Source organism: Halobacteriovorax sp. RT-2-6 (genome assembly GCF_047085025.1).
Taxonomy (GTDB): domain Bacteria; phylum Bdellovibrionota; class Bacteriovoracia; order Bacteriovoracales; family Bacteriovoracaceae; genus Halobacteriovorax_A.
This window is the reverse complement of record NZ_JBKIYH010000002.1, coordinates 918,580-1,033,922: the sequence shown is the minus strand read 5'-3', so window position 1 is coordinate 1,033,922 and position 115,343 is coordinate 918,580. Positions and strand designations below refer to the sequence as shown.

At 35.9% G+C, this 115,343-nt stretch carries 108 protein-coding genes, 3 tRNA genes and 1 pseudogene (2 of these 112 only partly in view); 66 read left to right on the top strand and 46 right to left on the bottom strand.

The features are described from left to right. A protein-coding gene (locus ACMAYS_RS13510) for a chloride channel protein (RefSeq protein WP_103217629.1) crosses the window boundary here: on the bottom strand, nucleotides 1-177 show its 5' portion. The gene continues 1,560 nt to the left of window position 1, outside the view; only the first 177 of its 1,737 coding nucleotides appear in the window; the start codon lies at nucleotides 175-177; the stop codon falls past the left edge of the window. 227 nt (nucleotides 178-404) lie between these two features. Between ACMAYS_RS13510 and groES the strand changes: the two genes are divergently transcribed. The 3 genes from groES to ACMAYS_RS13495 all read left to right on the top strand — a co-directional run bounded on the left by groES (nucleotide 405) and on the right by ACMAYS_RS13495 (nucleotide 3,122). After that, entirely contained in the window at nucleotides 405-692 is a 288-nt protein-coding gene (gene groES, locus ACMAYS_RS13505) for a co-chaperone GroES (protein WP_103217630.1), read from the top strand. A gap of 31 nt (nucleotides 693-723) precedes the next feature. After that, on the top strand, nucleotides 724-2,361 hold the full coding sequence (groL, locus tag ACMAYS_RS13500; RefSeq protein WP_103217631.1) for a chaperonin GroEL: 1,638 nt from the start codon (nucleotides 724-726) through the stop codon (nucleotides 2,359-2,361). Nucleotides 2,362-2,714: 353 nt separating this feature from the next. Continuing rightward, a complete protein-coding gene (locus ACMAYS_RS13495; protein ID WP_392993573.1) occupies nucleotides 2,715-3,122 on the top strand; it encodes a response regulator in 408 nt (135 codons plus the stop codon). Nucleotides 3,123-3,139: 17 nt separating this feature from the next. Here the strand turns inward: ACMAYS_RS13495 and ACMAYS_RS13490 are convergent, their stop codons facing one another. Further along, the gene (locus ACMAYS_RS13490; RefSeq protein WP_392993570.1) at nucleotides 3,140-3,532 is read right to left on the bottom strand and encodes a hypothetical protein; all 393 of its coding nucleotides are present in this window, start codon (nucleotides 3,530-3,532) and stop codon (nucleotides 3,140-3,142) included. A 140-nt stretch (nucleotides 3,533-3,672) separates the two neighbouring features. Here ACMAYS_RS13490 and lepB point away from each other — a divergent pair, with 140 nt between their 5' ends. From lepB to ACMAYS_RS13435, 11 genes are all read left to right on the top strand, one after another. Beyond that, nucleotides 3,673-4,437, top strand: coding sequence for a signal peptidase I (gene lepB / locus ACMAYS_RS13485; RefSeq protein ID WP_103217634.1), 765 nt, complete (start codon nucleotides 3,673-3,675; stop codon nucleotides 4,435-4,437). Nucleotides 4,438-5,078: 641 nt separating this feature from the next. Beyond that, nucleotides 5,079-5,522, top strand: a complete 444-nt coding sequence (locus ACMAYS_RS13480) for a hypothetical protein (protein ID WP_103217636.1) — start codon at nucleotides 5,079-5,081, stop codon at nucleotides 5,520-5,522. Nucleotides 5,523-5,538: 16 nt separating this feature from the next. Then, nucleotides 5,539-5,934 (top strand): hypothetical protein, encoded by a 396-nt coding sequence (locus ACMAYS_RS13475; RefSeq protein WP_103217637.1) that lies wholly within the window; start codon nucleotides 5,539-5,541, stop codon nucleotides 5,932-5,934. Then, nucleotides 5,912-6,595, top strand: coding sequence for a class I SAM-dependent methyltransferase (locus ACMAYS_RS13470; protein WP_158246845.1), 684 nt, complete (start codon nucleotides 5,912-5,914; stop codon nucleotides 6,593-6,595). The genes ACMAYS_RS13475 and ACMAYS_RS13470 overlap by 23 nt, the downstream gene beginning before the upstream one ends. 56 nt (nucleotides 6,596-6,651) lie before the next feature. Continuing rightward, complete coding sequence (locus ACMAYS_RS13465; protein ID WP_103217639.1) at nucleotides 6,652-7,341, top strand: hypothetical protein; 690 nt, start codon at nucleotides 6,652-6,654, stop codon at nucleotides 7,339-7,341. A gap of 122 nt (nucleotides 7,342-7,463) precedes the next feature. After that, a complete protein-coding gene (locus ACMAYS_RS13460; RefSeq protein ID WP_103217640.1) occupies nucleotides 7,464-9,113 on the top strand; it encodes an ABC transporter substrate-binding protein in 1,650 nt (549 codons plus the stop codon). Between the two features lie 14 nt (nucleotides 9,114-9,127). After that, nucleotides 9,128-10,153: an ABC transporter permease subunit gene (locus tag ACMAYS_RS13455; protein WP_103217641.1), complete on the top strand. Its 1,026-nt coding sequence runs from the start codon at nucleotides 9,128-9,130 to the stop codon at nucleotides 10,151-10,153. After that, nucleotides 10,150-11,160, top strand: coding sequence for an ABC transporter permease subunit (locus tag ACMAYS_RS13450; protein WP_103217642.1), 1,011 nt, complete (start codon nucleotides 10,150-10,152; stop codon nucleotides 11,158-11,160). The genes ACMAYS_RS13455 and ACMAYS_RS13450 overlap by 4 nt, the downstream gene beginning before the upstream one ends. A gap of 10 nt (nucleotides 11,161-11,170) precedes the next feature. Further along, the gene (locus ACMAYS_RS13445; protein ID WP_103217643.1) at nucleotides 11,171-11,956 is read left to right on the top strand and encodes an ABC transporter substrate-binding protein; all 786 of its coding nucleotides are present in this window, start codon (nucleotides 11,171-11,173) and stop codon (nucleotides 11,954-11,956) included. Beyond that, nucleotides 11,953-12,615 carry an ATP-binding cassette domain-containing protein gene (locus ACMAYS_RS13440; RefSeq protein WP_412463453.1) on the top strand — a complete coding sequence of 221 codons (663 nt, stop codon included), beginning with the start codon at nucleotides 11,953-11,955 and terminating at the stop codon, nucleotides 12,613-12,615. The genes ACMAYS_RS13445 and ACMAYS_RS13440 overlap by 4 nt, the downstream gene beginning before the upstream one ends. Further along, nucleotides 12,612-13,538, top strand: coding sequence for a FecCD family ABC transporter permease (locus tag ACMAYS_RS13435; RefSeq protein ID WP_412463452.1), 927 nt, complete (start codon nucleotides 12,612-12,614; stop codon nucleotides 13,536-13,538). The genes ACMAYS_RS13440 and ACMAYS_RS13435 overlap by 4 nt, the downstream gene beginning before the upstream one ends. On the opposite strand, the gene ACMAYS_RS13430 is transcribed toward ACMAYS_RS13435, so the two are convergent. Continuing rightward, complete coding sequence (locus ACMAYS_RS13430) at nucleotides 13,535-14,626, bottom strand: S1C family serine protease (protein ID WP_412463451.1); 1,092 nt, start codon at nucleotides 14,624-14,626, stop codon at nucleotides 13,535-13,537. The genes ACMAYS_RS13435 and ACMAYS_RS13430 overlap by 4 nt on opposite strands. A gap of 150 nt (nucleotides 14,627-14,776) precedes the next feature. Here ACMAYS_RS13430 and ACMAYS_RS13425 point away from each other — a divergent pair, with 150 nt between their 5' ends. Beyond that, a complete protein-coding gene (locus tag ACMAYS_RS13425) occupies nucleotides 14,777-15,643 on the top strand; it encodes a phosphatidylserine decarboxylase (RefSeq protein ID WP_412463450.1) in 867 nt (288 codons plus the stop codon). Here the strand turns inward: ACMAYS_RS13425 and ACMAYS_RS13420 are convergent. Further along, the gene (locus tag ACMAYS_RS13420; RefSeq protein WP_103217647.1) at nucleotides 15,607-16,386 is read right to left on the bottom strand and encodes an endonuclease/exonuclease/phosphatase family protein; all 780 of its coding nucleotides are present in this window, start codon (nucleotides 16,384-16,386) and stop codon (nucleotides 15,607-15,609) included. The two genes, ACMAYS_RS13425 and ACMAYS_RS13420, sit on opposite strands and share 37 nt — an antisense overlap. A 114-nt stretch (nucleotides 16,387-16,500) precedes the next feature. Here ACMAYS_RS13420 and ACMAYS_RS13415 point away from each other — a divergent pair, with 114 nt between their 5' ends. Next, on the top strand, nucleotides 16,501-16,803 hold the full coding sequence (locus ACMAYS_RS13415; protein ID WP_412463449.1) for a hypothetical protein: 303 nt from the start codon (nucleotides 16,501-16,503) through the stop codon (nucleotides 16,801-16,803). 9 nt (nucleotides 16,804-16,812) lie between these two features. Further along, nucleotides 16,813-17,307: a hypothetical protein gene (locus ACMAYS_RS13410; RefSeq protein ID WP_103217649.1), complete on the top strand. Its 495-nt coding sequence runs from the start codon at nucleotides 16,813-16,815 to the stop codon at nucleotides 17,305-17,307. Between the two features lie 18 nt (nucleotides 17,308-17,325). Here ACMAYS_RS13410 and ACMAYS_RS13405 read toward each other — a convergent pair whose 3' ends face one another. Beyond that, on the bottom strand, nucleotides 17,326-17,724 hold the full coding sequence (locus tag ACMAYS_RS13405) for a hypothetical protein (protein ID WP_103217650.1): 399 nt from the start codon (nucleotides 17,722-17,724) through the stop codon (nucleotides 17,326-17,328). A gap of 81 nt (nucleotides 17,725-17,805) precedes the next feature. Here ACMAYS_RS13405 and ACMAYS_RS13400 point away from each other — a divergent pair, with 81 nt between their 5' ends. Beyond that, a complete protein-coding gene (locus tag ACMAYS_RS13400) occupies nucleotides 17,806-19,518 on the top strand; it encodes an ABC transporter ATP-binding protein (protein ID WP_103217651.1) in 1,713 nt (570 codons plus the stop codon). Between the two features lie 22 nt (nucleotides 19,519-19,540). Here ACMAYS_RS13400 and ACMAYS_RS13395 read toward each other — a convergent pair whose 3' ends face one another. The 3 genes from ACMAYS_RS13395 to ACMAYS_RS13385 are packed head-to-tail and all read right to left on the bottom strand — an operon-like array spanning nucleotide 19,541 to nucleotide 25,146. Next, the gene (locus ACMAYS_RS13395; RefSeq protein ID WP_103217652.1) at nucleotides 19,541-20,518 is read right to left on the bottom strand and encodes a glycosyltransferase; all 978 of its coding nucleotides are present in this window, start codon (nucleotides 20,516-20,518) and stop codon (nucleotides 19,541-19,543) included. 9 nt (nucleotides 20,519-20,527) lie between these two features. Continuing rightward, nucleotides 20,528-24,202 (bottom strand): methionine synthase, encoded by a 3,675-nt coding sequence (gene metH, locus ACMAYS_RS13390; protein ID WP_412463448.1) that lies wholly within the window; start codon nucleotides 24,200-24,202, stop codon nucleotides 20,528-20,530. Beyond that, nucleotides 24,202-25,146 carry a methylenetetrahydrofolate reductase gene (locus ACMAYS_RS13385; protein ID WP_103217654.1) on the bottom strand — a complete coding sequence of 315 codons (945 nt, stop codon included), beginning with the start codon at nucleotides 25,144-25,146 and terminating at the stop codon, nucleotides 24,202-24,204. The genes metH and ACMAYS_RS13385 overlap by 1 nt, the downstream gene beginning before the upstream one ends. 200 nt (nucleotides 25,147-25,346) lie before the next feature. On the opposite strand from ACMAYS_RS13385, the gene ACMAYS_RS13380 reads away from it, so the two are divergent. The 3 genes from ACMAYS_RS13380 to ACMAYS_RS13370 are packed head-to-tail and all read left to right on the top strand — an operon-like array spanning nucleotide 25,347 to nucleotide 27,132. Beyond that, nucleotides 25,347-25,481 (top strand): hypothetical protein, encoded by a 135-nt coding sequence (locus tag ACMAYS_RS13380; protein ID WP_255407613.1) that lies wholly within the window; start codon nucleotides 25,347-25,349, stop codon nucleotides 25,479-25,481. Between the two features lie 4 nt (nucleotides 25,482-25,485). Beyond that, complete coding sequence (locus ACMAYS_RS13375; RefSeq protein WP_158246847.1) at nucleotides 25,486-26,370, top strand: hypothetical protein; 885 nt, start codon at nucleotides 25,486-25,488, stop codon at nucleotides 26,368-26,370. A gap of 21 nt (nucleotides 26,371-26,391) precedes the next feature. Further along, the gene (locus tag ACMAYS_RS13370) at nucleotides 26,392-27,132 is read left to right on the top strand and encodes an inositol monophosphatase family protein (protein WP_103217656.1); all 741 of its coding nucleotides are present in this window, start codon (nucleotides 26,392-26,394) and stop codon (nucleotides 27,130-27,132) included. Here the strand turns inward: ACMAYS_RS13370 and ACMAYS_RS13365 are convergent. The 5 genes and pseudogenes from ACMAYS_RS13365 to trmB form a co-directional block, all read right to left on the bottom strand. After that, nucleotides 27,129-30,263, bottom strand: coding sequence for a DEAD/DEAH box helicase (locus ACMAYS_RS13365; RefSeq protein WP_103217657.1), 3,135 nt, complete (start codon nucleotides 30,261-30,263; stop codon nucleotides 27,129-27,131). The two genes, ACMAYS_RS13370 and ACMAYS_RS13365, sit on opposite strands and share 4 nt — an antisense overlap. 104 nt (nucleotides 30,264-30,367) lie before the next feature. Then, nucleotides 30,368-31,804 (bottom strand): RNA polymerase sigma factor RpoD, encoded by a 1,437-nt coding sequence (rpoD, locus tag ACMAYS_RS13360; RefSeq protein WP_233189712.1) that lies wholly within the window; start codon nucleotides 31,802-31,804, stop codon nucleotides 30,368-30,370. Beyond that, nucleotides 31,778-32,119, bottom strand: a pseudogene (locus ACMAYS_RS13355) (RNA polymerase sigma factor region1.1 domain-containing protein); the annotation flags it as partial. The gene rpoD and the pseudogene ACMAYS_RS13355, both read right to left, overlap by 27 nt. 19 nt (nucleotides 32,120-32,138) lie before the next feature. Continuing rightward, entirely contained in the window at nucleotides 32,139-34,025 is a 1,887-nt protein-coding gene (dnaG, locus tag ACMAYS_RS13350; RefSeq protein ID WP_103217659.1) for a DNA primase, read from the bottom strand. 20 nt (nucleotides 34,026-34,045) lie between these two features. Further along, on the bottom strand, nucleotides 34,046-34,798 hold the full coding sequence (trmB, locus tag ACMAYS_RS13345; protein WP_412463447.1) for a tRNA (guanosine(46)-N7)-methyltransferase TrmB: 753 nt from the start codon (nucleotides 34,796-34,798) through the stop codon (nucleotides 34,046-34,048). Between the two features lie 155 nt (nucleotides 34,799-34,953). Between trmB and ACMAYS_RS13340 the strand changes: the two genes are divergently transcribed. Beyond that, a complete protein-coding gene (locus ACMAYS_RS13340; protein ID WP_392993544.1) occupies nucleotides 34,954-35,853 on the top strand; it encodes a hypothetical protein in 900 nt (299 codons plus the stop codon). Here ACMAYS_RS13340 and ACMAYS_RS13335 read toward each other — a convergent pair. The 5 genes from ACMAYS_RS13335 to ACMAYS_RS13315 all read right to left on the bottom strand — a co-directional run bounded on the left by ACMAYS_RS13335 (nucleotide 35,850) and on the right by ACMAYS_RS13315 (nucleotide 38,736). After that, a complete protein-coding gene (locus ACMAYS_RS13335; RefSeq protein WP_103217662.1) occupies nucleotides 35,850-36,044 on the bottom strand; it encodes a hypothetical protein in 195 nt (64 codons plus the stop codon). The two genes, ACMAYS_RS13340 and ACMAYS_RS13335, sit on opposite strands and share 4 nt — an antisense overlap. A gap of 8 nt (nucleotides 36,045-36,052) precedes the next feature. Next, nucleotides 36,053-36,265 (bottom strand): hypothetical protein, encoded by a 213-nt coding sequence (locus tag ACMAYS_RS13330; protein ID WP_103217663.1) that lies wholly within the window; start codon nucleotides 36,263-36,265, stop codon nucleotides 36,053-36,055. Nucleotides 36,266-36,413: 148 nt separating this feature from the next. Continuing rightward, nucleotides 36,414-37,385 (bottom strand): hypothetical protein, encoded by a 972-nt coding sequence (locus ACMAYS_RS13325; RefSeq protein WP_103217664.1) that lies wholly within the window; start codon nucleotides 37,383-37,385, stop codon nucleotides 36,414-36,416. After that, nucleotides 37,382-38,338, bottom strand: a complete 957-nt coding sequence (locus ACMAYS_RS13320) for a hypothetical protein (RefSeq protein ID WP_103217665.1) — start codon at nucleotides 38,336-38,338, stop codon at nucleotides 37,382-37,384. The genes ACMAYS_RS13325 and ACMAYS_RS13320 overlap by 4 nt, the downstream gene beginning before the upstream one ends. Then, nucleotides 38,326-38,736, bottom strand: coding sequence for an NUDIX domain-containing protein (locus ACMAYS_RS13315; RefSeq protein WP_412463446.1), 411 nt, complete (start codon nucleotides 38,734-38,736; stop codon nucleotides 38,326-38,328). The genes ACMAYS_RS13320 and ACMAYS_RS13315 overlap by 13 nt, the downstream gene beginning before the upstream one ends. 138 nt (nucleotides 38,737-38,874) lie before the next feature. On the opposite strand from ACMAYS_RS13315, the gene ACMAYS_RS13310 reads away from it, so the two are divergent. The 4 genes from ACMAYS_RS13310 (at nucleotide 38,875) to ACMAYS_RS13295 (ending at nucleotide 43,152) form a co-directional block, all read left to right on the top strand. Then, a complete protein-coding gene (locus tag ACMAYS_RS13310; RefSeq protein WP_103217667.1) occupies nucleotides 38,875-39,534 on the top strand; it encodes a site-2 protease family protein in 660 nt (219 codons plus the stop codon). Nucleotides 39,535-39,568: 34 nt separating this feature from the next. Then, complete coding sequence (locus ACMAYS_RS13305; RefSeq protein ID WP_103217668.1) at nucleotides 39,569-40,474, top strand: segregation and condensation protein A; 906 nt, start codon at nucleotides 39,569-39,571, stop codon at nucleotides 40,472-40,474. A 23-nt stretch (nucleotides 40,475-40,497) separates the two neighbouring features. Then, nucleotides 40,498-42,015, top strand: coding sequence for an SMC-Scp complex subunit ScpB (gene scpB / locus ACMAYS_RS13300; RefSeq protein WP_103217669.1), 1,518 nt, complete (start codon nucleotides 40,498-40,500; stop codon nucleotides 42,013-42,015). A 105-nt stretch (nucleotides 42,016-42,120) separates the two neighbouring features. Next, nucleotides 42,121-43,152 carry a pseudouridine synthase gene (locus tag ACMAYS_RS13295; protein WP_103217670.1) on the top strand — a complete coding sequence of 344 codons (1,032 nt, stop codon included), beginning with the start codon at nucleotides 42,121-42,123 and terminating at the stop codon, nucleotides 43,150-43,152. 47 nt (nucleotides 43,153-43,199) lie between these two features. On the opposite strand, the gene ACMAYS_RS13290 is transcribed toward ACMAYS_RS13295, so the two are convergent. Continuing rightward, on the bottom strand, nucleotides 43,200-45,203 hold the full coding sequence (locus tag ACMAYS_RS13290; protein ID WP_146037831.1) for a hypothetical protein: 2,004 nt from the start codon (nucleotides 45,201-45,203) through the stop codon (nucleotides 43,200-43,202). 379 nt (nucleotides 45,204-45,582) lie between these two features. Here ACMAYS_RS13290 and ACMAYS_RS13285 point away from each other — a divergent pair, with 379 nt between their 5' ends. The 10 genes from ACMAYS_RS13285 (at nucleotide 45,583) to ACMAYS_RS13240 (ending at nucleotide 58,707) form a co-directional block, all read left to right on the top strand. Continuing rightward, complete coding sequence (locus tag ACMAYS_RS13285; RefSeq protein ID WP_103217672.1) at nucleotides 45,583-45,996, top strand: response regulator; 414 nt, start codon at nucleotides 45,583-45,585, stop codon at nucleotides 45,994-45,996. A gap of 12 nt (nucleotides 45,997-46,008) precedes the next feature. Then, complete coding sequence (locus tag ACMAYS_RS13280) at nucleotides 46,009-46,845, top strand: chemotaxis protein CheX (RefSeq protein ID WP_103217673.1); 837 nt, start codon at nucleotides 46,009-46,011, stop codon at nucleotides 46,843-46,845. Nucleotides 46,846-46,993: 148 nt separating this feature from the next. Then, complete coding sequence (locus ACMAYS_RS13275) at nucleotides 46,994-49,027, top strand: chemotaxis protein CheA (RefSeq protein WP_103217674.1); 2,034 nt, start codon at nucleotides 46,994-46,996, stop codon at nucleotides 49,025-49,027. Between the two features lie 27 nt (nucleotides 49,028-49,054). Next, nucleotides 49,055-49,522: a chemotaxis protein CheW gene (locus ACMAYS_RS13270; protein ID WP_103217675.1), complete on the top strand. Its 468-nt coding sequence runs from the start codon at nucleotides 49,055-49,057 to the stop codon at nucleotides 49,520-49,522. A gap of 33 nt (nucleotides 49,523-49,555) precedes the next feature. Next, complete coding sequence (locus tag ACMAYS_RS13265; RefSeq protein WP_412463445.1) at nucleotides 49,556-51,661, top strand: methyl-accepting chemotaxis protein; 2,106 nt, start codon at nucleotides 49,556-49,558, stop codon at nucleotides 51,659-51,661. 29 nt (nucleotides 51,662-51,690) lie between these two features. Further along, a complete protein-coding gene (cheB, locus tag ACMAYS_RS13260) occupies nucleotides 51,691-53,574 on the top strand; it encodes a chemotaxis-specific protein-glutamate methyltransferase CheB (RefSeq protein ID WP_103217677.1) in 1,884 nt (627 codons plus the stop codon). Between the two features lie 30 nt (nucleotides 53,575-53,604). Continuing rightward, complete coding sequence (locus ACMAYS_RS13255; RefSeq protein WP_392993519.1) at nucleotides 53,605-55,263, top strand: methyl-accepting chemotaxis protein; 1,659 nt, start codon at nucleotides 53,605-53,607, stop codon at nucleotides 55,261-55,263. 121 nt (nucleotides 55,264-55,384) lie between these two features. Further along, nucleotides 55,385-56,050 (top strand): succinate dehydrogenase cytochrome b subunit, encoded by a 666-nt coding sequence (locus ACMAYS_RS13250; RefSeq protein ID WP_103217679.1) that lies wholly within the window; start codon nucleotides 55,385-55,387, stop codon nucleotides 56,048-56,050. Then, nucleotides 56,050-57,957 (top strand): fumarate reductase/succinate dehydrogenase flavoprotein subunit, encoded by a 1,908-nt coding sequence (locus tag ACMAYS_RS13245; protein ID WP_412463444.1) that lies wholly within the window; start codon nucleotides 56,050-56,052, stop codon nucleotides 57,955-57,957. Before ACMAYS_RS13250 ends, ACMAYS_RS13245 begins: the two co-directional genes overlap by 1 nt. A gap of 6 nt (nucleotides 57,958-57,963) precedes the next feature. Then, entirely contained in the window at nucleotides 57,964-58,707 is a 744-nt protein-coding gene (locus ACMAYS_RS13240) for a succinate dehydrogenase/fumarate reductase iron-sulfur subunit (RefSeq protein ID WP_103217681.1), read from the top strand. Here ACMAYS_RS13240 and ACMAYS_RS13235 read toward each other — a convergent pair. Next, nucleotides 58,699-60,111, bottom strand: a complete 1,413-nt coding sequence (locus ACMAYS_RS13235) for an anion permease (protein WP_103217682.1) — start codon at nucleotides 60,109-60,111, stop codon at nucleotides 58,699-58,701. The two genes, ACMAYS_RS13240 and ACMAYS_RS13235, sit on opposite strands and share 9 nt — an antisense overlap. Before the next feature lie 85 nt (nucleotides 60,112-60,196). Here ACMAYS_RS13235 and ACMAYS_RS13230 point away from each other — a divergent pair, with 85 nt between their 5' ends. The 3 genes from ACMAYS_RS13230 (at nucleotide 60,197) to ACMAYS_RS13220 (ending at nucleotide 61,789) form a co-directional block, all read left to right on the top strand. Continuing rightward, nucleotides 60,197-60,532 (top strand): DOPA 4,5-dioxygenase family protein, encoded by a 336-nt coding sequence (locus tag ACMAYS_RS13230; protein ID WP_103217683.1) that lies wholly within the window; start codon nucleotides 60,197-60,199, stop codon nucleotides 60,530-60,532. A 138-nt stretch (nucleotides 60,533-60,670) separates the two neighbouring features. After that, nucleotides 60,671-61,189, top strand: coding sequence for a hemerythrin domain-containing protein (locus ACMAYS_RS13225; protein WP_392993517.1), 519 nt, complete (start codon nucleotides 60,671-60,673; stop codon nucleotides 61,187-61,189). 114 nt (nucleotides 61,190-61,303) lie between these two features. Then, nucleotides 61,304-61,789, top strand: coding sequence for a hemerythrin domain-containing protein (locus ACMAYS_RS13220; protein WP_103217685.1), 486 nt, complete (start codon nucleotides 61,304-61,306; stop codon nucleotides 61,787-61,789). Here ACMAYS_RS13220 and ACMAYS_RS13215 read toward each other — a convergent pair. Then, nucleotides 61,786-62,664 carry a LysR family transcriptional regulator gene (locus ACMAYS_RS13215; protein WP_412463443.1) on the bottom strand — a complete coding sequence of 293 codons (879 nt, stop codon included), beginning with the start codon at nucleotides 62,662-62,664 and terminating at the stop codon, nucleotides 61,786-61,788. The two genes, ACMAYS_RS13220 and ACMAYS_RS13215, sit on opposite strands and share 4 nt — an antisense overlap. Before the next feature lie 98 nt (nucleotides 62,665-62,762). On the opposite strand from ACMAYS_RS13215, the gene ACMAYS_RS13210 reads away from it, so the two are divergent. The 7 genes from ACMAYS_RS13210 to ACMAYS_RS13180 all read left to right on the top strand — a co-directional run bounded on the left by ACMAYS_RS13210 (nucleotide 62,763) and on the right by ACMAYS_RS13180 (nucleotide 70,320). After that, nucleotides 62,763-63,884, top strand: a complete 1,122-nt coding sequence (locus ACMAYS_RS13210; RefSeq protein WP_103217687.1) for an S-(hydroxymethyl)glutathione dehydrogenase/class III alcohol dehydrogenase — start codon at nucleotides 62,763-62,765, stop codon at nucleotides 63,882-63,884. 3 nt (nucleotides 63,885-63,887) lie between these two features. Beyond that, a complete protein-coding gene (fghA, locus tag ACMAYS_RS13205; protein WP_412463442.1) occupies nucleotides 63,888-64,709 on the top strand; it encodes an S-formylglutathione hydrolase in 822 nt (273 codons plus the stop codon). Nucleotides 64,710-64,795: 86 nt separating this feature from the next. Continuing rightward, a complete protein-coding gene (locus ACMAYS_RS13200) occupies nucleotides 64,796-66,136 on the top strand; it encodes an MBL fold metallo-hydrolase RNA specificity domain-containing protein (protein WP_412463441.1) in 1,341 nt (446 codons plus the stop codon). Beyond that, nucleotides 66,136-66,696: an AAA family ATPase gene (locus ACMAYS_RS13195; protein WP_392993506.1), complete on the top strand. Its 561-nt coding sequence runs from the start codon at nucleotides 66,136-66,138 to the stop codon at nucleotides 66,694-66,696. The genes ACMAYS_RS13200 and ACMAYS_RS13195 overlap by 1 nt, the downstream gene beginning before the upstream one ends. Further along, the gene (locus ACMAYS_RS13190; RefSeq protein ID WP_392993503.1) at nucleotides 66,696-67,544 is read left to right on the top strand and encodes a restriction endonuclease; all 849 of its coding nucleotides are present in this window, start codon (nucleotides 66,696-66,698) and stop codon (nucleotides 67,542-67,544) included. The genes ACMAYS_RS13195 and ACMAYS_RS13190 overlap by 1 nt, the downstream gene beginning before the upstream one ends. Before the next feature lie 149 nt (nucleotides 67,545-67,693). Further along, nucleotides 67,694-69,799 carry a hypothetical protein gene (locus ACMAYS_RS13185; RefSeq protein ID WP_412463440.1) on the top strand — a complete coding sequence of 702 codons (2,106 nt, stop codon included), beginning with the start codon at nucleotides 67,694-67,696 and terminating at the stop codon, nucleotides 69,797-69,799. Between the two features lie 119 nt (nucleotides 69,800-69,918). Next, complete coding sequence (locus ACMAYS_RS13180; RefSeq protein ID WP_412463439.1) at nucleotides 69,919-70,320, top strand: hypothetical protein; 402 nt, start codon at nucleotides 69,919-69,921, stop codon at nucleotides 70,318-70,320. 503 nt (nucleotides 70,321-70,823) lie between these two features. On the opposite strand, the gene ACMAYS_RS13175 is transcribed toward ACMAYS_RS13180, so the two are convergent. From ACMAYS_RS13175 to ACMAYS_RS13165, 3 genes are all read right to left on the bottom strand, one after another. Beyond that, a complete protein-coding gene (locus tag ACMAYS_RS13175) occupies nucleotides 70,824-71,321 on the bottom strand; it encodes a hypothetical protein (RefSeq protein WP_412463438.1) in 498 nt (165 codons plus the stop codon). Then, the gene (locus ACMAYS_RS13170; protein ID WP_412463437.1) at nucleotides 71,321-72,016 is read right to left on the bottom strand and encodes a DUF3800 domain-containing protein; all 696 of its coding nucleotides are present in this window, start codon (nucleotides 72,014-72,016) and stop codon (nucleotides 71,321-71,323) included. Before ACMAYS_RS13170 ends, ACMAYS_RS13175 begins: the two co-directional genes overlap by 1 nt. Before the next feature lie 275 nt (nucleotides 72,017-72,291). Next, nucleotides 72,292-72,377, bottom strand: a tRNA-Leu gene (locus tag ACMAYS_RS13165). A gap of 270 nt (nucleotides 72,378-72,647) precedes the next feature. Here ACMAYS_RS13165 and ACMAYS_RS13160 point away from each other — a divergent pair. Further along, complete coding sequence (locus ACMAYS_RS13160; protein WP_103217722.1) at nucleotides 72,648-74,552, top strand: alkyl sulfatase dimerization domain-containing protein; 1,905 nt, start codon at nucleotides 72,648-72,650, stop codon at nucleotides 74,550-74,552. A gap of 11 nt (nucleotides 74,553-74,563) precedes the next feature. On the opposite strand, the gene ACMAYS_RS13155 is transcribed toward ACMAYS_RS13160, so the two are convergent. Together ACMAYS_RS13155 and ACMAYS_RS13150 are read right to left on the bottom strand one after the other, a co-directional pair. Continuing rightward, nucleotides 74,564-75,508: an NAD-dependent epimerase/dehydratase family protein gene (locus ACMAYS_RS13155; protein WP_158246850.1), complete on the bottom strand. Its 945-nt coding sequence runs from the start codon at nucleotides 75,506-75,508 to the stop codon at nucleotides 74,564-74,566. Next, nucleotides 75,501-76,421 (bottom strand): lysophospholipid acyltransferase family protein, encoded by a 921-nt coding sequence (locus tag ACMAYS_RS13150; protein WP_392993498.1) that lies wholly within the window; start codon nucleotides 76,419-76,421, stop codon nucleotides 75,501-75,503. The genes ACMAYS_RS13155 and ACMAYS_RS13150 overlap by 8 nt, the downstream gene beginning before the upstream one ends. A gap of 60 nt (nucleotides 76,422-76,481) precedes the next feature. Here ACMAYS_RS13150 and ACMAYS_RS13145 point away from each other — a divergent pair, with 60 nt between their 5' ends. Beyond that, nucleotides 76,482-76,781, top strand: a complete 300-nt coding sequence (locus ACMAYS_RS13145) for a hypothetical protein (protein ID WP_103217725.1) — start codon at nucleotides 76,482-76,484, stop codon at nucleotides 76,779-76,781. A 1-nt stretch (nucleotide 76,782) separates the two neighbouring features. On the opposite strand, the gene yihA is transcribed toward ACMAYS_RS13145, so the two are convergent. Then, complete coding sequence (yihA, locus tag ACMAYS_RS13140) at nucleotides 76,783-77,460, bottom strand: ribosome biogenesis GTP-binding protein YihA/YsxC (RefSeq protein ID WP_103217726.1); 678 nt, start codon at nucleotides 77,458-77,460, stop codon at nucleotides 76,783-76,785. Nucleotides 77,461-77,513: 53 nt separating this feature from the next. Here yihA and ACMAYS_RS13135 point away from each other — a divergent pair, with 53 nt between their 5' ends. After that, nucleotides 77,514-78,755, top strand: a complete 1,242-nt coding sequence (locus tag ACMAYS_RS13135; protein ID WP_103217727.1) for a sigma-54-dependent transcriptional regulator — start codon at nucleotides 77,514-77,516, stop codon at nucleotides 78,753-78,755. Here ACMAYS_RS13135 and ACMAYS_RS13130 read toward each other — a convergent pair. Beyond that, the gene (locus tag ACMAYS_RS13130; RefSeq protein ID WP_103217728.1) at nucleotides 78,744-79,613 is read right to left on the bottom strand and encodes a flagellar basal body-associated FliL family protein; all 870 of its coding nucleotides are present in this window, start codon (nucleotides 79,611-79,613) and stop codon (nucleotides 78,744-78,746) included. The genes ACMAYS_RS13135 and ACMAYS_RS13130 overlap by 12 nt on opposite strands. A gap of 201 nt (nucleotides 79,614-79,814) precedes the next feature. Between ACMAYS_RS13130 and ACMAYS_RS13125 the strand changes: the two genes are divergently transcribed. The 4 genes from ACMAYS_RS13125 to ACMAYS_RS13110 all read left to right on the top strand — a co-directional run bounded on the left by ACMAYS_RS13125 (nucleotide 79,815) and on the right by ACMAYS_RS13110 (nucleotide 84,215). After that, the gene (locus tag ACMAYS_RS13125) at nucleotides 79,815-80,471 is read left to right on the top strand and encodes a hypothetical protein (protein ID WP_103217729.1); all 657 of its coding nucleotides are present in this window, start codon (nucleotides 79,815-79,817) and stop codon (nucleotides 80,469-80,471) included. A gap of 105 nt (nucleotides 80,472-80,576) precedes the next feature. Further along, nucleotides 80,577-81,458, top strand: coding sequence for a YicC/YloC family endoribonuclease (locus tag ACMAYS_RS13120; RefSeq protein WP_103217730.1), 882 nt, complete (start codon nucleotides 80,577-80,579; stop codon nucleotides 81,456-81,458). A 4-nt stretch (nucleotides 81,459-81,462) separates the two neighbouring features. Further along, on the top strand, nucleotides 81,463-82,029 hold the full coding sequence (gene gmk / locus ACMAYS_RS13115) for a guanylate kinase (RefSeq protein WP_103217731.1): 567 nt from the start codon (nucleotides 81,463-81,465) through the stop codon (nucleotides 82,027-82,029). Continuing rightward, nucleotides 82,029-84,215, top strand: coding sequence for a RelA/SpoT family protein (locus ACMAYS_RS13110; RefSeq protein WP_103217732.1), 2,187 nt, complete (start codon nucleotides 82,029-82,031; stop codon nucleotides 84,213-84,215). Before gmk ends, ACMAYS_RS13110 begins: the two co-directional genes overlap by 1 nt. Nucleotides 84,216-84,256: 41 nt before the next feature. Here the strand turns inward: ACMAYS_RS13110 and ACMAYS_RS13105 are convergent, their stop codons facing one another. From ACMAYS_RS13105 to ACMAYS_RS13085, 5 genes are all read right to left on the bottom strand, one after another. Beyond that, nucleotides 84,257-85,711, bottom strand: a complete 1,455-nt coding sequence (locus tag ACMAYS_RS13105; RefSeq protein WP_103217733.1) for a leucyl aminopeptidase family protein — start codon at nucleotides 85,709-85,711, stop codon at nucleotides 84,257-84,259. Nucleotides 85,712-85,730: 19 nt separating this feature from the next. Continuing rightward, entirely contained in the window at nucleotides 85,731-86,369 is a 639-nt protein-coding gene (locus tag ACMAYS_RS13100) for a YdcF family protein (RefSeq protein ID WP_103217734.1), read from the bottom strand. Between the two features lie 13 nt (nucleotides 86,370-86,382). Next, nucleotides 86,383-86,769 (bottom strand): Rid family detoxifying hydrolase, encoded by a 387-nt coding sequence (locus ACMAYS_RS13095; protein WP_103217735.1) that lies wholly within the window; start codon nucleotides 86,767-86,769, stop codon nucleotides 86,383-86,385. Nucleotides 86,770-86,781: 12 nt separating this feature from the next. Then, nucleotides 86,782-89,121, bottom strand: coding sequence for an NADP-dependent malic enzyme (locus ACMAYS_RS13090; RefSeq protein ID WP_103217736.1), 2,340 nt, complete (start codon nucleotides 89,119-89,121; stop codon nucleotides 86,782-86,784). 61 nt (nucleotides 89,122-89,182) lie between these two features. Continuing rightward, nucleotides 89,183-90,592, bottom strand: a complete 1,410-nt coding sequence (locus ACMAYS_RS13085) for a sodium:solute symporter family protein (protein WP_412463436.1) — start codon at nucleotides 90,590-90,592, stop codon at nucleotides 89,183-89,185. A gap of 66 nt (nucleotides 90,593-90,658) precedes the next feature. Between ACMAYS_RS13085 and ACMAYS_RS13080 the strand changes: the two genes are divergently transcribed. After that, nucleotides 90,659-91,588: a LysR substrate-binding domain-containing protein gene (locus ACMAYS_RS13080; RefSeq protein ID WP_103217738.1), complete on the top strand. Its 930-nt coding sequence runs from the start codon at nucleotides 90,659-90,661 to the stop codon at nucleotides 91,586-91,588. Nucleotides 91,589-91,779: 191 nt separating this feature from the next. Next, complete coding sequence (locus ACMAYS_RS13075; protein ID WP_103217739.1) at nucleotides 91,780-92,925, top strand: trypsin-like serine peptidase; 1,146 nt, start codon at nucleotides 91,780-91,782, stop codon at nucleotides 92,923-92,925. Between the two features lie 29 nt (nucleotides 92,926-92,954). Here the strand turns inward: ACMAYS_RS13075 and ACMAYS_RS13070 are convergent, their stop codons facing one another. The 3 genes from ACMAYS_RS13070 to ACMAYS_RS13060 form a co-directional block, all read right to left on the bottom strand. Continuing rightward, nucleotides 92,955-93,929, bottom strand: a complete 975-nt coding sequence (locus tag ACMAYS_RS13070; RefSeq protein ID WP_392993486.1) for a YheT family hydrolase — start codon at nucleotides 93,927-93,929, stop codon at nucleotides 92,955-92,957. Nucleotides 93,930-94,036: 107 nt separating this feature from the next. Then, entirely contained in the window at nucleotides 94,037-95,743 is a 1,707-nt protein-coding gene (locus ACMAYS_RS13065) for an ABC transporter ATP-binding protein (RefSeq protein ID WP_103217741.1), read from the bottom strand. Between the two features lie 154 nt (nucleotides 95,744-95,897). Further along, nucleotides 95,898-96,551: a lysophospholipid acyltransferase family protein gene (locus ACMAYS_RS13060; protein WP_103217742.1), complete on the bottom strand. Its 654-nt coding sequence runs from the start codon at nucleotides 96,549-96,551 to the stop codon at nucleotides 95,898-95,900. A gap of 267 nt (nucleotides 96,552-96,818) precedes the next feature. Between ACMAYS_RS13060 and ACMAYS_RS13055 the strand changes: the two genes are divergently transcribed. The 5 genes from ACMAYS_RS13055 (at nucleotide 96,819) to ACMAYS_RS13035 (ending at nucleotide 102,099) form a co-directional block, all read left to right on the top strand. Continuing rightward, nucleotides 96,819-97,427: a TetR/AcrR family transcriptional regulator gene (locus ACMAYS_RS13055; protein WP_103217743.1), complete on the top strand. Its 609-nt coding sequence runs from the start codon at nucleotides 96,819-96,821 to the stop codon at nucleotides 97,425-97,427. A 74-nt stretch (nucleotides 97,428-97,501) separates the two neighbouring features. Next, on the top strand, nucleotides 97,502-97,786 hold the full coding sequence (locus ACMAYS_RS13050; RefSeq protein WP_412463435.1) for a hypothetical protein: 285 nt from the start codon (nucleotides 97,502-97,504) through the stop codon (nucleotides 97,784-97,786). A 133-nt stretch (nucleotides 97,787-97,919) separates the two neighbouring features. Next, nucleotides 97,920-99,971: a DUF4105 domain-containing protein gene (locus ACMAYS_RS13045; protein ID WP_103217745.1), complete on the top strand. Its 2,052-nt coding sequence runs from the start codon at nucleotides 97,920-97,922 to the stop codon at nucleotides 99,969-99,971. A gap of 37 nt (nucleotides 99,972-100,008) precedes the next feature. Then, entirely contained in the window at nucleotides 100,009-100,962 is a 954-nt protein-coding gene (locus tag ACMAYS_RS13040) for a hypothetical protein (protein ID WP_392993478.1), read from the top strand. 24 nt (nucleotides 100,963-100,986) lie between these two features. Beyond that, a complete protein-coding gene (locus ACMAYS_RS13035; RefSeq protein ID WP_103217747.1) occupies nucleotides 100,987-102,099 on the top strand; it encodes a hypothetical protein in 1,113 nt (370 codons plus the stop codon). Nucleotides 102,100-102,128: 29 nt separating this feature from the next. Here ACMAYS_RS13035 and ACMAYS_RS13030 read toward each other — a convergent pair whose 3' ends face one another. Then, the gene (locus tag ACMAYS_RS13030) at nucleotides 102,129-103,007 is read right to left on the bottom strand and encodes a hypothetical protein (protein WP_103217748.1); all 879 of its coding nucleotides are present in this window, start codon (nucleotides 103,005-103,007) and stop codon (nucleotides 102,129-102,131) included. Nucleotides 103,008-103,106: 99 nt separating this feature from the next. On the opposite strand from ACMAYS_RS13030, the gene ACMAYS_RS13025 reads away from it, so the two are divergent. After that, the gene (locus ACMAYS_RS13025) at nucleotides 103,107-103,973 is read left to right on the top strand and encodes a radical SAM/SPASM domain-containing protein (protein WP_103217749.1); all 867 of its coding nucleotides are present in this window, start codon (nucleotides 103,107-103,109) and stop codon (nucleotides 103,971-103,973) included. Here the strand turns inward: ACMAYS_RS13025 and ACMAYS_RS13020 are convergent, their stop codons facing one another. After that, nucleotides 103,974-104,396 (bottom strand): MarR family winged helix-turn-helix transcriptional regulator, encoded by a 423-nt coding sequence (locus ACMAYS_RS13020; RefSeq protein ID WP_146037834.1) that lies wholly within the window; start codon nucleotides 104,394-104,396, stop codon nucleotides 103,974-103,976. 77 nt (nucleotides 104,397-104,473) lie between these two features. Next, nucleotides 104,474-104,698 (bottom strand): hypothetical protein, encoded by a 225-nt coding sequence (locus tag ACMAYS_RS13015; RefSeq protein ID WP_103217751.1) that lies wholly within the window; start codon nucleotides 104,696-104,698, stop codon nucleotides 104,474-104,476. Nucleotides 104,699-104,862: 164 nt separating this feature from the next. Here ACMAYS_RS13015 and ACMAYS_RS13010 point away from each other — a divergent pair, with 164 nt between their 5' ends. After that, nucleotides 104,863-105,408, top strand: a complete 546-nt coding sequence (locus ACMAYS_RS13010) for a GNAT family N-acetyltransferase (protein WP_392993472.1) — start codon at nucleotides 104,863-104,865, stop codon at nucleotides 105,406-105,408. On the opposite strand, the gene ACMAYS_RS13005 is transcribed toward ACMAYS_RS13010, so the two are convergent. Next, a complete protein-coding gene (locus ACMAYS_RS13005) occupies nucleotides 105,394-106,233 on the bottom strand; it encodes a lipid A-modifier LpxR family protein (protein WP_412463434.1) in 840 nt (279 codons plus the stop codon). The genes ACMAYS_RS13010 and ACMAYS_RS13005 overlap by 15 nt on opposite strands. A 176-nt stretch (nucleotides 106,234-106,409) precedes the next feature. Between ACMAYS_RS13005 and ACMAYS_RS13000 the strand changes: the two genes are divergently transcribed. Then, nucleotides 106,410-107,231, top strand: coding sequence for an SDR family NAD(P)-dependent oxidoreductase (locus ACMAYS_RS13000; RefSeq protein WP_412463433.1), 822 nt, complete (start codon nucleotides 106,410-106,412; stop codon nucleotides 107,229-107,231). 12 nt (nucleotides 107,232-107,243) lie between these two features. Here the strand turns inward: ACMAYS_RS13000 and ACMAYS_RS12995 are convergent, their stop codons facing one another. From ACMAYS_RS12995 to ACMAYS_RS12980, 4 genes are all read right to left on the bottom strand, one after another. Beyond that, the gene (locus ACMAYS_RS12995; protein WP_412463432.1) at nucleotides 107,244-108,680 is read right to left on the bottom strand and encodes a hypothetical protein; all 1,437 of its coding nucleotides are present in this window, start codon (nucleotides 108,678-108,680) and stop codon (nucleotides 107,244-107,246) included. Between the two features lie 206 nt (nucleotides 108,681-108,886). Further along, nucleotides 108,887-109,786 (bottom strand): hypothetical protein, encoded by a 900-nt coding sequence (locus ACMAYS_RS12990; RefSeq protein WP_412463431.1) that lies wholly within the window; start codon nucleotides 109,784-109,786, stop codon nucleotides 108,887-108,889. Nucleotides 109,787-110,023: 237 nt separating this feature from the next. Beyond that, a tRNA-Glu gene (locus tag ACMAYS_RS12985) sits at nucleotides 110,024-110,101 on the bottom strand. Between the two features lie 42 nt (nucleotides 110,102-110,143). Continuing rightward, nucleotides 110,144-110,220, bottom strand: a tRNA-Lys gene (locus tag ACMAYS_RS12980). Between the two features lie 201 nt (nucleotides 110,221-110,421). Here ACMAYS_RS12980 and mtaB point away from each other — a divergent pair. Next, nucleotides 110,422-111,744, top strand: a complete 1,323-nt coding sequence (gene mtaB, locus ACMAYS_RS12975; protein ID WP_103217757.1) for a tRNA (N(6)-L-threonylcarbamoyladenosine(37)-C(2))-methylthiotransferase MtaB — start codon at nucleotides 110,422-110,424, stop codon at nucleotides 111,742-111,744. Nucleotides 111,745-112,208: 464 nt separating this feature from the next. Here mtaB and ACMAYS_RS12970 read toward each other — a convergent pair whose 3' ends face one another. Then, nucleotides 112,209-113,477 (bottom strand): adenylosuccinate synthase, encoded by a 1,269-nt coding sequence (locus ACMAYS_RS12970; RefSeq protein WP_103217758.1) that lies wholly within the window; start codon nucleotides 113,475-113,477, stop codon nucleotides 112,209-112,211. 2 nt (nucleotides 113,478-113,479) lie between these two features. Further along, nucleotides 113,480-114,427, bottom strand: a complete 948-nt coding sequence (locus ACMAYS_RS12965) for a hydroxyacid dehydrogenase (protein WP_103217759.1) — start codon at nucleotides 114,425-114,427, stop codon at nucleotides 113,480-113,482. Between the two features lie 176 nt (nucleotides 114,428-114,603). On the opposite strand from ACMAYS_RS12965, the gene ACMAYS_RS12960 reads away from it, so the two are divergent. Together ACMAYS_RS12960 and ACMAYS_RS12955 are read left to right on the top strand one after the other, a co-directional pair. Next, complete coding sequence (locus tag ACMAYS_RS12960; protein ID WP_412463430.1) at nucleotides 114,604-115,254, top strand: transglycosylase SLT domain-containing protein; 651 nt, start codon at nucleotides 114,604-114,606, stop codon at nucleotides 115,252-115,254. A gap of 24 nt (nucleotides 115,255-115,278) precedes the next feature. After that, nucleotides 115,279-115,343 carry the 5' end (the start) of a macro domain-containing protein gene (locus ACMAYS_RS12955; protein WP_103217761.1) on the top strand. Its footprint extends 433 nt past the window's final position, so 65 of the gene's 498 nt are visible here — the first part of the coding sequence; its start codon is at nucleotides 115,279-115,281; the stop codon falls past the right edge of the window.

Below are 115,343 nucleotides of genomic sequence, written 5' to 3'. Positions count from 1 at the left end.
AAATGTAGTATCTGTTTTAAGGATATGTTGAATCCAGTGAACACCTTTTTGAAGACCAACGGCGATAAGAGCTGATGAAACACCTGTAATGAGCGTAAGGACAAAAAATGTTCTCTCTTCTGCAGTCTCATTTTGCAGGAATTTACCTAAAAGTTTTTCATTAAACTTTAGTTTCATATGCTGTTTATCGGAGCGACTCCTTATAAAGATAAGTTAACTGACTAATTTTTCGCAATATCTCACAATTTTAACCTTACGGGAAGAGAAATTCCGCCTTGCGCCAATATAAATGTGAAAAAATATGATTTTTTCTAAGTGGCAGACCTTGACATGTATCCGTTCACTCCCAATTTATGTATAAACATACGTGAAATAAATAAAAAATGTATTTAACTGGAGGATTTATGCAAGTTAAACCATTACAAGATAGAGTTCTAATCAAAAGAATTGAAAACGAAACAAAGACAGCTGGTGGTATCTACATTCCAGATAACAACTCAGAAAAACCAAGTGAAGGTGAAGTTATTGCTGTTGGGCCAGGATACCGTCTAGACAATGGTTCTGTTGCAGAACTTGCTGTTAAAGAAGGTGATAAGGTTCTTTTTGGAAAATACGCTGGAAGTGAAGTAAAGCTTGATGGTGTTGAGTATCTAATCATGAAAGAATCAGATATTTTAGGAATTTTAGTTTAATCAAATTGATTAATATACAGGAGATAAAAAGATGGCAAAAGAATTAAAGTATTCAGAAGAAGCTAGAGGACTAATCCTTGAAGGTGTTAATCAACTTGCAAATGCAGTTAGAGTAACTCTTGGACCAAAGGGGAGAAACGTAGTAATCCAAAAATCATTTGGTGCTCCACACATCACAAAAGATGGTGTTTCTGTTGCAAAAGAAATCGAATTAGAAAATAACTTTCAAAATATGGGCGCTCAAATGGTTAAAGAAGTTGCTCAAAAGACTAACGAAGACGCAGGTGATGGTACAACTACTGCAACTGTTCTTGCTCAAGCAATCTATACGGAAGGTGCTAAGCTTGTAACTGCTGGTCACAATCCAATGGATCTTAAAAGAGGAATCGATACTGCTGTTGAGAAAATCGTTTCTGAATTAAGAGCTGTTGCAAAAGAAATCAAGACTAACGAAGAAATTGAACAAGTTGGTACAATCTCAGCTAACAATGACAATGAAATCGGAAAACTTCTAGCGGAAGCGATGGATAAAGTTGGTAAAGATGGTGTTATTACTATTGAAGAGTCAAAAACAGCTGAAACAACATTAGATGTTGTAGAAGGTATGCAATTTGACCGCGGTTACCTATCTCCATACTTTGTAACTAACTCAGAGAAAATGGAAGTTTCTTTTGATAATGCAAATATCCTAATCACTGATAAGAAAGTTTCTAACATGAAGGAACTTCTTCCAATCCTTGAAAAAGCTGTTCAGACTTCAAGACCACTTTTAATCATCGCTGAAGATGTTGAAGGTGAGGCAATTACAACTCTTGTTGTTAATAAGCTAAGAGGAACTCTGAATGTTGCAGCTGTAAAAGCTCCAGGATTCGGTGATAGAAGAAAAGAAATGCTTAAAGATATCGCAGCACTTACTGGTGGTACTGTAATTTCTGAAGAACTAGGAATGAGCCTTGAGACAGCTGCTCTTGAGCACTTAGGTTCGGCTAAGAAAATTTCAATTGATAAAGAAAATACAACTATCGTAGATGGTGCTGGTGATGTAGCTGCTGTTGAAGCACGTGTTAACCAAATTAAAGCACAAATTGCAGAAACAACTTCTGACTATGACAGAGAGAAACTACAAGAAAGACTTGCTAAGCTTTCTGGTGGTGTTGCAGTTGTTAACGTTGGTGCTCCAACTGAAACTGAAATGAAAGAAAAGAAAGACCGTGTTGAAGATGCACTAAACGCAACAAGAGCTGCTGTTGAAGAAGGTATTGTTGTTGGTGGTGGTTCTGCTCTTGTTAAAGCTGCTCAAGTTCTTGCAGATCTTAAAGCAAATAGAGAAGAAGAAATGCACGGAATTAAAATCGTTCAAAGAGCTGTTGAAGCTCCTCTTAGACAAATTGCTACAAACGCAGGACTTGAAGGTTCTGTTGTTGTTAACGAAGTTAAGAAGAACGAAGATGCAAAATATGGTTTCAACGCACGTGATGAGAGATATGAAGACCTAATCGCTGCTGGTATTATTGATCCAGTTAAGGTTACTCGCTCAGCACTTCAAAATGCTGCTTCAGTTGCAGGACTTATGCTTACAACTGAAACAATGATTGCTGATATTCCTAAGGAAGACGGTCCAGCGATGCCTCCAATGGGTGGAATGGGCGGAATGCCTGGTATGATGTAACCCGCAGCATCTTAGCGAAGCTAAGATTTGATGCGGGGTAGGCGCCCATCTTTTGGAATGCCTATCTCATCAAGAGGTGAGCATTTATGCTCACCGGTTTGCCCCAGCGCGAGGGGACTCACTTAAGTAAAAATAAGCCTGCTTTTATGCAGGCTTTTTTTTATATTACTACTTGCTTCTTTGAGAGTGACTAGTTTAAAGCCAACTCTTCAAGGCGCCTATTTTCAAACCCATCCTATTTAAGGACTCTAGTTTTCAATGCTTTACACCGCTTATCTTAAGTAAATAAAGAATTTTCATTGGATTCCGATATAATATTTATTACGAAAGAGTTCACTTTAAGGGGAAAGTTCATGGAGTATTCAAGTATAAAAGCACTTGTTGTTGATGATCTCGATTATATTAGAAAATCAGTTAAAAGTATTTTGAATGATATTGGAGTAGAGAATATTAATGAAGCTGTTGATGGTATTTCGGCACTTCGAAAAGTAATCGAAGCCCATGAAAGTGGCTCTCCCTATCAAATAGTTTTTTGTGATGTGCATATGCCAAACTGTGATGGACTTGATTTTCTCTTTCAACTTAGAGCTGATGAAAGGATGGCCGACTTGCCTGTCGTTATGGTTAGTTCTGAAAATTCGATTGCAATCATTAGAAGAACAATTGAATTAGGTGCAAATAATTACTTACTCAAACCTTTTTCCGCAACAGTATTAGAAGATAAAATGAAATCTGTTTTAAATATAGAAGCGGCCGTTTAGGCCGCTATGATTTATTCTTACTGATCTTGTTTTCTTAATTCGTAACTGATGTCACTAAAGTTGCGATTCACACAACTTACGAAAGAGTAGCTAACGCCTCTTCCAATATTCATACAGTGGCTCAGAAACATTCCTAATTCACTTTCAATTCTTCTGAAATTATTGTTTACACAACTTTCAAATGAGAAGCTTAAGTCATCACCAAAGTTGCTGCAATATTGTAAGAATAGATTTGGTACTTCGAATTCTGCTCGTCTAAAGTTTGAATTAATACAACTTGTGAATGAATAGCTTACTTTGTCTCCAAAATTAGAACAGTGTGATGGAAAATATGCTTCTTGTTCACTTGATGCACTAACATTTAGAATAGTAAAAAATAAAAATACAATCGTAACTAAAGCTGATTTCATAATTCCTCCCTAAGTTATATGAATAATATTATTTTATGCAGCTTTTTAAAGGATGTGCAACCAAAGTGTCTAACGCAATTAGCCTTATACTTTTTAGGGACAACTCGTTATAATTTTTTAAGTTAATAAAGTGAGGAAATATGTTTAATAAAGCACAAGAAGTTGAGGAGCAGAAACCTGCTTTTCTTTCAGGTCAATGGTTTAAAGATGAAGCGCTATCATGGATTAAAATTATTTTAATCGTATTTGGTTTCAGATCTACTTTTGTTGACCACTACCACATTCCAACAGGATCACTACTTCCGACAAATGCTATCGGTGATTCAATTGTTGTTAATAAGATGTCTTACGGGTTTAAAGTTCCATTTACGGAGTTCTTTAATCCTATTTATATCGGTGGGCAATCGCTCCCTGAACGTGGTGATATTGTTGTTTTCGAATATCCAATTAATCCTTCTATCCTTTTTGTTAAAAGAACAATTGGCTTACCTGGGGATACGATTGAAGTATATGAAAATGAATTATTTATTAACGGTAAGAAAGTTGAAAAGACTGCGATCGAAGGTGAAAAAGATCAAGAGCTAAGAGGTCTTTACGATAAAGAGCCTTCTCTTAATCCTGAAGATATGAAGTTCTATTATCAACAAATTGGCGAGAAGAAGTTTACGGTTGGTGAAAACCCAACATTCTTTAGGCATCTAAATCAAGAAAAGGTTACTGTTCCAGATGGACACGTATTCGTCATGGGTGATAACAGAGATTATTCAAGTGACTCACGTGTTTGGGGATTTGTTCCTGTAAAGAATATTCGCGGTAAGGCATTCATGGTTTGGATGTCGCTAGTGTACCCTTGGTCAGATAAACCTTTCCACTTTAGACCAAGTCGAATCGGTACATCTCTTTAAATTTTCCTGACAATAAATTTGCTATGGGGCCACAAAGGAAAGTACTCTGGTACTAGTTCCTTTTTGGTCCTATGTTAAGTGCTTGTTTTTGTAGGACCATTGATTTCTCTATAGTGCGGCCTGTGGGGCATTTTGCACACTTCAATTGTAAAGTTTTTGTAAGTTATTGAATCTATTATTTGTCAATTTTGGCACGCTACCTGCTTATATATAAGTATCCAGAGGCCAGGGGGCCTCCCCAAGATTAGGACGATTTTGGGAATTAGCAATAGGACGTTGCTATGGAAACTGAGAGTTACACTTATGAATGTTAGGTCGCTTTCAGGAAAAATGGGCCTAGAGGAAAGGGCAACAGAATTGTAAAAAGCACGAAGCTTAATCAAACCACCCCTAGGCCCCTTTTAAAAGTTGTTGTTTATTTAGAGTGTCCACGGAAGGACACGAAGAAAACATGGAAGTTATAGATAAGCTTTGGAGACATCCCTCTCTCCCTATGATTTGACCCAAAGCTTATAGAGGCCGAGAGTAACGTGTGTGGTTTTAAGAAAGGAGTGCTCTCGGCCTTTCTACGTTTTAGGGCAATTTTTTCCACAATCTTATTCATCTTTAATTAACGTTTGCAATGAACCGATGGGCTCATTGTGAGAAAGTCAAACTATGTCATCTATTTACAATTTGAACGAGCCTTAGGAGAAGAGTTTCTTTATATGTCTCGTGTGTTTTCAGAATTTGGAATGAAACTAGTTCCAATGAAACTTGATGACTTTAAGTCGATTAGAATGAAGGAGCATCAATTTGTTATTTGTTGTATCCGAGATATTCGTGCACTTTTTAATTATAATAAATTATTAAAGAGATATATGAACTTCATGCTTAGACAGGGAAGTATCACACTATTTGAGTATAGTTCATTTGCTATAACTCATGATGATGCCATCTTAAAAACAAAAAAAGTTTTTCAAGAAAGACTACCTGTTAGTATGTTTCGTATGGCCGATCGTGCGGGACAAGAAATGTTCAGCAAACTTGTGACAAATTCTTCTCGCTGGCCAGGTGGAAGAAGAGCAAAGTTACCTGAGTATTAAAAGGGATTGAGAGAGAATGAGAGTTTCAAAGGAAGTAAGTCGCTTACTTATTATTCTTAGACAAGATGCTGCTAGACTTGCAGATAAAATCATTCACCGCGAAAGAGAGTATTTGCAAATCTTATCGATGAAGCGAACACGCGAACACTTCAATGCCATTTTTAGATCTAATTTTAAAACGATAACAGTTGCGCAGTTAATGCTTTTATCTGAAGAGCTGATTATCAATCTTGAAGATTTCTATAATACCGTGGATGACCTCCATTGGTACCTCGCGCATACAGAAGATATGCCCGCAACTATTGAAGATAAAGTCCATGCTATGGTAAAAATGGTGAAAAACAAGTATGAACAACTAAATCTTTATTTAAATGCGGAGCTTGAGACTCATGAAGAAAGCGCAATTGCTTAAATTCATTATTTTACTATCTTGTTTATTTCAAGACACCTTTGCACGCCAAAGCATATCTGGTTCTCGTTATGAGTTACTAACAGGTCAAAGAGTTCAAGATAAAGCCTCAAATATCTGGGATAAGAAGTTTGCTCAGCACGACTATATTTATGGGAAGTCTCCTGCAAATTTTTTAGCAAAAAATTATCAGCATATACCTCGAGGAGCTACTGTTCTAGATATTGGGATGGGTGAAGGAAGAAATGCGGTCTTTCTTGCTACAAAGGGATATAAAGTAACAGGTGTTGATATCAGCTCAGTGGCAATTGATAAATCACTAAGGCTTGCAAGACAAGCTGGTGTTCGTATCAAGACTATTCATAAATCTGTTGATGATTTAAAAATCGCCGCAGGATCTTTAGATGCGATAATTTGCTTCTATTATGTTGACCGTGAAGTATCTAATAAACTTAAAAAGTGGCTAAAGCCTGGTGGGGTTATTATTTATGAAGGGTATACAACTGCACATAAGAAGAAATATAAAGAGCAGAGTGTCGATTCATATTTCTTAAAACCTGCAGAACTATTAACGATGTTTAATGATTTTAAAATTCTAAAATATGAAGAGCCACAACAAAGCTCCGAGCTAACTCAATCAATAATTGCTAAAAAGCCTGAATAAAAGGCATCTCTTTCCCGCAACTATCTAAAATAATTAAATATGGCACAATGGAGAGAGTGAAGTACTTCATCTTAGTTGCCACATTCTTGAGTGGAATTGTTTGTTATGCAAATATTCTCGAATTCAATAAAGACCTAGGCTATTTTTCTGGGAGAGTCTCGCATATTGAACCAAGCGCAAGACTCGTACGCTTCAAAGTCGATTTTGATAATATCAAATATATTAATAAATTAGATGAACTCGATCTCTGGGGTCTTCATCAAGAATCCTCTAAGTGTAAGGCCATTGTGATGGGCCGAACTAGTCACTACTTGTTGGTACGAGTACCAAAATATGACGAGTGCAATCGTAACTCTGCCTTTTCGACGGGGCGTTATTATAATTTTTATTCACAGGATCTTGTTAATAATGTTGCGATGGGTAATGAGTTAATTGAAATTCTTGCGAAGAAAAAATTGGCCCTTGAGTCAAAAATTAGTCGCAATAAAAAAGACCTAATTACTTATACGCAAAGAGTCGAAACGATCAATGCTCGCTATGATTTATTGAGACAAAAACTTGAGAAAGAATGGCGTGATGAGCTGCGTCGACTCGAAGATGACCATCAACAGCTTGTTCGTAACACTGAAGGTATTCAAACACGATTGAATGAAGTCGATTATAAATTACAACAATATCGCATTGAGTCTAAAAATCTTAAAGAAGACCGCTGGTCTTTGGATCCGAGGAATTACATCACAAAATAATTATCTCTTTTGTAAATAATTTTAGCATCTAGACAGACGAACGCGTACATCCTAATGTGCATTCTAGCCATTTGGTGTAAAATTTTATATTGTGACTCGCTAAATATAAAAAGGATAAGTTTATGAAAAAAGGAATCTTTTTACTTCTTTTAAGTACACTTCTATTGTCAGTAGTAGGGTGTAATAAAAGTGGTGGAGCTAAAAAATCAAACAACACTTTTTACTACAATCTAAGTGGTACTCCTACAACACTGAACCCGTTATCATCAACTGATGCTTACTCGTCAAATGTTCAAGGTTATGTTTTAGAAGGTCTTCTTAACAAAAATATTGATACAAATGAGTGGGAACCAGGTCTTGCTGAATCATGGTCAATTGAAAATGATGGTTATGATTTTGTTTTCAAAATTAGAGAAGGTGTAAAGTGGCATGATGGAAAGCCATTTACTGTTGAAGATGTAAAATTCTCTTTTGATGCAGTAACTCATCCAGAAAACAAGTATAAGACAGCTCACATGAAGTCTTACTTTGCTAACTTTAAAGAAGCTGTAATTGAAGGTCCAAGAACAATTCGTTTTAAGGCCAACAAAAAGTACTTTGGTAACCTAATGTCTATTGCTAGTGGTGGATACCTTGCAATCGTTCCAAAGCATATTTATGAAAACCCAACTGAAGAAGAAGAAAAAGAACTTAATAAAACTCTTATTGGTACAGGTCCTTATATCTTCAAAGAGCTTAGAAGAGGTAAAGGTATCTCTCTAGTTCAAAATAAAGACTGGTGGGGATACAAGACAGATAATTATAAGAATGATTACTCATATGGTGAAATCTTCATGAGATTTATTAATGAGTCTTCTGTTGCTATTCAGAGACTTGAAAAAGGTGACTTAGACTTTAACTCACTTTCACCAGAAGAATACGAACAAAAAACTAATGGCCCAAGATGGGGTAAAGAAGTTTTAAAGGTAAAAACAGAAAACAAATCAGTTAAAGGTTACGGTTTTGTTGGTTGGAACTTTAAGAGCCCAATCTTTAAATCAAAAGAAGTTCGTAAAGCAATGAACTATCTTATGAACCGTGAAGAGATGAATAAGAAATTCCGTTTCGGATATTCTGTTCTTGCAACTGGTCCTCTATACGTTCAATCTGAATATGCAAACAAAGACGTTAAAGCGATTCCTTTTAATGTTGAAGAAGCAATTAAGATCCTAAAGAATGATGGATGGAAAGATTCAGACGGTGATGCTGTTCTTGATAAAACAATTGATGGTAAGAAGACTAAGCTTGCTTTTACAATCTTAAACCCATCTAAAACTTTCTCAAAATACTTAACTATGTATCAACAAGATGCAAAGAAAGCTGGTGTTGCGATTGAAGTAAAATACATTGAGTGGAACTCTTTCATTAAAGCTCTTGATGAAAGAAACTTTGATGCTGTAACTCTTGCGTGGTCTGGTGGATCACTAGATTGGGATCCAAAACAAATTTGGCACTCAGATTCAGCAGCTAACAATGGTTCTAACTTTATTTCTTACTCAAATAAAGAAGTTGATAAGCTAATTGATCAAGCTCAACTGACTCTTGATAAAGAAGCAAGAAAGACAATGCTTAAAAAAGTATACAAGCTAATTGCTGAAGACTACCCATATATCTTCCTATTTAACGACCGTTATACTTTCTACGGACATACTGAGCGTATGCAAAAAGAGAAAGATACTTATATTTACGGAGTTGGTTACGGAAGTAAGTGGTCGATTAAACCAGCTAAATAAGTAGGAGAGACGACTTGTTTAATTATATCCTTAGAAGATTAATGATTATGATCCCGACGTTGATCGGGGTCAGTATCCTTATGTTTGTGATGGTAAACCTTGCACCAGGTTCTCCAATCGAGCAGAAGCTTCAGCAAATGAGATTTGGTGGAGTTGGTCAAACGACAACTGATACTAGTTCAAATAATGGTGCTGTATCTCAAGAAGTTGTTGAGGCCCTTAAGAAACAATATGGTTTTGATAAGCCACTATACGTTCGTTATGGTATTTGGCTAAAGAATCTAGCTACTCTAGATTTTGGTGAGTCATTTACATACGAAGAGCCAGTAATGGACGTTGTAATGAGTAAGCTACCGGTTTCAATTCAGTTTGGATTGGTCTCATTCATACTATCGTATTTGGTGTGTATCCCGCTTGGAGTTCTAAAGGCAGTTAAAAGTGGATCTCGATTTGATGTCGTGTCTTCGTTTGTTTTATCTGGCCTTTATTCAATTCCATCTTTCATGCTAGGTATCTTACTTCTTGTTTACTTTGCAGGGGATACATTTGTTGACTGGTTCCCAATTGGAGACCTTGTTTCGGATTACTATGATGACTTAAGTATCTTTGGGCAAATCCAAGATAGAGTTTGGCACTTTGTACTTCCTCTTATCGCATATATGGTAGGACAGTTTACAGTACTAACTCTTCTTATGAGAAACTCGATGATTGATGTCATCTCACAAGATTATATCCGTACAGCAAGAGCGAAAGGTTTAGCGGATAGAAAAGTTTACTATAAGCACGCTTTAAGAAATGCTCTGATTCCAATTGTTACTGGATTCGGACACTTCCTATCTCTATTTTTTGCTGGATCTCTTCTTATTGAAAGAATCTTTAACCTAGATGGTATTGGTCTACTTGGTTACCAATCACTTCTAGAAAGAGATTATAACGTAATTATGGGACTGTTCTTTATTCAAACTGTCCTTATGTTCTTAGGTAACCTAATCAGTGACGTACTATACACTGTTGTTGATCCAAGGATTGATTTCTCATGATTGAAAAATTTATTGAAAATGAACTTACACTTAAAAGATGGAGACGTTTTAAGAAAAGAAAGTCTGCAGTAGTTTCTATTGTACTTCTTCTCTTCTCTGTACTTTTAACACTTTCGGCACCGTTGATTGCTAATAGTAAGCCAATCTATATGACGTACCAAGGAAAGTCTTACTTTCCTGTATTTAAAGACTATCATCCAAAGGAATTTGGAATTACGAACGTTTATGTTACGAATTACAGAACTTTAGATATGGATAGCGTTGTATGGCCGCTTGTACAGTGGGACCCATATGAATCAAATCGTGATGTATATGAATATCCAGCTGCACCTAGTGAGACAAATATCATGGGAACAGATGATAGAGGTCGTGATGTATTCACGCGTCTACTATACGGATACAAGTATTCAATTGCTTATGCTTTCTTAGTATGGCTTCTTTCAACTATCATGGGTGTTTTCTTTGGTGGTGTGATGGGCTACTTTGGTGGGAAAGTGGATTTCTTCGGTCAACGTGTTGTTGAAATCTTTAGTACGGTTCCAGTATTCTTATTACTACTTACGATGATTTCGATCTTTAAGCCTACACTAACGCTTCTAATTTTCATCTCATCAATCTTTGGATGGATGGGAGTAAGTTACTATGCTCGTGGTGAGTTCTTAAAGAATAGAAAGCAAGAATTCGTAGAAGCTGCACGTGGTATGGGAGCATCAACTTCTCGTATTATCGTTAAGCATATTCTTCCAAACTCTCTAGGTCCGATTATTACTTTCGCACCTTTCTCAATTGCTGCAGGTATCTCTGGTCTTGCTTCACTTGATTACCTGGGGTTTGGTCTTGCAATTCCTACACCTTCTTGGGGAGAGCTTCTTAACCAAGCTCACCAGAACTTTAGAATTGCATGGTGGCTAGCTGTTTATCCTTCAGCTGCACTATTTACTAGTTTATTCTTACTCGTACTTATTGGAGACGGAGTAAGAGACGCACTAGATCCAAAAATGAAATAATGAGGTTGGCGTGAGAATATTCATCTTAGTATTCTCCGCCATTCTTTTCTTTAATTCTCACGCACAAAATTTTCGAGTCCTTTCAACTCTTCCAAGCTTTACTGAGTCAATGTTTTATCTAGATGCTGGAAAACTGTTAGTTGGAGTCTCTGACTATTGTAATTTTCCAGAAGAAGCCAAGCGTTTGCCACGCTATGGGTCTTCATTTGAAATTAATCTTGAGAAGGTTGTAGAAGACAAAATCACGTCTGTTCTGCTTGCTGAAGTTCAAGGCGGACGAGTCAAAAATAATTTAGAAAAATTAGGCGTTGATGTCATCATTACACCATATAAGAAACTTGATGATGCAGTAGGGATGCTTAAAGTTTTTAACGAAAAGTTTAAGCTTAACAAAGATAAGAAAATCGAAGCGTTTTCTAATGAACTGAAATCTCTTTTAAAACCTATATCTAAAGGTAAGAGAGTTCTGATGATTATCGATGAAAAGTTTAAGGATGGTAAACTACATGAGGTTAGGGCCATCGGTATTGATAATTATTATCATGAGATATTAACAAAACTAGGTGCAAAAAATATTGTAGCGGAATCAGGTTACCCTTTAAGGAGTCTTGAGAGCTTACTGACTTCTAATTTCGATTTAATTCTTAGAATATCAGATCGTAAAATAAAGTCAGAACAAGATTGGAAGAATTCTTATTTTAAAGATAAAATTTATCTATACGAAAAAGATTATGCGGTTGTTTTGGGACCTAGGACATTATCGTTAGTTAAAGATTTAAGGGAGATTTTGAAGTGATTAATTGTGAAAAATTATCAATTCAAGATAGGCTATCAGTGAATAGCTTCTCATTTGAATCAGGCCATTGTGGAGTTATCGGCCCAAATGGTGCCGGGAAATCGAGCTTTCTAAAGGCAATTGCTAATCTTGTTGATTTCAATGGAAAATGTCTTGTTGAGGGGGATGTTGCGTATTGTGGTGATAGTGCTTCAATCCAAACTGATATGGATGCGCAAGAAGTTATGTCTTATGCTAGGGGTAGCAAGGCGCAAGACTTAGCTTATCTTAATAAATTAATTAAACACTTTAACTTTGAAAATCTTCTAACTAGAAGAGTGTCAACATTAAGCGGTGGAGAAAGGCAAAGACTTAATCTGATTTGTGCCTTTTATTATGACTGTAAGTTTACTTTACTAGATGAGCCCACAAATTACTTAGATCCAATTTACGTTGAAAGGCTGCGTTGTTTTCTTCAAGAGTATAAAAAAAGCTGCTTTGTTGTTTCCCATGACTTTAACTTCATTATAAATATTTGTGATCGTCTTGTGGCGTTTGAAGACTCTCAAATGAGTTTTGATTCGACTGTAGATGAAGCCGTGTCGACAAAAATCTTTGATAAGATATTTCATAAGAATTTTAACTATCACGTGATTGATAATAAGAGGTATATTCTGTGAAAAAAACAATCCTCTTATATATTGCGGTTATTTTAGCGGTAACACTTACTCCTTTCATAGGCCGAGAAGGAATTATTGACTTAAACGAGCAGGGACTTTATATCCTAGAGAACTTGAGACTCCCTAGGGTTTACTTAGCATTTTTAGTTGGTGGAATACTTTCTGTAATAGGGAGTACAACACAGGTAATTTTTAGAAACCCACTTGCTACTCCATATACTCTTGGCTTTTCGAGTGTGGCCGCCCTTGGGCTTGCTATTGCGGAGCTTGGATTTAATTCTTTTTCTTTAGGGGCTTATATTGCTCTTTCATCAATCTTTCTTCTAATCTTATTATTTCTCTATTTGAATAAGTTCTCGTCTCAAAGAGTATTACTATTTGGAGTTTGTCTTTCTATCTTTTCATCAAGTGCTATAGTCTTTGTTCAAAGTATACTTGGAAATGAAAGCATTGCTAGGCTAATTCGATGGATGATGGGAAGCCTTTCAATTGTAGGGTTTGAGGGTCTTTTATATACAGCACCATTATATATTTTAGGTTTAATATTCTTTGTTATTCATAAGAGAAGTTTAACTCTAATTTCTATTGGAGAAGATTTTGCACAAACGAGGGGAGTGCCAACTCGTAAGGTAAATGCAACACTAATACTTGTTTCAAATATACTAATTGCAGTTGTCGTATGGCAATGTGGACCGATTGGATTTGTTGGCTTGATTATTCCACATATTACAAGGCGAATTGTAAGTGCTAACTATGAAAGAAGCTTAATGCCTACTTTTATCTTAGGGGGTGGCTTCTTAGTACTATGTGATTTTATTTCAAGAATAGTTTTGGCAAATAGTATTATACCAATTGGTGCAATTACGGCGTGTGTTGGAGCACCTGTTCTGGCACTCCAACTATTTAAACGAAGCGAATCTTAATTTCTTTTTATTTCTTCAAGTTTTACGATGGCCTTTTTTAGTGCAGAACCTCTTCGGTAAAGAACTTCTACGTTATCGCCAACTTTATATTCATAAAGAGTATTAAAGATATCATCGAAATCATTTATTTCTTTTCCATCAATCTTTAAAATAACATCTCCTAGAATAATACTTCTTGTACGTGGATCTTGTTCTAGACCTCTTAATCCCGCTTTTGCAGATGGCCCATCTGGTCGAACACTTTGAATCGGAAGTCCCTTTTCAACATCAATACCGTAGAAGTATGAGAGCTCTCTTTTTTCTGCAATGGCTATACCAAGACCTGGTCTTTTCACAATTCCGTATTTAATTATTTGTGGCACTACTTTACTTACAATATTTATAGGAATAGCAAAACCAACACCTGCCGAAGAGCCAGAGTTTGAAAAGATCATTGTATTGACACCAATTACATTTCCTGAGGAATCAAATAGCGGTCCTCCTGAATTTCCAGGGTTAATTGAAGAATCTGTTTGTAACATTCCTCTAATTTCAACTCCACCAATGCCTTGAATTCCTCGATTTTTAGCCGAGATAATCCCTGTTGTTACCGTTGCATCAAGTCCAAACGGCGAACCAATAGCAATGGCCTTTTGACCAACCCTAACTTTATCAGAGTCTCCTCGATTTAGTGGCTTAATATCTCTTGGGATTTCTAATAACTTTAAGACAGCAATATCTTTTGCAGGCTCTGCTCCGATGAGTTTTGCTTTATATTCTTTTTTATTGTTATTAAATCTTACTAAGAAGTTATCACCACCTTCGACTACGTGAAAGTTTGTAATGATGTGTCCTTTATCATCCCAAACCCATCCTGAACCTTCACCTTTAACGACTTGTTTATTTGTCATCGAAAAGAAGAAGCCACTTCTTGCTCTCATGCGACCTAGGGTCGAAATATTTACGACTGAATTCACTGAACGATCGAACACTGAAATAGTATTACGTTCACTTTCTAATATCGCCTTATTTTCATCAAACAAAGCCTTTGAATTTAGGGATGTTAGTAGAATAAGAATTAAAAAGAATGGCCTTAAATTGCTTTTCATAATATTCCTCATTATCTCTTTTTGACGCTCATCTCATTATACATATATAATCATAGTATAAAAAATTTTGTAACACAGAAATGTCAAATTTCTGTAAGAATTCTGAGGTCACTCGTGGATATTAATTATTTTAATCGTTATACAAATCAAATGGAAGTGGAGAAAGTTTACGGGGATACTGCTATTAATTTCCTCTATGGAAATCCTCTTGGAAAGCTAATCTCTGGTGCAATTACTTCATCAATTGTCTCGTGTATGTATGGCGAAATTCAAAATATGAACTTTACTAAGAATAAGGTTCCAAAATTTGTAAAAGATTATCAAATAAATATGGATGATTTCCTTCCAACTGAAGGACGTTCAAAAGATGACCCTTATGGCAGCTTCAATGAATTTTTTATTCGTAGGTTTAAAGAAGGAAAGAGGCCATTCTTAGATGAAGCTGATTCGATGTCTTCGTTTGCTGAAGCAAGATACTTTGGATATGAATCAATTAATAACCAAGTTAAGATACCGGTTAAGGGCAAATTTTTAAATTCAACGGAGTTATTACAGAATTCTAAGTGGGAAAGTGTTTTCGAAGATGGACCACTTCTTCTCGCTCGATTATGTCCTGTTGATTATCACCGTTTTCACTATCCTCTAGATGGTGAAGTGATTGATTACTACAAGATTGGTGGTGGATATCATTCAGTAAACCCACTTGCTCTACGTAAGAAAAATGATATTTTTTCTACAAATATCCGTGAAGTAACAGTTATGCAAACTAAAGAGTTTGGCAAAATTGCTTACGTTGAAGTTGGTGCAACGATGGTTGGTCGTATTGTACAATCAAGTGATTTAACAACATTTAAAAGAGGCGATGAGAAAGGTTATTTCTTATTCGGTGGCTCTACTGTCATTGTTATTGGTGAGAAAGGTAAGTGGTCACCAACATCAGATATCCTAAATAATACAAAGAACGGAATTGAAACTTATATTCATTTAGCAGATAAAGTTGCACAAACTGGAAAGTGATCTGATGGGTAAATCCCCTCAGAGCTTTCTTTATGAAGGTGAATTCCTTCGCACTTTAAAGTATCTTTTGAGTGAAGAATCCAGTCAATTCGAGAACCATCTTCACGAAATCCTTTGAAGCTATGATGACTCTCACACTCTTCATGCCCCAGGTCTAGCCATGGATCAGTAAGATTGAGGTCACTTTCATCTAGTACTTTCCTAACTTTTTCAAAAGGTGACTCATTAAAGTCTCCAGTTAAAATAATAGGATAGTCAGCTCTTACTTTTTCAATTTCACTAATTAGGACTTTGATTTGTTCCTTTCGTGTATCAGATTCAAGGTGATCTAAATGAGCATTCACAAAGAAGTAGTGTTTTCCATTTTCCTTGGCCTTAAGAATCGCCCATGTACAAAGTCTTGGAAATGCACTTCCAAATGATTTCGACGCAGCAATATAAGGTGTTTCAGAAAGCCAAATGTCTCCTGAATTTATTAATTCAAAGATATCTGGTCGATAATAAAGAGAAGGATACATTCTATCATCAATCCACTCACGATTTGAATCAATGATCTCAAGTCCATCTAAGAGCTCTTGGAAATCTCTTAATTGGGGCTCCCAGCCTTCTTGGGTTCCAATAACATCTGGTCGATAGGCATTCAGTGCGTTTGCAAGGATAACACGTCTCCCATCCCATGAATGAACTCCATCGGCAGGGTTATTAAATCGAATATTTGAAGAAATTACAGTGAAATTAAACATATTCCATTAATGAAAACATATTTTTCATCAATAGAAAAATAGAAAACTCCGCAATCGACACAAGTAGTTAAAAACTGACTTTTTTATTAAAAATGGGCCAGTTAAGGAGGTCTTATGGTTCAACAAGAGCAATTAATTAAAGAAATTAAAAAACGTTATCCAAAGCATACATACAAGCAGTTGGGAGAGATGTTTCAGATGCAAACGACACGTCTATTTAGATTAATGAATGGCGCAGAAATGAGAACTAGTGAGTATTTTAAGATAAAGGAAAAGCTAGAGATTAATTCTTCGGAGCTTAGCTTATTAATTCAATTCTTAGAAAAGCATTCATTCAGCTTAAGTCGTAACGACTGTAATGAAATTGTGAGTAACTTAGAAGAAAAGTTTTTTATTAGAAAGTTAACAGGGTTATAGGGAGAGAATATGTCACGTTTATTAATGGTAGAAAGAGCAATTTTAGAAGTTTGTGGTAAGTCTCAAAAAACAATATTTCAAATCTCTAATGAAACAGGAATGAGTTTATCTTTAGTTGGGAGCTTGTGTGTTCGCTTAAATAAGAAGGGCATACTAAAGAGGCAAGATAGTACATATTCGCTTAATAAAGATGCCCAAGGTTTAATGATTGCAAATGCAGTAGAGAATGTCAGAAAAGAAGTAAATGAAGTGGCCAGTTCAATTGTAGAAAATTATTTTAGTCAGAAAGAAAATCGATCATTAAAACTTCAAAAAGTTTATGTAAACAAAACAGAAGAGCTTATTCTTAATTCAATGCTTGATCAGTTGAATAGTTTTGTTGAGGAGCTTCAGCGTAATTACAAAAAAAGTTCAAATAATATTGTGAAAAAACAAAAGGTTTTACTTTGGGGACATGGTAATTATTCAGACATAATTAATAGCTCTTTAAACTTAGCGAAGTAATATTAATAATGTCTAAAATTAGCCAACGTAGCCAAAATCATTAAGCATTTTGGCCACAAGTTCTTTTAATTGATATTTTAAAATCTTATTTTCAGGAGACAGTGTAGAACATTCGATATAGCCAATCATTGTTTTAAAATCTGTCTCTCTTTCATTTTCCTTTAGCCATGAATCAAATGTGAGGATGGCCTCAATCCAAGCACGAACAGAGTATTGAGTTTTATCAATAAGACTAAATAAGAGTTCACCATTTTCTTTCTGACTTGGTGAAGATTTCAGATGCTTTTGTAGGTAACTAAAGATTATTTTTATCTCATCTTCAGAATGTATATTCTCTAACAGAAGATTAAGCCTTTCATCAGAAAGGAAGGCCACTGGATATTGTGCTCTGAGTCTTCTAAAATACTTTTCAATCATAGTGCCTAACATGGTGTGCAAACGAGTTATTTTGTTCTAAACTAGCAAAGTTAATTATATCTAATTTAGCAAGGGTTTTTCATGTTTGAAACTATTAAAAATATATGGCCACTAATCCATCGCCATCGCGCCAGAGTTATCGGAAGTATGATCTTCGGTATTGGTATGGCCTTAATTAAGGGTGGTCAAATGGCGCTAATTAATCCTCTTTTCACAAAGGGGCTTTCGCCAGAATCAACACTTGAGGAGATTCTTGGAATTGTAGGATTAGCTTGTTTACTTGCACTTATTAATTTACCTGTTCGCTTCTTTCATTTCTATTGGATGCAATTTGCAATGAACGATGCTGTATGTGAAATCAGAACAAAGATTTATTCAAAGATTCAAGATATTCCAATTTCATTTTATACGACGACTAAGCAAGGTGACGTTATTTCAACAATCTTAAATGATACGATGATTTACTCGCAGGGGATAAGTGGTCTTCTTACATTATTAAGAGAGCCGATCACATTATTTGTTTTATTAGGATATGCCTTCTATCTTGATTGGCAACTAACACTTGTTACATTTGCACTTCTTCCTATTATGCTTTTAATTTTCGGTTTCTTTGGAAAGAGAGTAAAGGCACACCAATCAGATGTTCAATCGAGACTTTCTGATATGACTCATGTCATTGGCGAAGGTGTTGGTGGACAAAAAATTATCAAGGCTTTTAATCTTCAAGATTATACGAGGGATTTCTTTAAAGGATATCAGAATAGCTTTTTTGAATTTCAAATGAAATCAGAAGTAATGAGACAAATTTCACACCCTTTAGTTGAATTTATGACAACTCTAATCCTTTCTTCAGTTATCGTTTTTGCTCAGGTGAAGATTACTGGAAATGCAATGACAACAGGTGAGTTCATTACTTTTATTGCAATTATGGCAATGATCCAAGATCCGATTAGAAAGACAAATGAAGCAAATTTAAAAATTAGCCAGGCGCAAGCTGCGGAAAAACGTATTTTTAAATTTTTAAAAGTTGAAAATGAAAAAGATGACGGTAAAAATGAGCATTCTGAATTAAGTGATAAAATTTCTTTTGCAAATTTAGACTTCTCTTACGGTGATCATCAGGTCATTAATAATTTGAGCTTTGATATAAATAAAGGTGAAAAGGTTGCTTTAGTTGGGCTTTCAGGCTCTGGTAAGTCGACTCTTATTAATGTTCTTCTTGGACTTTATCCTGTTAAAAAAGGAAGTTATAAAATCGATGGTATTGATTCAAGTGATTTCAAATTAAAATCACTACGCCATTATTTCGGCTTAGTTTCGCAAGATATCTTCCTGTTTAATACAACGATAAGAGAAAATTTAACTCTAGGTAAGGAAGTCAATGAAGCTCAAATTCAAGAAGCATTAAAAGTGGCCCATGCGATAGAGTATATTAAAGAGCTTCCAGAAGGGCTAGAAACAGTTATCGGTGATCGTGGGGTAAGACTATCTGGTGGACAAGCACAACGTTTAACAATCGCTCGTGCTTATCTTCAGGATAATGATGTCTTCTTATTTGATGAAGCGACTTCTGCTCTTGATAATGAATCAGAGAAAGTAGTTCAACAGTCGTTAAATGAGCTTGCAAAAAATAAGACAGTTATTGCTGTTGCACACAGACTTTCAACTATTCAGAACTATGACAAAATCATTGTATTAAAAGATGGAAGAATGATTGAGCAAGGCCGTCATGATGAACTAATGAACCTTGATGGCGAATATAAAAAGTTATATGAACTGAGTATGAAGTCTTAACTTCATACTCAGTAGGTATTGATTAGAATGGTAGTCGTTTTCCGGCCCTAAATGGATAAATCCATTCTGGTTCTTCTTCATTTAAATGTTGTCCATTTAAAACAATCTTATACTTTTCAACAAAGTCCTTTGTGAACCTTTCAATTGAATAGTTTTCGATTACATGATTTCTAATAAAGTCTCGATCGAATTCTTCTGCACCATTTTTAAAGTATTGAATAATCTCTTCATGGCTATAAAAAGTTCTTCCAGTTCCTTTTACGATTAGATCAGGAAGTGAACCGAAGCTAGAACCAAATACAGGTATACCTTGAGTCATTGCTTCAATAATAGCAATTCCAAAAGGCTCATGCCATCTAACTGGAAATAGTAAGGCGTCGCATTTTTGCATGATCGACAACTTATTATCACCCCCAACCATACCATGGTTGTGGATAAGAGGATGAATTCCAAGTATTGAGTTTCCACCACAGATGTGTAGATGCTTATTTGTTTTTAGAGCTATTTTTAAGGATTGCTTTAAATTTTTTACTCGCCATGATGCTTTTGCAAGAAAGAGAAGGTGTTCTATTTCTGTTATCTTATTACTTGTGTAATTGATAGGGTATTCTCTCATGTCGACAGCGTTATTTACATAAGATGTACTATTATGATTTCTTGCATGTGACTTCGAGCAAAATACCGTATTACGATCATGCTTTTCACCAGGGAAGCCATTCCCTTGGACATTTAATACGTATGGTACATCGATTCTAATTTTCTCAGGAAATGAGACGTGTACAATATCGATATTATCGGGAACAAGTTTTTGCCAATCTTCGCCTTTGTTCCATACAATATGCTTGATTCCGTGCTTTGTTACTTCACTCTCTTTTGGTCCAATAAACGTTACTTGATGTCCTTGTCTAACTAGTTCAAGCATGTGCCAAAAAACGGCCCTTTCAATTCCACCATATTTCTTTACTGGAAGAACTTTATGGTGATGGATACATACATGCATTTCTGCTCCTTATAGTATTGGCCTAAGCCATTTTTTAGTTATTTCTAGGTCCTGAGCTTTTACTTTTGAGTAATGCTCAATTTGGTCCTGGGCAATGTTTAGAATATTAAAATATTTAGCACAAGGGTTAAAGAAGATGTAGCCAGAAACTGAACTAGCAGGATACATCGCAAAGTTCTCTGTTAAGTATGCGCCAGTATTTTCTTGTACATTCATAAAATCCCACAGCTTCGCTTTTTCTGTATGGTCAGGGCATGCAGGGTAGCCAGCTGCTGGTCGAATACCAATATATTTTTCTTTAATAAGTTCATCTAAAGAAAATTCACGCTCTTCTTCGATTCCACACATCTGACGTGCTCTTTCGTGAATTAACTCTGCATATGCTTCAGCAAGACGATCTCCTACGGCCTTAACCATAATTGAAGTATAATCATCACCACTTTCTTCAAAAGTTTTAGCATACTTCTCAACTTGATCTCCCATTGTGACAACAAATGATCCAATATAATCCTGCTTTTCACCCTTTGGTAGGATGTAGTCGGCCAGAGATAGATAAGGGCGATCTTTTTGTGTCTTTTCTTTTTGTTGCCTTAGGAAATTGAAAGTACCAAATTCATTCATATTTTCATCGAGTAGGATAACATCTTCATCTTTTGAATAAGCTGGCCAAAATCCTAGGACTGCTTTTGGAGAAAAGCGATTGTTCTCAATAATATCGTCTAGGATATTTTGAGCTTCGTTATAGAGTTTTTTGGCTTCTTCTCCATAATCTTTATGCGATAAGATATGAGGGTAGAGACCTTTTAGTTCCCATGTCCAAAAGAAAGGTGACCAGTCGATATACTTTGCAATTTCAGCAACACTAATATCGTCAAACTTCTTAGCGCCAATGAATGGAGGTGTGAATTCGACAAATGTTTGTCTTGGGTCAACTCTTAAGTGATCACGGGCCGCTTCTAATGAAACCGTCGCTTGGCCACTATCTTTCTTATTTTCAAAATATTCTTTTGTTCTTTTTTGTGACTCTTTAAGATCTTTTAAAAAATCATCTCTTAGATTAGTACTTAAAAGGCTATTACAAATTCCAACTGTTTGAGAGGCATCCCCAACGTGAACGACAGGACTTGTACACTCAGGTGCAATTTTTACTGCAGTATGAGTTTTAGAAGTGGTAGCACCGCCTATTAAAACAGGTACTTCAAGACCTTGACGATTGAACTCTGCTACGTTGTGAATCATCTCATCAAGTGAAGGCGTGATAAGGCCACTTAGTCCAATGAATTTGGCTTCGTGTTCTTTGGCAGCTTTAATAATTTCTTCACAGCTAACCATAACCCCAAGATCAACAACGTTATAGCCATTGCAAGCGAGAACAACACCAACAATATTCTTTCCGATATCGTGAACATCACCTTTAACTGTTGCAATAACAAATGTATTCTTTTTACTTTTCCCGTCAGCATCCTTTTCCATAAATGGTTCAAGGTATGCAACAGCCTGTTTCATAACACGTGCACTTTTAACAACCTGTGGAAGAAACATTTTACCTGCACCAAACAGATCACCTACAACTCTCATCCCATCCATTAGAGGGCCTTCGATGACATTTATGGGAGCACCTAGCTCTTGTCTTGCTTGTTCGACATCTTCTTCAATGAATTTACCGATACCTTTTACAAGTGCGTGGGTGATACGCTCTCCAAGATTTCCTTCACGCCAAGTTAAATCGTCTTCTTTTGCCTTTGATTTTACACCTTTAAATTTTTCAGCATATTCGATTAAGTCATCAGTTGCACTTTCAGAACGGTTGAAAAGGACATCTTCAATTTTCTTCATTAGCTCAGGTTCAACGTTCTCGTAAACTTCGAGCATTCCCGCGTTTACAATTCCCATATCTAGGCCTGCTTTAATCGCATGGTAGAGGAATGAGCTATGCATAGCCTCGCGTACAATATTATTTCCACGGAATGAGAAAGATATATTTGAAATACCACCACTAGTTAAAGCGCCTGGACATTTTTCTTTTATTTCTCTTACCGCTTCGATGAAGTTTATCGCGTAGTCATTATGTTCTTCAATTCCTGTTCCAACTGTTAGTACATTTGGGTCAAAGATAATATCTGTGGCCGGGAATCCTACTTCTTCAGTTAGAATTTTAAAGGCGCGTTGGCATATCGAAACTTTTTCTTCTTTAGATGCAGCTTGTCCCTTTTCATCAAATGCCATGACAACAACGGCCGCTCCATATTGAAGGATCTTTTTCGCATGTTCTTTAAAAACTTCTTCACCTTCTTTTAATGAGATTGAGTTAACAATCCCTTTTCCTTGAATACACTTAAGCCCTTCTTCGATGACCTCCCACTTAGATGAGTCGATCATAATAGGAACCTTACAAATATCTGGCTCAGATGCAATTAGGTTTAAAAATTTAACCATACAAGCTTTAGAGTCGAGGAGACCTTCGTCAAAATTCACATCGATGATATTTGCTCCATTCTCAACCTGCTGTCGGGCAATATCTAAAGCTGCTTCAAAGTTTTCTTCACGAATAAGGCGTGCAAATCTTGGTGAGCCTGTCACGTTTGTACGTTCTCCAACCATGATGAATGGACGCTCTCCTGTATAATCAAGATTTAACGGTTCAAGTCCTGAAAGTCTTTGCGTTTTAGGGAGATCGTGTTTTTCGCGAGGATTGATATCTTTTAGATGATTGTAAATAGCGTTGATATGATCAGGAGTTGTTCCACAACAACCTCCAACAATATTAACGAGCCCCGATTCTGCAAACTCTTCAAGAAGAGCAGCTGTCTCATTTGGCTTTTCATCATAACCTGTATCACTTAACGGATTAGGAAGTCCTGCATTAGGGTAACAAGATATCAAGCAGTCTGAAACTCTTGATAACTCTTCAATATATGGGCGCATCTCTTGTGCTCCAAGTGCACAATTGATACCAACACTAAATGGCCTAGCATGTTCAACTGAGTTCCAAAAAGCTTCAACAGTTTGACCTGATAGAGTTCTTCCTGATGCATCTGTAATAGTTACAGAGAGCATAATTGGAGTATCAAGGTTGTTATCATCTAAATACTTTTTCATTGCAAAAATTGCAGCTTTTAAATTTAGTGTATCAAATGAAGTTTCAGCCAAAAGAAGATCGGCTCCGCCGTCAATTAGTCCTTTTGTTTGCTCATAGTAATTATCGACAAGTTCATCAAATGTAATACCTCTAAAAGCAGGATTATTCACATCAGGTGAAATCGAAGCTGTTTTATTTGTTGGACCTAGAGCACCTGCAACATAACATTTGCGCTCCGGATTTTCTTTCATGAATTCAAGACAAGCCTCTTTGGCAATCTTGGCCGCTTCCACATTTAGTTCATATGCAATTTCACTTAAGTGATAATCGTCTTGAGCTATTCTCGTTGCCGAGAAAGTATTTGTTTCAATAATATCTGAACCAGCAGCAAGGTATTTTGTATGAATCTCTTTAATAACTTCTGGTTTAGTAAGATTTAATAAGTCGTTATTTCCTTTCAAGTCTATCTTAGTATCTTGAAAGCGATTTCCTCGAAAATCTTCTTCTGTTAGATGGTATTGTTGGACCATTGTTCCCATAGCACCATCTAGAAAAAGAATTCTATTCTTTAGTGTTGATTCTAATTCACTACGAATATCTTTCATTAATATATACCTTTTAAAACTTCTGAAACATTTGCACTATCATTCATTACATAGAAGTGAACTGAAGGAACATTTGCATTTAGTAATTCTTCCGTTTGTTTTCTTGCCCATTTAATTCCGATTTCTTTAATATGTTCTGAATTTTCTGTCGCTTCATTTACGAACTCATCTGGGAAGTCTACATAGAAGTGCCTTGGTACATTTGAAAGCTGTCCCATGCTCTTAATGACTTTAATTCCTGGAACAATTGGACACGTGATTCCAGCTTCACGACATTTATCAACAAATTCAAAATACTTCGTATTATCAAAGAACATCTGTGTAACGATATAATCAGCACCAGCATCAACTTTCTCTTTTAGGTACTTTATGTCTGTCGCTAGATTTGGAGCCTCGAAGTGTTTTTCTGGATAGCCTGCAACACCAACAGAAAAGTCTAGAGGTAAGCTATTTGAAATATCATCAAGATAGATACCTTTTTTTACGTTATCAATTTGCTCAACAAGGTCTTTTGCATAGAAATTTCTTTGGCGAGAAAGATCGTATTTTTTATTATAGTTAAGGGCGTCTCCACGTAAGGCCAAAACATTATGAATACCGAGGTAGTTAAGTTCGATTAGAGCATCCTCAGTCTCCTCTTTGGTAAAACCTTGAGTTAAAAGGTGAGTAACTGTATCGATTTTAAATCGATTTTGAATAACTCCACAGATCCCAACTGTTCCCGGTCGTTTCTTGTAGATCTTTCTCTCAACTGAGCCATCATTTTTTTCGTTATAATATGCTCCTGCTGAGTGTGCTGTTACGTCAATCCATGACGGATTAAATGGCAAGAGCTCCTTAACGATATCCGTTACAGCTGAAATATTTTTTCCTCTTGGTGGAGGTACAATTTCAAAACTAAAAAGTGGGCTCGTCGCCTTGTCGATGTGCTCGATAACTTTCATTCGTGTATTTCCCTATGTGTAAATTAGACACCTTATTTTAATCATTTATGAGCAATAAGAAAAGGCGAGGGCCCCTTTTTCTGGGGCCTTAGGTTAATTCGAATGAATCAGGTAAATGGAATATTTAGATAACTTTAGAGGTTAAATGGGGGGAGCTAGAAAGCATCATGTTTGCTTCTAACTTGAAGGATTTTTAACCTATGGCCGAATATATTTGGACTTTTTTCACAAATGAAATGAGTGATCTATTCCACAATGAAATATATTGCCTAAATTCAGGTGCTTATGAGTTTCACGATGGGCCAAAAACTGTTATCATATTTATTAGAGGATGATTTGATGAATCAGGATCAGATTTACCATTTAGAAAGTGAGTTTATTAGAGTTTCAGTTACGAAGCAGGGAGCTGGGCTATTATCAATATTTGATCTTGAATCATATGTTGAATATCTATGGCAAGGTCATCCAACTCTAAACCCTTGGAAGCCACAAATAATTTTTCCAATTGTAGGAAAACTTAAGGATGACCAGTATTGGTTAGGTCGAAAATACTATCACATGCAAAAGGATGGCTTTCTTAAAGACCTTCAATTCGAAGTCAAAAATCATCGTAAAGATCGAATTACCTTCGTTCATACGAATAGCCCCGATACAGAGCTTATATTTCCATTTCGCTACAGTATTGAAGTTACTTATATGGTTTATGGGCCAAAACTTACAGTTTCTTTTGTTATTAAAAACCTTGATAAAAAAGAAATGTTCTTCTCTTTAGGCTTTGCTCCAACTTTCAATGTTCCTTTAGGACCAGAAGGGCATGATGATTGCTTTATTGAGTTTTCAACTCAAGAAGAGCGTGGAGCGTATTTTCTTGAAAATGATTTAGTTAACTTTCATGATGCGGATAATAAAAAAGTTGTTCAAGATTGTCGTGTTTTCTTCACTCAAGAAAATTTTAGAGGTGGAGAAATGGTATTTAAGGATATTAAGTCAAAGAGTATCGCTCTTAAGAATATTTTAAATGAGAAGTCGGTTAATATAGATCTAGGGAATATTCCATATTTATCAATTTGGACATATCCAGGTGCGAACTTTGTTAGGATTGCGCCAGCCTTTGGAGTTACTGATGCTCTAGATTCAAATAATGACTTTTATACGAAAGAGGGACTAATCGATTTAGAGCAAGAAAAGACCTTTAAGCACGAGTTCGTCTTTCACATAAGATAGTCATATCCACTAGGACCAATAATGTATCGAAATGAATTAGAAGAAATAAAGAGCAGTATTCATACTAAACTCGACACAATGGTGTGGGGTGATATGTCTATTGAAAGAAAGGCCGATAAGAGTATTGTAACTGAATTTGATATTTTTGTGTCTGATCAAGTGAAAAAGGTTTTTCATGAATCAAATTTTGATTTTAATTTCTTTTCAGAAGAGGACCAAGAGAGCTTTGAGTTTCCTGTCATTGTTCTAGACCCAATTGATGGTACTCGAGAATTTGCCAAGGGGTACGGTGAATGTGCTGTATCTTTAGCTATTTTATATTCTGCTGATATTCACGATGATCGAAACTTTGGTTGGATTTATAATCCTTTTACTGGATTTGAGATTACAAGTGATGTGAAATATCCACTTGGAAGTCGCCATGCTCATGCTGAGGCGGTAAATATTATGATCTCCCGTTCAGAGTGGGAGAAGGGTGCTAATAAATTAGATTTTAAGCATAACTTCAGGATAACTCCACTAGGTTCAATTGCATTTAAATTAGGTCTTCTCGCAGCAGGTGCAGCAGAATGTGTAATCTCATTTCGAGATAAGAATATTTGGGATATTGCTGCTGGAGTAATTATTTGTCACTCTAGAGGAATCTACTCAGATGAGATTGATGATCTTTCAACAAAGAAGTTAAAAGGACCATTCATCTTCTGTCGAGATGAGTTAAAAGAAGCTGTTCATAAAGAAGTGAATCGTTTAAAAAATTCTTAGTTAAATAACTCTTCAAAATCTTTCATTGTGAGTTTTCCGCTGAATAGTTCTTCATCATCTTCAGGAAGAAGTTCTTTGAATAGCTCACGTTTGATATCTTGTAATTTTAAGACTTTCTCTTCAACTGAACCTTTAATAATAGGTCTAAATACGTTTAGAGTATTTTTCTGACCAATACGATAAGCTCTGTCGATCGCTTGAGATTCAACAGCTGGGTTCCACCAAGGATCCATAATGAAGACATAGCTTGCTGCTGTTAAGTTAAGACCAACACCCCCGGCCTTTAGAGAAATAAGGAAAAGCTTTGTTTTCCCACTTTGGAATTCATCTACTGCTGCTTGTCTCTTCTTAACATTCAGAGAACCATCAATTCGAGAATACTTCCAACATTGGCTATCAAAAGCAGAACCAATGATATCAAGATAAGTCGTAAATTGTGAGAAGACGATAACTTGGTGACCTTCTTCAACGATTTGTTCTAAACTTTCAATTAGGTAGTCAACTTTTGTTGAAGTAAGACTTCTAATATCCTTTGTCGTTTTATTGCTATGATTTTGCCACAGACAACTTTGACGTAATTCAAGAAGCCCTTTGAGAATTTCTCCATACTTCTTGTTCTTAGGAGCATTATTAATATTATCTTTAATTGATTGTAATTTGTTTTTGTAAAACTCGTCTTCGCCTTCATCAAAACTAAGGAGAACATTATTCTCTATTTTAGGAGGAAGGTCTGTGAGAACTTGATTCTTCGTACGCCTAAGGATAAATGGGGCGGCAGTTTTTCTCGCGTATACTCTTGATTTAGGAGTAGAGCTAGATCTTAAGAATCTTAGATCTCCCCAGATACCAGGTATACTAAGATCAATAATATTAAAGAATTCAGCAAGATCGTTTTCAACAGGTGTACCCGTTAGGCAGATTCTAAAGTCTGCATTGATTTTTCTTGCAGATGACGCTCCAAGTGAGCGCATATTTTTAAGGTGCTGAACTTCATCCAGAACGAGTACATCATAATGTGATTCTTCAAATTCAGCTTCAAGTTCTCTTTTTAAGATTCCATATGAAGTTAGGATTACTTTCGCTTTGCTATCTTCAGGTAATTCTCTGTCTGCACCGTGGAAGATATGAACATCGATATCCGAGAATTTTTTAAATTCATTTTCCCAGTTAAGTAGTAGGGAAACTGGACAAACAATTAAAACTTTATCGATCTTATCGTAGATACTCTCAATAAAGGCGATTGTTTGAATTGTCTTACCAAGACCCATGTCATCTGCAAGACAGGCCCCAAGCTTATTTTCATGAAGGAACTTAAGCCAATTGTAACCAGTCTTTTGGTATGCCCTAAGAGTTGAACCTAGATGTTCAGAGATAGGGTAGTCTGGAATACCTTCTAGATTTTGAAGTCTTTCACAAAGCGCAATTTCTTCTTCTGTAAGCGCTCCTTCTAGACCAATTTTCTTAAGTTCAAATAATTCAAAAATTCTGGCACGAGAAAAGGGTAAGATAAATTTTTTAAATTTTCCATCTTGTATCTCTTCTTTTGCTTCAAATTTTGTATATTTTTGTACAAATTTTAAAAGATCTTTTTGCTCATTGTTTAGTAAGATGACACCATCTTTAGTAATGGCAATACTATTGTCCAAATCGACGTTCTTGAGGACTTCTTGGTCGACGTCATTTATTTCTAGTTCTAAATCAAACCAACCTGAGCGCCCAATTTGCTTTCTTTCAAAGCGTATTCGCGAGTTCCAGTTTTTGATTTCATTATTATTATAGAAAATTTCAACACCGTAAGGTTTTGTTACCGTAAATAACTTAGAAAGACCTTGAGTGATTTGCGACATTGATACCTGAAAGATAACTTCATTAGTATCTCTGTAAAGGTAAGAGTAGCGGAAAAAGTGATCTCCAAACTCTGTTACCATGACTTTAAATAAAAGGCGTTGAAGCTTATTATCATATTTATAAAGCTTATGATTTTCGTGATCAAAGCTCAGCGTATAGTCTTTACTAACAACTTCTGAAATAAGGCGAATCCACGAAGACTTTTTCGATTTTCCTGATAGTGACTTTTTATAACTATCAACACCTGTTTCAAAGTAGTGTTGAACTTCTCTTAGGAAGTGATAGGCTTCAATCTTCTTTCTAAAAAGATCAAGATAGCCACCTTCAAAAGTGAGAGAGGCCATAAATTGTGGAGGCCTAGTCCTCTTATCTTCCTTATTGAAAAATTCAATTGAGAAGTTGTTGTAACCCTTTCTTTGAGAGTTGTTTATATAAATTCTTAAGTCAGGAGACTCAATACTTGAAATATCGAATTGGTTTCCTTCAACTTCAAATGCGATATATTTTTCTAGCCTTTCTGAATAAGCCAGATTTAAGGCATCATCGATTTTATATGATGTTAAGTTTGATCTTAGAGTCGAAAAGAACTCTTTTAGTTCACTTGGTAGCGAATATAAATGACCAGTATCCCAATTAAATAAATATATACTTTCAAAAATACTAATATTTCGATGAGTTTTTCCCTCATCATCGAGTAAGGCAAAACGAATACTCGATTTTAAGTCATCCTGAAAATCTACACGTTGCTCTTTATTTGGAGCAATATTGAAAACAAGTTTCCCCGAAAGATTTTCAGGGATAGGGAATTCAATAGTTTTCTTAGATGTTAAAGAATAGTTTAGTGTAGAGTATGTCGGGCCATGAGGCGCATTTTCTAGCTCGTGTGGTCCACTAAGAATTGTTCCATACTCAAGAGGGTAAACACCATATCCTCCAATTGGTGGAAGGTGTGTACTTGTATCTGACTGATCGTTTGTTGTCGCAATATAGTACATAAAGAGCGCAGCTGTATGGTGACAGTGCTTTTCTTTTGTCCACTCTAAACAGTCACATGAAGTTGAGAGTGGAGACTCGTCAGTTCCCTCAAGTCTTTTCTTGTAAACAACTTTAGACTCATAAGGACGGTCTTCTTTGATAATACCTGTTGTAATTAGGTAACCATCAAGACTTCCTTTCTTAAATGAAAGAGAGACCTTCCCAAGGCTGAGAACTTTTCTGGCCTTTGAAATTGCCAGAGTTGAAAAATATTTTTTTGCTAGGTCGAGTCCAGGTTCTTGTGTCATATATTACTTTTATGTCTAAAAGCCTTATTATAACGCAAAATTAAGGAATGTAATAGTTTTAGTTAGCTCAAGTAATAAGGCCCCTTAATAGGGGCCTGAATTACTTAGTTATTTTCGATATATGACTTAAGAAGTTTTGCTCGAGAAGGATGTCTTAGCTTGCGAAGTGCTTTTGCTTCGATCTGTCTAATACGTTCACGAGTTACGAAGAAGTCTTGTCCAACCTCTTCTAGAGTGTGGTCAGATTTCTCACCAATACCAAATCTCATTCTTAGAACTTTTTCTTCTCTTGGAGTAAGAGTTGAAAGTACTGAACGAGTTTGCTCAGATAATGTAATGCTCATTACAGCATCTGCAGGTGAAATAATTTTCTTATCTTCAATGAAGTCTCCTAGAGAAGAATCCTCTTCCTCACCAATTGGTGTTTCAAGAGAGATTGGCTCTTTAGAGATCTTTTGAACTTTCTTAACCTTATCAACTGGCATTTCCATCTTCTCAGCAATTTCTTCTGGAGTTGGCTCACGCCCAAGTTCTTGGATAAGTTGTCTTTGAGTTCTAACCATCTTGTTGATTGTTTCAATCATGTGAACTGGGATACGGATTGTTCTTGCTTGGTCAGCAATGGCACGAGTAATGGCCTGACGAATCCACCAAGTTGCATAAGTTGAGAACTTATAACCACGACGGTACTCAAATTTATCAACAGCTTTCATAAGACCGATGTTACCTTCCTGAATTAGATCAAGGAATTGTAGACCACGGTTTGTATATTTCTTAGCAATAGAAACAACAAGTCTTAAGTTTGCTTCAACTAGTTGAGCCTTCGCGCGGTCAGCTCTTTCTTCACCATTAGTGATAATCTTGTAAACTGTTTCGATATCATCAAAGCTCATTCCAGCTTCTTGTGATAGTCTTCTTAGTTTTCTTAGAATATCTTCTTGGTTACGAACTAGTTGCTCTACCTTTGCATCAGTTGTGTAAAGCTCTTTAGCGAATGCACGTTTGAATGCATCGTCTTCCATAATCTTTTCATGAAGATCACGGTAAGCTTCAATTGTTTCTACTTCTAGGAATTTAAAGATACGATCTTGTTGCTCGTAAAGATCTTTAAATTGTAGGTAGTACTTCTTAACTGGCTCAACGAAGCTATTGATGATCTTTCTGTTGAAAGTAAGATCCGCAAGCTCTGTTGCAATAGAGTCCATTTTTGTTTTTTCAGTTTTTGAAAATTTATCAAGAGTTCCATCATCTTCGTTTAGTGAAGAGTCATAGATTTCTTTAAGCTCATCACATACATTGATGATTGTTTTCTTAACCTTATCAATGTCTTTTTGTGTTGATTCATCATCAAGACCACGTACAAGCTCTCTTACGAACTCAGTTGGGTTTTCTAGTTCATTGATACGATCTTTTAGGTTAATGATTTCTGCAATCGCGTGAGACGATTTAAGTGAAGAAAGAATAATTTCTCTTTCACCTTCTTCGATTTCTTTTGCAATTACAACTTCGCCTTCTCTTGTAAGAAGGGCAACAGAACCCATTCTCTTTAAATATAATTTTACAGGATCAGTTGAGGCACTTCTAAGTTCAGCTCTCTCTTCTTTTGAAAGCGTCTCTTCAATAATTTCTGTACCGTCAAGCTTGATTCCTTCATCTTCCTCTTCAACTTCATGATCAGTTACTTCAATCTCTGATTCGCTGATAGCTAGCATAATGAGGTCAAGTTCTTCAGGAGCAATTAAACTTGCTGGAATAGCATCGTTAATTTCTTCTGGAGTTAGAGAGTCTTGATCCTTACCGCGAGCGATAAGTTTTTCGAAACCCTTTGATTTTAAAAATTGTGCAGCACTTGACATGTTTGGTTTCTCCAGTCTTTTACTTTTTTAAAGCGTGAAGCTTTCTTCGGATTTTAAAAATCTTTTCATTCAACTTAGTTTCTTCTTCTTGAGTTGTAATATTACTTCTCTCAGAATCTAAGCGACCAATTTCTTCTTCTAGACTAACTCTTTCAAGTTTTGTTTTAAGGTCTTTAATAATTTTAAACGCTCCCTCTTTTTCTAGTTTGATTCCTTTGTATTTCTTTATGCCCTCATCGATTATTTCATGTAGGCCGAATTTGGAAGAACTCGAAAGCGCAAAGTTTTTAAATTCCCTCTCATCTATTTCAAAGATTAAATTTTTCAGATTTAAAATATATTCTTTTACCCTATCTGAGTGCATAAAATCAAGCAGATCGGTCATTTCATCATACTCAAGACAATCCGGATGTTCAACGATAGCAAGCAGTAAAGTCTTCTCCGTTTTTGAGATTGGAGCTTCAACTTCATCCATTATTGGCATCACACTTGCATCACTTTCGATGAAACTTGCCATATAGTCTTCGTCAAACTCAGCTGGAACCATTTCCATTGGTGGATTCTCTTCAATGGCCGGCTTAAAGGCTGGAGATTTCTCATTTTTTAAGAAATCTTCATAATTCTCGATAATACTGTCTTTACTTGATTCAAGATTAAGTTTTTTGGCCCAGCTAACAAGTCTTTCGATAGCGTTCAGGTCTTTACCTAGTGGAGATACAAGATCAAATGCCTGTTTTAGAAGAGCTAGCTTTTCATCGAGAATTTCAATCTTACGATCTGGTAGTAATTTTGAAAATTCATAGTCAATAAATGGAACAGCGTTATCAATTCTGTCTTGATAGGCAATGATACCTTCCTTTTCAAGGAAGTCGTCCGGATCTTTATGGGGATTTAGATCGACAAACTTAGGGATAATACCTGTTTCAAGAAATTGGCGATTGGCCCTCTGTGAAGCCTTAAAACCAGCTTCATCATTATCAAGCGAAAGATAAATATTCTTTGTCATGGACTTAAGCGTACGAAGAGAGTTGTCGCCAAGGGCCGTCCCCATGATTGCGACACTATTTTCAAAACCCTTCTTGTAGTTTGCAATTTGGTCCATATTTCCTTCAACTATAATCACGCTATCGCGCTTTCTAATGAATGATTTTGCAAGATGGAGGCCATAGAGAAGGTTTCTCTTGTTAAAGATGAACGACTCTATAGAATTCATGTACTTAGCGTGTTGATATTCATGAATTCGTCGGCTAGTGAAGCCGATAACTTTACCGTAATGGTCCCAAATCGGAAACATTATGCGTTCACGAAAAGTATCATAATGGGACTTGTTGTCGGCATTATATTTAACGATACCAATTTTCAGGGCCGTCTGTAGAATCTCTCCACGGTCTTTGGCCGGAAGGGAACATATATAGTCGTAGATGCTATTTTTTTTAGGAGCAAATCCTAGTTGATAGAGATCTGCAATTTCATTGCTTAAATGACGATTCTTTAAAAAGTCTAAATACTGTTCAGGTTTGAGGTTTCGCCCTGACTGAAAGTAGATAGTTGATGCAACTTTAAGAATTTTTTCAGCATAAATGAACTCTTTCGACTTTTCTTTAGTATTTGTATAAGAGTCGAAATCGATACCAAACTTATCGCAGATATCTTTCATGGCCTCGATGAATTCGAGGTTTTGAAGATTCATAACAAAGTCGAAGTGACTGTGACCTGCTCCACATGAGAAGCATTTATAGATCTTCTTGTCGTTAACAACAGACATCGAAGGATTTGTGTCGTCGTGAAATGGACAGACCCCATAAAGGTTGTTGCCCTTGCGAACTAAGTGCACACCATAGCGCTCGATTAAATCAGAAATCGGGATCTCATTGACGATCTTTTCGCGCAGTCTTTGTAATGACATGTGTGTGCTAACCTAGCTTATTAATTTGCTTTTTTGGATTTTAGAACAAAAGCCTTAATATTTACACCTTGCTCGATAAATATTTTCTCAAACTTTGTTTTAAATTGGCAAAGTAGGTGATCTGAAGCATCGTTCCATAGATCTTTTGTCTCGAGTTCAAGCTCAAATAGGTCCTGTTTCTCGATAACTTCCTTCATCCACTCCGCATAACCATCGTGATCAGTCTTCACAAAGAAATATCCGCCTGGCTTAATAACTTTGTATGCTCTTTCAAGAAAAGGAAGTTGAAATAGTCTCTTCTTGTGATGACGCGCCTTTGGCCATGGATCAGGGAAGAAGTAGAATACTTTATCTAATTCATTCTCTGCAAAAAGGTGTTCGATTCTTTCACCCTTAGCTCTTAAGTATTTAAAATTACGATATGGAAGTGACTTTAACTTCTTAGCTAAGGCGTAGCTTCTCTTAAAGCGATAATCTAAACCAACAAAGTTTTGGTCTCTATAAGCATCACAATATTGAAGCATAAAGTGGCCGTATCCAGTTCCGATCTCAAGGCATAACTCGCCATCTTGCGTGAACACTTCTTTGTTCCAATTACCACGGTGAACTTCAGCTTCTTCATCTCTTAGAACAAATTCACTAAATTCCTCTAACTTATCATGGTAAGGGTTGCGGTGCTTGTACTGAAAGTCCTTAGCAAATGACTTGTCTTGGTCTTGTTTGTACGCAAATGGATCGTTTGTCGCTTCTTGAGCGTCTGATTTTACTGGCAACTTATACTCCTAAATGATTATTGCACCTAGTTATCAAATTGAAGGCGCTCAGGCAAGGCTTTAAAACCTTTCTACAAGGTTTTGAAGAGGCATTCATAAATAAATATTAGGGATAATTAAGTATTAATTAACTCAAAAGCTATGGAAACTGTAGTATGAAGTTTATTTTGCAACTATTTCTAATTTTTCATCTCTCTCAAGTTGCCCATGCCTTCGATGCAATGAGCAGAGGGCCAGCTTCTATTGATCCTACTCCCACTTATAAGGAACATGAAGTTAGTATTATTCAAGGACATTATCGACATCTGTATTTTCGCTATTTTCTAGAGGAGATATTAACACTTTCTCGAAGTGACTTCGGTGATTTTAAAGTTAAGAGCCTTGAGTGCGGAAATGAGAAAGAATGTGTGGAGTCGGGAGCTTATAAGAAAGGTGATATTATTTATTCTCCTTCTGAAAATTGGGATTTAGCAGATTTTAAAAAAATAGAGGCCCCGATCTTATCTGGCTTGATGGGACTTCGCTTGCCGGTTTATGAGTATAAAGATCGCATGAAATTTGAAGCGATAAAATCCCCTGAAGAGTATAAGAAAAAGCGTGTATCATTTAATAAGAATTGGCGCGATTATAAAATATTAGAAAAATCAAAGTTTAAACTAATTGCAGTTGAGACATTTGATGACATCTACGGTGCACTAACTGATAGTCGAGCAGACTATACTCTTAGGGGAGTTTCTGAAGCATTTATTGAAGTGCTCAACCAAAAAGAGAATCTTCTCATTGATACAAAAAACTTTATCTATTATCGTTATCCAGTTTATCTCTATGTGAGAAAAACTAATAAGAGACTCTATCGAGCTTTGATTTTAGGAATGAAAAAAATGGAAAGCCAATCCTATAATAACTTTACTAGAAGTTTTGTCGGACAAAACCTTGTCTTGGACGAAAGAGAGAGTTGTAAGATCTATAATGTGAATACAGAAGTCGTCCAGGTTTTAAAGCAATGTGAGCTAAAGGGTCTAATTGAAGCTGTTGCCAACTTCAATCGAAATTAACCTTTTAACATTTGCTCAATAAGACGAGCTGCTTTCTTTGCTTCTTGTGGATTTTCTAAACGCTTTTGAATGAGCTTTTGAAGTTGTTCAACTTCTTGCTTCATCTTCTTATTGCCTTGAGGGGCAGTAGGTGCTGAGTTTTCACGTGAGTCAGCACCCTTAAATAAGTGAGTATATTTTTTAACACCCATGAGAATTCCTAAGCAACTGCTTCAGCTGCACCTTTTTTCATTGTAGAAACTCTTTTCATGTGTTCCTCAATTACTTCATATAACTCTAGTTTTGTTGAATACGGATCCATACCATCAGGCATTGTCGAATAAATTACTTCGTTGTTGATTTCTGCAAAGATAAACCAGTTGTTACCTAGTTTTTGAAAAAGAACTTCTGTACCTTTGTGTTGAATTGTCATAAATCATCCTCCTGAAATAGTTTTTGCAATCCTTGCTAAAACAATGACACTAACTTTATCGTCGCTTTAATTTTTTCTTTTAAAAAAAAGTGAGCACTATTTATGAACGGAATTTTTTGCCGATGGCCTCTAGAGAAATGCCGAAAGGCTAGTAACGATAGGTGAATCCAACATTATATCCAAAAGTTCCTTCTAGATCTGTCGAGATTTTATTATCTGGCCATAATTGAGAATTTGTAAATTGACCATCTGACTCAAGTGTTGATGGAAGTCGAATGTCGATAACAGGGCCATGATAAAGATAAAATGTGGAAGAATCGAAGATTCTTTTATGGGATAAATTTATTGAAAGTCTTGCATTAAAAAATAAGCCACTAAATAGTTTCTCTTCTGTAATTCCATTTGTTTCATCATCTTGATTAACAAATCGTCTTTGGTAATTGAGTCCAACTTGTAGCATTGATTCGATTTCAAAATACTGTCTCTTGTGAAACGTATATGAAACAACTGGCCCAAACGAGTAGTGAATATTACTCTCTGTTGTGAAGATATCGCCATTAAGTCGATACTCCGCTTGCCCTGTCGTAACACCTCCGAAAAAGCCGTAGTAGAGGCGGTTCCCATCATCAAATGTTGCTGGGCTTAGATACTTCACATTTAAGCTTCCTTCAAAACCTGTACTTTCTTGCTGAACTTCAGAGTTGTAGGCATAACGAGAAGAGACACCTTTTTTAAAGATGAGATCAAATTGGGCGCGATGAAGAGGGCGCCCCTTTAATGGATATTCATCAGGAAGAGGTTCTGCAATAACATAATCAGTTGGATCATTTTTAACATAAATAGTGTTGCCGAGATCTTCTGATTCATTATTTAAAATCAGCTTAATAAAGTCCTTTCTAATATAGGCTTTTCTTCCATCTCTCGTAAGAGTTACGTAGTAGTCCTCTTCGTTCAAGTAGTTTGGATGCAAGTAAACTTTGGTACCTTTTCTCAATTTCATTAGGATGTGGCCATCTTCATTTGGCTTGCTGACAACAGGGGCTTCATGGACGCGAATGATTCCATTTGTTGCAAAGACAGAAGTTGTCAAAAGTATAATGAAGACTAGCTTTTTGATCATATTGAAACCTCAAATTCCTTGCCAATATTAAAGCTAATAGCTGTCGCAGAATTATCATTAGTAAGGTTTGCAGCTGGTAGTACGACACTTGAATCAAATGCATAATTTTGCATTTTAAGGTCTAAGCTTACAAAGTATTTTGCATAATTGTAATTTACATTGATACCAAATGAATCGATTGTGTAATCTACTTTAGAATTATCAATTGTTGCTGAAGTGTAGAGTGATCGTTGGGCACTAAGGCCGGCGCCAATAAACGACTTTTCATTTATGTGATAACGATATTCTGTTCGTAGTCCTATTGAAAAAGATGTGAGTTGGACTTCTTGGCCACTATTTTGTGCTAGGTATTCAGCAATAAGAAAGACAGGGATATTTGTAAACGTTTCAACTCCAGCTTCTAAAGCAAGAGTGGTGCTTGATAGTGAAATATTATCAAGAAAGAAGTTCGGTGTTGAGCTCCCTAATCCTGCTCTTATCTGTGTATAAGTATGTATTTGCTTCTTATCGTATTCGATTGCTTTGAATTTATCTTGTTTAAAAGGAGTAAATTTCTCATTGTTGAAAGTTAAAATTGTTTCTAAATGATCTAGGTTCGTACTTAAGGTAACGTACTTCACATTATCTTCATTTCCATCACTTGGAAGGATAAAGAAATAGCGTGAACCCGGTGATACTTCTTTAGTTCTAATGATTGTATTCTCTTTTATGCGATAGTAACTTTTTCCATCAAGTGACTCAATTAATGAATTTGCCAAAATAACACTTCGAAAAGTCTTCGCCTTCAAATTATTCTTTATGTATTTAAAGCGTGGTTTCGCCTTTGTTTTAACAGCTTCCTCTTTCAGATTAATTCTTCGTAAGTCTTCAAACAGCTTGTCAGAAGAGCTTTGGGCCACACATGTTTGTTGAATAAGCAGACAAGTGATGATGAATTTAATTAGTCGAGACATTCAAGGGCCTTTTGAAATGCAATGAAGTTACTTTCGTACTTAAAATCCTTCTTTGTTATTTGATCAAATGAAACCCATTTGTAGCCTTGATGTTCTTGTGGGGAAATGATGACTTCTTTCTGATTGGTTTTTGCAAGAAAGCAATACTCCGTCACATCCTTGTTCCAGCGATCATGAAATTCAAATTTTTGATCTAGTTGAATTATTTCTGCAGTACTAATTGAAGTCTCTTCAAGTAGCTCACGTTTGGCAGCTGTAAAAATATCTTCTTCAGGCTCAACAGATCCTGTTACATTTTGCCAACCAAAGCCACGATCTTCCTTCATCTCAAGAAGAAGAATGGCCTTTAAATCATTGTGCACAGTGACAACCTGAACCTTTTTATGACGCGTATTCATAGGTTTATTATAGCAAAAAAATTTAATTTCAATGCCTTGGGCAAATTTGGAGGTTAATTTCTTTAATTTGTCTTACATTCCGTTCATTTTGCGGCGCAAATTTTTGTCGATTCCCGTGGTTTTTGGTAGATTATTGCGATGGATTTAATGCGAATTATCAATACATTGACTTTGGCCCTGCCGGGCTTTCTATTAGCGATCTCTTTTCACGAGTTTGGACATGGTTGGATGGCCAAGAGATATGGTGATGATACGGCCGAAAGAATTGGGCGCTTAACTTTAAATCCTATTCCACATGTGGACTTAGTTGGAACAGTAATTTTCCCAATGGTAGGAATTATGCTTGGCGGAGTTCCATTCGGTTGGGCCAAGCCAGTACCTGTGGATGTTCGTCGATTTAAAAATATGAAATCAGGGATCTTCTGGGTAAGCTTTGCAGGCCCTGGAGCGAACTTAATACTTATGGTTTTATCTGCGCTATTCTTTGGAATGGTTTACGCTTATGTTCCAGCGACTTTCTCATTAAAGACGCAATTTATGGATATGCTTCAGTACTCGGTATTTATTAATATCTTACTGGCGGTCTTTAACTTAATTCCATTTCCTCCACTTGATGGATCGAAAATGGTTGCAGCTTACTTAGATTACAACTCAGCACGAAAATATGAAGAACTTCAAAGATTTAGTTTTATTTTTATTCTAATTCTTTGGTTTACACCTATCTTTGGTTACATGATCAGACCGGTTATGCAGCTAGGGATGGTATTAATGAATACTTTTGCAGGTATTCTCTCTTAATTAAGTTAATTGAGGGATTTGAGGGAATTAACACATGTTAGACACAACGATTAAGGTTAAAACGGATACATTTGATGGTCCACTTTCACTGCTTTTGCTTCTTATTCAAAAAGAGCAAATGTCGATTAAAGAACTAGACCTTACTAGAATTACTAAGCAGTACTTAGATTATCTAGCAAATATGAAAGAGCTTAACTTTGATATTGCAGGAGATTACTTATTCTTAGCTGCGACGTTAGTCCTTCTTAAATCAAAGAATGCAGTTACTGAAGAGGAGCAGGCTAAACTTCAAAGTCAGCTTGGTTCGGAGAGCTCGTTAAATATCACTTCTCATGCGGAGCTTGTTCGTCGTCTTGAAGAGCTTGCCCTTTACCAAAAGATGGGTCAAAAGCTTCTTGATCTTCCTCAAACGGGAAAAGATATTTTCGTAAAACCAAAGGTAAATCGTAAGGAGATTGTTAACTCAATTCTTACTCCAATGGAGCTTGAGAAGCTAACTGATACGATGATTGATTTCATTTTCCGTCAAAATCGCAAATATACAGTTATCAAGCGTGACCGTTTATCGATTAAAGAAAAATTAGAATTCTTAAAGACATATCTACAAGTGGGACAAAAAACAAATCTAGATGAACTACTTGAAAATGATAGCAATAGCCGAATGGCAACGACGACTGGTGAAGATACTGCAAAAATGTCTGCAGACGGTAAGAACACAATTGATAACGTTGTAATTACATTCATCTCACTATTAGAACTTGCTAGACTTAAGCGTGTACAGGTTTTCCAAAATGAAAGCTTTGGGCAAGTTTACGTTGATGTTGTGAAGACTCTTGATGACTTCGATGTTACTCAAGCCGATGGGTTCGATGATGAGAATGAGTCAAAAGATAAGATTGAAACACAAGAATTAGAAAATATGGAACAAGTAGCGCAATAAGCGCTATTAGAGAGAGCACACAAATGGAAGAGAACACAACAGTTACTGAAGCAAATCTAGAGTTTCTATCAACAGAAGAAGAGATGGTTGAAGAGTTAGAGATGGCCCTAATGCCATCAGATGAAGACCTAGAGTTTCCAGAAGAATACTTAAAGCTAGAGTCTGACTTTGCTGATGAAAAACTTCAAGAAGATAAGCTTTGGAAAGCCAGAACAGGACTTAATGAAGAAACAATTTGTGGTGCAATTGAAACAATTGTATTCATGAGCGATAAGCCGGTTCCATTAATGAAAATCAAATCACTTATTGATGAAGATATTCCTCTACGTGTTGTTCACGAAGCAATTACTCGTCTTCAAGATGAATATGAGTTAAAGCACCACGGAATTCGTCTGCAAGAAGTTGCAAATGGATACCAATTTAGAACAAAGGCAACTTTCTCTAAGTATGTGCAAGACCTATTTAAAATCAATGAATTAGTACTTTCTCCAACAGCTCTTGAAGTACTAGCAATCATTGCCTATAAGCAGCCAGTTTCAAAAATTGAAGTTGAAAAGATCCGCGGTGTTGATAGTTCACACATTGTACGTGGTTTAATGGATAAGAGACTCGTTCGCGTAACTGGACGTTCTGAAGAAGTTGGACGCCCTGTTCTTTACGGGACAACTTCTGAATTTTTAGAGGTATTCAACTTAGCAAATATTGATCAACTACCACCAGAGCATGAGCTTGCTGAAATTGCTACTCAAGGTGTTGGTAAAATCGAAGATATTAAAACACTTGTTAACGCCGACCTTGCGTCACGATTTGATCAAGATGAAATTGAAGAACTTGATAATATCGCAATGTCAATTAAGGCAATTGATTCTGAAACAGCATTTACAAAGTCTCTTAAGGTTCAAGAGAGAAGACGTAAGTCAGGTAGAACTGAAGAAGGTGAAGAAGCTGCACCAATTCTTACTGCATTTGATCTTCTTGAGCAGCACCTTGATAACTCACTTGTTACAGGAGCAAATAAGGAATCGGCTGAATCGGAAGTATTTACGGCCATTACTTGTCCAGAAGTTATCGCAGACTTAACTAAAGGCCCATTCAATATCCCTGAAGAAGAGGAAGATGACTTTGAAATGATCGATCTTGATTCAGGTGAAGTTATTAAAGATATCTCTGTTGAAGAAGCGTTAGAAGAAGTTGCTGAAGCAATTTTATCTTCTGGAAGTGAAGAAGGTCTTGATGAAGAAGATCTTATTAATGATGAAGCCGATATTGAAGTAGCGGCCGAGCAGGTTGAAGAAATTGCTATTATTGATGAAACAAAAACGGATGAAGAAGCCGATCAATTAGCACAAGCTCTTGATGATGCGTTTGCAAAGTTATTTGGTGGTGACTCTGCTGTGCCACAAGATGAGATGGAAGTTGATCTGGATGATAGTATCAATGAAACAACTCAAAATTTAATTAATGGAGCAAAGGATCTTGATCTTGACCTCGATTTTTTAAATAACAAGGACTTAGGGGATTCTGAGTCATATATTGATTAAGAAATAATTACTTAAATACTTGTAAAAGCTTACGTTTAGTTCTATTTAGACGTAAGCTTTTTCTTTTAGCTTTTAACCGCCGAGATGGCAGATAGGAGAGTCAAAATGTCTAAATTAGTACGTTTACAAAAATTTATTGCAGATTGTGGAATCACTTCACGTCGTAAGGCCGAAGACCTAATCGTTCAAGGACGTGTAAAGGTTAATGGTATTGCTATTCGTGAACTTGGTTCTAAGGTTGATCCAACGATTGACGCTGTTGAAGTAGATGGTAAAGCAGCAGATCTTGGTTCTGTTGAAAAAATCTATATGATTATGAATAAACCTCGTGGGGTTATGACTACAGTTAATGATCCTGAAGGAAGAGAAACTGTTGTTGATCTATGTAAAGAAATCAGTGAAAGAATCTATCCTGTAGGTCGTCTAGATTACCTTTCAGAAGGTCTTCTATTAATGACTAATGATGGTGACTTTGCAAATCTTGTTATTCACCCAAGTTCAGAAATTACTAAGGTATACGAAGTAAAAGTATTTGGTGCAATCAATGAATTCCTACTTAAAAAGCTAAGAGCGGGTGTTTATATTGATGGTGTAATGACAAAGCCACAAGCTGTTCGCGTAATTAAGCAACTAGAAACAAAAACATGGCTTGAGTTTAGAATCAATGAAGGTAAAAACCGCGAAATTCGTCGTATGTGTGAAGGTGCAGGTCTAACTGTTGATAAACTAAAGCGTGTTGCTATTGGTGGCTTAACTGTAGAGGGGATTGCTCCTGGTTCATACCGTCTAGTAAATAGAAGAAACTTATTGAATGCTATTGGTATTGATATGGCAGGAAATAAGATGCAAGATGCTGTTGAGTATATTTCAAGCAAGAAGTCTGTAAACTTAAAGAAGAAAGGTCATCAAGGTTGTACAGCGGCCGATGATAAAGCTTTTGTTAAGTTTAGAAGAGAGACTTACTTTAAATCAATTAAAGAGATTGCTGAAACTAAGAAAGCAAAAGAAAAAGAGATTAGAAGACAAGCTTGGGAAGAAAAAGAAGCAGCTTTCAAGAAGAGACAAGATAAGAAGAAAGCTCGTGTTGCTAAGAAAGAAAATGAACAGAAACATGTTCACGTAGAATTTGTTAAATAGAAAAAGCCGCTTTAAGCGGCTTTTTTTTTATCTTTTTAGTCGGTAAATTAGTCTAACTCTTGGATATCTTCGATTCGATCAATTCGATCATCAATTCTTAAGTCCTCATCTGTTCCTCTAATATAGCGGTTCAGGTACTCAAGTTGATTATAGATTTCTTGGTAATTATTAGTTCCGATTCTTAGGTCGACAAGAGTCTCAGAATCATCAGCAATATAAACATCAAGATAAAGATATTTTTCAATATTATCAACAGGTAGAAGCTCTACTAGAAGTTGCATAATATATTGCTCGTTATTTATATTTCTAAGTTTTGAAGTGAATTTATCGACCTTTTCATTATAAGGCATATCACTATGGATGATATCGTAGAAGAACTTAGCAAGTTTCTTTGTTTTTCTTTGGTATTCATCTTCCGGTACTTCATACGGACGCATTCTAGAGTCTTTGTCATGGCCTGATGTGCGAATAACTCTTTTGCCTCTTAAGTGTTCAGCTAAGCGGTAGTGAAAATCTTCAAAGGAGATTTTGTTAAGATAAGAGAAGGCATCCTTCTTTAAAATCATTGTAAGTTTCGAATTAAAATTTACGTAACGCTTCTCTTTAGGGATTCGTGCGATGACGTCATCTCTTACTATCTCAGGAAGTATTCCACTAAGAATTCTTAAGTATCTTTTTTGCTCTAATCTTCTAAACTCGTTATCAACTCGATTAAAGTTCATTCCTACGTTTAAGAACTTGTGATCACTATGAGATGAAGTTAATCCAAAATATGAAAGGATTTCTTTTTCTTTTGTATCAAAAATTTCAATAGAGATTTTTGATTCTTTCGTCTTTGTGTAGTTTGGGTAGTAGAAGGCGACAGTTGAGCCATCAAGTTTTTCGAAATTAAAACGGTTATTAACGTAGTGGCTCTTTGCTCCAAGCTTTAGAATATCTAAGTTAAGCTGAATCCCTGAGGATTTAGATTTGTATCTATTGTGTCCTTTAAAAACACGCTCTACTCTTGGAGAGTTCTGACCATTATCAATCTTAGCAATTCGATCAACATCCTCTAGGTTAACAACGTAGTACTTATCTAAAAGATCAGAATTAAGTGATTCAGCAAGAAGCTTGGCTTCTTTAAATTTAAAGACATTGTTGAATAATTTATCATAAACCTTTCTAACCTCTTCATCTTTAAGGTTAAAAACATAGTCCGCAAGAATAATATTACCCTTAGTGCGAGAAGCATCTAGTTTAAACCAATCAAGCTTATACTTGTAATCGACGTCTTGACCCAAAATTTCAAAGCTAATAAGTTCTATCCCAAAACGGCTTCTAAAGCTTATTCCAGAAGTTTTCTTCTTTTGAGCAATGATTTTTACACGAACTTTCTTATCATCAAGCTTGTATACCTGAATTAAGAAGTCTCCTGCCATCGTATAAAACCCAGTAAGACCTGTATTCATAAGTGGGATTGCATTGTTGTAACTAAAGCCTGTCGTAATGGCCATTGAAGCAGGTATTGAAATAAAGTCACCTGGATTTAATTCATCAACATATTTAGAGCGAATTGGGATCTTAGCGACATTAAATGGAAGGGCCTTCATTGCATCTGTTTTCTTTGCAAATTGTCTTGAAATGATTACTTCATTATTTCGATCGGCCTTTAAGAAAAATGGCGTTTGAAGCTCTGGGAAGAAGGCATTCTTTGTATCGTGCTGAATTCTAAAATTAAATTGATCACGGCGAGTATAGTTTCCTTGAATATAGGATTTTTCTACTTCGTATTCGTACTTTCCTCTTAGAGAAAGGCCATCTGCGATATTGATTTTAAAAATATCAACATCAAAGCTGACTTTTAAACTGTTAAAAGCATCGATTAGCTTTCTATTGATATTTTCTTTCGACAGGTGATCTCTTAGAAAGTACTTGAACTTCAAATAAGTACTTGGAGTACTATCTTGAGTTGTGGTTTCTACCACATTCTTGTCGTTAATAGGCGCCTGCTCGGCCGCAAAGCTGAGTGACGTAATCAGGATAATTATCAGTGTTTTGAACCTATTCATGTCTATGATTAATATCATAATAAATAGTTGGAAAATCGTTGAATGTAATAGTTATAAGTGTGAACAAAGTCTAAGCATATTTTATCGACTGATAGCTCATTATAAGGAGAAAGTTAACTTAGTTAACTTTTAAGTGACTAAATTGGCAAACACAGGAAATTATAGGCATTTTCTACAATAAATTCCCTTTGGGGAAATAATAAACTTTGACACAAATTGGCATAAATTTAAATTAGTAAAAGCCGATAACTAACTAGATATATTAAGTTTAAATAAGAGATCAAAACTTTTTTTATTTGCTGGGAAAAATAAGGTCGCTATTTGCGCTATTTACCTGGTGATATATTAGTTGAAGATTATTGAGTAGGAGAATGAGTATATGGAAGATCTTAAGAAGTTTTCTTTTTTAATTGTAGATGACATGAGCACAATGAGAAAGATCGTAAAAAAGTTATTACGTGATTTAGGGGCCGATCGTTTTGTTGAGGCAGTTGATGGAAAAGATGCTCTTAAAAAAATTGTAGAGAATAAAGGTGGACCAAATGAGATATCTTTTATCATCTCTGACTGGAGTATGCCGAATGCTACTGGACTGGATCTGCTAAAAACAATTAGAGGCAGTGAAAACTTCAAAGAGATGCCATTCGTAATGGTTACAGCAGAGCAAGACGTTGCACAAATTCAAGAGGCAATTGCTAGTGATGTAGATGGTTATGTTATTAAACCATTCGATCAAGCATCATTTAAGAAGAGGTTGGCCCTGGCCATGAAGAAAAGGTTTCCACAAGGTTAATAGGAGGCTTTCATGGGTATGGTAGAGAGAATTACTAAATCTCACTTCTCTGTTTTAGCCTTCTCAGGTGATATCGATCTAGATTGCGTAAAGTCTTTATCGATGATCTTTGATGCGATTCTAGAGGACGAGAAGGATAAGCTAATTATTCTAGATTTTAAGAGTGTCGAATTTGTATCACCAAAAATTTATAATGAAATATTTAGGCTTTTTAAATCTGCAGAAGATAAATCAATTCTGATTTATACAATTAATGCGCGATCAAAATTAATTAGAGAACTTAAAAGTGATTATGCAGATGAACGTTTTAATTTCACAGATTCGATATCGAAAAGACTACAAGAGCTAAATCTTAAAAAGAAGAGAATTGAGCTTGATGTAAACTTTGTTAACCCATTTATTCAAGCAGCAATTGATACATTTGGGGTTCAGGCAAATTTAAAAGTATTACCGGGAAAAGTATCAAAAGCAAAAGATTTTGAAAGTTATGAGATTGGTTTAATTGGATCAATTGATGTTCAAAATGAGCAGTTTAATGGCAGGCTTTTAATTTGTTTTCCAGATATTGTTTTTATCAATATTTATAACCAAATATTCGGAGAAGATTACACTGAGCTTAATGAAGATGTGAAAGATGCAATTGCAGAATTTACAAATATTACATTAGGGCAGGCAAAGGCTACTTTAAATCAAAATAGAGGGATTGTTATTGACCGTGCAATTCCATCAGTTTTACTAAGAGAGAACTTTTCAGAAATTGAGCTAGGCAAATATGAGTCATTAATGATTCCACTAGCAACGAAACTGGGCTCTTTTTATATCTACATCCTATTGGGGGCAAACGAATAATTAGGTAGTTGGAAAAAACTGAACATGATCTTTGTCATGTAATTAAGATTGTTTATAGAAATTTATAGTAAGCCACTAAAAACACTAATTAAATAAAAATTTTGTCCGAATAATGAAGAGATATTAACACAAAAGACAAGATGTGATTATGGATGAGTTTGAATTAGAATTAAAGATGGATTTCCTTGAAGAGGCTGTTCAGCTTCTTGAAGATTGTGAAGAGTCTTTCCTAGAGCTAGAATCGGGTGTCGATAATACAGATGAGCATATCGATAAAATCTTTCGCCTTGCTCACAACCTTAAGGGTACATCAAGGGCCGTTGAGTTTAGTGATGTAGCTGAGTTTACGCATGAGATGGAAGAGCTGATCTTAAAAGTTAAGAAAGGCGAAGTCGATATTTGTGCTGATGTTATTGATGTATTCTTAAAATGTTCAGATCATTTAAATAATATGATCTCAACTCTAAGAGATGATATTGAAGCAAAGTTTAATTCTGATGAGATCATCCAACTTATTAAAGATGTTTCAAGTGCTGATGTTGAGCATAATGACCTGAGAATTTCAAATATTCCTGATGAAGCTGAATTTGAAGCGAGTGCGCAAGAAGAAGATGAAGATACTTATCATCAAGAAGTAGAAGAGGACTTTGAAGACGAAGAACTACAAGGAATTCTTGATAACGAGGAACCTGTAAGCTTTGATGAAGAAGTTGTTGCGGATGCACGTCCGAGTCAATCAGATATGAGTGACCTCGATCGTCTATTATATGGTGAATCTTTTGATACAACAGAAGAAGTAAAGCCTGTTGAAGCACCTGTTTCAAGTACACCAAATGATCTAGATACTTTAATGAGCGAAACAGCTCCTAAAGATCCTGTCGTTGATAATGTTGTAAGTCTAGACTCTGCAGCGAAGAAGGAAGAGAAGAAACCATCTTCAGCTCCTGCTGCGAAAGTTCAGGCGGCAGCTCCAAAAAAGGCCGCAAAACCAGAAGAGACAATTCGTATTGGTATTAGTCGTGTAGAAAAACTTAACAACTATGTTGGAGAACTTGTAATTCTACAAACTGTTTTAAGTGAATGTAACGATCTTGTTGCTGATGAGCACGTAAGAAAAAGTGTTAGTCACTTATCAAAAATTACAAAAGAAATTCAAGATATTTCAATGAAAATGAGAATGGTACCACTTAAAACAACATTCTCTAAATTACAACGTATTGTAAGAGATACATCAAAGGCATTAGGTAAGAAAGTTAATCTTACTATTGTTGGTGAAGAGACGGAAGTTGATAAGAATATTCTAGAGCAACTTTCAGATCCATTAGTTCACATCGTTAGAAATGCAGTCGACCACGGGCTTGAAAAGAGTGTTGAAGATAGAAAAGCCGTTGGTAAGTCTGATGCTGGTGAAATTCAAATCAAAGCTTATCATGAAGGTAATAGTCTTGTGATTGAAGTTGTTGATGATGGAAAAGGGATTGATCCAGAGATTATTAAAAGTAAAGCAATTGAGAAAGGCGTTATTAAAAATGCAGATAAACTAAGTGATCAAGATGCGATTAACTTAATTTTTGCACCAGGTTTTTCAACTAAAGAAGCTGTAAGTGAAATTTCTGGACGTGGTGTAGGGATGGATGTTGTTAAAAAGAATATCCAAGATATCTCAGGGGCCGTTGAAGTTAAGTCTGAGGTCGGATCTGGTTCTGCCTTTAGAATTAAGCTTCCATTAACAATGGCTATTATTGAAGGGATGGTTACACGAGTTAGTGAAGAAAACTATGTTGTTCCATTGAACTTAATTCATGAGACTGTCTCTGTTACAGAAGAAAACTATAAGAAAGTTAATAATGTTGGAGGATGTATTGTGCTTAGAGGACAAGTACTGCCAGCATTTAGACTTAGTACACTTCTGAAACATAATGTGAAAGAGCCTTCAGTAAATGAGATTGCACTAGTTGTAAGAACTGAAGATATGGATTTTGCAATTGTTGTTGATGATGTTTTAAGACGTCAGCAAGTCGTTATTAAGAGTCTTGGAAATGATATCAAGAATACACAAGGTTTTATGGGAAGCTCTATTCTTGGTAATGGGCGTCCTGCTTTAATCTTAGACTTGAAAGAACTTGTTGTGAATAAAGTAAGTAAAACAAAAGGTCAGAGACCAGTAAGTAACGCAGCTTAATATTATAACTTGAAGTGTGGGGAAAATATGGAAAATGAAACAACTGATGTAACAAAAAGGTACTTAGAATTTAAACTTGGGGATGAACACTATGCAATCCCACTTCTACAAGTAAGAGAACTTATCTCTGTTCCTGAAACAACAAATGTACCATTTAGTCCTAGTTACTATGTCGGAATTATGAACTTACGTGGACAAGTAATTTCAATTATTGATCTACGCACGAGGCTGGGTGTTAAACCTGCTGAATCTAATGAAGAGGCCGTGATTATTGTTGAGTTTGGTCAGCTATGCTTAGGTATTGTTGTTGATAATATTTGCAAGGTTCTATCTGTTGATGAAGAACAGATTCAAGAAGTTGCTTCTGTAGAAACAAAGAAACGTGACCGCTTAAACAAGGTATATCGTCATAACGAATCTTTAATTCAATTAGTTGATCTTGAATCAATTTTGAATATCGATGAAATTAATGGCCTAGCTAAGAAAGCTGCATAATTGGGGATGGTGTAGATACACCGGGAGAAAGTAATGAAACAAACAAAACTGTCAATGAACAAAAAAACGATTCTGAGTTTTCTTGGTATCTTTGCAATGTTTGGAATTGGATTAGCTATCTCAATTTATTCTTACTATGGACTCGTTGAAAGCTTAAAGAATACTGTTCAAAATGACTTGAAAATGAAAGATTCGATGAGAACTTTTGCAGCAAATCTTGGAGAACAAATTTCACACGAGAAAGAGTTTATAATTTCACAAGATCCCGCTGGAGTTAAGCGTTTTCTTGAGCTAGCTAAAATAAACGAAGAAACTTATACCAATATGAAAAAAATAGATGTTGATTATTCTAATGAAATCATTTGGGATGAGCTTTATAAAGAGTTTAAAGAACACTCTAAGAATTTTGGTAATACTCGCAGTACTTTAAAGATTGAAGGTGACTCAAAGAGTGGTCTTAGAGGTGAGCTTAGAAGTTACGCTCATGATATTGAAAAAAAGATTAAGAAATACGATTTAAATCCAAGTTTCATGATTTCTCTTCTTAATCTTCGTCGCCACGAAAAAGATTTCCTTTTAAGAAGAACAAAGAGTTATGTAGATAAAGCGAAAACTGAAAGTGAGAAAATTAAGAAGGAGCTAATTGCTCGAAAGTATAAGCAATATGTTTATAGTGATGTGAGTAAGTCTGTTAATGACTACATTCGTACATTTGATAAATTATATTCAAATCAACTACTTTTAGAGAAATATAGTGCTATCGCAGTAAAAGGTACAAAGAATATTTTCGAAATCATTCAAAAAAATATTGAGTTGATTGATAGAAAAACTACTGAAAGAATTGAAGAAAGTACTGTCTTAGAGGATAAAATCAGCTTTTTTATTCCAATTCTTTTTGCTGTGATTGCAGCCTTTGCGTATGGATTTCAGTATAATTTCTCAAAATCAATTAAGAAAATTATTGTACTTAGTGAGAGACTACGTGACTCGTCACAAGTTACTGAAAAGTCTTCAACTAATATGAGTATGGCATCAGCAAAAGTTTCTTCTTCAGTAACTCAACAAGCAAGTGCTATTCAAGAGACTGTTGCTACTCTTAATGAGATTACGGCCATGGTTAATAAAAGTGTTGAGAATGCAAAAGTTTCAAGCCAAAAGGCTGATGAATCACAACGTGTTGCTCTAGAAGGTAAGAAGGCCGTTAATGATATGGTTGAAGCTATTGGACAAATTAACGGTAATAACGAAGATATTATGAAAGAGATGAATCGTAATAATGAAGAGATTGTAAAAATCGTCGATGTTATTAATGAGATCTCTGAAAAAACAAAAGTAATCAACGATATCGTATTCCAGACAAAGCTATTATCTTTTAACGCTTCTGTAGAGGCAGCTCGAGCAGGCGAGCATGGGAAAGGTTTTGCTGTTGTCGCTGAAGAAGTTGGAAATCTTGCTCAGATGAGTGGTAACGCTGCTCTTGAAATTGAAGAACTACTTGGTGGCTCAATTAAGAAAGTACAATCAATTGTTGATGAAACTCAAGTGAACGTTAAAAAACTTATTTCAGAAGCTCAAACAAGTATTACTAAAGGTGTCGATGTTTCTGAGAATTGTGGAAAAATTCTAGATAGTGTTGTTGATAATGTTGATGCCGTTACAAAAATGATGACGGAGATTTCAACAGCATCTCAAGAGCAAGCTGAGGGGATCAATAATATCTCAGATGCGATGAATGAACTTGATGAAGTAACTCATACTAACTCAAGTATTGCACAGGAAACTTCTGGTTTTGCAGAAAGCTTGTCTGAACAAACTTCAATCCTAAATGGAATTGTTGAAGAATTAGAAAGTGAAGTGTTAGGAAAAATTCAAAATTTATCGGCAGATAGAGATAGACTTGTTGACTCAATTTCAAGTGCGCCAGTAGAAGCTTATTCTGTACCAGAGCATAAAGTGGTTGAAGATTTTCCTGCCTTCGACTCGACTCCAGCACCACAAATTGTTAAGGATAAGCCTGCAAAGTTCGTTGCAAAGAGTGCACCAGTCGTCGAGGATATGGGGTTTGATGACCCTGTTTTAGAAGTAGACTCTGATGAGTATCCAAGCGAAGACGACGCAAGATTTGATAAAGCAGTATAAGATCAATAAGGAAATTGGGAAGAGATTGAATGAGTAATCTTGCTAGAAGTTATATTGAAATAGCGCAAATGATGTCACAAGAGACAGGGACTCATTTTACATCACAAAATGATGCAATGGTGAAGTCTCGCATTGACAAAAGAATTGTAGAGCTTCGTTTAAATAATGCTGAAGAATATCTCTCTCTTATTAAGACTCCTGGTAGTCAAGAAAAGAGTGAGCTAGTTTCACTACTAACGACACACTACACATTCTTTATGCGTGAAAAGAATCAATTCGAATTCATTGTAAAATCTCTTCCTAAGATAGTTGAGCGCATCAAAAATAGTGGCCGAAATAGCCTTAAAATATGGTGTGCAGCCTGTAGCAAAGGTGATGAAGTATATAGCCTTGCAATGATTTTAAAAAAGCATTTAAGAGAAATAGATCCAAGTTTTAAATTTGAAATTTTGGCCACAGACATTTGCGAAAAATCAGTGAAGCATGCACAAAAAGGTGTTTATTACTGGAAAGAGCTACAAAAAGTTCCTAAAGAGTACTTGGAAGGAAATTGGTATCGCGGTAGTGGTGATATTGCTCCCTTTGTAAAAGTAAGTGATGAGCTTAAAAAATTTTGCAAATTTAAGGTTCATAATTTAATAGATGAAAATAGTGCGGAGTATCGCGATAAGTATGACATTATTCTATGTCGAAATGTCTTTATTTATTTCAATGAAAACCAAATCGATAAAGTTATAAAGAAGTTTTCTAATTGTGTGACAAATAAGGGATATCTTTTTATTGGTATCTCTGAAACACTTAGGAAGCACGAGGGATTCCAAAGTCTTGGGCAGTCAATTTATTTCAAAACAAATCATGAAACTAAAAGAAGTGTTCGAGTTAGGCAAGAGCAAGTTAAGAAAATTCTAATTGTAGATGATTCTAGTACGGTTAGGAAGCTAATTAGAAAATGTCTAACAGGTGTTCCTGGCTACGAAGTTGTAGGTGAAGCAGTTGATGGTGCAGATGGTTTAGAGAAAATCAAAGAGCTTAAACCAAATGTTATTACTCTTGATATCAATATGCCAAAAATGAGTGGTCATGATGTTTTAAAGAACCTTCCAAAAGATCAGTCGCTTCAGGCGATTATGATTAGTTCTGTAAGTAAGAGTGATGGGGATATCGTTATGCGCTGTCTAGAAGATGGTGCTTTTGATTATCTTAAAAAGCCTTCATTTGATGATATCTTTAAGTTTAAAAAGGCCCTTTTAGAAAAAATTGATCTTGCTTATAGCAGTATTGTTAAATCTAAAAGTCAAAAGTTAACTAGCTGGGTAGGAACTAATAATTTTGATTTCTCAGGTAGTCAGTTGATCACAATTGGTGCTTCAACTGGGGGAACTGAGGCGATCAAACAGTTGCTTATGCGTTTCCCTAAGGAATTTCCACCTGTCTTAATTGTACAGCATATTCCACCAGTCTTTTCTACGGCATTTGCAAATCGTTTAAATGAGCTTTGTCCATTTGACGTTGTTGAGGCTACTGATGGTGAAGAAGTTAAAAATAACACCGTCTACATCGCTCCTGGTGGAATTCATATGGGAGTTGTTGGAAAAAGTAAATTAATGATCAAGTTAGATAGTGAAACACCGATATATTCTGGACACCGTCCGAGCGTTGATTATTTGTTCGAAAACTTAGCTAAGCTAAAAGGACATAAGGTTACAGCTGCTCTTTTAACAGGAATGGGTGCTGACGGTGCGAAAGGTTTATTGAAATTGAAAGAGTGCGATACTTTTACAATTACACAAGACGAGGAAACTTCAGTTGTATATGGAATGCCTAAGAAAGCATTTGATTTAGGTGCTTCTTGTATTTCCTTACCACTGGATAAAATTACTGAGCAAATTCTGACGAGGGTTGCGAAGAATTAAAATAGAATTTTGGGGAGAGATTGAGGGGTTATGAAAGGACAATGGACAATTAAGAAACAGCTTATTGCACTATCAGCTACTATGCTTGCCATACAGCTAGTTATTGCATTTGTGGGATATCAATCATTAACATCAGTGAAGTCACATCTTTATACAGTATTTTCTAAGAGACTTCCTAGTATTAACAGTCTAGTACAAGCCGACCGTGACTTTCAGCAGATGTTGGTTGCGGAAAGAACGCTACTTCTAGAGGGACTAACTGAAAAACAGAAGAAAGCATTAGCTGATGACTACTTTACTAATAAGCAGCAAGTTGTTGATCGCTTCAAAAAGTATACTGTTCTAGGTGATTCACCTAAGGAAATTGAAATTTCGAAAAAATTTAACGAGGGGCTAGAAGCATTTGAAAGAACTGCAGCAGAAAAGTTTCCTCTTAATAAAGATGGTGAGTTTAAGAGATTTAATAAGTCACAATTGATTTCTAATTCTCTTGGGCCAGTTAACTCTACATTTGAGAATGCAAGAGATAGTTTAGATCAATTACAAGAGCTTATTTTAGGAATGGGAGATGCTGAATTTAAGGACGCAGATGAGACTTATTCTAATTCGATCTTCTTAATGTCTATTATCTCAGTTATTAGCTTATTCGGTTCTGTTGGTATTTGTATTTTTATGGCAAGAAGAATCGATGGACGTATCAATAATATCGTTGAGTCAATTTCTCATGAGGGGCAAAATTTAGAGAAAGTATCTAATACTTTTAAAAATAAGTCAGTTGCACTTAGCTCTATTTCTGAGCAACTTTCAGCAGCAGCAACAGAGACATCGAGCTCTCTACATGAGATTTCTCAAATGATTAAGAGCAATACTGATGGATCTAATAATGTAGCTTCTCTGATTCAAAAAAGTCAGGAGCTTGTTACTGATGGTGTAAAGTCTCTAGGAGATTTAGGACGTGGTGTTAAGGATGTTGATAGTAGTACGACTGCACTAGCAAATACTGTTGAAAAGAGTAATAGCGAATTAAATGAAATTATCTCTGTATTTGAAGAAATTAACGCTAAAACGCAAGTGATTAACGATATTGTTTTTCAAACAAAGCTACTTTCTTTCAATGCGTCTGTTGAAGCAGCAAGAGCAGGAGAGAACGGTAAAGGTTTTTCTGTTGTAGCAGAAGAAGTAGGGAATCTTGCTAAAATGAGTGGTGACTCTGCTGATGAAATTTCTAAACTACTTGTTAATAGCTTAAAAAGAGTAACTGAGATTGTTGATGATTCAAGTAAGCATGTAAATGAATCATTAAATATGAGTCGAGACAAAATTAACAAAAGTGTTGAGATTAGTAATCAATGTCAGGAAGTATTTACTCAAGTACTAAGAAATTTTGATGAGGTTTCAGCTAACTCTAATGAAGTGGCAAATGCTTCAAAAGAGCAGTTAATTGGGGTCGAAGAAGTTAGTAGAGCAATGCAGGAAATTTCAAGTTCTGCAAGTTTAACAAATCAGTCGGCACATGATCTTAAGGCTGCATCGACAGAATTAAGCCAAGCTGTTATCCACATTGGTGAAGATATTACTGATTTAAGAGGATTAATTGTTGCTCAAATCAGGTCAGCAGCAAGAGCAGTTAATAATGTTGTAAACTTTCATAAAAAATCAGAAAATTCTGAGACAAAGAAAGCTGCATAATAACTGTCATTCATATCAAATAAAATAAAGGGCACTTTCACAGTGCCCTTTTTTTTACTATATTTTATCTAGGTTTTATGAACTCCCTAATTTATAATTCTTTTAAAGAAGGGATGTTTATATGTTGTTTTTTAGAAAGTATATCTTAGCATTTACTGGTTTATTCTTGTGCTTATTTCTTATTGTTCATCTCGGTGGAAACTTAATTTTACTATTGCCTAAATTTCACGCTCAATCTCTTTATAATTTGTATTCACATACATTGGCAGAAAATCTTCTTATCAAAGTCGTCTCAATTTTTCTCTATTTGGCTATTTTGATTCATACATATATGGCGGTACGAGTAACGATAAAAAATTCACGCTCACAAGGAGTTGATTACGCTTTTAAAGATAATAGTGAAGTGACGACTTGGACTTCCCAAAATATGGGGCTTCTTGGATTCATTATATTAATATTTATTGTTGTTCACATGGGAAATTTTTGGGCACGAGTGAAGTTAGGCTTTGGACAGAGCATTCCGATAGATTCTAGTGGCCATAAAGATATCTATTTAATTACAACTCAATTATTTAAGAATCCATTCTATGTTATTTTTTATTCTCTACTTATGATTCCTCTTGGCGCCCATATAAATCATGGCCTATCGAGTGCGTTCAAAACACTAGGATTCTATCGATTAAAGCATATACAAGTTCTAGATAAGTGTAGTCGATTTTTTTCATTAATTATCACTTTCGGCTTCGCAATTATTCCTATTGTTATTTTTATTAGGGAGAAACTGTAATGTTAGATGCAAAAATTCCTAATGGAGAATTAAAATCAAAATGGTCTACTTATCAAGCAGAAAGTAAGTTACTTAATCCTGCAAATCGAAAGAAAGTTTCAATTATTGTTGTTGGCTCTGGTCTTGCAGGTGCTGGTGCGGCAGCTACGCTTGGTGAACTTGGCTACAATGTAGATTGCTTTTGTTATCAAGATTCTGCACGTCGTGCTCACTCTGTTGCTGCCCAAGGTGGAGTTAATGCAGCTAAAAATTATCAGCATGATGGTGATAGTGTTTGGCGAATGTTTTATGATACTTTAAAAGGTGGTGATTTTCGCTCACGTGAAGCAAATGTATATCGTCTTGCAGAGCTTTCGGCTCCTCTTATTGATCATTTTACACAGCAAGGTGTTCCATTTGCTAGAGAATACGGTGGTGTACTAACTAATCGAAGCTTTGGAGGTGTACAAGTTCAACGCACTTTCTATGCAAGAGGACAGACTGGTCAGCAACTACTTCTTGCTGCTTATTCTCAACTTTCAAAAATGGTAAAGCAAGGTAGTGTTAAGATGCATCCTCGTACTGAAATGCTTGATCTCGTTATTATCGATGGAAAAGCAAAGGGTGTTATCACACGTAATTTAGAAACTGGTGAACTAAAGAAATTCATGGCAAATGCTGTCGTATTAGCAACTGGTGGTTATTCTCGCGTTTTCAGATTATCTACTTTGGCAATTGGTTGTAATGGTTCAGCCATTTGGGCGGCCCATAAGAAAGGTGCTTTTTTTGCAGCACCTAGCTTTACACAGATTCACCCAACTGCACTTCCTCAATCGAGCGAATTACAATCAAAACTTACTCTTATGTCTGAGTCATTGAGAAATGATGGGAGAATTTGGGTTCCTAAGAAAGCTGGAGATAGTCGAAAGGCCAATGAGATCCCTGAAGAGGATAGAGACTATTATCTTGAGAGAAAATATCCTAGTTTTGGAAACTTGGCACCTCGTGATATTTCTTCTCGTTCAGCAAAAGAGCAAATCGATTCAGGTCATGGTGTCGGTGTACTTAAGAATGCTGTCTATTTAGATTTTAAACATGCAATTGAAAGGCTGGGAATTGAGGTGATAAAAGACCGCTATGGGAACCTTTTTCAAATGTATGAAAAGATAACTGGAATTAATGCTTATCAAGAACCAATGATGATTTCACCTGCTGCCCACTTCTCAATGGGAGGGCTTTGGGTTGATTATGAATTGATGACAACGGTACCTGGCCTTTACGCAATAGGTGAATGTAATTATTCAGATCATGGTGCTAATCGCTTAGGTGCAAACTCTCTTTTACAGGCAAGTATTGATGGTTATTTCATTTTACCAAATACAATTAATAACTATCTTGCCGATGAAATGAAATATGATCAACCAGATATATCTCATGACGAATTTTCTAAATGTCTTGAAGAAGTTGAAGCACGTATAAAGATGCTTCTTAAAATCGATGGTTTGAAAACAGTTGATCATTACCATCGAGAACTCGGTAAAATTATGTGGCAAGAGTGTGCTATGAGTCGCAATAAGGCCGGTCTTGAAAAAGCAATTTCTGAAATAAAAGAATTAAAATCTGAATTTTGGAAAAATGTTAAAGTTACTGGTTCTAATAATGAGTTAAATCCCGAATTAGAAAAGGCACTTCGTTTAGCTGACTTTATTGAGCTAGGTGAACTTATGTGTCTTGATGCTCTTCAAAGAGAAGAGTCGTGTGGTGCTCACTTTCGAGAAGAGTACCAGAGTCCTGAAGGTGAAGCAGTTCGTAATGATGATGAGTACAGTTATGTGTCTGCTTGGGAGTACTCTAGTGGTGAGTATCAATTACATCGCGAAGAACTCAATTTTGAATATATTAAACCAACAATCAGATCATACAAGTAGGTAGCAATGAGAGTAACTTTTAAGATTTGGCGACAAGATAATTCAAAAGTTGATGGTCAATTTGTCGAATACGAACTTGAAAATATTAGTAGAGATATGTCCTTTCTCGAAGCACTTGATATGCTTAATGAAAGTCTCGTTTTAAAAGGCGAGAAGGTCATTGCTTACGATTATGATTGTCGAGAAGGCATATGTGGCCAATGTGGTGTTTTTATCAATGGAAGAGCTCATGGGCCACATGCTAATACAACAACATGTCAGCTTCATATGAGAAGCTTTAGTGATAATCAAGTAATAACTGTCGAGCCTTGGCGTGCGAAATCATTCCCAATAATTAAAGATCTTGTTGTTGACAGAAGTGCTCTAGATCGAATTGTTGAGAGTGGAGGGTATATAACAGCTAAGACTGGAACAGCTCCTGAGGCTAACTCAATACTTATTGGAAAAGAGGTTGCTGATTTATCAATGGATTCTGCTGCATGTATTGGGTGTGGTGCATGTATTGCAACTTGTAAAAATGCTTCGGCAGCTTTATTTACTTCTGCAAAATTGACCCACTTAAATCTTTTACCGCAGGGAAAAGTTGAAGAAGGAAGAAGAACTTTGTCCATGACAAAACAGATGGAGTTAGAGGATTTTGGTCATTGCTCATTTACTGGGGCATGTGAGATAGAATGTCCTGAAGGGATTTCTATTTCTAATATTGCCAGAATGAATTTCAGTTTATTAAAGGCAAAGCTTTTAAAATAATCCCAGAAACTTCCACCATGCTCCTCCTATAATCAACCATATCAGAATGTTTACAATTGATATGAGAAATCCCATTTTCCACCAGTCTGATAAATCAACATAACCTGAACCAAAGAATACTGGGGCCGGTCCTGAGCCATAGTGAGTTAATGAACCAAAGAGGTTTGAAAAAAAGCCAAGAGTGATGGCCATGAGATATGGTGGGACTCCAACCTGTACGCCCACTCCTATGAATACTGCTGCCATTGCTGTTACATGTGCTGTAGCAGATGCAAAGAAGTAATGAGAGTAAAAATAGATGCCTGCTAGAATTGGAAATGCAATTGTCCATGCAAGAGTTGAGACTTCGTTTGCAACATACTTACTAAACCATGGGACAAAGCCAAACTTATTTAAAAAATCTGCCATCATAACTAGAACGCCAAACCATATAAGTGTGTCCCATGCACCTTTTTCTGACTTAATATCATCCCACGTTAAAACACCTGTAATAAGAAGAATAGATAGTCCTCCAAAAGCAGTTGTTGTAGCGTTTATATTTAAGGTACTTCCAAAAATCCAAAAGACGATAAGAAAGATGAAAGTTGCAATCATTGTCCACTCTTGTACTTTCATCTTACCCATTTCTTCAAGTTTCATTTTGGCAATTTCTTGTGCACCAGGTGTTTCTTTAATTGAAGGAGGGTAAACTTTGTAGATGACATAAGGGACAGCGATTAAAGATATTATGCCGGGTAAAATAGCAGCCAACGCCCATCCTCCCCATGTGATTTTAACGCCATTATCTGCAGCAAATTGTTGTATTAATGGATTTGCCGCCATTGAAGTAATAAACATTGCTGAAGTAACCATACATACTTGAAAGCAGCTCAAGGTAAGAAAGTGACCAATCTTTCTATTTGTAGGATCGTTAGGTTTTGAGTCATAGCTGAGGCTTAAAGACTTCATAATAGGAAAAATAATACCTCCACCGCGTGCGGTGTTTGAGGGAGTTGCTGGAGCGAGAATGAGATCACTTATTGCAAGTCCATAAGCAAGTCCAAGTGTTCTTCTCCCAAGTAAGAAGACAAAGTAATAAGCGATACGTGCGCCAAGTCCTGTTTTTACGAACCCATTTGCAATGAAGAAGGCGATAACAATTAGCCATATTGTACTATTAGAAAATCCAGATAAGGCTTCAGCTTTAATTTTCAATGTTTGAGTAAAAAGACTTATAGCAAGTCCTACCATACACATTGAGCCCATTGGCATTGCCTTAATAATAATACCTAAGATGGTACTTAAAAAGATAGCAAAGAGATACCACGCTTTAGGCTCTAATCCATCTGGGATTTGTTGATGCCAAATAAATACTCCTAACGCAAGAACACAGATAAGTCTGATTAATCGAACTTCAGATTTCATATTATTTATCCCTTTTAAATAAATTGATTTTAATATTGTTGAAGGAGAAGTTGCAATTTAAGAAAAAATTTAAGAAGATGCGTACATGGAAATTACATCATATCATGCACACTTATATTACGATGAATCAACTTACGAGAAGGCCCTAGAGGTTATCGAGCAGGTTAAGAAATTAAGTTATGTTGAAGTAGGAAGAGCACATCAAAAAGAAGTAGGGCCTCACCCTCGCTGGAGTTGTCAGTTCTTATTTTCTCCAGAAAAGTTAAATGACATGATTCCTTGGTTACTTGAAAATAGAAGTGGGCTTACCGTTTTTACTCATGCAAATACTGGAGATGATTATCTAGATCATACTCAAAATACGCTATGGATGGGTGAGATCTTAGATCTGAAACTATCTATGTTTAAACCAATAAAATAAGATTGTTTTTGAAATTCAATTTATCGAAATTTCGATTAATTTTATCGTTAGTGTCAAAGATTAATAGAACACACACAAAGTATTTCCCCTAAATAGGATATAATTGTTTAGCATTTAAACCATCGCAAGGGGGAGAGAATGACCGATGTACTGCTGGGAGAGGTCGATGGCCTCGTGGAAGAACATCAAAAAGTGAGTAGGGCCTTTAAGGAATTAATTGTCCTGTCTCAAGAAGTCGATAGAGTTTGTAAAAACCATATCGATGTGCCAAAGGATATCACCAACTTTTTGATTAAATTCTGGGTAACTCTCGAGGCCCTTACTCAAAAAGAGGAAAAATATATCTTTCCTTCATTAATAAAAGACATTGATAGACGAGCTTATGAAAAGGCGAATGAAGCATTGAGAACTCACTCTAAATTAAAGAGTGAACTGAAAGTTCTGGTGGATTATGTTTTACAATACAAAGTTAATGAGAATTCATGTGAGCTTTGGAAAGAGCTTGTTAATCGTACTACCGAAGTTGTTAGAACACTTGAGGAGCATTTAAATTACGAAGGTGAGATATTTGCACAGATGATAAATTCTTACCAAATTTATGATGGGCATAGTGTTGATATAGTTTCTCCATCAGATTTAAAACTTAAAATTAGCTAAATAGTAGAAGTTGATTTAGGTCATAAAACAACAAAGCTGACGTAGATCATATTGCGCCATGCGTAGGTTGCTATACTTGTTTGAAGTATAGATATTACTGCAGGGGTAAAGTAAGTGAGTAAAGTTTCAAATTTTAAAGATCAGGTGGCCAAGCTTGTTTCTTTTCATCAACAAATTCGTACAGAGTTTAAAAGTCTAATTATTTTATCTCAGGCTGTAGGAGAATCATCAAAAGGTAAGCATGGGGCCCCAAGCGGTATCTCTGAATTTCTTTTGAGATTTTGGATTACACTTGAAGCGGATATGCAAAATGAAGAGCGATATATTTTTCCTTTAATACTTAGGGAAAATTGTAGCGATGCATATGAGTATATTAAAGAAATGACTAATGAGCATTTGGAACAAGAAGAAGAACTTAGAGGTCTAATTCAAATGGTGCAAAATTATGAACTACAAGAAGAGAGTTGCCCAGAATGGGAGAATCTTTATCTAAAAGTAAGACAGGCCGTTGATAATCTATGCCGACATATGAACTATGAAAATGAAGTTATGTATTCATTTGTTTCGCAATATGAAAATAGAAATGGAGCTGCAGTTTAAAAAAGTACAACACCAAATTCTTGAAGGATCAATTTCACTGTCGGTGAAATTGATTTCTTTGATGGCATAACGGCCCAAATCGGAATCGACTGATCCGTGTACTCACTAAGCAAAGGCAATAACGTCTTATTTCTAATATGATCTAAAACATAAACACCAGGTAGTTTACAAATACCAAGACCTTGAAGAGCTGCGTTCATTTGTGCTCGTCCATTGGAGCTCTTAAAATTTCCTCTTACTTTAATACTTTCTTTTTGATCTTCATTATAGAATTGCCAGGTATCATTATTTCCAATGAGACAATTGTGAGAGCTAAGGTCTTTTGGTTTTTTGGGATGTCCAAACTTATTTAGATAATTTGGTGATGCGCAGACAAATTCTTTACGATCAGCAATTTGAATAGCAAAACCTTTCTTTGGCTTTTTAGCTGTTACACGAATAGCAAGATCAAACTCATGAGAAGTTATATCAATTAGCTCAGTAGAGAACTCAAGTTCTGCTTCGATTCCCGGATGTTTCATCATGATATTTGAAATCATTGGAGCAATGATATCTTCTCCATATGCTCCGGCCAAAGAGATTCTTATTTTATCTTTAGTGGATTCATAGCTCTCTTTAGATTGTTTAGTAAATCTTTCTATTTCTTGGATATGAATTGCACATATTTCAAAGTAGTTTTTACCGAAGTCTGTGAAGTCAATGAAGCGCGTATTTCTTTTTAGAAGTGGTTGACCAAGTTTGTCTTCTAGTTCCTTCACTGCTTTACTTAAATGTGAACGAGAGACATTAAGGGCATCTGCTGCTTTCGTAAATGATCGAAATTGTGCAACTTTTATAAAACTATAAATATGACTTAAATCCTTTATTGTTTCCATATGTAAACAATGTGTCGAATGATGTCACAATTGTCAACAATTTGGTTTCAATATATAATGATGCATCAAGATAAAAGAATATTTTTCTGGAGGTATATATGAAAGTAAAAGCTGCTGTTGCTTGGGGCCCAAATGAGCCACTTAAAATTGAAGAAGTTGATTTAGAAGGACCAAAGAAGGGAGAGGTTCTTGTAAAAATGCATGCTACAGGTGTTTGTCATACTGATGCATTCACTCTTTCTGGAGCAGATCCAGAAGGTCTATTTCCTGTAATTCTTGGTCACGAAGGTGGTGGAGTTGTTGTTGAAGTAGGTGAAGGTGTAACTAGTGTTGAAGTTGGTGATCACGTTATTCCTCTATACACTGCTGAGTGTGGTGTTTGTAAAATGTGTAAATCAGGAAAAACAAATCTTTGTTCTTCTGTTCGTGAGACACAAGGTAGAGGTCTTATGCCAGATGGAACAAGCCGTTTCTCTAAAGATGGAAAAATGATTCATCACTATATGGGAACTTCTACTTTTGCTGAATACACAGTTGTTGCTGAAGTATCTCTTGCAAAAGTTAGTAAAGAAGCTCCTCTAGATAAAATCTGCCTTCTTGGTTGTGGTGTAACAACTGGAATCGGTGCAGTTTTCAATACTGCTAAAGTTGAAGAAGGTGCAACAATTGCAGTATTCGGACTTGGTGGAATTGGGCTATCGGTACTACAAGGTGCAAAGATGGCAAAAGCTGGAAGAATTATTGCTATTGATATTAATGATGATAAGAAAGAAATGGCAATGAAGTTTGGTGCAACTGACTTTGTTAACCCTAAAAATTATGACAAGCCAATTCAAGATGTTATCGTTGAACTTACTGACGGTGGTGTTGATTACTCGTTTGAGTGCGTTGGTAACGTTAACTTAATGAGAGCAGCTCTAGAGTGTTGTCACAAAGGTTGGGGTGAATCAATTATTATTGGTGTAGCAGGTGCAGGTCAAGAAATCAGTACTCGTCCATTCCAACTAGTAACTGGACGTGTTTGGCGTGGTAGTGCCTTTGGTGGTGTAAAGGGGAGAACAGAACTTCCAGGTTATGTTGATCGTTATATGTCAGGCGAAATTAATCTTGATGATCTTGTAACTTTCAAATTACCATTAGAAAAAATCAATGAAGCTTTCGATCTAATGCACGAAGGTAAGGCAATTAGAACTGTTATTGATTTTAATGCTGAAGGTTAATTCATGAGCTTTGAAAAATTAAAAAGTCATAAATCATTTGAAGGGGAGACAGCATTCTGTCTCCACTCATCAAAAGTTACAAAGACAGATATGAAGTTTTCATACTTCAAGCCTAATACTGATAAAATTGAAAATATAATCATTTGGTTATCTGGCCTTACATGTACGGAAGAGAATTTCATAACAAAAGCAGGTGCTCAATTTCACCTTGCTAAGTCAAATACAATGATCGTTTGTCCTGATACTTCTCCAAGAGGACTTGAGCTTCCTGGTGAGCATGATAGTTATGATTTTGGTTCAGGTGCTGGGTTTTACTTAAATGCGACTACAGATGGTTATAAAGATCATTATAAGATGTATGATTATATCGTTAATGAGTTTGTTCCATTACTAAAGGATGCCTTTGGAAATGCAAAGCTTTCGATTACTGGTCACTCAATGGGTGGGCACGGAGCACTTGTTATCGGCTTAAATAATCCTGAATTATTTCATGCTATCTCTGCGTTCTCTCCAATCGTAAATCCAACGCAAGTACCTTGGGGGCAAAGAGCCTTTACTGGGTATTTAGGCAATGATGAGAATTTATGGAAGCAGTACGATGCTTGTGAGTTGATCAAGAGTGGCAGGACTCATGCAAAGAAAATATTGATTGAGCAAGGACTTGCTGATGAATTCTTTGAAGAACAATTAAAGACAAAGAATTTTGAAGATATTTGTGCAGAGTTTAATCAAGAGCTAACGGTAAATTATCGCCAAGGATATGATCATAGCTACTATTTCATCGCCTCATTTATCGAGGATCATCTCAAACACTTAATTTCTTAATTTATAATTAAAGACAAGGGCCTCACGGGCCCTTTTTTATTTACTTTAGTTATGAATTTGATGGAATTGTCGATATAATTAATGCCATGGAAAAAATGAAACTCACATTTTATGGCGCTACATCAACGGTAACTGGATCAAAAACTTTTCTACATATAAATGGTAAGAATATTCTCATCGATAGTGGAATGTTTCAGGGAGGAAAAGATTTAAGTGATTTAAATCAAAAACTTCCAGATTTTGATATTTCAAAAATTGATGCAATCTTTCTTACTCACGCTCACTATGACCACTCTGGCTACTTACCTGTATTAGTTAAGAATGGCTTTAAGGGTAAAATATATTGTACTGAAGTAACAAAGAAGATTGTCGAAATAATCTTAAGAGATTCTGCAAATATTCAAGAGTACGATTTTAAAGAAAGGAAAATTAAAGAAGTTCTCTATGGCCTTGATGATGTAGATGAAACAATGACATATTTTAAAGTTGTAGAACAAGGTCAATGGTACGGAGACGACTTTCGTTATATTTTTGAAGAAGCAGGTCATATTTTAGGTGCTTCTAGTATTATCTTTGATAATGGAGAGTCCAAAATCTGTTTTTCAGGAGACGTTGGCCGTAAGGATGATCTTATTCACATGGCACCTCATAAAGAAACAGAATCAGACTATCTTGTGATTGAATCAACTTATGGAGATCGCCTTCATAAGAAAGAAGATACTCAATTAGTACTTAAAAAACATATTAAGAGAATAATATCTACTCAAGGTGTACTTCTTATTCCTGCTTTTGCGGTTGCACGAACTCAAGTTATTATCTACTCACTATTTGAACTTTTCGAGAAGTATCCGGATATAGATATTCCAATTTATCTGGATACTCCAATGGGAGTTCGTGTAACAAGGCTATATATGCAAATGGCCGAAAAGTTAAAAGTTGATTCTGAGCGATTTATCTCTGCAATGAAAAAAGTACGATTTGTTGAATATAGTAGTGATACAAAGAAACTAGCTCGCGCTAAGAAGCCATTTATTCTAATAAGTTCCTCAGGAATGATAAGTGGTGGGAAGATTCTTAAGTATATGGATATGTATGCAAAACATGAGAATAATACAGTTCTAATAACTGGCTTTCAAGGTGAGGGGACGATCGGTCGAAAGTTAGTTGATAATGAAAAAGAAATCTATCTTCTTGGGCATACGATGAATGTCAGGGCCCATGTCGAAAAATTAGAGTCAATGTCGGCCCATGCTGATCGTGACGAGTTAATAGAATATATTAAAAAATCTGGCCCTCGTTTAAAGAAAGTATTTGTTAATCATGGAGAAGAAACTGTTGTGATTAACTTTGTTAAGACGATTGAAGAGGACTTAGGAGTTGATGCTGTCAATGTTGAAGATGGTGTTGATTATATTTTGGGGGAATAATGAAAATTGTTGTTACTGGTGGACCTGGTGGAGGAAAGACTACTGCACTAGATCTATTTAAAAGAGAGTTAGTTGAAAATATAGTTGTTGTTCCCGAAGCTGCTACTTCAGTTTTTCAAAGTGGTGTAGCAAGAGATAAAAGAGCTGAAGTTGTAAAAGATATTCAAAAAATGATCTACGATTATCAAATAAACTTAGAGTCAATCTATGAAAAACAAAACCCAGGTAAAATTCTTCTTTGTGACCGAGGAACATTAGATGGTATGGCATATTGGCCAGATGGTTGTGGGTCTTTTTTCGATAAGATTAATTCTACTTATGAACAGGAACTGAATCGTTATGATGCAGTCATATTTTTTGAAACTGGTGCCAACTCCGGAGGTGATATTACGAGTAATAATATCTACCGAAGTGAGACAAACAGACAGGCAATTGAATTAGATCGTAAGTTAAAAGAGATATGGTCAGTTCATCCTAATTTTTACTTTGTTGATAGTAAGAAATCATTTATGGATAAAATTATCAGTGGTGTAGAAATCTTAAAAACAGTAGTCAAATAATGAAAAGCAGCAAGAAGAGTAAGAAAACAAAAAAGCTTAAATATATTATTCAAAAAGTTAATAAGACTTTTGAAGAATTTGATAAGAAAAAATTTAAGAGAAGTTTAGAAGCTGCAGGGGTTTCTGAAAAAGCAAGCCAAGAGATTGTTAAAGAAATTGCTGAAGAACTTGATCCATTTTCAACTTCAACTGCAATTCATCAAAAGACTTACCGTGCTCTGAAGAGAAGATCTAAACTCGATGCTGCAAATTACAATATTAAGAGGGCCATCTATAAATTAGGCCCAACTGGATATCCATTTGAAATTCTTTGTGCTGAAATGTTAAGGGCCAAGGGGTATAAAACTCAAGTTTCAGTAGTTAAGAAAGGAAAATTTGTTAAACATGAAGTTGATGTCGTTGCTTCAAGGGCCGACGGAGATATATACTGTGAGTGTAAGTTTCATAATCGAAAGTATTATAAAAATGATGTGAAAATACCTCTTTATGTTTATGCTCGTTATCTCGATATTAAAGAAGCTAATCCACACTTAAATTTTCAATATGCTTTAATTTCAAATACACAGTTTTCAGAAGATGCAATTAAGTATGCTAAGGGTGTCGACTTAATGTTATTTTCGATGAATTATCCAAAAAAGAATACATTCTGTGATTTGATTCAACGCTATCGAATCTATCCAATTACAGTTTTATCGACTCTAAGAGCGAGAGAGAAAAAGAGGCTTCTAGATAAAGGTATTGTGGTTATCAAGCATGTTAATAGAGCTTGCTTAAAAGCACTTGATCTTAGCGATAGTGAAGTTCGAAAAGTTTTAAATGAAATAAAAGTCTTGATGAGCAAGAGCTAACTACCTTATTTATGTTAGTTAACTGATAGGTTTGGACGTGATTTCAGTGTGTTACCTTAAGTAATTATTACAGCAAAACCTATATTTTCTAATTATCGTTCATAAAAATGGCATAATCCTGCTATGCGTAATTTTGGAGGAAGATAATTATGAAAAGAGTAATGTCTACAGTTCTGTCGTCTCTTTTATTGGCCACTTCGGTAACTGCCACAGCTGGTGATTTTGAGAATTATGTTAAAACCCTAAAGTATAGCAAGCTTGATTCAAAGCTTGGTGGCAATATTAAAGAGGTTGTTACTCGCAATAAGCTTCCGCTTACACGTCCTGAATTTTGTCCATTAAATAATACGCGCTCTTATGAAGAAGCATTAAGTAGTTTAAAGGCCATTGTAACAGTTTTCAAAGATGACTGCTTTGATGGTAATGAATCATTAATCGAACAAGTCCTTAACAGTTCAAATGAACTTGAAGAGGAATTAAATAAGTTAAAAGAAGAGCAGGGAAAAGAAACAGTTGATGTTATTCCTTCTGCAGATGAAGTAGATATTAATGGTATCCCTTTAATGCAGGTTATGAATGGAGTAAACACGCTCTTTTCAAATAATAAGTGTTCAAGTCTTGATAGAACTCCATTTCTTCAGCGCTCGGCAGATGTTATCCAAACATTTTCGCAATTTGGTTTATACTCACCATCTGGTGTAACAGTTGCCTACGGTGGATTAGCTGTTGCTTCAATTTTACGATTTATTAACAATATTTTTAATGACCGTTTTCAGTTTGAAAATGAAGAAGATATCAATACTTTTGTAAAGCTTAACTGTGCATACTACGACGTTAGAAACCAAGTAAAGGCCCTTGAGGTTTTCGATATCGATACGGACAGACATTATACTGATAAAGAGATATCTAAAGCATTAGTTGCGCAGGTAAAGAAAGAGTTAGAATCTCTTACGAAGGCAAAAGAAAGTGTAGAAGCTGAGTTTGAGAAAATTAAAGAAGCTGAAGTTGCAAAAGTTGATGCTGATGTTGAAAAACTAATAGTAGGTCTTTATGAGAAAATGAAAACACCTCTTTCTGATAAGCCTGGTAAATCTGCAACATACCAACAAGCTGAGATCCTAGGAGAATTAGCTTACTCAAAACCGTTGCTAGAAGAATACTTAAATGAATATATCGCAGAATCACAAGGAGCGGATCGTTTCTTAAATATGCTTTTCAAACAAAAACTAAGCAAACTTGATAATGCAATGGAGCTTATGGAGATGAGTGTTAAGGATTTTAATCAGCTATTCCTTGCAGATATGGCCAGCTCATTCAATAGAGTTCTAAATAATATTCAAGCTAAGAGAAAGAAGGCTCGTGACAACTTTGATGACACATATTTAATCTCACTAGGTGAAGAGAGTATCTCTGTAAAAGAATATAAAGAGCTTCTTAAAAGTGATGATCTAAAAAAGAGAGAGAAGGCGATTGCCGATGCTTATGGTGCTATTTCTGAAGTTGATAATCGCCTAGCTGCCATTATTGCAAAGAAAGAGTATTCTTCTGTAGATTCAAAAGATGGTGATTTAAGAGAAATTATTAAGTCTCTTGATATCGTTCGTAACCATGTTTATGGAAAGTATGGACGCGAGTTCTTAGATAAAATGAGAAGCCTTTCTGAAGAGCAAAATAAAAACTTTAATCAAAAGTATAAAGATCTTGAAAAGAATTATGAGATCACTAAGTCTGGTAATTCAGCAAAACTTGGCGAAGATGCTCAACTTAACGCATGTGTTGATGTGCAAACGACAAGAGAGATTTGGGTATATGCTCAAAAACTTTCAGAGCTAGGTTATGACTTCATCGCAACTAATAATGATATCTTTGGTGATGCAGACAATGCTGATAGAAAGAGAATTAAATCTCATAATGATTCAGCGATCCTTGCTCGTCGTATTATCACAGCAAGAAATTATCTAAAGAAGATCGCAATGCAAAGAGAGCTTGGACGTGAAGAAGTTGAAGTTGAAGGTCAGAAGTATTCTCTTGCAGAAGCCGAAGGTGTTGTTCGTAATATTGAATTTTATGGAAAAAAGCTTTCGCTAGAAGAAGCACAAGATTACCTTGATAATAAATTTGGTCAAAAAGGTTTACGAGGCGATCGTCTTGGACAGATTATGATGGAAATCATCAATAATCGAGATAAAACGGTTGGACTTCAAAAATTCTATAAAGTTAACAAGTGCTCAAATCTTTCAACAATTTCTAGATAATTAAAAGCCAGCTTAAAGCTGGCTTTTTTAATGTGTATTTTATTTATGTTCTCTTGTTTAAGTGTTCACGCATGCTATAAGTCACAAGTATTTTTAAAACTTTAATCAGGAGATAATTGATGAAATCAATGATCATAGCTCTAATTTCACTAGTATCACTAAATGTTATGGCAAAGACTGTAACAAAGAATCTAACTAATGAAGAAACTCAAGTTGCAGTTAAACTTGCTAATCAATATAAAGTTGAGCTTCAAGTAAGTGGACCTTGTACTAAAGTTGAATTTAATATTATCGATAGTATTAAAGGATACAATCCAGCTGTATGGAGCTTAAATGCAGGTCATATGACTTATCTTTTAGAAGATAGTGAAGCGACTGGCCTAGTATATCTTTTTGATCGTGTCGAAGTTCCTTCGGTAATGATTAACTCATTTACACAAGTTTCAAAAGCGACAATTACTGGTTCTTCTTGTGGGTTTAATCCATACAAGTGGACTATTACATTTGATGATTTAGAGTAGGTGCTTATTTAATGCTGGCGAGACTTGGTTTTAGACAGCGTTACTACCGACGGATTTTGAATCCACTTATTCCTATCAAAATTGGCTGATTAGTTCGTTGATTCAGTTTCTTATATCATATCCATGAGTTCTTCTCTGGGAGTCGAGCTTTAAGGTTGTCACATACTAACTCATTAATCCAATTTGATTATGGAAATAAATGATATTGTTAAAATTTGTACGGTCTCACATCGCCATTCTAGACGAGAAGCATTTAGGAGGCGTTTAAGCGTGGCTTAACTCTGAAGAAAAAACAGGGGCTTAGATTTGATCAAAGTGAACATTTATTACGAGGTATAGTGATTTCAGTGGCTTATGTAGGATGTATTGATTAAAGTTTGAAAAAATATTATACTTAGCTTAAAGAGGTTGATTAATTGAGCCGATAATTATACATAATGTTTAGCTCATCTACCAAGTCGTAGACAGAGATATTAGGGGACGCTGTTAAAGGGTTCCCTTTTTTATTTAAGCTTAAACTTCTTATGATCCTTCTCCAACTTCTTTCTTTGATAAACCTTTTCTACAAAGTATGCTGTGATTAAGGTCCTTTTACTCGACTTGTTTGCAGATAAAACTACTAAGTAAGAGAAGTCATTATTAGAAATATGAACCCTTTTTTCTATACCACCATTTGATCTTCTAACATCTTTTTCCCATGCATGAACTAAGTTGCCTGGGTAATTAGTAATAAGAAATTTAGGGTACCTTATTCTTTCACAACGTTTGAAATCAGGAATTCTCTCTTCTTCTACCTTTCCTGTGCTTGTGATGTGCCAAAATGTAAATTCTTTCTGCTGAGACATAGGAGTTGAGTTAGCTCTAACTTGGGCGTTGTCAGGTTTCCAAATAGGAGTAGAATACACAAAATCCTGCTTAAATATCTCGTAGACTGCTTCAATGTATTTATTCCAATCACTTTGGTGATCTTCAAATTTTTCTAAACTTGGATATCCTGACATTATTGAGGACTCCAAATAAAAACATTAAATTTTTGTTCACTCGGAAGTGTAGATTTTGTTAGGGATCTATGGCTACGACTTTTTATTTTTTCAATTACTTTTAACTTTGCTTCACTCGAGTTCAATGAACGATTTATATAACTTAGTGCACCTGAAAATAGGTCGGCTAATTGAAGGCAAGTGCTTGTGTCAGAAGTTATAATATTGGCAGACTTCACAATATTGCGATCAAAGTCATAAATGGAGTTGGTTAACACTTCATGAAGCTTTTCAACCTTTATTGAACCAAGAGTATCTTTGTGGTCGACCATAATATGATATTGATTTCCAGATGAGAAAATATTCTTTAACAATGTGAAATACATTTTATAGTACCAGTCATCATGTGTTTGACCGTACTTCTCGTGATTGAGATTTGATTTGTCTGTAGCAACTAAACCACGAAAATGAAGATCGTCATCATCAAAGAAATAGTCGATTATTTCTTGATACATTTTAATTTTAGCATTAGAAATTTTTGTCCACTTCAATTCAATATGAGGTGCAAGGCCATGCTTTACTTTAATTTCTTTTATACGGTCAGAGATTTCTTTGACTTTATCTCTAGGGCACCAAACAGATCCCAAGGTCATTAGGCCAAAATTATCACTTTCTAGGTGGCAACTTTCATCACAATATATATTAAAAACACTCATAATTAACCTCTGTTAAATGTTATAGCACGTAAGAGTTAATTCGTTAATTTATATGTTTTTTAAACTATACCTAACGTGTGGCTATTGTGCGAAGTAGATATGTATGTTTTCGTAATTTCATAATCTCTTGAAACTAGCTAACATTTGGGTTGCTTGTTGATCTTGAAGGATTGTGAAGCATTGGAGTTTACTTTCTCGTGGAGGTTTTACAAGCGTTAGCGCCAGTAAAATCGTAGACCTTTATCGTTCGTAAAAATATATAGTGAAATTTGAGGTGGTGGCCCGGGCGAGACTTGAACTCGCACAGTATTGCTACCGGCGGATTTTGAATCCGCTGTGTCTACCATTCCACCACCGGGCCATTGAGAATAGATTAAGTCTATTCATTTCAAGGAAATCAGTCAATTGTTAAAAATTCTGCGCATTGTTGACGCATGGTGCGTTTTTTGTTTTGGAAAATATAAATGATTTCTGTATAAGAGCGCTTTTGCGGACCTATGTATTTTCCAGTTTTGGTGGGAGCCTGTTTCTATAGTTAATTTTTTTTCACTTTGCTTAACTGAACTTAGGTACTTCTTTCTTTGTTATATGTCGAAAGACTCTTTGAAGAAACTCTACAAAGGAAGAATATATGAAAGTTGGATTTCTCGTTTTAATTTTATGTGTTATCTCATTTTTTGTAGGAAGAGGCACATCTTTTATGGGAAGCGCTCTTAGCACTAATACACTACTCCATGATAATCCAATGATGAAGTCGAAGGATAAGAAGTTATCAAAGCTTGATAATGGGGCGCTTGTGTCTAAGGAAACTTTCGATTATTGGAAATTACCGCAGGAAAGTTCAAAGCGTGGTTCATATGATAAATTAACTACTTTAAACTTAGGACGCGGTCTCTATACAATTGGAAGCGATAGTATTGTAAACTCACATTTTATCATTGGTAACGATGGCGTAATCGTCTACGATACAGGCGATAACGAGCACGATGCAAGCATCTTTTATAAAGAGTTAAGAAAAGTTACTCAGTATCCTGTTAGAGCAATCATATACTCACATGAACATTATAGTCTTGGTGCAAAGTACTTTGTTGAAGAAGAAAAACGTAGAGGTAATAGAAATATTAAGATAATTGGTCATCCAAATACAAATAAAGTTATGGCGATGACAGGAGGAGTTGAAGCTCTACACTCTGAAGTTAGTGGTGTTTTAATGGCCAGAACAGTTGAGCAATTTAATCTATACCTTCCAGATAAAGGTGATGATGCACGTTTTAAAAATACTGTAATACCTAATAATGATGGCTTTGTTCCTGTAAATACTCCTGTTCGTAATGGACAACGTCTAACAATTGTTGGTGTTGATATGACTTTCTATACTAAAGATATCGGTACAGATACCTCGAATCAAGTTCTCGTCCATATTCCATCTAAAAAGGCGGTACTGAATAATATTATGTGGGGCTGGTTTCCGAATATTTATAGTCTAAGAGGAGGTAAGTATCGTAACCCAGAAGATTGGAAAAGGTCAGTTGAGTTTATAAAAAAACTTAAACCAGAAATCCTTATGAGTACACATTCTACTAGTCTAAGGGGACGAGAAAAAATAGCACAACGACTTCAAAGTTATCAAGATGGCCTCTCGTTTGTGTTAGATCAAACCTTAAAAGGTATCTCTCTTGGAATGGGTCCTGATGAACTAAGGTACTTTGTGAAAATTCCTGATTATTTAAAAAGTGAACCTACATTGATTGAAAATTATGGAACAGTTTCATCAATGCCTCCTCGTATTTATACAGCTATTTTTGGACATTTTGATCGTGATGCAACAAATCTTTATAAACTTCATCCTGATGATGAAGCGAAGCGAATTGTTCTTGCGATGGGTGGGGAGACACGAGTTAAGTCGCTAGCTGATTATGCATATCGAGACGGAGATTATCAGTGGTCATGTCAGTTAGCTAATTATCTCGTTCGAATTAATAATAGTAATGATAATAATCAAATCAAAGCAAATTGTTTAAAACAAATTGGCTATCGAAGCCTTGCTACAACTGCTCGTAGTTGGGCCTTGAGTCAAGCAAGAAAAGCAGAAGGTAAGGTTGCCATTATTAAAAATGCACCAGCAACATTTGTGCAAGTAAGAAATAATGCAAGTGCGTTTGTTAATAATTATCGCATTAGAATTAATCCCGGACGATCTCAAGGGACTGATAAGTTCATTGCAGTGAATCTCGGTTATGATGAAAAGTATGGCCTACATATAAGAAATGCCGTTGTTGATTTTGTTACAGATAGGAAGATGATTGAGAAGATGAAGGATATTGAAGTGCACATGAACAAAGATACGTTTACAAAGATTTATAATAATTTAGGAACTGTTGATGACTTTATCGCTAGTGCAGATATTGGAATTGAAAAAGGAACGAGAGAAGAAGTTATCGAAGCCTTTTCAAATTTCGATATTATCTATGATTGGGAAAATGATCCGGCCCTGAATGTGCTAAAAGAACGTACGCTGGCCAGTGAAGAAGAATGATTATTAAAAAACTAACCCTTTCGTATTAACGAGAGGGTTTTTCTACAATTATATTGGTAAATATCTTCCGGAATATATTGATGTATTTTCGTGTTATCAATAATACATGAATACATAACGAAATCGATGAAATAACTCGGGAACGGCCAGATCTTTCTGATCGCTTTTGAAAGAACTTCTAATGTGAAAACTGGAAATGGAATATCCCTTGTACCTGTAATCTTCTTTGCCTCTTGGAGTGATATCGTTTCACTTGGAGCAACATTGTAGACACCTGTTGGAATTTTATCTAATGCTTGAAATAAAATATTTGCCATATCGTATTCATGGATAAATTGCATCATAGGATTAAAATCAATTGGCACAGGAGTCATATTAGAAGTTAGGTACCTTGAAATCGTATTATCAATTTGAGGTCCTATAATATTACAAGGACGTAGAACAACTGTTTCGATATTTTCTCTATTTTTCCACATCCAATTTGTACATAGTGCATCGATTTCAGTTACATCACGAAGCTCAGGGTGCTTAATACTAACTTTTAGTGGATAGTCTTCATTTATAAATACAGGATTGTCTGGTTGTGCCCCGTAAACGTGATAGGTAGAAAGCATGATAAACTTTTTAATCAAATACTTTTCCGCGAGCTCCAATACTTTACTGGTATTAACAAGACTGAAACTTAGGCGTTCCTCGGCACTTCCTCCGGGAGGAGTAATCCTTCCTATTTGATAGATCGATTCAAATCTATTTTCACGAAAGAGCTTTTCAAAATTTCGTCGTGTATATCGCATACGATGAAATGTATAATTATCGAAATCAACTTCGTTTTTCATCTTTCGAGAATCAATTCCAATGATTCTTGCATCAGGCATACGCTTTGCTAGAATTCCACATAGAATATTTGCTAGCCCTCCTGAAGCACCAATGATTAAGATAGAGCGTTTATTATTCATCGCCGTTATCCTCATTCATTTTTTTAGAAAATGCCCAAGGTCTACGTGTCTTCCTACCTTCAGTAAGCATTGATTGAATGACTCTTTCTATTTCTCGAATATGTGGATTAATTAAGCTATCCTCACTATCTGCATCAATATCTTCTGGTAATTCTATTGGTTTACCTACATGAATATCAATAGGTGATGGGAGTGGGAAGTAATTTGCACTTATAGGCAGTGCTGGAAGCTTCAAGATTTTAGCAACTGCGCTTGCTTGGTAAACATAAGGAAATATCTCTTCGGCTCCAACAACTGCAACGGGGAGTATTTTTACACCACTCTTTAGTGCCATTCTAAAAAATCCCGGTGTGAACTCTTGAACTTTATAATAGTTAGTTGTGCTCTTAGAGACGCCTCTTACACCTTCTGGAAAGATAAGAAGAGATTCACCTCTTTTCAGAAGATTGAGGCAATTATCACGATCACCTAAAACGGCACCACATTCAGAAGACCATTTGTTAATAAACGGAAGAGCTGTAAAAAAGCGTTCAACCATTGGCCTTAAAACTCTAGGTGGTTCATTTTCAAAAGCGAAGGCACAGCCAATCATGAGGCCATCAATGGCGATTTGACCTGAGTGATTGGATATAACCATGTACTGTTCATTTTTGATATTCTCTTTACCAAATAAACGCACCTTAAAGTAGTGGCGATAAATTGTATAAAGAATTTCAAAACTCTTCTTGGCTTTTGGAACACTTAGGCCCCAAGGGTCTTCTGTCTCCCCATAAATCTTTAAAAGACTTTGATAAGTACTTTCGAGAGTGCTCTTTTCTTCACTGGTTAGTAAGTCCTTATAACTTGAAAATTTACTTTCAAGAACCTGTTCAAAAGAGTTGAATTTTTTTGCTAAAAAATCTAATGAAATCATACTTATCTTTTTGTAAAATAGGGGACGATCTATTATTTATTCTATCTGAAAGAGTGAATTATGCAAAAAGAGGAATGGAAAACCAAGCTTAAGAAAATAGTTGATGAGTGCTCTCAAGAACTATCCAAGGCAACTGTTATTGGTAAGAAGATGCTTACTGCGTCTCATACAAATACTCTGTTAAATGAGAAGTATCAGGAGTTGGGACAACTAGCTGCAAAGCATCTAAGTTCGGGAATACTTGAGTGGGAAAACCCTAAAGTTGATGAACTCTTAAAAGAAATTAAAGATTATGAAAATCAACTTCATTTGATGGAAAAAGACGTATCAAATATTAAATCAAAATGTTCTAAAGAGTAGCTTAGTCTCTTTGGTTATTCTCTAGCTCATTTTGTAATAAAAGGTAATTGATAATGGCATTTTCTAATTGCGGAACCCCTTGTCCTTTTAGGGCCGAAATAAAGTGAATTTGAGTTACCCACTTATGTTCTTTAAAGATAGCAGGCTTTAGCTTGTTAAGTGCCGCTCTTTCTTTTTGAGTCTTAAGCTTATCAAGTTTATTAAATAGAAGAAATGCTTCATGACCAAATGGGCTTAGGTAATCTCTAAAGACTAAGTCAGCTTTTTGATTTGGGTGACGAGCATCTTGAAGATTAAGCATTAGGTTTTGTTCACCACAGTTCTTAAAAAATTCATCCATTAGATTTGCCCAATGAGCATGAATTTCTTTTGAAACCTTAGCATGTCCGTAACCAGGAAGGTCAAATAGATAGAAAGGTGGAAGATTATCGACAACTTTACCTTCTTTCTCTAATTGAAATGAGAAGATATTTACTTGGCGTGTACGTCCTGGTGTCTTTGAAGTAACAGCAGTACTTTTTCCAAATAAAGAGTTAATTGTTGAAGATTTTCCCGCATTTGAGCGGCCAATGAAACTTACACCAATCGGTTTTTCTGCATTTAACCATTCAATTAGTTGGTTCACATCTGTCATTCCGTATTTGAATTGAGTTGTACCTTTGGCGATTTTATATTCCATTTTTCTTCACTTCCGTTTATCTACGATTTTGCTTAAATTCTAAGGAGTTATATATGCTAGAAGTACCAAAGTTAGATAAACTTGTAAAAGACACATTTTGTGTTCATGGAAATTCTATAGAAATTACACCTTTATTTGGCTCAAAACGTCGAATTTTATTGAATCGAACATCCTATCATATTGAATTAACAGGAAAGGAGTTTATTGTTGATTCTCTAGAAATCTCACTACCTATTATTTCGATAGAGGATGAAGCTGGCTTTAAGCTATCAATTGTGAAAACAAATGTAGGTGATACCTTTTGTTTGTCAGGAATTAATGGAGCAACCTTTAGAATTAACGGCTCATTTTCATCTCACGCTTATCTGAGAAAGGGCGATGAAATCATCCTTGGGCGAAATCGAATTCGCTGCTTAAGAGAGGAGCGCAAAGAGAAGCTCAGTTTTGATTATCAAATCCATCCAAAGCTTAATGTCTTAATTGAAGGAGAGACTGGAACTGGAAAGAGCTATTTAGCAAAAAAGATACATGAGCAAAGTGGCGTGCTTGGTAATTTTGTTCATCTTAACTTAAGTTCTTACTCTCATAATATTTTGGAGTCAGAATTATTTGGTCATAAGAAAGGATCTTTTACAGGTGCCTTAAGTGATAAGGATGGTGCTCTAAAAATGGCCAATGGTGGAACATTATTCTTAGATGAAATCGATTCTATTTCAAAAGAAGTTCAAGCAAAGCTTTTGCTCTTTCTCGATGATGGACTTTTCTATCCAGTTGGATCAAATCAAGCGCAATATATAAAAACTAGAGTTATCGTGGCCTCAGGTCGCTCCCTCTTAAAACTAGTAGAGGAAGGGAAAATGCGCTCTGATTTTTATTTTCGTATATCATCTGAAGAAGTGATAAAATTAGATTCTTTGCGTGAGAATGATCAACGTTTAAATGAGTTACTTTGTTCTTATGAAAATCGATATGGCATTACCATTCACCCTAAACTTAAGAAGTTTTATCATTGTTACTCATGGCCTGGAAATATTAGGCAATTAAATGCACATTTAAAAAAGAAGCACCTAAAGGGGAAGTCAAATCTTCTAACTTATTGTGAAATGGATGATAATCTTATGGATCACAATCAGATAATAGATCGTTCTATTGAAAATAATGAATTCTATTCATATCGAGATATGAAGCATCGTTACTTTTTAAAAGTTTTTAATCATTGTGACCAAAATGTTGCAACTACTGCAAGTTTACTTGGAGTTTCAAATCAAACAGTGAGAACGGTCTTATCCATTTAAAATTGAGTCGATATAGACCTTTTCAACGTGACCGTCGATTTTTAGATCTTCAATTAGTTTATTAACTTCATAACGAACTTTTTCTTTGATAATTTTCTTCCCTTCTGGCTCAAGAGGAAAGTTAGGCACAACAGCTTGAAGTGATTCATTGAGGCGGTCGCGTATTAAAATCTCATTTTCTGGTTTATAGAAATACTGGGCCGTGTATCGATTATTTGTTTCTAATAGCACATCGATAAGAAGAGACTTCATGCCATTTCTATTTTTTATGTAAATTGGAATATCAACATTTCTTAAAAAGATCGTTCTTTTATTGGCCAGACGATAACGAGATCGACCCCATTTAGCTTTTTCTAGATCTTCTTCACTAGCAATTTTTCTTTCTTGTTTTGGAGAAGTCTTATCTGAAATCTCCTGGATATTTTGATAAACAGAAATACCAGTTAGTGAAAAAACAGTTAGGGTACATGTTATTCCCACGGCCTTGGCCGGAGAGACTGCTGCAAGTTTTAGGGCAACATTCTTTGACCAAAAACTTTTCGCTGCGTTGTAGGCCATGAGAGGAATATCACCAGACATTTTAAAATTCTTAAAAGCAGCTCCAACACTTGCTAAACTTTGCTTTTTGGCCAGCATGAATGTGACTAATGCAGCTAGCTTAATTCTAAACCATTTCTTTGCCGGCCCAGTAAGGAACTCTGGCAAGGCAATGATCTTCTGGATTAGTCCAGCGATTGTCTTTAGAAAGTTGTGATAAGAATTCTTAATCTTATTTGGAGTAATTCCAGTAAAGAAGTTGGCAAGATTTGTTAGCAAACCATTTAAATATTTTTCAATTTTTAGCCATTTATTCATCATTACAGAATATCCCCAAATCTATCTCTATAGCACTTATCGGCAAGTCCCTAAAATACCTGAGTGGCAACAGTTAATTCTTGAGTAAATTAATATGCTAGGAAGTTTTTTCTGGATGTGGGGGAAGCTGAATGGATTCTTAAGAAATCTCAATAATTACGCCGTAGAGAAGAGGTGATGGGGAGAATATTTTAAGGAGAAGACATGCTTAGAGCATTAACATTATTTTCACTTTTGACCATTGTTTCATGCGGACCGATCTCAATGGATCGACAATTTCTTGATGTTATGGGAGAGGAAGATGAAGGATTCTCACTATTTAGCCCAGGTAAGGCGTTTGATACTGTTGGGGGAGACCCTAGCTATGTGCAGTACTCTAAAGATGAAATGATGAAAAGAACACCATCAAGTGAAGAAGATTACCCTTCATGGTCTCAAGAAAAACGATTGAAAATGGAGCTACAGGGTAAGCTCGATAGTATGCGTCCAGAGGATCGTGAAGCATTCCGTCGAAAAGAGAGGATGTTTGATAATGACTCTCAAAAACTATACTACCTAACATTAACAAGAGCAGAGCAGCAAGAATATGGAAGAACCCTCGTTCGATATGAGAAGCAGAGGAAATTTGAGGCCAGAAAGCCTGCATCAATTTTTCGCTATTCTCCAAGAGCTCAGGCTCACCGCGAAATTGCAATGGGGATGGACAAGAAGAATGTAATTGATCGCTGGGGAAACCCACATCGTGTTGACACAGCAGGTAACCCACAGCTTGAAAATGAGCGTTGGACCTTCTTTGAAAATGGTGAGCGTAAATTTGTCTACTTTAGCCAAGGAAAGGTTGAAGGCTGGTCTCTCGAGTAGGGAAAGCAATCTTCAGGGGAGTATAATAAATATTTAATATTATTACTTCTAGCGGTTGATATCGCTGTATATTTGAGTTAAAAAAGTCATTCATTGGGAGAGGAAATGGCCAAAAATATATATTCAATGACTGGCTTTGGTAAGGCCGAAGCGGGAAGTGAAAGCCTTCAAGTTACAGTTGAAATCAAGACAGTAAATCATCGCTTTAAAGATATTCGATTTAAGATGTCATCACTTTTTAATAGTGTTGAACTTGAAATGAGAAATCTCATTGCGCAAAATTTTAAACGTGGAAGCTTTGATATAAACGTAAGCTATAAAAGGCTTGAAGCGAAATCTCGTTTTGATGATATTGATACTGAAAAAGTGAACGCATTTATAACTTCGATGAAACATCTAGCAGACAAGAATGATGTTCAACTCGATATAAAACCAACTGATTTTTTACGTAATGAATTTATGAAAGAAGTCGATGAGTCTTCTATTGATGAGATGAATGTTTTTGCCATCGATGCCCTTAAGGGAGCGATTGAGAACTTAAAAGAATCACGTAAGATTGAAGGTCAAAAAATGGTCGATGTTATTAAAAAACATCAGCAATCTTATGAAGAGTTTTTTAAAGTAGTTAATGATAAGTCAGATGATTTTCAAGCGGCCGTAAAGGAAAGACTTGAGAAGAGATTTGAAGAATATAAAACGGCGATGCCTGTTGATGAACCTCGCTTTATGCAAGAAGTAATCTTCTACTTAGAGAAAATGGATATTCACGAAGAAATTAATCGTATTAATGCCCACCTATCTAAGTTAAATGACCTGCTAACAAAAGGCGGGGAAGTTGGACGCCAAATTGATTTTCTTATTCAAGAGCTTAACCGCGAAACTAATACAACGGGATCGAAGTCAACACTACAAGAGATCTCTGAAGCCGTTGTTCAAATGAAGGTTCAGCTAGAAAAGATTCGAGAGCAAGGTTTAAACCTCGAGTAGTATTATGAGTGAAGGTAAAATTATAGTTATTGTTGCACCATCTGGATCAGGAAAATCAACTCTGATTAAGAGGATTAAAAATGAATTCCATGATCTCCTGGAGTCGGTTTCTTTTACGACAAGAAAGGCCCGTGAAGGTGAGGAGCATGGTAAGCACTATAACTTTATATCAGAAGAAGAGTTTCTTGCTATGAAGAAGCAAGATGCATTTTTAGAATGGGCAAAAGTTCATGGTAATTACTATGGAACTTCTAAAGACTTTGTCGAAAACGAAATTGCTCAAGGGCATAATCTTCTTTTTGATCTAGATGTTCAAGGAACTGACTCATTCAAAGAATATTTTGGTGATCGTGCACGTGTGATATTTATTGCTCCACCAAGTGTTGAAGCATTGGAGCAGAGACTTCGTGGCCGTGGCACGGAGACAGATGAAAGTTTAAATATTCGTCTTGATAATGCAAAACGCGAATTACTTAGAAAGAATGATTACGATTATCTTGTGGTTAATGATGACCTTGAGACTGCATATATTGAATTAAAAGATATTTTTGAAGGAATCTTAAGAAAGTAATGTACCAGCAACTCGATTTCGCCCATGAGCGCGAATTAAATATTGATGAACTTTGTCGACGTGTCGAAACTTATTATCCAGACGCGAATTTCACTCTTTTAAGAAAAGCTTATCTCTTTGCAGAAAAGTCCCATGAGGGACAGATGCGAAGTTCTGGAGAGAAGTATATCATTCACCCGCTGAATGTTGCTGCTACTCTTGTTAAGCTTCATATGGATCTTGATACGATTATCGCAGGCCTTCTTCATGATGTTGTTGAAGACTGTAGTGTTACTCCTGAAGAGATTGAAAAAGAATTTACGACTGAGATCGCGCAAATTGTTGTAGGTCTAACTAAGATCTCTAAAATGAAATTTAAGTCAAAGGAACAATCGCAAGCGGAAAACTTCCGTAAGATGGTTGTTGCCATGGCACAAGACCTGCGAGTTATTATTGTTAAGCTTGCAGATCGTATGCACAATATGAAAACGCTTCAGTATGTTCGTGAAGAAAAACAAAAGCGAATTGCCGAAGAAACTCTTGATATCTACGTACCACTAGCTTCTAGGCTCGGTATCAACTCGGTAAAGATTGAACTAGAAGACATCTGTCTTCGCTACCTTCACCCTGATGTTTATTATCGTTTGGCCGAAAAAGTTGCGATGAAGAAGAGTGATCGCGAAACTTATATTGGTGACACAATTGGTGTCGTAACAGAGAAGCTTTTTGAATACTCAGTAAAAGCCGATATTACAGGACGCTCAAAACACTTCTATTCAATTTATAAAAAGATGGTTTCACGCGGTGTGGATTTTGAACAAATTCACGATATCTTAGCATTTAGAATCATCGTTAATAATATTACTGAATGTTATAAGGCCCTTGGAGTTATTCACTCGGCATTTACACCGATCCCAGGACGCTTCAAAGATTATATTGCAATCCCAAAGGTTAACAACTACCAGTCTCTTCACACGACGGTCGTTGGACCTAAGGCAGAGAGAATTGAAATTCAAATTCGTACTCAAGAGATGCATGAAGTTGCGGAACGAGGGATTGCTGCTCACTGGAAGTATAAAGAAGGGATGTCATCAGGTAAGACTAAACTTGATTGGGTACAAGAACTTCTTGAATATAATAAGGACACAGATAATAGTTCTGAATTCATGTCTCATGTTAAGAATGATCTTGATGTAGGCGGTGTCTTTGTTTTCACGCCAAATGGTGATGTATTTGAACTTCAAGATAATTCGACTCCACTAGATTTTGCATACCGTGTCCACACTGATATTGGACACCGTTGTGTGGGAGCGAAAGTTAATGGAAGAATGGTACCATTAAAGTACGTTCTTCGCTCAGGTGATACAATTGAGATTCTTACATCAAAGACTCAAACTCCTAATAAAGATTGGTTAAATATTGTTAAGTCTTCTAAGGCAAAGGCAAAGATTAAGTCTTGGCTGCTTAAGGCCGAAAGAGAGCGCAATATTGAAGTTGGTAAGGAAACTCTTGATAAGGCATTCAAGGTTCTTGGTACGACTCTAAAAGCAGTTTTAAAGCGTAATGATCTTGATTATGCGAAAGAAAATCTGACTAACGTTAAAACTTATAGTGAAATCTACAATAACGTCGGCGCTGGGAAATTACATGTTGATAAAGTTATCGAATGTATTCCAGGTCTAAAAGATGAAAAAGTTGATGATGCAAAGAAGAAAGAAATCTCTTCACTTACTTCAACTATTTCTCGTACTGCTAAAAAGCGTGCTCACAAAGATAATGCCGTTATCGTTGATGGAATGGACGACCTCATGGTTCGTATGGCCCGTTGTTGTAACCCTATTCCAGGGGACCCAATTATTGGTTATATCACTCGAGGACGTGGAATTACGATTCACCGTTCAGACTGTACACGTTACGATGTAGGTGATGTCGGGAGACAAATTGCCGTTGAATGGAATGAGAACTTCACGTTTAAGCACCCTGTAAATATTCATGTTCTAACACATGATAGGCCAGGTATTCTTTCAATGATTTCTAAGGAAATTGGAAACCTTGGCGTAAATATTCGCTCGGCCATGGCCAAGTCAACTCAAGATCGAAAAGGTAGCCTTATTTTTGAAGTAGAGGTTAAGGATTATTCTGAACTACTTAAAACAATTTCGGGACTTGAAGCACTAGACTCCGTGATCTCTGTTACAAGAGGTTAAGCATAAAAAAAGGCAGGTCTTACGACCTGCTTTTTTATTTCTTATTTAAAGTATCCAATTAGAGTCTCGACTCCTTGGCCAGATCCACCTTCTTGAACAAGTGAAGGTCTAAATCCACTCGTCCATCCAAAGATATCAAAGTGTGCCCACTTAGTGTCACCAATAAATTTTTCTAGGAAGAGAGCTGCTCCAATAGATCCACCTTGAACAGTCGACATATTGTTCATGTCTGCAAAGTGCGACTTAAAACCTTTATAGTAAGGTCTATAAAGAGGCATACGCCAAGAAAGGTCTCCATTGTTTTGAGAAGCCTTTAGTAGTTTATCAGCTAGTTCATCATCGTTTGCAAACATACTCGTTACATGATCACCCATTGATACTTTTGCGGCCCCAGTTAAAGTTGCAAAATCAATTAATACTTCTGGCTTTTCTTTTTGAGTAATCGCAATATCCATTGCATCGGCAAGAGCAAGTCTTCCTTCCGCATCAGTATTGCCAATTTCGACCTTTAGGCCATTTCGAGAAGTATAGATATCTCCTGGACGAGTAGCATTTTCATTAATCGAGTTCTCTGCAAGTGCAAGATAAAGGTCTACTTTTTTCTTCACACCTGAGTTCTCTAGCCACGTAGCAAATCCCATAACCGTTGCAGAACCACCCATGTCTTTTTTCATTTTACCCATACCTGCGCCACCTTTTAGATTTAGGCCACCGCAGTCAAATGTGATTCCTTTTCCAACGATTGCTGTAGGCTTGCCTTTTGCTCCCGCTGGACGGTATTGCATATGAACAATTCTTGGTGGAGTCGCAGAAGCTTGTCCAACGCTTAAGATTAGTCCGCATTTTTCTTTCTCTAATTTCTTCTCATCATAAATCGTAACTTTCATCGTTTTTGATTTTGCAAAGTGCTTCTTAACCGCGTCTGCGTAAGTTACTGGGTTTAACATATTTGCAGGAAGATTAACTAAGTGCCTTGCTGTATTAATCGATTGCGCCATTGAAAGGGCCGTATCTACTGTAGACTTCGCTACTTTCTTTGCGTCATCAAAGAATGAAATAGCACCAAGGTTTAGTTCTTCTTTAAAACGGTAAAGCGCAAGTTCAAGTCCAACGATTGCACCAGTAATCATATCTTTATCAAGTCCGTAGAAATTGATTTCAACTTTCTTAGAGCGCTCTTTAGTAATCTGACCAACAAGAGAGCCTAGTGCTTCTCTTGCAATAGAGTAGTTACTATCTGTAATAAGGTTATAGTGTTGCTCACCATCTTTAGCTTCTTCGATAACTTTGAAGATAATAGGTCCTTCACTACCAAGGATACTAACTTCTTTTTCTTCGCCAATTCTTCCGATAATCCATTCCGGGATATGCTCAGAATGCGTAATATTACTTTCTTCTAGTGCACTTGCAGTTAGTAAGTAAACTCTCGTTACAGTTGAACGAAGTGATTTTGGGCCACTTTTCTTAGTTGCCATGATTGATGGAACGATATTCATTATTCCTCCTATTTAAATTTTAATCCTCACTGGCCAGGGCCAAGTAAGTAAGTGTTCTGAAGTATTTAAATACTTCTTTGTAGATAATTTTGAGACTTCTAAGTGAATCAAGTGGTGACTTGACTCCCCAGAAATAGAACTTGTATTGATCACTATCGCGACGACGATATTCGATAATCGATTTGATTCTTAGAATATGGTAATCATGTGAAACAATCAGAACAGTATCAATATTACTCTTCTTACGAAGAGCTTGTAGAGTTTCTAAAACATTCTCATAAGTATTCTTTGCATTGTAATCGATATCAAGAAAATCGTGATTAATCTCATCTGTAATTTGATGACTTTGAATTAAAGTACTAACACTATTTTTTGTGTGCACTCCTGAAATTAGAATATTTTCTTGATTGTATTCTTTTGCTAAGCGAATCGCTTCTTGAATACGACCTCTATCCCCAGTAAAGACAACGATGATATCTGGTCTTTTCTTATAGAAAGTTTCTTTTGTTTTAAGGTTTTCGTTTTGAGAGTAGAGGATGAGGATGTAAGAGAGAAGTGAGTAACCTAAGATAAAAATAATAAACTTGGAGAAAAGCTCGAGGGCCTTTCTCCAAGATCTAGTTTGTTTTGTCTCAAATACATACTTCTTATCAAACATAAAAAAGTGTTAATTATCCTTTAGCTGCAATAACTTCAATTTCAACAACAGCTCCCTTTGGAAGTGCTGGAACTTGAACGCAGCTTCTTGCTGGATATGGAGCTGTAAAATAAGCTTCATATGCAGCATTGACCTCACCAAAGTTAGCAAGGTCAGTAACGAAAATTGAAGTTTTAATAATGTGCTCACGAGTTAAGTTTTGTGACTCAAGTAGCCCATCAATATTCTTCATGATCTGATTTAGTTGAGGAACAAATCCTTCTTTTAGTTCACTAGTCGCTGGATCAATTCCGATTTGACCAGAAAAGAAGTATGTCCCGTTATATTCAACACCTTGTGAGTAAGTTCCTACTGCACTTGGCGCTTTATCAGTTGAAATAATATTCTTTTGAAATGTCATCTTTAACTCCTCTTAAATATCGTTTCTGTTAACTTTTTCTTCTAGAGCTCTTAATGCCGTTAGACGACAAGAATCTACGATCTCTTTAATAGAAGCAGTTCTTTGAATGATATTAACTGTCTTATTCATTGGTACAAGGATTGGTCCAATAGCAGATGCTTCTGTTAATTGAGCAAGAAGCTTGTACGAAATGTTTGCAGAGTTTAGTTCAGGGAAGATTAAAATATCTGCAGACTTATCAAGTTCACTGAAGTTGAAAAGATTTTTCATAATACCGTGGTTAACTGCAACGTCTGCTTGCATTTCACCTTCGATCTTTAGTTCTGGATATTTTTCTTTTGCCATTTTTGTAGCAAGTTTCATCTTCTTAGCATCCGGAAGCTTTGAGTCTCCAAAGTTAGAGTAGCTTAAGAAAGCAATTCTTGGATCTCTCTTCATTAGTGACTTGTAAAGCTCAGCAGTTGAGTTTGCAATCTCTACTAAATCTTCTGCAGTTGGGTCCGGTTGAACTGTTGTATCTGCTAGGAAAAGAACACGGTCTTTAAATACTAGGATGAAAACACCTGCCGCTTTTGTTCCTGGCTTTGATCCAATAACTTTTAGAATTGGAGAAAGACAGTCGCTATAGTTTAGAGATGGACCAGCGATAAATGTATCGGCAAGACCTTTTTTAACCATCATTGAACCGTAGAAGTTTTCTTGAATCATTAAGTCTTCAGCAGCATTAAGTGAAACACCTTCTCTTTGCTTAGCTTCACAGTATTCTTTGTAGAATTCTTTAAAGTTATCAGCTTTTCTTGGACGGATGATTTCAACTTTTCCATCTAAGAACTCTTCAAGACCAAGAGACTTAATTTTTGCTTTGATATCATCTGGGTGACCAAGAAGAATTGGCTCAATAGCATTTCCATCAAGAAGTGTTTTAACTACGTTAAGGATACGAGTATTAATACCTTCAGCAAATACCATTCTAACTTTTTCACCAGTGCGCTTAATATGAGCTGCTAGACGATCACGAACAGTTTTCATGAAAGCACCACTTGCCGAAAGACGGCTAGCTAGGTGTTCAGAGTACTCGTGAAGATCAGCAATCTCTCTTCTTGCAACACCTGTATCCATTGCAGCTTTAGCAACAGCTGGAGCAACTCTCGTAAGTACACGAGTATCAAAAGGCTTAGGGATAATATAATTTTTTCCGTATTTGAAATCTTCACCTTGGTAAGCAAGTTTAACTTCATCAGGAACATCTTCTTTTGCAAGTTCTGCAAGAGCGTAAACTGCAGCAAGCTTCATTTCTTCATTAATCTTACGAGCACGTACATCTAGTGCTCCTCTAAAGATTGAAGGGAAACCAAGAACGTTATTAACTTGGTTAGGGAAGTCAGAGCGTCCTGTAGCCATAATTGCATCATCGCGAACTTCTTCAACTTCACTTGGAAGAATTTCTGGATCAGGGTTTGCCATTGCAAAGATGATTGGACTTTTTGCCATTGTTTTAACCATTTCTTTCGTTAAAACACCTTTTGCTGAACAACCAATGAAGACATCGGCATCAACCATTGCATCCCCTAGAGTTCTTGCATCAGTTTCATTTGCAAATTCTTCTTTGTATTCGTTCATTCCACTTTCACGGCCTTTATAAATTACACCGCGAGAGTCTGTCATAAGTAGGTTTTCTGGCTTAACACCAAGGTGAAAGAAAAGCTTAGCACATGCCATTGATGCAGCACCAGCTCCAGAGAATACTACTTTTACTTTATCAATTTTTTTCTTAGATAATTCTAGCGCGTTGATAAAACCAGCTGCTGCGATAATTGCAGTACCATGTTGATCATCGTGAAATACTGGAATATCCATTTTTTCGATTAGTTGTTTTTCAATTTCAAAACACTCTGGTGCTTTGATATCTTCAAGGTTAACACCACCAAAAGTAGGCTCAAGTGCCTTAACAACATTTACCATTCCTTCAACAGTTGATTCTTCAACTTCAATATCGAAAACATCGATATCAGCGAAACGCTTGAAAAGAATACCTTTCCCTTCCATTACTGGCTTACCAGCAGCGGCACCGATATTTCCTAGACCAAGAACTGCTGTTCCGTTTGATACAACAGCAACTAGGTTTCCTTTTGCTGTGTACTTGTAAACATCATCAGGGTTCTTAGCAATTTCAAGACATGGATGAGCAACACCTGGAGAGTATGCTTTTGTTAAATCAGATGCTGTTAAACATGGTTTTGTTGCAACAACTTCGATTTTTCCAGGGCGACCCATTGAGTGGTAATTAAGTGCTTTTTCAATTTTTTGAGCGTCAGCGTTTGACTTATCCGTGACTTTTTTATTGTCAGTCATATGTAATCCTTTGAACTTAAAATCCTACGATATTAAGCACAAAGGATACACTTTTTGGCCCTTATCCGACTAGCTTTTTATCCCTAATTAGGTGATAAATGAGCAGAGTTAGACTAGTTGCAATAATACCAATATAAAGCTCATCAATATTAGAATAAAAGCCTGGCTTTGGTATATGACGCCATGTGCCCGTTGTTACGACACCTATCAAGCAAGCCGTTACAAACTGGTTATCACTAATTTGCTTAGGAAATAGGTAGCCGTATATGACCGGCAGCAGCAGACATGATGCGGAAAAGGATCCCAAGGTCTTCCAAACAGATTTTATATTACCTTGAAAGTATTCAGACATAATCACTGTTAAAACGGCAACAAAAATAACACCAAAGTGGTGAACCCAAACACGCCCCTTGTACTTCTTTGGAGCGAGGTCATAAGCTAGGTTTGTTCCAGCAATGAATAGATATGAATCAAGTGTTGATAATATTGTTGCAAGAATTCCTGCTAGCATAAATCCTTTTAATCCATCTGGAAGAATTTGAATTGCATAAGTTAGGTAAGCATGTGAGCTCTGTGCATCCGGAATGGCGGCTTTTGCATACATCGCTCCAAACGTCGTACAAATATCAAAACAGAACCAAATGACAGTAGAGATCAAGATTCCTTTTTTTGAAACTTCACCACTCGTGGCCGAAAAACATCGCTGATAAAAGTTTGGATCAACTAAAGTTGATAGAGCAATAAAACCCCAGACAAAAGTTGTCGCAAGTGAGTTCTTTCCAGTTAGTGACCAATAAGACTCAGGAAGATTTGCTTTTAGGTAAGGGAGTCCCCCAAATTCAAAAAATGAAAAACCAAGTACAAAAGCTACTGCAAGGCACATGACAAAGAACTGAATTAAGTCAGAGAAGACAACTGATCTCAATCCTCCCCACATCGAGTAGAGAACAACAAAACCAACCCCTAGGGAAGTGTTTAGTAATAGAGTTCCACCAAAGATTAGTTGAAGAAAAATCCCTAAACTTATTCCATAAGCAATTGGGAGTACATTAAAGAAATTAAAGATTGCTGTAAGCTTTGCAGAGCGTGGCCCAAACATCTTTCCAACTAAATCTGGTAAAGTAACAGCACGGTAAGGCTCAATTTTCTTGATTAGAAAAAATGCAAAAATAATATAGGCTACATACCAGAAAACACCCTGAGTGATGAAATTGTAGATACCTTGATTAAAGGCGATTTCAGTAACACCAAAAATTCCACCATACCAAGTTGCAACAAGTGTTGCGACAAAAAGTGGCAAAGTAAGTCTTCTTCCCATAATTAGTAAATCAAGGAAGGTCTCTTTTTCGGTGGATTTTTTCATGCGATATTGGCCGTAAATCACACTCGCTATTGTTAAACCTAAAATGGCAAAAAATATAAATAAGTCTAAAGATGATAGACTTTGAAATAAATCAATACTGCTCTTCATATAGTCTCCGATTATGAAGTATGATATAGTATAGAAATTATAAATCAACCTTCAGGAACTCTTGTTATGACAATAACTCAACTGGAATATGTATTAGCAGTCGATAAACACCGTCACTTCAGAAAAGCATCTGAAGAGTGTCATGTTTCTCAACCAACATTGAGTATGCAAATTCAAAAGTTAGAAGATAGCTTAGGATTTGTTATTTTTGATCGCTCTAAGAATCCTATTGTTCCAACGATTGAAGGTGAAACTTTTATTGCACAAGCAAGAGTTGTTAATAAAGAATTTAAAAAATTAAAAGATATTGCAAGTGATCCAATCGTAGGTATAGAAGGTGAATTCAAGCTTGGAGTTATTCCAACTCTCGCACCGTACCTCGTACCACTTTTTTTAAGTCGCTTTGTTAAAGAATTTCCAAAAGTCGACCTTATCATTGAAGAGAGAACAACTGAAGAGATCATCGAAAAACTTGATCGCGATGAATTGGATGCAGGACTTCTTGTCACTCCACTTCACAATAATCAGCTAATTGAAAGAGTGTTATTCTATGAACCACTCTATGGATTTATAGCAAAAGATCACGAGTTATTTCACAAGAGCCAGCTCGAATTCTCAGATCTCGACAAAGATGGCCTATGGCTTTTACAAGAAGGGCACTGTCTTCGTGGCCAGGTCCTAAATCTTTGTCAGAAAGTAAAAGGCTTTCAACACTTTGAAAGTGGTTCTCTTGAAACAATTAAGAACCTTGTGGCCAAAGATAGCGGTTATACAATCATTCCACACCTGGATATGTTAGATCTAACAGGGACTCGTAAGAAAATGATCCGCTCATTCACTCCACCTGTTCCAACTCGCGAAGTTTCAATAGTTTATGGCCGAATTTTCTACAAAGAGAAGGTTATTGATGCACTTGAAGGACTAATCCTAAAAGTTATTCCTAAAGAGCTAAAAAGCTATAAGAATGCAGATGTTTCAATAATTCCTATTGATTAGGTGACATTTTAGCACCGCTATTTCTTGTCATTTTTAATTCATTTCTTACATTTGCTTAACTTTAAGCATTATTGACCTATAAAAAAGACACCTAGGTTCTTAAATCATGTTTATTTTCTTATAAATTACTCAATCAACAAGTTCACAAAAGGACTTGAAGAATTCCATAAGGAAGATTGGAGGAGAGGGTAATGTCAGTAAGAAGTTCCATGTTTTTATTAGTAGTTGTTTCCACATTCTTAACAGTTTCATGTGGCCAAGGTGTTCCTGCTTCATCAAACGCAGATGTTTCGACAGGTTCAATCATCGTTGGTGATGTTAACTGGCAAGAAGTAATTGCTTTTGATGAATCATCAGAAGTTAGAAAGAATTCAAAAGCGGTAGCTGACATTCAATTTTCAAATACTGGCCGTTGTACTGGTTTCTTAATCTCAGACAATATTTTAATGACAAACCATCACTGCATCACTAGTGCTGCTGATGTTGTAGGAATGAAAGTTTTTATGAAACACGAAAAAGGTGTTTCAAAGTCTAACCAAGGTGAAATCAAATGTAGTGAATTTATCGGTAATGATGAGGAACTAGATTTTGCACTTGTTAAGTGTGAGGGAACTCCTGGACAGACATATGGTAAGGTTGAATTAGATACAACTGAGCCAGTAGAAGGTGATAGTGTTTATGTTATCCACCAAAATTGTGATTACTACACAGACTATGATTGTGACTGGACGAAGAAGGTTTCTGAAGGGAAAGTTGTTGGCCTAAGAGGAGATGTTCTATACGATGCGGATACATTGGGAGGATCTTCAGGTTCACCAGTATTTAGCGCAGACTCTGACAAGGTATATGCAATCCACCACGCTGGTTACGGCGGATGGGGAGGACGCGGAGTTTACAATGGTGCAGTATCAATGAGTCGAATTGTTCCTTTCATCTTAGAAAACTTCCCAAGTGTTTTAGCACAAGATCAAGATGATAGTGATTCTTCAGATACACCAAGCTCTGATAATAATACTGCTGAAACGGCAACAGAGTTAGGATCAAGTTTCTCTCAAAATGTTGAAATCGATAGCGAAGAAGATGTTGATTTTTACAAAGCAGAAATGAAGGCCGGTGAAGTATTAGACTTTAAAATCTTTTTCTCTCATAGTGAAGGTGATCTAGACTTTGAAGTTTTAAAGAAAATGGGATCAAGTTATAAAGTTGTATCTCGTAAAGAATCTTCAAGTGACAATGAAGCAGTAAGGCTAAAAGTTAACTCTTCAAATACTTACTATATCAAAGTTTACGGTTATAAAGGGGCCAAGGCTCAATACAAAGTAGAATTTAAAAAATAAATAATAAGGCCTCCAATCGGAGGCCTTTCTTATAGCTTCATTTTCAAAAAATTTAAAATACGATGTTCATACCAATAATATTTTTCAGAGGGAGATTTTATAAACCCTACGTGACCACCATTTTTTGGTACTTCGAGGTATAAATTACTTTTCCTTTGGGCCAATTCATATGGATAACTTTCTTCCGATAAGAATGGGTCATCATAGGCGTTAAGAATATAAAATGGGACACGAATTTTTTCCAAGTGACTAATTGGTGAAGCTTCTTCTCTATAGTGATTACCGTCACGATAGCCATAGATAGGCGCCGTAACATACTCATCAAAATCATCAATATGTTTAATACTTTTCACTTTATCTAGATCAACAGGAAGTTCCATAACCTTGGCCTTCTCGATCACTTTCTTTCTCATGGAATAAACAAAAACATGACGATAGATATGACGTGAAATTTCAGTTTTTAATTTCACTGAGCAACCATTTAAGTCCATTGGTGAAGAAAGAATAAAGCCGCGATAAATCTTATGATTAACAACCTCGGGGTGTCTTCCTAGATAATTTGCAGTAATTGCACCACCTAGACTAATTCCCATTAAAGAGACATGCTCATATTCGTCAGAAACATTATCAACGAGAAATTTTAAGTCGTGATAGTCTTGAGCATTGTAAAACTTTTTAGTTCGATTTAGTGCTCCACCGCACGAGCGCATATCCCAGGAAATGACATCATAACCATGAGAATTGAATTTTTTCATCATGTCCACAATATAGCGGTCTCGACCATTTCCTTCTAAGCCGTGGGAGATGATGATGAGATGTTTGTTTTCAAGTGGAGAATTTGTTGTTGATCTATAGTAGCGTAGAAAGTCTCCATCTGGAGTTGTCAGTGTTCGCTTCTCAAATTTATGTCTAGGGGTTCTTCTTATAAAGAATGGGATGATCGTTTGTAAGTGACCATTTTGTAGAGACTGATGACAAGTGTATCTTGATTCGATGACAGGCATTACGCTTCCTCCATCTCAATATTATAACGCAAAAAGTGGAAATAAAAAAAGGAGGTCAATGACCTCCTTTCTTATGAATTTATCTAAAAATTAGTTTAGAAAATTAATTAAAGTAGTTCTTTAGGAACACCTTTCGGAATAGCGCTTAGAAGCTTCTTCGTATACTCATCTTGTGGGTTACGATAAACCTCGTGTGCTGGTCCGTACTCAACAATCTTACCTTTGTTCATAACACCGATTTCATCCGAGATGTACTTAACTACAGATAAGTCGTGTGAAATGAAGATATAAGTTAGACCTAGTTCATCTTGAAGATCTTGAAGTAGGTTAAGTACTTGCGCTTGAACCGATACATCTAGTGCAGATACTGACTCGTCACAGATGATAAACTCTGGCTTAAGAGATAGGGCACGTGCAATACAGATACGTTGACGTTGACCACCAGAGAACTCATGTGGGTAACGATTAAGGTGATCACCTCTAAGTCCTACTTTTTCAAGAAGATCAGCCGCTACAGCATATCTTTCTTTCTTTGATCCACCAATTCCGTGAATTACCATTGGTTCTGTTACGATATCACCAATAGTCATACGTGGGTTTAGAGAAGAGTATGGATCTTGGAAAATGATTTGCATTCTCTCACGCATCTCTCTCATTTCTTTTTTATTTAAATTAGTAACGTTGATTCCGTCATAAATAACTTCACCAGCAGTTGGCTCAAGTAGTCTTAGGATTGTACGACCAAGAGTTGTCTTACCACATCCAGATTCACCAACTAGACCAAGAGTACGACCTTTTCTAACTTGAATCGTTACATCGTCAACGGCCTTAAACCAGTCAACAGTACGACCAAAAATACCACCTTTAATAGGGAAGTGCTTGTTGAAGTTTTTAACTTCTAGAAGAACTGGATTATCTGTTTCGTTAATTGCTCTTGGTTTTTTCATTTCAAGGCTTGAAACATCAATATCTTCTTTTGCATTTAAGAAGTCATCTACAGTTAAAAGTCTAACTGGGTTTTCATCTAGACTTGGACGACAAGCTAGAAGTCCCTTTGTATATGGGTGTTGTGGATTTTCAAAAAGTGCTTTTGTTGTATTTTGCTCAACTAGGTCACCTCTAAACATAACCGCAACTTCATCAGCGATATCAGCAATTACTGCTAAATCGTGAGTGATGAATAGCATACTCATGTTGTGTCTTCTTTGAAGATCAAACATTAGTTCAAGAACTTGCTTTTGGATTGTAACGTCAAGAGCAGTTGTCGGCTCGTCACAAATTAGAAGTTCAGGCTCACATGCCATTGCCATCGCAATCATTACACGCTGCTTTTGACCACCTGACATTTGGTGTGGATATTTATCTACTGATTCTTTAGGAGAAGGAATACCTACTTCTTCATATAATTCGATTGTTCTCTTACGAGCTTCCTCTTTAGTCATTCCTTGGTGAAGCATAAGAACTTCATCAATTTGATTACCTGTTGTGAATACAGGGTTTAGAGAAGTCATTGGCTCTTGGAAGATCATTGCAATCTTATTACCACGAAGTTGTCTCATTCTTTCATTAGAAGCCTTAGTTAAGTCTTCACCATTAAAAAGAATTTCACCTTCACTGATTCTTCCAGGAGGGTTAGGAATAAGTCCCATAATTGCTAAAGATGTTACTGACTTACCTGAACCAGATTCACCAACAAGCCCAACAGTTTTTCCTCTTGGAATACTTAGGTTTAAGCTTTTTACGGCCTTAACTCTTTCATCTTCTGTTTGAAATTCAACTGTAAGGTTTTTAATTTCCAGCATATTCTCTGCCATAGCATCTCACTTTTTAAACAATATTGATCAATTCTTGATTATAATAAAATCTTTTTGAAATCTTAATAGTAACTTAAATTTGTACCACTAACGACACATTATTTCACGACTTAATTCATCAAAAAATCTCGACAATTTACATGATTTCAGTAGCTTAGTATTCTACATACTTACGAATTTGCTCTGTAAGGCCTTGTTGCGTTGTGACAATCTGCTCGCTATAAGCTTTTAAATCATCATTATTTAGACTTTCTACTTGAAAAGGCTGACCGTAAGCAACGTAGATACGCCCAAAAGGTTTAGGAATTTTTGTTTTATCCCAGCTCTTACTGATGCAAAAGCGGCGAGTGGAAATAGATTGAATGCAAAGTACAGGTGTTTCACATTCATGACTTACAACGAGGATGCCTTTTTTTGGGACATAGCTTGGCCCGCGCGGTCCATCGACTGTAATAGCAGAATTAAGTCTGCTCTCATTTATTTGTTCGATCATTGATTGTAGTGCTTTTGCTCCTCCACGTGATGAACTTCCACGAGTTGGACTAAATCCTAATTTTGCAATTGTGTCTGCAGCTAGGCTTCCATCTTTTGATTGAGATGCCATTGTAATTAGTCCCGTATCAAGTTCTGTTAAAACTGAAGTCGGGTAATGCTCATGCCATACGGCCAGGGCGTAATTTCCATGATTTCCCATTTGTTTTGCCAGATCTAAGTTCTCAGGATTTAAAACAACAATTTTTGATGTGAACTTAACAAATCTTAGGTACCAAGAAACTAATGTAGGAACTAATTTTAATAATATAGACATTTAATCATTATCTCAAAATTAAGATTCTTCGTAAATTAAGCAATTTAAAAAAAATCGGTGTTTATAAATTAGTCAATAATCTCTCAAAAAGTACATATAATGGGCAATGATGAAGATCAGCTGACTAAATTTTTACCTACGAATTACCATCTTTTAACTTAATTAAGATGAGCGTCATCCATGAATCGACTATGATCAAATTAGAAAGAGTTCTCGACCAATTAGCTCGGGAGCTACTTGTTCTACGCTGACCATGAAGGAGGTGTTATGGCAGGTTTACGAGAAATCAAGAAACAGAGAACGAGAGAAATGATTCTAAAAAACTCAATGGAATTATTTACTCAAAAAGGGGTCGATGAAGTAGGAATGCGAGAATTGGCCCAAGTGTGTGGATTGGGGATTGGAACTTACTATAATTACTTTAAGTCGAAAGAGGATGTCATCTTCAGTCTATTTAGAGAAAATTTGAATTCTGCAATTACGAACAAGCCTTTCCGCGTTGAAGAGAATGAATCAAACGCTGATAATCTTGCAAATAATTACAAGGCGATTTTTCAAGAATTAATGATTCACAAAAATATCGCTGATGAATTTTTATCTCTTGCGTACAATACAAAGAATATGGCCGATAATGACTCAGTCGCCGCTAGGTTGACCCCACAGATTGTTGATCTTTATTGGGGATGGGTACAACCGTTGTTTAGAAGTGCTGGAATTATTATTCGCACAGAAGAGGAAGAAGGCTTTAGAAGAATGCTGTGGCATCACTTCTTATCTAGCTTTCATGCCTATACATCTTCATTTGGAGCTGAAGAGAGTATTGATTACATTCGCTTCACTTCTCGCCATCTATTAGGTGGCCTAAATTCAAATTAATAGTAAGGGAGTTACGGCTCCCTTTTTACTTTAATTAAGTCTCCTCGTTCTAGAAGCTCTCCGAAAAGTAGGATATGCCCTTAAAAAAAATATTCTCAATCATATTCTTTATCATTCTCTTACTGTCATGCCTTGATGAGGGAGTGGATTCTCCGCTAAGAGCTCCGGCAAGTATCTATCAGTATAAGGTTATCTCCTATACTTCTAGTGCAATTGAGTGTCGTGGCCATACCGATGAGAGGGATATTGAAGGAACTCTCTTAGAGACAGTTCCTCTCGGTCCACAAGGTCAGGCACCTACAAATATTTGTGGAGAAGAGTTAGGCTCTTTAAATAGTGATAAGATACGCCTTTACTAGACTTCAATGAACCAATTCTAAATTGGCACCCCTATTGCAACATAATATTTCAAATAAAAGAAATTGAACGGAGTTTCAGCCTTCTACTGACTTTATTGCTGAACAAACTTTGTACAACTGTTTAAGGAATATTATGCGAGACCTAATCTTTAAGAGTTTACTGACTACTTTATTAACAGGGGTGACTTTTGCTTATAGTGGGCAAATCCTAAAGCTTAATAAAGACAGCGTTCCAAAAGAATTTACAAAAACTCTTGAAGTATTTATCGCACAAGTTGATGAAAAGATACCTACATCAGTAAGAGAAGCTATTGGTGAGAAAATTGAAATTACTTTCTCTGATTTTAAAGAGAATAAAAATATTAGAAGTTTTCCAAAGGATCGTTGTAACGAATCAGTTCCAGTAAAATACGGAAGTGTAAGCTACTTTGATCGCGATGAAATCAATATCTCTTCACTCTTTATAAAAGAGATTATTAACGGTGACGAGAGTGTTGAGCAGTTTAACTGTGGTCATAAGAATTATGTAAGAAAAGCACAAGCTACAATCTTGCATGAATTGGCCCACCTTTATGATCTTAAAAAAGTTAGAACAAAAGAACATAAGAAAAAAGCAAAAATTTGTCGTGATGAAAAAGAAGATCGTAATCATGTAAGTGATGAGTGTCGAGCAATTCTATCCCAAGATACGAATAGAAACTCTATTAGTGGCCTATTTTCATTTTACAAACTTGCAAACTGGAAAAAAGGATTCTTTTCTAAGAAAACGAAAAACTTATCGTCTAAAAGATCTGTCGACGCTTATGAATTTGAAAATTTAAAAGAGCATAACGCTGTAAATTTTGAATTTTTCCTAATGGATAAAGAGTACAAGTGTAGAAGACCGTCTTATTACAAGTTCTATAGTGAGTTATTAAATCATATTCCGTTTCCTAATTACGATTGCAAGATCTTTTCTGAAATCGTTTTAGATGACTTAAAAGTTACTAGAGATATCGATCCAAGTCGTGTTTACCGAATCGATTATTTACTTGCTTCAAAAGGTGACTCAATGATCTCAGGATTTGGTCACTCAATGTATCGTATTGTTCTTTGTGCACCTTTCAGAAAGAAGGTTGATGAGAAGTGTTTAAAAGACAAGCTTTATCATGTTGTTCTTTCTTACCGTGCTAATGTTACAGATATCAAAAGTGACATGTTAAAAGGTGTTCTTGGTGGATACGACTCAGTTCTATTCATGCTTTCTTTCCCAGAGGTTATTAATGAGTATAACGGAGGAGAGTTAAGGGATCTTATTAGCCAACCAATCTATTTATCTGAAGAACAAAAAACAGACTTCATCAATAAAGTGTTAGAGGTTTATTGGGAATATGAAGGTGACTATAAGTTTATCACTAATAACTGTGCTTCAGAGTCTAATGAGCTTTTTCAATCAGCTCTACCAAATAATGAATTTGCCTATGAGAGAGTAATCCTTCCTTATTCTCTGCTAGATAAGTTTACTGAAAGTGAATTCTCTAAGGAAGAGGATTTAGAAGATACACAAAAAGCCCAAAAGCAAGGAATGTTCTTCCCAAGTGATATTGAACTTTTAAAAGAAGTAAAAACATCTTTATTTGGAGTTGAAGAATCAGACTACACTGTTAGAAGACGTCGTGTAGGTGGTGGCCGTGATCATAAATACAAAGAAGTAAAAAGAGAAAAATTTATTAAAGATATTTTAGAAGAATTTGATGTTGATCGTCTGTTTTCTAAATTTGAAGAATTAAATGAACTTAGCGAAACAGTTGATGTGGAAAGAAAACTTAATGATCTTTCAATCCTAACAGGTGCAATCTTTAAAATTAAACAATCTTCAATTGATGAAGAGGTTGGGAACTTCCTGGATAAGAATATGGAAGAAGAAACACCGCTTGGTCTAAGAATTAAAGAGTGGAATGAAATGAGAAAGTCTAGCCGTGTAAAGGCCAATGACTCAAGCTACGGAATTCCATTAGTCTTAAGAGACTCTGACTTTGATAGACATAATGTGAAAAGCGCTGAGTTAGAGAAGATCGAAAATCAACTACTAGAAGACGTAAAAAGTAACTATGAAAAAGAAGTTCAAGATTTAGCACGATTACTAGATCTAATTAGAAATATTCGTGATCAAGCAAGAATTATTTCAATGAAAGCATATAAATAACAAACAAAAACAAAAAACAAAAAAAGAGGAGAAAATTATGAAAAAACTTACTACAGCGACACTTATGACACTTATGGCACTTCAAGCAAATGCTATTGAGGTAAGAGATGCATCTCTTGGAGCATCTTCAAAGGTTTCTGAAGCTATTTATGATGCAGGAAAAAGCGCTACAGATAAAACGGTTGAAGTGGCTGACTTTACTGGTGAGCACCTAAAGGCATTTATTTCTAAGAACTTAGAGTCATCTTATAAAGCTTCTGAAAAACTAGCTAAAGAAATCGTAAAGCTATCTGAAGTATCTAAGCCAGCTTTTCGTTTTACAGCTGATGGCCTAGCAATGGTATTTGAAATCTCTGGTAAAGGGACAAAGCAAACTTTAAAAGTGTCTAAGAAAATCTATATCTTCCTTGAGCCAACTCTTGAAGCAACAGGTGAATTTTTAACTGAACTTCTAGAGCTTGCATTTGAAGGAACATCGGAAGCATCAGAGCTAATTACTGACATTAATGAATTCCTTTCAAGAGTTCTTGAGAAGCCAATTGATATCACTAAGATGACTCTTGAAGAGATCTTTGAGCTAATCGGAAAAGCAAGTGAAAAGTCTACTCAAGCATCAGAGTTCCTTTTAGGTGCAGAAAACTTTGAAAAAGGTATTGAGTACTCAGGAAAAGGAATTTCTTTAACTTCAAATGGTATTGGAGCTGCGTTCTATCTTGTATCACAGGCAACTACTGGAATTTCTCAACTATTTGACTTCAATAGAAAAGAAAGAGAGCAAATTGAGCAAATGGTAGAAAGAGGTGACGTTGAAGGTCTTGCTGGGCTACGTGATCTAATTAGACACAATATCAATGAAGAAATTGTAAACGGTGAGGATCTTAATAAGCTTCTTGATGATAATGCGATCGATACTTATATCAAGCTTAGACTAACAGTTCCTAATCTTGAGAATAAGCTAGAGGAAATCTACGGACGTCAAATTGTAAAATAATAACTTTTTTAAAAAGGATTAATAATGAAAAGAACAACTTCAGCTATTTTACTTACTCTATTATCACTTAATACAGTAGGTGCCGATATTAGAGATGCTGCATTTGATGCCTCTTCAAAGGTTTCAGAAGCAATCTATGATGCGGGCAAGAGTTCAACGAGACAAACGGTAAAAGTCGCAGACTTTACTCGAGAGAAGCTGGAAGCCTTAATTTCAAAAGGGCTCCAATCTTCGTACCGTGCTTCAGAAAAAGTAGCTGAAGAAATTATTAATCTTTCAGAATTTTCTAAGCCAGCATTCCGTCTAACTGCAGACGGAATTGCTATGGTTTTTGAAGTATCTGGTAAAGCGACTAAGTCTTCAATTGAGGTAACAAGAAAGATCTATGTTTATTTAGAGCCAAGTTCTGATAAAACTGAAGAATTCTTAACTAAGATCATTGATCTTGCATTTGAGGGAACATCAGAAGCATCTGAATTGTTAACTGATATTAATGAGTTCTTATCAAGAGTTCTGGAAAAACCTCTTGATATTTCAACGATGGCAACTGAAGAAATTGCAGATCTTCTTTCAAAGGCCACAAGAATGACTCATCTTGAAAAATTAATTGAGTTAGCTCTAGATGGAACAACTAAAGGTAGTGAGTTATTGACAGATATTAATGATTTTCTATCCAGAGTTCTAGAGAAGCCTATCGATATTTCTGTTATGACTTTAGAAGAAGTATTTAAGCTAATTGAGAAGGCAAGTGTTGAGTCGTCAAAGTTAACTGAACTTCTAATTGGCGCTGATAATCTTGAGAAAGGTACTGAGTACACAGGAAAGGGAATCACTTTAACATCAGAGGGTGTTGGAGCTGCATTCTATCTTGTTTCTCAAGCAACAACTGGAATCTCTCATCTTTTTGACTTTAATAGAAAAGAGAGAGCTCAAGTTGAAGCGATGATGGAGAGAGGTGATATTGAAGGGATTGAGGGATTACGAGATCTAATTCGCTACAATATCAATCAACAGTTAGAAAATGGAGAGGACTTAAACCGTCTTCTAAATGATAACTTAATAGATACTTATATTAAGATGAAATTAACAGTACCAGAGCTAGATCAAAAGCTAGAGTCATTATACGGATTAAAATAAGAAAAAAGCCTAGGATTTCCTAGGCTTTTTTATAGTTTAAATTCTCTGTGAAAGTATTTGAAAGTTAGTCCATCGTATTGATTGAAACAACCATAGACCTTGCCATCTACAATAGCAGGAGTCGATGCTAGATCATCTCCAGCAAAGTCATAAAGCCTTCTTTTTGGCCACAGTGACTTTATCTTATTAAGTTCACTTATTTCATAAAAGTAGAGGTTTTGAATATTTTTTGAAATTAAAAAACCATTATGAATAACTGCTTTAGGCATATGAAGAGCTTCTCTGTTTTGACGAATTGAAAGAACATTATCTTGATTCATATTTTCGTCTAGAATAACAAGACCCTCAAAAGCTCTCTTCTTTGTCGAAAAGTTATAAGTCACATTATCAAGCATAACAAAGATTCGTTTGCCGTCATTATCAATACCTGTCGCAGTCGAAACTTGGCTCGAATCGTGGGGTAGGTCGAAGTTGTGAGCTGATTCTACATTATATGAAGATAGGTCGATCTTCATTAGTCCAAGTGAGCCATGAGCGATAAAAAGTTTATCATTCATTATTGTCATATCTTGTGCTGATTGATGTTTTTGTATAATTGGTAAGTGGGTTGAAGGGAAGCTTGTTACAAATTCGTAATTATTGAGATTATGTACAAATACATAATCTGGTGTCAGGATATAGAGCTTACCTTTATATTCTTTTACTGAACGTATTTCATACTTTGAAAAAATCAATCTAATTTGTTCTTCTTCAAATTTATAGAGAAATGGCCCTTTGAAAATGTAATAATTTGATCCTGATTTATAGTGGCCAGTATCACCTTTTTTAGATGCACAGAATGAATCAAGATTTCCCTCCGATGCAAATGCAATCAAAGATATAATTACGACTAGTAGTACTTGTTTCATCTTTTCCCCTAAATTTATTTAATATAATAATTATCGAGTTGTATTTCTTGTTCGTCAAAAAAACCTGACAAATCTTGATGAAGCGTGTTAGAAAGTCTCATGCTAGATAGAATCTTCATTGAAATTTCAAATATTTGCAACTTGCAGTGCACGTTCTGTCCTGTTGTAGAAAGAGATAAGAAGGTCATGACGCCAGAAGATTTTGAAAAAGTCTTAATCCAGGCAAAGCCTCTTGCAAAGCAAGTGTGTCTGCATCTAATGGGAGAGCCACTGGCACATCCTAACTTCGTGAAGATTATGGAGATATGTGAGCGTAATGAGGTCCCAGTTCAAATTACAACTAATGGGGTGGTCATTGCATCTCGAAAAGAAATTCTTCTTAAAAGCAAAGTTTTAAGACAGATTAATTTTTCAATTCAAAGTTATAAAGACAATTTTCCAAATCGCGACTTCAATACTTACCTAAGACCAATTTTAGATTTTTCAAAAGAGTTAAATGAAACTTCACCTGAAACATATGTAAATTATCGTCTTTGGAATCTAGGCCGTAATGAACAAATTATGAAAGAAAATGAAGAGGTGTTTCAGACTCTAGAGAGATTCTACGATATTGAAATTAATCGTCGTACTCAAGTTGAGTCGATTAAGAGTAAAAGAATTTGGAATAAGGTTTATCTTCACTTTGACTCACATTTTGATTGGCCTGATTGGAATCTTCCAAACCAAGGAACACAAGGGCGCTGTCATGCCCTAAAAACACATATTGGAATTCATGCAGATGGAACTGTTGTTCCTTGCTGTCTGGATAAAGAAAGTCAAATTCCATTAGGAAATGCAATTGATCAAGACTTAAAAGCAATCCTTAGTTCTCCACGAGCAGTCGCAATGAGGCAGGGGTTTGATAATAATAAGCGTGTTGAAGAGTTCTGTCAGCACTGTACATATATCAATCGATTTCAAAAATAATTAATTAATAATACTTTTCAATTTTTGTAAGTTAGAAACCATCGCTTTACGGTTTTTAATTGGAAAGTTCTTTAGTTTAAGAGAGATCTTTTCTTGAACTTCACTCCACACATCACTGTAAAGTTGTTGGCCCTTAGGGCTTAAGCTTAGAATCGTTTGTCTGGCATCTTCACTAGACTTACTTTTTATTACGAGTTCTTCATCTACTAAAATATTAATAGTTTTAGTCATTGCAGGCTGGCTTATTCCGTGGTGATCAGCTAGTTCTCCAACTGTACTTAGCCCTCGGCCAATATTGGAGAGGGCCCTAAATTGAGGATAGGAAATATGTGGGGATGCCGCTTCTCTGAGTTCACTTCTAATAGAGCGAATAATAAATGGCATGACATCTAAAAGTATTCTTGAAAATTCTAAGTCTTTCACGTCTTTAGTATAAACCAAGGATGTACCGATCGTAAATTAATGCAGCAGCTGGAGAGCTGCTGCGGAAGGTTTTTTAATTATTGCTCAACTTCCAGATCAGAATCGTCTGAAAGCTCAGTATCTAAAGTAGTATCTGTAGTAGCTGAAGCATCTACACAATCACCAGTTGCTGCACAATCTGTTGCTGGCGCTGATTCTTCAATAACTGCTGCTTCATCTGAAGCAACTGAATCTGACCAATCTTCATTTGCGTAAGAAACAAAAGCTGATGATAGTAGAACTAGAAGTAGTAATTTTTTCATAATTAATCCTCATATGGTTTTAGTTATATAACTTGGTTATATATATTTGTTATATATTATTCCTTTCCAAAATTCCGTACAATAAAAAAATACAGTTTTTGTGTAAAACTTTTGTCGTTATAATAAAATCTGTCAGTTAAGATCAGATATAGGGGGGAAGTAATATGTGGAAACCACCAAAAATTGAAACAAAAAGGCTTGTGCTTAGAGAAATTAGGTTAAGCGATAAGGATTCTATTTTTGAATATGGAAAGAAGCCTCATATTTCGAAGTATACCCTATGGGAGCCTCATGAGTCAGTTGAAGATAGTGTCGACTTTATTGAAAAGTACGCATTTTCAAACTATGAGCAGGGGATACCAGAACCATTTGCTATTACTTTAAAAGAGAATGACAAGCTTATTGGTTGTGTCGGCTGCTTTTGGGTCTCGACAAAGAATAAATGTATGGAATTGGCCTATGTTTTAAACGATGACTTTTGGGGGAAGGGGATTATCGTTGAAGCCGCCCAGGAAGTGATAAATTATTGTTTTGAGAACTTTGATATTGAACGTATTCAGTGTCGTTGTAAGGCCGAAAATCTTCAAAGTGAAAGAGTCATGCAAAAGCTTGGGCTTAAGTATGAAGGACTACTTAGAAATGAAATTTATCATCGTGGTAAGCATTGGGATATGAAGTATTATTCAATTTTGCGATCAGAAATAGAATGATGTTTCTAGAGTTGCAAAAGTGTGATTAGTGGCACCTTTAAACTGAGGGCCATGCCAGTTCGCTTTCAATGTTACTCTCATACTTCTAAAAAATAGATTAAAACCAGCATCTGCTTTGTAGTAAATATCTTCCATGTCTTCGTCTGAAATAACGTAGACTGATTCAACCTTTTTTGAACCTTGTAGAACAGCATCGAAAAAGTTTGCGACATAAGAGCCGTTAGCAAATAATTCAAAGAAGCCAAGCCTCATTCCAAATTTAAGACCAATTTCGACATCTCGCTTAAGCCCACCGTAATGCCCTTGCAGCCAAGGAGATAATTCAAATATTGGACCTCGATTGATCTTAATAATTTTAAATTCTCCATTAAAAAAGTATTGATTACTTATTTGATTCTGCCAGCCATTAACTTGCGAAGAAGGTGTCATTTTATGAAATATATTTTGTAAAATACCTGCTTTAGCAGATGGGCCTTGTTGTCCTGTCCATAGATCCGCACGAAGATAGTAATCGCTATTAACGTGAGAGATTCCAAGAATTCCGTAGAGTAGGCCAGTATAAGGATGGTCTCCTTCTACTACAGTGGTACTTAAAGTTGCTTCTGGTGTATAGATTTTATGAGCAACTCCAAAGCGCAACTTTGTTAATGAGCCTTGAGAGTAGAGCCTTCGCTGATACATCAGTTCAAGACCATTAGAGTAATACCTATCAGTTTCAAATGGAGCATCATTATCGATTTTTATTGAAAATTCGTTAAGAGGCCTACTTTGCGCGAAAGCTGATAAGGTAAGAGTGAATAGGGTGACTATGAAGAACCACTTCATTAAACGATTGTATCATTTTAGGAAAAATCCATATCGAGATGGCCAACTTTGCTTGTTTAATTAAGTTAAATTCTATTATTTCAGTTAGTTATGAAGATAATGGCGATTAAAAGTATTCTTGTATTGTTTACAATAAATAAGATTGTCGACTTTTATGGTGCTATAAGCATTTCACTATGAATAGAATCGATTTGAAAGACAAAGTCATTGTTATTACAGGCTCTACTGGAGGCCTGGGTGCAGCTCTAAGTGTTGAACTTGCTGAACGTGGCGCAAAGCTTGCGTTGATGGATATTGATAGTGAAAAACTTAGAAAGCAGGCTAGTGAACTAGGAGGCTTAGCTCTAAGTATTGATGTAACTAGTTATGAATCTCTTGAACTGGCCATGGCAAAGGTCTTTGATTATTTTGGAAAAATAGATATCGTCGTAGCAAATGCTGGTATCACAAAAATGGCGCCAATGATCTCTTCAAGCGAAAAAGACTTTTCACAGGTGATTGATATTAATCTAAATGGTCCATGGCGCACATTCAAAGCAGCTCTTCCATATATTACACAAAGCAAGGGGTATATGGCCGCAATCTGTTCGATGGCCTCTTTCGTTCATTGTCCTTTACAAGCATCTTATGCTGCAAGCAAGGCAGGACTTCATGCTGTTTGCAATAGTGTTCGCATGGAAGTTCGACATCTTGGTGTCGATATTGGAAGCTTTCATCCGACATTCTTTCCATCGCCATTAATGGATGGTGTGACAAGTGACCCTGTCGGAAATAAGCTTTGGGGTGGCAATAAAGAAGGTCCTTGGAAGATGATCTCCCTTGAAGAGGTCGTCTCTGAAATTATCTCTGGAATTGAACAAAGGGCCGAGCAAGTCGTAATTCCAAAACGTAAAACTCTTGTTGCTAAGGCCAGTGGTTTCTTTAGACGCTATATCGAACGTCGTGGCTTTAAAGGGAATGAGATTGAAGAAGCAATTTCTCTTTCTCAAAATAAATAATTCTATAAACTCTTAGTGAGAATTCGGGGCCATCTGATATTCATCGCCATTATTTAATAAGTGGACTACTTCAGTAAAGTCGTGTGCAGACGCAATTACTTCTTCCGTGTCATTGGCAAGTTCATGGTCATAAAGGTAGTGATCAATACTATCTTGAAGCTTTTGATATAACGGTAATAACTTCGTTTCAATCTCAACAGCAAATCTTGATGATGTTTCATGTTTAACAAGTTCCTTTATACTTTTGTATATTGATTCTTGTTTATGAAAGAAGCCAAGAACTACTCTTGAAAAATAGATTACAAATGACATGAATAAGATACAGTTAACAATATCATTAACGACTAGTGAAAGTAGGCATGCAGATATTGTAAGGCTGTAGATATATTTAATTCTTGTATTTGCTGCAAGAACGATTGTGAATAGGTAACTACTTAGTAGTAGTGGAAGCGCCGTAGCCGAACTTGAGTTTAGATAATACTTCAGTGTAAATAGTAGTTGAGCATTAAAGAGATAAATATAGCTTATCTTTTGAATCGAGAAGTGATTTTTCGTCTTATAAAGGTGAAAGGCAAAAATCAAAAAGTTAATAACAATGGCCAAGCCAGAATAAGAAATATTTGCAACTGGATTAAAAAGATCTACAGCAAAGAATGCGTAAAAGGCAGTCATTGATAGAATGAGGATAATCGATGATCTTTTAAAGTTGTTAAAAATTGGAATATTAAAAATATCTACTTGATGATCGAGTAAGTGATCAACATCATCGAACTCCTTCATTAAGAAGTCTTCAATACGATTACTATTTTTTCTCAAACTATTCTTAATCTTATCTTTATCGTCTAAGCCTGAAGAAATCATCGCAAGCATATTATTGATTGGATTGAGTAAGTTGTGAGTGAAGTAACTCTTTAGATTTAATATATTCTTATGAAGTTCTTTTTTATGCCAAATCTGATTCGCATTATTCTTAAAAGTAATCGATTGAATAGAGCTTACTGTCGTAATGAAAAGATGCAAGAATGTGACGAGAACAAGGCTTTGATCTTTAAGGAAGTAATTATTCGAGGCCATGATAATAAAGTGTAGAAGACAGTACTTAATATTTGTATGTTGTAAGTGAAACGCTAAAACAATAATTCCTGCAATATAACAAAGTGAACTTGTGGCAGAATAATCTGCAAGGCGAGGGTAAATTGACCAAATGAGACTTTCCACTACAACTGAGAAAAATATCACAAATGAAATATTTTTTTTAAAGAGTTTCTTATAGAAAACGACCGCCATAATTGAATCAAAGACAATCATATAATTCATCGTCGTTAGAAGATGCGGTTCAATATTATAGAAATAAAAGATCACGTATAAGACAATCATCAGAAGAACTGCAAGAAAGTGCATCTCGAAGAATTCTCGATATTTCTGATCTAAATGGTAGTAATCATTCACCAAAACTTTGTCCTGTGCAATCATAATTAACTAATTAGTTTTTATAACCTCTTAAAAGTATATTCATTATACAATACTTTATATTTGAAAAAAGTACATATTTAGTCCAGTATTGGTTAACGAGATTTTAGCTATTTATAGAATTAATGTGATTTTATTATCTTAAGTAGGCAAAAAAAAAGCCGCTTATTGAAGCGGCCATCATTTTATTTCATAACTTTTAGGAACTCGATCATAAACTCCTTATAGACGGAGTTACTGGCCTTTAGTGCCGCTTGATACGCTTTCTTAGCGTCAACTTTTTGAAGCATGTGTAAGTGGGCCTCAAGTTCTTCTTTTGATAAGCTTTCGTATGACATATCGAGGGCCAGTTTTATATTTCTTCCCTGTGCATCCAAAATGGCATCAGTTTGCTTTTGAGCGTTAGCAACGACTTCGTTTATATTCATTGTAGGATTTCTTTCTTGTTCAGTATGTACCATCATTGCCTGAATTAAACTCTTAGACGAAGCTGTTGATTGCTCTAGAAGTGCAGCTTCTTCAATAATACTGTTCACAATCTCTCTTTTATCCTCAGGAAGTGAGTATTCCTTACCATTTGTTATAAGATCTACAATCTTGTCCTGTGTTTGCTGAGCATTTTCTTGTAATTTTTTAGAGGTCTCACTATCTTGAATCTCAGCAATTGCCTCAAGTTCATCTAGGTCTAAGTTTTCATATGACTTTTCAAGCTTCTCTTGAAATGGAAAGTTTCTTACTAGTTCAAGAAGCTTCTCTTTTTTCTGTGGAGATTTCTCATTAAACTTTTTATTTTTAAAAGCATTTTCAAATGTTTCATTTAACTTTGCTTTAGATAGATCTTTTAAAATTTTTTTGATGACTATTTTCTTTTCACTCAAAAGCTCTGGACTATCATCTATCTTCTTCGCGGACCCACTCTCTGCTAGAGGACTACTGGCCAAGTTCGTCGACTTTTGCTGTTTTTCTTTTTCGACTTTTTGAGTAGGAGTTTTTACTGCTACATCGTCTTGTGTTTTATCAGAACTTGTGACAAAAAAATAAATCGCTATAACTAGTGCCGGTAAAATCCAAATAAGTTTCTTCATATATCCCCAATAATTAAAATCAGAACTCATATCATTTGTTCTATTATGCTAATAGGTTTGCTAATTATTTTGCGATACTATTTTTATTTAGTCGTAATGTAAACGAAGTGTGTAAAAACTAAGATAAATCCCACCTTATAGTGTAGTAGATGGTTAAGTGAAATGGTTGAAAGTGTTTGAGAGAAGAAAGGCGTAGAAAATAAAAAAGCCAGACTAGGTCTGGCTTCTTTATAAAACTGGTACTCCCAAGGGGATTCGAACCCCTGTTACCGCCGTGAAAAGGCGGTGTCCTAGACCGGGCTAGACGATGGGAGCGCTAACTTAATTCCCGGATTTGGAAACCAAAAAACATTAAAATGGTGATCTCTCTGCGACTCGAACGCAGGACCCTCTCCTTAAAAGGGAGATGCTCTAACCAACTGAGCTAAGAGACCATCTGTGTTTTGGTGAGATTGAATATAAGTAATCTTGGTTCAGAAGTCAACAGGGAATTTAAAAAAAATAAAAAAAAAGTGTAATTTTTTTAAGAAGTTAATTTTATTTACCCTTAGTATTTTTTATCGCCCACCTTGTCATCAAAGGCCTTATGAGCTAATTTAGCCCACTATTACTAGTGTTTTAAGAGGTAGGCTTCAGTGACAACAGAAGTAGATTCAACAAATAATGAATTAGAAAATTTTGATGGAAAAAAAGTAGCGTTTCATACTTTGGGCTGTCGTTTAAATTTTTCTGAGACAGGAACAATTTCTCAAGGCTTTGTTGAGCGTGGGTATAAGGTTGTTGAGTTTGGTGAGCAAGCTGATGTTACTTTTATTAACACATGTACTGTAACAGATAGTGCAGATTCAACTTGTCGAAACTTAATTCGCAAGGCACACCGTTCTTCTCCAGATGGAAAGATTGTTGTGGCAGGCTGTTACGCTCAAATGGATGCGCCAAGAATTGCAAAGATGACTGGTGTTGATCTCGTTTTAGGAACAAGTGAAAAATATAAAGTCTTTGATTACTTAAACGAAGATGAAACAGATACAATCCACATCGATAAGTCTAAAGACTTCTTTGGTGCTGCAACTTCTAAAGAAGAAGGACACACTAGAGCTTTCTTAAAGATACAAGATGGATGTAATTACGTTTGTTCATTCTGTATTATTCCTTTTGCTCGAGGACGTTCAAAAGCGGTTTCAATTGCACAAGCAATGGAAGAGGCGAGGGCTGTTGTTGCTCAAGGTTTTAAAGAGATCGTTCTTACTGGTGTAAATATTGGTGAGTACGAAACTACTTCAGGTGAAAAACTTTTAGATCTATTAAAAGAGTTAAATGCTCTGGAGGGTTTAGAGAGAATTCGACTTGGTAGTGTTGAGCCGAATACGATTACAGATGAGCTTCTTGATTATATGCACGCTAATCCAAAGTTTCTTGATCACTTCCACGTACCTATGCAAAGTGGGAATGATGAAATTCTTTCGGGAATGAAGCGTAAGTATACTGTTGAAGATTATAAGACGATCATTAATAAAATTATCACGCGTTTTCCAAACGCTGGAATTGGAGCAGATGTAATCTGTGGTTTCCCTGGAGAAACTGATGAGCAATTCCAAGATACTTTTAACCTTTTAAAAGAGTTACCAATCACTCACTTCCATGTGTTTCCATATTCTAAAAGAAAGAATACAGTTGCTGCACGTATGGAAGACCATATTCAGCACCCAGTAAAAAAGAGTCGTGTAAAGACTCTTATGATGCTTGGAGATGCTAAGCTAAATATGTTCTCTGAAGACTATATCGGAGAGACATCTCAAGTTCTTTTTGAAAAGAAAGACAAACAAGGCCTATGGGAAGGTTACACTTCAAACTTTATTCGCGTTAAGGTTGCACATGATGGTGATTTAAAGAATCAAATCCATCAAGTTCGCTTAATTGAGTTTAAAGAGAATAAGGTTTTTGCTGAGTTATGCTAGATGCTGCGGCGCTCACGATCTTTTTGACAATTAATTAACAATTAAAAACGTTTTCCTAACACAACTTGAACACTCAGGTGGATGAATTTTTATATTCTAGTTTTGTCAGTAGGAAACAAGGTTGGCAAGCCTTAGAATTTTTTGTTCTGCTTTTAAAAAACTCCACTTGCCGATTTTAATTTCTCAAGTCCCTCTCTGAATCTGAAGAAGTGTCTTACTGGCGAAAATCTTTGTGCTACTGCGTACATCTCTCTCTCCCGCTGTAGCACAAGGGCTTTATAAATTATAAATCCATCGCGCTTATTAGAAGATGCGATTGAGCATATACCACACACAATCTATGAGTAGCTTTGAATTAGGCACTCGCCTCAATGATGGTTTTCTGCGACGGCCATCTCAAAAAAAACCGACACAAGATGGATATAGGCCCCGAGGTAACTCAGGGCCGAAGTTCTAATTTAAATTTAGAAGTATTCTTTTAGAAATTTGATTTCAGATCTTTCTGGACCAAAAGCAATGATCCCTACAGGGATTTGAATCGCTTCTTCGATAAGAGCAATATAGTCTTTAACTTCTTGTGATAGCTCACCTTTGAAGTCATCGTTAAAGCCGGGTACTTCTTTTAGGATTGGCTTAACCTTTGCAAGATCAATTCCCGGATAAGCACAATCGATCGTACGACCTTCGTACTCATATCCTGTACAAACTTTTAGAGGTCCCATCTCACTTAGAACATCTAATTTTGTTAAAGCGATAGAAGTTAGGTTAGAGCATTTAACAGAGTATTTTAGAAGAGGGAGGTCAAGCCATCCACATCTTCTCTTACGACCTGTTGTCGCTCCAAACTCGCCACCTTTAGTTTGAATATCATCTCCCATTTGATCAAATAATTCAGTAGGGAATGGGCCTTCTCCAACTCTTGTTGTGTAGGCTTTTGTAATTCCTAGTACTTCTTCGACTGTTCCACCAGGAAGTCCTGCTCCTGAGTAAATACCTGCATAAGCAGTAGAAGAAGATGTTACGAATGGGTATGAACCAAAGTCGATATCAAGTAGAACACCTTGTGCACCTTCAAAAAGAATTTTCTTTCCAGCGCGTTTTGCCTCATCAAGGAAGCTGAAAGTGTCACAAACAAATGGTTCAATTTCTTTTGCAAGAGTCATTAGTCTTTCAACTTCTTCCTCTACACTTGGAAATTCACATTCATATAATTTAGTGAATAATGTTTCTTTTTCTAAAAGGTTTGCTTTCAATTTCTCTGTAAGGACTTCTTTGTTAAAAAGATCTTTTACTTTGATACCCTTGCGTGAAATTTTATCTTCGTATGCAGGACCAATTCCTTTTCCTGTCGTTCCAATTTTGACAGGGCCCTTTGCTTCACGTTGACCGTCAAGAAGGCGGTTGTAGTAAGTGATAACAGAAGTGTTAGAAGATATCTTTAGTTTTTCAGGAGAAACAGTTAGACCAGAATTTTTTACATTTTCTATTTCTTTAGAAAATGCTTCTGGATCAAGTACAACACCGTGACCAATAACTGATACACAGTGATCGTGTAAAATACCTGAAGGGATTAGGTGAAGAACAACTTTTTTTGTTCCAACGATGATCGTATGACCTGCGTTGTTTCCTCCTTGGTAGCGAACAACAACATCGCATTTTAGTCCAAGTAGGTCAGTGATTTTTCCTTTACCTTCGTCTCCCCATTGAGAACCAATAATCGCAAGTGATTTCATAATTAAGCTTTAACCTCGTGTAGTAAATTATCGTTTAAAAAGAATTCTTTCAGTTGATTTACGGCCATCTCTCCAACTCTTAATTGAGCTTCATCAGTTGAAGCTCCTAGGTGTGGAGTTAGAACAAGATTAGGAATCTTACGAAGAGGTGAGTCTTCTTCAAGTGGCTCAGTTGCGAAAACATCAAAGCCTGCTGCTTTAAATTTCTTTTCCATAAGAGCAACAGCTAAGTCTTGCTCATTAACAATTCCACCACGAGATGCATTTACTAGAATTGCATGTGGTTTCATTTTATTAAATAGATCCTTGTTTACCATTCCTCTTGTTGCATCCATTAAAGGAGTGTGAAGTGTAATAATGTCACAAGTCTCAAAAATTTCTTCGACAGTATTTGCTTTAGTAACATAATCAAGATCACTCGATTCACAGAATGGATCAAAGAACTTAACTTGTGGCTCAAATCCTTGAAGACGTTTTGCAACGATCTTTCCAATTTGACCAAAACCAACGATACCAACTTTCTTATTTGCTAGTTCATTACCTGTGTACTTAGACTTGTCCCATCCGCCGTTTTTCATTGTTGCGTCTGCGGCAGCTGTATGTCTTAGAACTGTCATCATAAGTGCGATAGCATGTTCAGCTGCTGAGTTATTATTAGCGCCTGGAGTGTTTGAAACTTTAACTCCACGCTCACCACATTTAACTTTATCGATATTATCTGTTCCCGCACCTGCACGGATTACATATTTAAGATTTGGAGCAAGTTCAAGATATTCTTCTCCAATCGTAGTTGATGATCTAATAACAAGAGCACTTGCTTTTGGTAGTAGTTCTTTGATCTCGTCTTGAGATAATTTTGGTTTTGGGTGAACTTCTAATTCGCTGATAGCTTGTAGAGATGCAAAAACTTCTGCATCCATTCCATCACAAACGACGATAAATGGTTTCACTCAGGCCTCCATGGATTTTTTAAGTTTTTCTTGTATTGCGATTATAGAACGCAACTTGCTACATGTAACCCTTAATATTAGAAACTTTTTGTAAGTTGCTATTTAGTTTTTCGTTAACCATAATTATCATGATGCAAAAATTTAAAAAATTATTAGTATTACTTATATTCACGCAATTGTTTGTATCAGCATCTCTTGCTTCCTATATTCCTGAGGGCTACTTCGTTGGTCATGAGGATATGATTAGGAATTATCAGATAACTCAGGAATATTCTAAGGGTGATTTTGAGGCGTATATCATGGCCCAAAATCCTAGTGCTTCTGAGCAAGAAGCCACTCTCATTACTGATCGAGTCATTGAGGTCGCAGAGCTATTTGGGGTTGATGCAAAGCTATTTCTGGCATTGATCCGTATGGAGTCTAATTTTGTACGAGATGCTATTTCTCCAACAGGAGCAGTAGGGTTAACACAGTTTACATCCATTGGAGCGCAAGAAGTTTCCGATCAACTTGGTCAAAGAGGCCCTGATTACGCAAATCTACAAAATACACTTTATTTAAATAATACTCTTTCTGACGAAATTCCTGAATGGACACACTTGTGGCTTCGAGAGAGAACATGGGCAGAGCAGAAGCTCCTATTTTTACATGATCTTGATCTATCCCTAGTTTATGGCGCTATCCTTTTAAAGGTTTATTTGGCCAAGAATTACCAAGATGATCTCATGACAAATTATTATGAGGCGTTGGTTGATTACAATGGTGAGCCTGGAGAGAGAAAATTTTGGTATGCCCGCACAATCTTAAAGTTTTACGATGAAATCTAAACTTATTCGTGCTAAAAATTCTTTATGAAAAATATTCAAGTAATTAAAGCCGATATTACAACTTTAGATGTTGATGCCATTGTTAACGC

Coding starts and splice junctions, on each gene's coding strand:
- groES (WP_103217630.1), top strand. CDS start 405: ATGCAAGTTAAACCATTACAAGATAGAGTTCTAATCAAAAGAATTGAA.
- groL (WP_103217631.1), top strand. CDS start 724: ATGGCAAAAGAATTAAAGTATTCAGAAGAAGCTAGAGGACTAATCCTT.
- ACMAYS_RS13495 (WP_392993573.1), top strand. CDS start 2,715: ATGGAGTATTCAAGTATAAAAGCACTTGTTGTTGATGATCTCGATTAT.
- ACMAYS_RS13490 (WP_392993570.1), bottom strand. CDS start 3,532: ATGAAATCAGCTTTAGTTACGATTGTATTTTTATTTTTTACTATTCTA.
- lepB (WP_103217634.1), top strand. CDS start 3,673: ATGTTTAATAAAGCACAAGAAGTTGAGGAGCAGAAACCTGCTTTTCTT.
- ACMAYS_RS13475 (WP_103217637.1), top strand. CDS start 5,539: ATGAGAGTTTCAAAGGAAGTAAGTCGCTTACTTATTATTCTTAGACAA.
- ACMAYS_RS13470 (WP_158246845.1), top strand. CDS start 5,912: ATGAAGAAAGCGCAATTGCTTAAATTCATTATTTTACTATCTTGTTTA.
- ACMAYS_RS13460 (WP_103217640.1), top strand. CDS start 7,464: ATGAAAAAAGGAATCTTTTTACTTCTTTTAAGTACACTTCTATTGTCA.
- ACMAYS_RS13450 (WP_103217642.1), top strand. CDS start 10,150: ATGATTGAAAAATTTATTGAAAATGAACTTACACTTAAAAGATGGAGA.
- ACMAYS_RS13430 (WP_412463451.1), bottom strand. CDS start 14,626: ATGAAAAGCAATTTAAGGCCATTCTTTTTAATTCTTATTCTACTAACA.
- ACMAYS_RS13425 (WP_412463450.1), top strand. CDS start 14,777: ATGGAAGTGGAGAAAGTTTACGGGGATACTGCTATTAATTTCCTCTAT.
- ACMAYS_RS13420 (WP_103217647.1), bottom strand. CDS start 16,386: ATGTTTAATTTCACTGTAATTTCTTCAAATATTCGATTTAATAACCCT.
- ACMAYS_RS13415 (WP_412463449.1), top strand. CDS start 16,501: ATGGTTCAACAAGAGCAATTAATTAAAGAAATTAAAAAACGTTATCCA.
- ACMAYS_RS13410 (WP_103217649.1), top strand. CDS start 16,813: ATGTCACGTTTATTAATGGTAGAAAGAGCAATTTTAGAAGTTTGTGGT.
- ACMAYS_RS13405 (WP_103217650.1), bottom strand. CDS start 17,724: ATGATTGAAAAGTATTTTAGAAGACTCAGAGCACAATATCCAGTGGCC.
- ACMAYS_RS13400 (WP_103217651.1), top strand. CDS start 17,806: ATGTTTGAAACTATTAAAAATATATGGCCACTAATCCATCGCCATCGC.
- ACMAYS_RS13395 (WP_103217652.1), bottom strand. CDS start 20,518: ATGCATGTATGTATCCATCACCATAAAGTTCTTCCAGTAAAGAAATAT.
- metH (WP_412463448.1), bottom strand. CDS start 24,202: ATGAAAGATATTCGTAGTGAATTAGAATCAACACTAAAGAATAGAATT.
- ACMAYS_RS13385 (WP_103217654.1), bottom strand. CDS start 25,146: ATGAAAGTTATCGAGCACATCGACAAGGCGACGAGCCCACTTTTTAGT.
- ACMAYS_RS13380 (WP_255407613.1), top strand. CDS start 25,347: ATGGCCGAATATATTTGGACTTTTTTCACAAATGAAATGAGTGATCTA.
- ACMAYS_RS13375 (WP_158246847.1), top strand. CDS start 25,486: ATGAATCAGGATCAGATTTACCATTTAGAAAGTGAGTTTATTAGAGTT.
- ACMAYS_RS13370 (WP_103217656.1), top strand. CDS start 26,392: ATGTATCGAAATGAATTAGAAGAAATAAAGAGCAGTATTCATACTAAA.
- ACMAYS_RS13365 (WP_103217657.1), bottom strand. CDS start 30,263: ATGACACAAGAACCTGGACTCGACCTAGCAAAAAAATATTTTTCAACT.
- rpoD (WP_233189712.1), bottom strand. CDS start 31,804: ATGGGTTCTGTTGCCCTTCTTACAAGAGAAGGCGAAGTTGTAATTGCA.
- dnaG (WP_103217659.1), bottom strand. CDS start 34,025: ATGTCATTACAAAGACTGCGCGAAAAGATCGTCAATGAGATCCCGATT.
- ACMAYS_RS13340 (WP_392993544.1), top strand. CDS start 34,954: ATGAAGTTTATTTTGCAACTATTTCTAATTTTTCATCTCTCTCAAGTT.
- ACMAYS_RS13335 (WP_103217662.1), bottom strand. CDS start 36,044: ATGGGTGTTAAAAAATATACTCACTTATTTAAGGGTGCTGACTCACGT.
- ACMAYS_RS13330 (WP_103217663.1), bottom strand. CDS start 36,265: ATGACAATTCAACACAAAGGTACAGAAGTTCTTTTTCAAAAACTAGGT.
- ACMAYS_RS13325 (WP_103217664.1), bottom strand. CDS start 37,385: ATGATCAAAAAGCTAGTCTTCATTATACTTTTGACAACTTCTGTCTTT.
- ACMAYS_RS13320 (WP_103217665.1), bottom strand. CDS start 38,338: ATGTCTCGACTAATTAAATTCATCATCACTTGTCTGCTTATTCAACAA.
- ACMAYS_RS13315 (WP_412463446.1), bottom strand. CDS start 38,736: ATGAATACGCGTCATAAAAAGGTTCAGGTTGTCACTGTGCACAATGAT.
- ACMAYS_RS13310 (WP_103217667.1), top strand. CDS start 38,875: ATGGATTTAATGCGAATTATCAATACATTGACTTTGGCCCTGCCGGGC.
- ACMAYS_RS13305 (WP_103217668.1), top strand. CDS start 39,569: ATGTTAGACACAACGATTAAGGTTAAAACGGATACATTTGATGGTCCA.
- scpB (WP_103217669.1), top strand. CDS start 40,498: ATGGAAGAGAACACAACAGTTACTGAAGCAAATCTAGAGTTTCTATCA.
- ACMAYS_RS13295 (WP_103217670.1), top strand. CDS start 42,121: ATGTCTAAATTAGTACGTTTACAAAAATTTATTGCAGATTGTGGAATC.
- ACMAYS_RS13290 (WP_146037831.1), bottom strand. CDS start 45,203: ATGAATAGGTTCAAAACACTGATAATTATCCTGATTACGTCACTCAGC.
- ACMAYS_RS13285 (WP_103217672.1), top strand. CDS start 45,583: ATGGAAGATCTTAAGAAGTTTTCTTTTTTAATTGTAGATGACATGAGC.
- ACMAYS_RS13280 (WP_103217673.1), top strand. CDS start 46,009: ATGGGTATGGTAGAGAGAATTACTAAATCTCACTTCTCTGTTTTAGCC.
- ACMAYS_RS13275 (WP_103217674.1), top strand. CDS start 46,994: ATGGATGAGTTTGAATTAGAATTAAAGATGGATTTCCTTGAAGAGGCT.
- ACMAYS_RS13270 (WP_103217675.1), top strand. CDS start 49,055: ATGGAAAATGAAACAACTGATGTAACAAAAAGGTACTTAGAATTTAAA.
- ACMAYS_RS13265 (WP_412463445.1), top strand. CDS start 49,556: ATGAAACAAACAAAACTGTCAATGAACAAAAAAACGATTCTGAGTTTT.
- cheB (WP_103217677.1), top strand. CDS start 51,691: ATGAGTAATCTTGCTAGAAGTTATATTGAAATAGCGCAAATGATGTCA.
- ACMAYS_RS13255 (WP_392993519.1), top strand. CDS start 53,605: ATGAAAGGACAATGGACAATTAAGAAACAGCTTATTGCACTATCAGCT.
- ACMAYS_RS13250 (WP_103217679.1), top strand. CDS start 55,385: ATGTTGTTTTTTAGAAAGTATATCTTAGCATTTACTGGTTTATTCTTG.
- ACMAYS_RS13245 (WP_412463444.1), top strand. CDS start 56,050: ATGTTAGATGCAAAAATTCCTAATGGAGAATTAAAATCAAAATGGTCT.
- ACMAYS_RS13240 (WP_103217681.1), top strand. CDS start 57,964: ATGAGAGTAACTTTTAAGATTTGGCGACAAGATAATTCAAAAGTTGAT.
- ACMAYS_RS13235 (WP_103217682.1), bottom strand. CDS start 60,111: ATGAAATCTGAAGTTCGATTAATCAGACTTATCTGTGTTCTTGCGTTA.
- ACMAYS_RS13230 (WP_103217683.1), top strand. CDS start 60,197: ATGGAAATTACATCATATCATGCACACTTATATTACGATGAATCAACT.
- ACMAYS_RS13225 (WP_392993517.1), top strand. CDS start 60,671: ATGACCGATGTACTGCTGGGAGAGGTCGATGGCCTCGTGGAAGAACAT.
- ACMAYS_RS13215 (WP_412463443.1), bottom strand. CDS start 62,664: ATGGAAACAATAAAGGATTTAAGTCATATTTATAGTTTTATAAAAGTT.
- ACMAYS_RS13210 (WP_103217687.1), top strand. CDS start 62,763: ATGAAAGTAAAAGCTGCTGTTGCTTGGGGCCCAAATGAGCCACTTAAA.
- fghA (WP_412463442.1), top strand. CDS start 63,888: ATGAGCTTTGAAAAATTAAAAAGTCATAAATCATTTGAAGGGGAGACA.
- ACMAYS_RS13200 (WP_412463441.1), top strand. CDS start 64,796: ATGGAAAAAATGAAACTCACATTTTATGGCGCTACATCAACGGTAACT.
- ACMAYS_RS13195 (WP_392993506.1), top strand. CDS start 66,136: ATGAAAATTGTTGTTACTGGTGGACCTGGTGGAGGAAAGACTACTGCA.
- ACMAYS_RS13190 (WP_392993503.1), top strand. CDS start 66,696: ATGAAAAGCAGCAAGAAGAGTAAGAAAACAAAAAAGCTTAAATATATT.
- ACMAYS_RS13185 (WP_412463440.1), top strand. CDS start 67,694: ATGAAAAGAGTAATGTCTACAGTTCTGTCGTCTCTTTTATTGGCCACT.
- ACMAYS_RS13180 (WP_412463439.1), top strand. CDS start 69,919: ATGAAATCAATGATCATAGCTCTAATTTCACTAGTATCACTAAATGTT.
- ACMAYS_RS13175 (WP_412463438.1), bottom strand. CDS start 71,321: ATGTCAGGATATCCAAGTTTAGAAAAATTTGAAGATCACCAAAGTGAT.
- ACMAYS_RS13170 (WP_412463437.1), bottom strand. CDS start 72,016: ATGAGTGTTTTTAATATATATTGTGATGAAAGTTGCCACCTAGAAAGT.
- ACMAYS_RS13160 (WP_103217722.1), top strand. CDS start 72,648: ATGAAAGTTGGATTTCTCGTTTTAATTTTATGTGTTATCTCATTTTTT.
- ACMAYS_RS13155 (WP_158246850.1), bottom strand. CDS start 75,508: ATGAATAATAAACGCTCTATCTTAATCATTGGTGCTTCAGGAGGGCTA.
- ACMAYS_RS13150 (WP_392993498.1), bottom strand. CDS start 76,421: ATGATTTCATTAGATTTTTTAGCAAAAAAATTCAACTCTTTTGAACAG.
- ACMAYS_RS13145 (WP_103217725.1), top strand. CDS start 76,482: ATGCAAAAAGAGGAATGGAAAACCAAGCTTAAGAAAATAGTTGATGAG.
- yihA (WP_103217726.1), bottom strand. CDS start 77,460: ATGGAATATAAAATCGCCAAAGGTACAACTCAATTCAAATACGGAATG.
- ACMAYS_RS13135 (WP_103217727.1), top strand. CDS start 77,514: ATGCTAGAAGTACCAAAGTTAGATAAACTTGTAAAAGACACATTTTGT.
- ACMAYS_RS13130 (WP_103217728.1), bottom strand. CDS start 79,613: ATGATGAATAAATGGCTAAAAATTGAAAAATATTTAAATGGTTTGCTA.
- ACMAYS_RS13125 (WP_103217729.1), top strand. CDS start 79,815: ATGCTTAGAGCATTAACATTATTTTCACTTTTGACCATTGTTTCATGC.
- ACMAYS_RS13120 (WP_103217730.1), top strand. CDS start 80,577: ATGGCCAAAAATATATATTCAATGACTGGCTTTGGTAAGGCCGAAGCG.
- gmk (WP_103217731.1), top strand. CDS start 81,463: ATGAGTGAAGGTAAAATTATAGTTATTGTTGCACCATCTGGATCAGGA.
- ACMAYS_RS13110 (WP_103217732.1), top strand. CDS start 82,029: ATGTACCAGCAACTCGATTTCGCCCATGAGCGCGAATTAAATATTGAT.
- ACMAYS_RS13105 (WP_103217733.1), bottom strand. CDS start 85,711: ATGAATATCGTTCCATCAATCATGGCAACTAAGAAAAGTGGCCCAAAA.
- ACMAYS_RS13100 (WP_103217734.1), bottom strand. CDS start 86,369: ATGTTTGATAAGAAGTATGTATTTGAGACAAAACAAACTAGATCTTGG.
- ACMAYS_RS13095 (WP_103217735.1), bottom strand. CDS start 86,769: ATGACATTTCAAAAGAATATTATTTCAACTGATAAAGCGCCAAGTGCA.
- ACMAYS_RS13090 (WP_103217736.1), bottom strand. CDS start 89,121: ATGACTGACAATAAAAAAGTCACGGATAAGTCAAACGCTGACGCTCAA.
- ACMAYS_RS13085 (WP_412463436.1), bottom strand. CDS start 90,592: ATGAAGAGCAGTATTGATTTATTTCAAAGTCTATCATCTTTAGACTTA.
- ACMAYS_RS13080 (WP_103217738.1), top strand. CDS start 90,659: ATGACAATAACTCAACTGGAATATGTATTAGCAGTCGATAAACACCGT.
- ACMAYS_RS13075 (WP_103217739.1), top strand. CDS start 91,780: ATGTCAGTAAGAAGTTCCATGTTTTTATTAGTAGTTGTTTCCACATTC.
- ACMAYS_RS13070 (WP_392993486.1), bottom strand. CDS start 93,929: ATGCCTGTCATCGAATCAAGATACACTTGTCATCAGTCTCTACAAAAT.
- ACMAYS_RS13065 (WP_103217741.1), bottom strand. CDS start 95,743: ATGGCAGAGAATATGCTGGAAATTAAAAACCTTACAGTTGAATTTCAA.
- ACMAYS_RS13060 (WP_103217742.1), bottom strand. CDS start 96,551: ATGTCTATATTATTAAAATTAGTTCCTACATTAGTTTCTTGGTACCTA.
- ACMAYS_RS13055 (WP_103217743.1), top strand. CDS start 96,819: ATGGCAGGTTTACGAGAAATCAAGAAACAGAGAACGAGAGAAATGATT.
- ACMAYS_RS13050 (WP_412463435.1), top strand. CDS start 97,502: ATGCCCTTAAAAAAAATATTCTCAATCATATTCTTTATCATTCTCTTA.
- ACMAYS_RS13045 (WP_103217745.1), top strand. CDS start 97,920: ATGCGAGACCTAATCTTTAAGAGTTTACTGACTACTTTATTAACAGGG.
- ACMAYS_RS13040 (WP_392993478.1), top strand. CDS start 100,009: ATGAAAAAACTTACTACAGCGACACTTATGACACTTATGGCACTTCAA.
- ACMAYS_RS13035 (WP_103217747.1), top strand. CDS start 100,987: ATGAAAAGAACAACTTCAGCTATTTTACTTACTCTATTATCACTTAAT.
- ACMAYS_RS13030 (WP_103217748.1), bottom strand. CDS start 103,007: ATGAAACAAGTACTACTAGTCGTAATTATATCTTTGATTGCATTTGCA.
- ACMAYS_RS13025 (WP_103217749.1), top strand. CDS start 103,107: ATGCTAGATAGAATCTTCATTGAAATTTCAAATATTTGCAACTTGCAG.
- ACMAYS_RS13015 (WP_103217751.1), bottom strand. CDS start 104,698: ATGAAAAAATTACTACTTCTAGTTCTACTATCATCAGCTTTTGTTTCT.
- ACMAYS_RS13010 (WP_392993472.1), top strand. CDS start 104,863: ATGTGGAAACCACCAAAAATTGAAACAAAAAGGCTTGTGCTTAGAGAA.
- ACMAYS_RS13005 (WP_412463434.1), bottom strand. CDS start 106,233: ATGAAGTGGTTCTTCATAGTCACCCTATTCACTCTTACCTTATCAGCT.
- ACMAYS_RS13000 (WP_412463433.1), top strand. CDS start 106,410: ATGAATAGAATCGATTTGAAAGACAAAGTCATTGTTATTACAGGCTCT.
- ACMAYS_RS12990 (WP_412463431.1), bottom strand. CDS start 109,786: ATGAAGAAACTTATTTGGATTTTACCGGCACTAGTTATAGCGATTTAT.
- ACMAYS_RS12970 (WP_103217758.1), bottom strand. CDS start 113,477: ATGAAATCACTTGCGATTATTGGTTCTCAATGGGGAGACGAAGGTAAA.